The organism is Pseudoalteromonas sp. SG44-8 (genome assembly GCF_014164125.1).
Lineage (GTDB): Bacteria > Pseudomonadota > Gammaproteobacteria > Enterobacterales > Alteromonadaceae > Pseudoalteromonas > Pseudoalteromonas rhizosphaerae.
Genome location: NZ_JACJEQ010000010.1, coordinates 57,672 through 150,379 on the forward strand (window position 1 = coordinate 57,672; position 92,708 = coordinate 150,379).

The following is a 92,708-nucleotide window of genomic DNA, read 5'->3' on the forward strand; positions in this document are numbered from 1 at the left end:
GCGTGTTATCAGCCATTTCTTGCAGACGACGTGCTGCAAAAGTTGCCATAGAAACATGATCTTCTTGGTTAGCTGAAGTTGGTAAGCTATCCACAGAAGCAGGATGCGCCAATGATTTATTTTCAGACGCTAATGCTGCTGCGGTTACTTGTGCAATCATAAAGCCTGAATTAACGCCGCCGTTTTCAACTAAGAAAGGTGGCAACTTTGATAAGTTTGAATCAATGAGTAACGCAATACGACGCTCAGCTAGTGCACCAATTTCGGCAATCGCTAATGCTAAATTGTCGGCTGCCATAGCCACAGGCTCGGCGTGGAAGTTACCTCCCGAAATAATATCGCCTACATCAGCAAATACTAATGGGTTGTCGGTTACACCATTAGATTCACACAACAACACTTCGGCTGCTTGGCGAATTTGCGTTAAACACGCACCAAGTACTTGTGGCTGACAGCGTAGGCAATACGGGTCTTGTACTTTTTCACAATCCACATGAGCTTCGCTGATCTGTGAATGTTCACCGAGCATATCGCGAAACATTGCCGCGGTATCGATTTGACCAAGTTGGCCACGAATTTCATGAATACGTGCATCAAATGGCGAGCGACTTCCCATTGCTGCTTCAATACTAATTGAGCCAATCGCGCAGCTTTGTGCATATAAATCCTCAGCCCGAAATAGCCCTTGAAGCGCAAATGCGGTAGAGGCTTGAGTGCCATTTAACAAAGCCAAGCCTTCTTTAGCAGCCAGTGTTAATGGCTCAAGACCGGCTATTTTAAGACCGTCAGCAGCGCTAATGAGTTTACCTTGATAGCGCATTTCGCCTTCGCCGAGCAGTGGTAAACACATATGTGAAAGTGGCGCTAAATCGCCAGATGCACCTACCGAGCCTTTTTTTGGCACGCATGGATAGACTTGTGCAGCAAGTAACTGCATAAAGAATTCGATCACTTTTAGGCGAATGCCAGAAAAGCCACGTGATAATGAATTAATTTTCAATACCATCATCAATCGTACTGTGCTGTCATCCATATAAGCACCGATGCCCGCAGCATGGGAAAGTACAATGGATCGCTGGAGTAACTCTAATTCATGTTCAGCAATTTTAGTATTGGCGAGTAAGCCAAAACCGGTATTAATGCCATATACCGTTCTGTGTTGGTCAATCACGTCTTGCACGGTTTGTGCACTGGCTGCTATTTTTATCTCGCTATCTTTGGCGAGTGTTAACGTCACTGGTGATGAATTAATTTGGCGCAGTGTTGCTAAATCGAGCTTTCCAGGTGTTAGGGTGAGTTTAAACATGATTATTCCTTATTTAACATTGGCAGGTCGAGGCCTTGCTCGGTCGCACAATTAATTGCAATATCGTAACCTGCATCCGCGTGGCGCATAACGCCCGTTGCAGGATCATTCCATAATACGCGGCCAACCCGCGCAGCTGCTTCGTCGGTGCCATCAGCAACAATGACTACGCCAGAATGTTGGCTAAAGCCCATACCTACACCACCACCATGATGAAGTGACACCCATGTTGCACCTCCTGCGGTATTCAGTAATGCATTAAGTAATGGCCAATCTGATACTGCATCTGAGCCGTCTTTCATTGCTTCGGTTTCACGGTTTGGACTCGCAACTGAGCCTGAGTCTAAATGGTCACGGCCGATCACAATCGGTGCTTTAAGCTCACCATTTTTGACCATCTCATTAAACGCCAGCGCTAAACGAGCGCGGTCTTTTAAGCCAACCCAGCAAATACGAGCAGGTAAGCCCTGGAATTGAATACGTTCACGAGCCATATCAAGCCAGTTATGTAAGTGTTTGTCGTCAGGAATAAGCTCTTTCACTTTTGCGTCGGTTTTATAAATATCTTCAGGATCGCCTGATAATGCCACCCAACGGAATGGACCAATTCCTTCGCAAAATAATGGACGAATATAAGCTGGCACAAAACCTGGGAAATCAAAGGCATTTGTTACGCCTTCGTCAAATGCCATTTGACGAATGTTATTGCCGTAGTCAGTTGTTGCAGCACCAGCTTGTTGTAGTGCTAACATTGCGTTGACTTGCACAGCCATCGATTGCTTAGCTGCTTTGACAACCGCTTGTGGATCTTGTTCACGCATTTTAGCCGCGTGTTGCATGCTCCAACCTTGCGGTAAATAGCCATTCAACGGGTCGTGAGCAGAGGTTTGATCGGTCACTACATCGGGAGTAATAGCTCGGTTAACAAGCTCACTAAATACATCAGCGGCATTACCAAGTAAGCCGACTGACAGCGCTTCGCCTTTGCCACACGCCTCGTTGATAAGCTCCAGTGCATGATCTAAATCGGTTGCTTTAACATCCACATAGCGGGTTTTGATCCGAAAATCGATACGCGTTTCATCGCATTCAACTACGAGTGCGCTAAATCCCGCCATGGTTGCCGCAAGTGGCTGCGCGCCGCCCATACCGCCTAAGCCACCGGTTAGCACCCACTTTCCAGCAGCGTCACCATTAAAATGTTGTTTTGCCATCGCTACAAAGGTTTCGTAGGTACCTTGTACTATGCCTTGTGATCCAATGTAGATCCATGATCCCGCAGTCATTTGGCCATACATCATCAAACCAAGTTTATCGAGCTCGTTAAAATGCTCCCAATTAGCCCAGTGAGGTACTAAGTTTGAGTTGGCAATTAATACTCGCGGTGCATTACTGTGAGTTTTAAATACCCCAACAGGTTTGCCTGATTGTACGAGTAGCGTTTCGTCGTCTTCGAGTCTGTCGAGAGTTTCGATGATTTTATCAAAGCAAGGCCAATCACGCGCTGCACGACCAATCCCACCGTACACAACTAAAGCATGTGGATGTTCGGCTACTTCAGGATCTAAATTATTCATTAACATGCGCTTAGCTGCTTCGGTGAGCCAGCTCTTAGCGCTGATTTTATCGCCGTGTGGGGCGCGGATAACGCGAGATTCATCAAGTCTGTTGTTCATAGATTACTCCTGTTGTATATACAAGCTTATTGGTTTCAAAAAATACGCTGTGAAGCGCATCATTTTTGATTTTTATATTCTTTCTAATGTTATTTTTTACATATTACTTTTTAAAAGTTAAATGTCCGCCTAAGCGATACTTACTACCCGGTGATACTAAACGGGCAAAACTAACAATCCCAGATGATGACCAAGTACGCCTAATCACCTGTAAGCATGGCTCTTCATGGTATAAATTAAGCCATTGGCACATTTCGCTGTTAGGCATTATTGCTTCTACCGTATGGCGCGCTTCCGTTAATGGTGCGACGCTCGATAAATATTCGTGCGGAGTTAACGCAGTAAAATCTTGTTGAAGGTAGCTTGTTGCTAGTGCAGGGTTAACAAAGCGCTCCTCAACTTGCAGTGGCTGTTCGTTTTCGTTATGCACTAATACACTGCGATACACCACGCTATCTACTTCAACACCCAGTGCAATCGCAATTGGCGCAACGGCGCTGATAGATTCAAGCACTAATACTGTACAGCTATAATTGCCGTTACGGGCCTTGACTTCATCTGCTATATTTTTGATTTCAAGCAATGATGATTGCGATTTAAAACTGGCAACGAACGTGCCTAAACCTTGACTACGAGTCAGTATACCCGCTTCGGTGAGCTCGCTTAATGCTCGGCGCGCAGTCATTCGACTAACACTAAATTGTTCTGCTAATTCATTTTCAGAAGCCACACGTTGGTTTTCAAGCCATGCGCCGCTGCGGATATTATCAACAATAAATTGCTTTATTTGTGCGAACTTAGGTGTCGTCATTTGAATTATTATGGTCTTTTAAATTTGTTATTAACTATAAGATGGCATATTTACCTTGTATATACAAGATGACTTGTTAGACTGATAAAAAATAATTTTCGGAGTTAATATGACAACAATAACTGCAAATGATCCGGCTAATGACTGGGATTTATTGATCACAGATGCCAATATCGCAACTATGGATTGCAGTATTGCAGCCCCTTATGGCGCCATCGAAAATGCAGCATTGGCTATCCGCAAAGGTGTCATTGTGTGGTTGGGTAAACAAGCCGATTTACCTAAATTCGACGTATTAGCAACGCCGATGCTTTCAGCAAAAGGGCAGTGGCTAACACCTGGTTTAATTGATTGTCATACCCACTTAGTGTTTGCCGGCTCAAGAGCTGAAGAGTTTGAACAGCGTTTACAAGGTGTTAGTTACGAGCAAATAGCAGCGCAAGGTGGGGGGATCGCTAGTACGGTAGCAGCAACACGAGCTGCGGATCATGAGGCTTTATTTGTGCTCGCGAAGGATCGTCTCAATGCCCTCTATGCCGAGGGAGTGAGTACCGTTGAGATCAAATCTGGTTACGGACTTGATTGCGAAAATGAAGTTAAAATCCTCGAAGTGGCACGTTTGTTAGGTGAAAATCACCCGATTGATGTAAAAACGACATTTTTGGGGGCGCATGCCCTACCTTTGGAATATAAAGGTCGCAGTGATGAGTATATCGATCTGGTTTGTAATGAGATGCTTGAGCAAGTGGTCACTGCAAATTTAGCCGATGCTGTCGATGTGTTTTGCGAAAATGTTGGTTTTAGTAATGAGCAAACTCGCCGAGTTTTTAATGCCGCAAAAAAACATAATTTGCCAGTGAAATGTCATGCTGAACAGCTTTCAAATCAGCAAGGAGCACAATTAGTCGCTGAATTTAATGGGTTATCTGCTGATCATATTGAACATTTAGATGAAGCTGGAGTAAAGGCCATGGCTGCAGCAGGCACTGTAGCGGTATTATTACCCGGGGCATTTTATTTTTTACGCGAAACCAAACAGCCGCCAATTGAGCTATTAAAGCAGTATCAAGTACCAATAGCGATTTCGACAGACTTTAATCCAGGTACATCACCCTTGTGTTCTTTGCAATTAATGATGAATATGGGGTGTACTTTATTTCGCTTAACTCCTGAAGAAACTCTCGCCGGAGTTACGCGTAATGCCGCAAAAGCATTGGGTTTAACTGATCGCGGAGTGTTAAAAGTCGGCATGCGTGCCGATATAGCTCATTGGCAAATATCCCACCCAGCACAATTAAGTTATCAATTTGGCGTGAATAAACTGTTAAATCTGTGGATTTTGGGTAGACTAAATTAGTCTGTTGTAATGTTGTACTCAAAAAATGATTTTAATTGCGCTATTAACAAATACGGGACTTGAATATTCTGCAGGGAGCGCTTTTTTAAACAATATATTGACGCCTACTTTTTTAGCCGGCGCTATTTTTATGGCGATGATCTGTGCCTTGTGCGTGGTTAAAAAGCCATTACTGCGCTTTAGCTATCTCAGCAATGGGGTACTTGGGTTGGCAGTATTAAGTGGCGGCTTTAACTTTTTGGAGTTACTATTTGCACTGAGTATTGGTTTGCATTTATGGCTGGCATTTTCGCAAAATAAGTGGACTATGCTCACTTTGAGCTGTTGCTCAGCACTCGTATTTACGGTGTGCTTAGCGGCTCATTTACTACTTGAGTTACCTCTTTATTTAATTGTACTGGCGAGCATTGTACTGGCGATGTCTGGCTATTTTGATGATGAAGAACTTGTTGCTGAGGCTGATGACGCAGCGCATATAAATCACTTTATGGAGCCTGCGCCGTTATTAAATCTTCCCGATATTAAGCAGTTACGCCAAGGCTATTACGACTGGCGTAAAAACAATCAACAACGAGCTGCGTTGGTGGTTATCCGGTTGGAGGGGTTTGCTCAGGTTAATCAGCATATTGGCCGAGACTTTGGGGATTTACTATTAGCGCAGTCTGCAAACCGTATTAAGCAGCTACTGCTTATTGAAGAAGTGATTAATTTAGCTGGGGAACAAAAATTAGCTCACCTTGGTGGCCTAAATTTTGCGTTTATATGTAATTTAGCGCAGCAAAAACATCTACATGAGCAATTAATCAATCAAATACTAGGGGCCACCTTGAAGCCGTTTAATGTGGCTAATTGCACTATTAAAGTCAATGCACGGGCCAGTTTCGTTGATTGCGATGAACAAGAAAATAGCTTTGATAATTTAATTTCGTTTGCTTACCTCGCTTTAGATAGCCACCCAAAACAACAAGTGGTGGTGTACCATCAACAAATGAGAATAGAGCAATTAGAACAGCAAGCGCGTTTGAAAGAATTAGCAAATATCGATTTTTCTAGCGAACTTGAATTGTATTTCCAACCCATCATTTGCAATCACGATGAAAAAATTGAATTTTTAGAGTTGTTACTGCGTTGGCAACATCCCAGACAAGGGATTTTATCGGCTAATCGATTTATTGATGATATACGTGTTGCAGGGCTTGCTTATCCATTAGCCACATTTGTTATTGAACGCGCCGCAGAGCTTGCAATGGCACTGCGCATGGAAGGCATAACGATGCCTTTGAGTATAAATTTATTTGGCTCTGAAATGCTAAATGAAGAATTTATCGAATTCCTTGATCACATTTTTATCGAACATCAACTACAAGCTGGCGATTTAATTGTCGAGTGTCCACTTAATCTGTTTATGAGTTTAGATGAGCAAGGTAAAGCAATGGTCGCACGCATCAATAGCATTGGTATTAAAGTCTGTGTGGATGGCCTTGGTGATAGCCCTATTTGGCTTGCTAAGTTACCAAATTTAGCCGTTGCATATGTAAAAATAGCGCCTTCATTAACTGCTGATTTCAGTCATCAAAGCCATGTTCGTAGTTTGATAAGTGGTATGGTTGATATGCATAACCAACAAAATGCGAAGGTAATTTGCGAAGGGGTAGAAACACTGGAGCAGCTTAATTTTGTAAAAAGTTTAAACGCCTATGCCGCGCAGGGTTATTACTATAGTCATCCACTTAGCAGTGTTGGCATGATCTCTTGGTTAAAACAATGGCAAATAGAGCATCCGTAATCGTTTTTTAGTTTGCTTTGGCTTGTAAATAAGCATTCACGAGAGCTGTGATTATTTGCCCTGCATCGCTCATTCCGGCCTGTATACCACTAGGATGTTGGTTGGGGGCTGCTTCACATAAATGCAAGTATTGGCTGTTTACTTGACTGGCAGCTAAATGCACAAAGTGTTCGGCATCGCTAACACTAAAACCACAATTGGTATACGCACTGACGGGCATTAATGAAATGCTATCAAGATCCACTTCAACCCCAAGTGGTGCATCAATTAGATTATATAGTGCCTGCTGGCATGCTTCAGTTAAGGTTTTTTCGCGCCTAACTTGCAGCGCTTGGTAGCTATCATAACTAAATTGGGCAGCAGCTAAAGCATCAATAATTGCTTGATTGTTTTTCAGCTCGTGCATGCCAATAACATGATAATTATTTAAGTGTTGCTCGTTATATGCATAGCGAAAACCATTACCACTATGGCGGCCTTCACAGTCACGGAAATCGGCATGAGGGTCAAAGTTGATCGCGTTTATTGGGCGCTGTTTATGCTTGCTTAATGCGCGAATAATACCAAGGCAGTTATTATGGCCACCGCCAATAACGATTGGCTCTAACCCTGCAGTAAAAATTAAGCTCAGCACTTGCTCAACACGTTGATCAAGTTGGGCGCATAACTGGCGTAATTGTGTTAGTTGCTGAGGATTTTGGTTTGATAAATCGCGCGCCGCAAGAGTCAAATCGCTGATCGCGACTTCGCCTAATAACAAAACTTTTTCGTTCGCTAAAAATTGGTTATCAGGTTGATTTAAAAAGCGTTTAAGAAATGCTTGCCAGCCATCTTCGGCACCACCATTGCCTAAGTTGGCGCGTGGCCCGATATCTTCGCAAATACCTAGTAATACATACTTAATACCAAATTGCGCGGCATCGTGCATGGCTTGTAAAGGATCAACACCAGTGTCAAGTAGGGCTATTGACTGCCATGCTTTTCTTTCATTAGCGCGACTGCTACACCAAGGTTTTACAGTCGCTTCATCATAGATATGTAGGTGGTTTGACACTCGTTATTCTTCTACGATTTCCAGTTCAAGTTCTTCACCAGATAATACAATACCGGTGCTATCTGCATAGATAAAGTCGTCATCAAAAAATGATACACCAGCGAAGTTAACGCCAATGCCGTCTTCACCAGCCCCGGTGCTGTCTGCTGCAACAGGGATTGAAGCAATTGCTTGAATACCTAAATCAAGCTCTTCAAGTTCATCAACATGACGTACTGCACCGTATACCACAATGCCTTGCCAGTTATTTTCTACAGCTAGTTCAGCAAGCTCGATGTCGATTAATGCGCGACGAGTTGAACCACCCCCATCAATTAATAATACACATTCTTCGCCGTCTTGAGAGAGTATGTCGCGGATCAGTTCATTATTTTCAAAACATTTGACGGTTTTAATACGGCCACTAAAATTGTGGCGACCACCAAAGTTAATAAACATAGGTTCGAGCACATCGACCACATCGGCAAAGTGATCGCATAAATCTGAAGTGCTGTAATCCATTTTTCTATCCTTTCTAAAGATACGTGAGCTGATGTTCAGTATACCTTTCTTAAATGCAATAACAACGACTTAATAACAGTAAATTGCGCTCTTTTTAAACAATTATTGCGCTAAAACAGGAAAAGCAATATTAGTGTCTTAAAAGCGTCACTCAATTGTTATTTTCACCGCCTAAGCTGAATTTGTGTACAGAGTTTGCACAATTAAAGGAGCAAGTAATGAGTGAGAACAACATGCTAAAAAAAGTTGTCCAACTGGACCAAAGTTTGTTTTTGATGCTATTTAATGGCAATGCCCCAAAATGGTTAAAAAATTCAGCTTTAGGTTTCTCAAAAACAGGCAATGGAGGGCTTTATGTATTAATCGCTGTTGGTTTTGGCTGGCTTAGCAGTGAAGCTGAATTACGGCTTATGGCGATGACTCTATTGCTGGGCTTTTTAATTGAGCGACCCATTTATTACGTGGCTAAAAATAGTTTTGCCAGAATTCGGCCATGTGATTGTTTAGTAAAAGGCGCTTACATTACGCCCAGTGATAAATTTAGTTTACCGTCAGGGCACAGTGCTGGCGCATTTTTAGTGGCCGTTATCTTAGCGCAGTATTTCCCGCAATTCGCAGAGTTATGTTTTTTGTGGGCAACTGGGGTCGCAGCATCGCGGGTGTTACTTGGGGTACATTTTCCTGTTGATGTAGTGCTTGGTGCATTGATGGGGGGAAGCTGTGGTTTATTGGCAATCTTGATAGTGGCTACCTTATGAAAATACTTTATGGCATTCAAGGAACTGGTAATGGTCATATAACCCGAGCACGGGTGATGGCGAATGCGTTTAAGCAAATGGGGATTGCTGTAGATTATGTGTTTTCAGGGCGAGCCCAGCAGAATTACTTTGATATGGACGAGTTTACTAATTATCGCAGCTTTCGGGGGTTATCTTTTACTACTCAAAATGGTCAAGTCAATAGTTACCAAACAGTGAAAAATAGCCGTATATGCAGATTACTAAAAGATATTAAACAGTTAGATGTATCGGGTTATGATTTTGTGTTTAATGACTTTGAACCGATCACCGCATGGGCAGCAAAACGCCAAGCAGTGCCAGTCATAGGCATGAGTCATCAAGCTGCATTTTTATCACCCAAAGTACCAATGTTTGGGCATAGTTTGCTGCGCCGCTCATTCATAAAATATTATGCTCCTGCTGATACCTACTTAGGCGTGCATTGGCAACCATTTGCGCAAAATATCATTCCTCCTTTTATTGCTCATCATCAGCATGATAATCCAGTCAATGTTGACAATAAAGTATTGGTATATTTACCTTTTGAAGAACTGCGAAGTGTGATTGATTACTTACAAGAGTTTCCTGAAAAAGAATTCTATTGTTACCACCCGCAAGCACAAAATAGTTCAACCGCGAATATTCATCTACGAGCCCCTTCACGTGGTGGCTTTTTAAATGATTTAGCTAATGCCAGTGGTGTGATCGCAAATGCGGGTTTTGAGCTCTCTAGCGAAGCACTAAAATTAGGTAAAAAACTGTTATTGAAACCATTGTCAGGGCAGTTTGAACAAGACGCCAATGCACAAACATTATTAGCAATGAAAGCCGCGCACGTAATGAATTACTTAAACCCCAATGCGTTGGATGATTGGCTCAATAGTACCTCACAAAAACAGATTAATTTTCCAAGTGATCCAAAGCCATTAGTTGAGTGGTTAGCTGCAAGACAGTGGCATAACACACAGGAATTACATCAAAATTTGTGGTCTTCGGTAGGCTAAATTTAAAATCAACTGATTTTTTAAAACACTGTAGTAAAAAACAATAATAATGTAAGCCAATTGTTAGTTATTTAACTATACTATCTTGCAGTGATTTATTTTATAGGCTGTTGTTAATGAGTTTACTCCAAAATTTGACTATTAAACGTCGTTTACAAGTCAATGCATTAGTTGTTGGTCTCGCTATGGTCGTTATGTTGTGCGTTATTATTTATGAGGCACGCATTATGCTAAAACTAAATGAAACGATTCAGTATGCTGAAAAACTCGATATACATGAACTGTCAATGCGCAAGTACGAAAAAGACTTTTTGTTTTATAAACAAGAAAGCAGCTTAGAGTTATTCGATCAAGAATATGAACAGTTGCAGATTAAAATTAAAAAATTGGCTCAATTATCAGCCGAGCTTGATATTGCCACTGTGCAAGTAGAGCAATTTGCAGTACTTGCTAAGCAGTATAATGATGATTTTCAAAAGGTTGTGCAATTACAGAAGAAAATAGGCTTACACCCCAAAGATGCGCTTTATGGCGAACTGCGAGACGCAGTACATAAAATGGAAACGTTGTTAGACAAACAAGATAACTATCATTTACTCACTTTGATGTTACAGCTTAGACGCTCTGAAAAAGATTTTATGCTGCGTTTTGACCTAAAATATTTAACTCGTTTTGAAGACGGTGTATCGGAGCTTGAGCGCCAAATTCGCAACGAAAACTTAGCTTCAAGTGACCAGTCAGAGCTGTTACGTTTACTTGCTATTTATAAAAGTAAGTTTAAATCGTTAGTTGATGAGCAAGTTGCATTAGGTCTGGATTTAGGTTCAGGTGCACTTGGTAAAATGAGAGACAGCGTTAAACAAAGTGATGATTTAGTTACTTTAATTACAACTGCAACTAAGCAGCAAGTTGAGTCTACTGCTGCAAAAACGCAAATGCTCGCAATAATAATTTTTATTGTTGCCAGCTTGCTGGTGATGATCTTGGTGTACTTTACAAGTCGTTCGATTATCGTCCCAATTGAACGGGTGTATCACACCATCAATGAAATTCGTCGAAATAATAATTTAAGACTTGTTATAGAACACAGTGGTAAAGATGAAGTAACCACCATGACAATTGATTTTAATAGTCTTATAAGTGACTTCAAAAAACTCATTTACGAAGTAAATACAGCTTTAACGACTTTAAATATTGCTACCGATCACTTATCGGAGAGCACCGCAGCAACGAGCTCGGGTATGCAAGAGCAGTTGCATGAAGCTGATATGGTTGCAACCGCCGCGACGGAAATGCAAGCCACCATTCAAGACATTTCTCATAATACCGAGGCCGCAGCCAAAAAAGCAGAATCAACTAATCAAAGTGCTCAACAGGGGCGCAAAGAAGTTGAAGCAACGGTTAAGCAGATCAATCAATTATCCGATTCACTGGGTAATGCCTCTACCGTAGTATCACAGCTTGAAAAAGACGGTGAAACTATTGGCTCAGTATTGGATGTTATTCGTGGTATCGCTGAACAAACTAATTTACTAGCACTCAATGCGGCAATCGAAGCTGCGCGCGCCGGAGAGCAAGGCCGAGGCTTTGCTGTTGTTGCTGATGAAGTGCGTTCACTTGCACAGCGTACTCAAGAGTCAACCAAAGAGATTGAGAGTATTATCTCGATTTTACAAGGGCGTACTCAAGAAGTCGTAAGCATAATGCAACGATGCCGAACACAAGGCGGCGAAAGCGCAGCACAAGCAACAAAGGCGGGTGAACTACTGAACTCTATTACCGAAGATGTGCAAACTATTATGGAAATGAGCACGCATATTGCCACCGCAATTGACGAGCAAAGCCAAGTTGCTTCTGAGGTGAATAAAAACGTCGTGCGTATTCGTGATATCGCCGAAGATGCCTCAGCTCATTCATCAAGAAATGCACAAACTAGCGAAGAAGTATCAGAGCAAGCTAGGGTACTTTACGCCGCGATAGATAAGTTTAAGGTTTAAAAACAGAAGCTAGGTTCTAGGGTTTAGGCTCTAGGAGTTAGCTGAGCTTTAAGCGCTAAGCCATAAGTTTTAAGCAGCCCTGAGTTGTTTGAAAGTTATGGCTTTTTTGTTTTCACACTTTTTTATTTTTATTTTTAGGTTAAAGGTTACTCTCAGTTTTATTTCTCGACGATAAACCAGTTAATTGGAGCCTCTTTGCTAAAGTGTAATCAGTGTGCGGCTAAAAAAGATTTCAAAATACATTTTTGGATGTCAAAAATAGACATGGTTGGGTTTATCTTTCTCAGCCTTTGTTTATCTATACCCATTGGGATTGTGGCTTTCTTAGCTGAGGAGTCGCAAAGTTTTGCTCGCTTTATTGCTTTTGCCGTTCTAATTTTTGCCGCAATTAAAAAACACAAAAAAGTGGTTGCACTTTTAATCGTTGAGCTTGTTATTGACTGGGCTCTTGATAAGGCTGGAATGTATGAGTTTAACTTAATGGTTGCAACAGCATTTATCCTCACATTCATAAAAATTGGCAGTAAGGTTTATGGATTCTTTTTTCAATGTGTGAATTATAAGTTTGATTTAGACATCTTTTGTCCAAAGTGTAATAAAACATATAAAAAAGTTAGGCTACCAGAGAGCAAGTAATAGCTAACTTAAAGTAAATAGGCAAGGGCGATATCAATCTTTTTACTCTAAAGTGCAGTGCTTTAAATAATAGAAAAGTTATGATTATTTGTAGTGGCTCATATCTTATCTTACAGTTTCGATAAATAGACTTGGACTTCATCTAACTGGCATTTATGAGCAAAAGCGGACGCCGGTAAAAGTTAAACTTAGTCCTGTTTTTTGAGTAGGATCCTAATTTTGTCTGATAACATTATTAACCGCCGTTTTGATGCAAAATAACAAGCTTTGAATTTTAGCTATTTTAATTACTTGTTTACAAAGGTAATTATTGGTGGAATTATAAGAGTATATAATATAAACCGTTTTGGTGTGTTATAAGCACGGATGGATATGAGAGCACTTTATTTACTTTTATTTTTAGTTTCTATCAATGTAAGTGCTGATGCTTACTTTCCCAGCTGCTTTGAGTCCTCTACTTTTGAGAGGAATGGTAAAAAGCTATTTATTACACCAGATGATTTGTTAAACCGTCCTAATTGGGGCTTAGGTGATGGCGAACCACCAATATCAATTGGTAGTGCAACAGAAAAAGTTATGTCATTTCTTCGTGATAAATACAGTGTTGAAGAAGTGATTTTTGCATTTGTTCACCTAAAGAGCCAAGTTTGTTCAATAGACCAGGAAATGCAAATAGTTTGGTTTTACGTTTTCGCTGCTGACTCACCAATTAGTCTTGTTGGTATCTCAATGACTGGACGATTGATTGAGGCCGTAGAATGACATTTTGGAAATATGCTTCTAACAAACCAAGTCATCGGAAAATCACTCACTGGCTGCGCTAAAACGTTCGTGTGTTTTCCGCTGCTTGTGGCATTATATTTCATGAGAATTTTGCTTTCATCTATGCTATCAAAGGGGTTATATATGGATCTTGAAAAACAAATCAAAGTATTTAAAGATTTAGGCTACGAATTCGCAGAAGGTGTAACTAAAGAGCTAATTCTTCGTGATGTATATGAAATGACATGGGAAGAAGAAACGGAAAAACATATTGAAGAGAACCCTTTTTCAATTCTATATTATTTCTATGGATGGAGAGATTCTGCTGTAAAAGGACGCAATTATACAGATGATTGTATTTGGTTCGATTTAGAGTTCTTTGATTCTAGATCTGAATATAAATGGTTTATGGAAAGAATGGGAGTTATTACCCATGGTGATATGATTTTTTCAGATATAACAATAGATACAGATTCAGATGATTGGGAATGGATTGATTTTAAAGTTAACGGTATACCTAAGCGATGGAAATTGGAGAAAACGGGCATAATACCAGATCATTTTGTAGAACGTTTTTCATCTTTAAATAAAGAATTAGGTTTTTCGCGACAGTTTACCTATTACGATAATGGCGGGCAACAATGGGTCATTGATTATGCTAACAAATCAGAACAAAAAGAATTTAATGAAAAAACAGGTTTAAATAGAGAGTGGCTAGGTGAAGGAAATCATTTTAAAGCTCTTCCAGAAAGCCATGATGAAGTACCATCTAAAACTCTACAGCAAAAATTTGTGAGTATATATTCAAAGTTAGCTAGTAGATTTCAAAGTCAATAACAAAAGAAATATAACACATATGAGCCTTAACTCTGTCAATAGGCACTAGTGTTCTTTTTGACCGTCAATTCTAAATCAATAAATAAATTTGTTTACTTCGTCTGACGATGTGGCTGTTAAGGCAGTAGCTTAAGGCAGACACATATAAGCGCAACGTAATAGCCTTCACGTTATTAGCGCAGCATTTGCTTATTTTCCTCTTAAGCGCAGCGCCTCTTAACCACTTTGTAAATAATTCACTAAATTTTTTTGCACAAAGAGAAGGGAATGAGCAGTAAATGAGGGAAACGTAGCGCTTAGTATTGGCGTGCTTAAATAACTGATAATCTGACATGATTATTACTAAGCGATTGAATCAAAATAGCAACTCGGCTATGGTTAATGCATCAATAAAAAATAAATTAAAAACGAGTTATTCTAAAGGCTCGTTAGGATTACGAGAGTATCAATGAAACTTTTAAGCTGGATTTTACTGATATTATTTATATTATCTTATGGTAGTTCTGCATTATTTTGTTCAGGTTTTGTTGATATTATTGAGCCAAATTTTGGTGAATGCTTTAACAGTGGTGTTTCATATTTTGATTATTTTCCAAAAGGTCAGTCTCCTCTTGAAATGTTAGGTGTAAAACTAATTGCGGCATGCTTAGTAATATCATTTGTTATTGGTTTTATTTATCATAAGTTTAAAGTCAGAAAGCAACCCTAACATATATGAGTCTTAACTCAGTCAATAGGCAATAGTATTACCTTTGACGGTTTAAATTCGGTAACGGCCAACTTAAAATCAATAAACAAATTTGTTTACATCGTCTGTCGATGCAGCTGTAAGTAGCTTACGGCAATCAGACTATTTAGGGCTTATTAAAACCTTTACCTAGCACCTTCTCGTTACGCTTCGCTACACTCAACCACAACCACATAGTTAACTTTAACGCCGAGCTGCGCTAACTTTCACCTTGAACCTTTTAACTCGCTAACTATACTCTCGCAAACTCGCTAAGGTACAAACTTGATCGGTACGCTGTCTTTATTGGCATTATGTTCTGCGAGGCGTTGTTGGTAGGTTTGCCATAAATCGTCATGTTGAGCTTGTAGGTGGCTGAAATATGCCCAGCTAAATAAACCGCTGTTGTGGCCATCGTCAAAGTCTAAACGCAGTGCGTAGTGGCCGACTGGCTCGATGTTTTTGATGCTAACCTGCGATTTACCGAGTACCAATTTCATTGGTTCGTTACCATGGCCTTGTACTTCGGCAGACGGTGAATGAACACGTAAAAACTCACTACTAAAAGTACAGTGGGTGTCATCGTCAAAATAGACATCAAGGGTTTTGCTAACGGTATGATGATGTACCTTGATAACTTGTTTCATTGTTATGCCTGTGTATTGAGCCTAGAACCTAGAACTTAGAGCCTGGGCCCTAAGTTCTAGTTTTAAAATTAAAGAATAAAGCGACTTAGGTCTTCATCTTCAACCAGTGCACCTAAATGCTTCTCAACATAGGCGGCATCAATGACTAAACTGGTGCCAGCTTGCTCTGATGCATCATAGGAAATTTCTTCCATCAGTTTTTCCATTACCGTATGTAGGCGACGTGCACCAATGTTTTCGGTTTTTTCATTAACTTGCCATGCCGCTTTGGCAATGCGCTCAATGGCGTCATCGCTAAACTCTACACTTACTTGCTCTGTTTTAAGTAGTGCATGTTGTTGCTCGGTCAGTGAGGCATGTGGTTCGGTTAAAATACGTTTAAAGTCGTCAGCGGTTAATGCTTCAAGCTCTACACGAATAGGTAAGCGACCTTGTAGTTCTGGGATCATGTCAGATGGTTTTGCCATTTGGAATGCGCCAGAGGCAATAAACAACATATGGTCAGTTTTCACCATGCCATGCTTAGTGCTCACGGTTGAGCCTTCAATCAGTGGCAGTAAGTCACGCTGTACGCCTTCACGGCTTACGTCTGGACCTGATGATTCACCGCGTTTACAGATTTTGTCTATCTCGTCGATAAACACAATACCGTTTTGTTCGGCTGCGAAGATTGCTTGCTCTTTTAGCTCTTCAGGGTTTACTAATTTAGAGGCTTCTTCTTCAACCAATAATTTAAACGCTTCTTTAATTTTAAGTTTGCGTTTAGTGCGCTTGTCACCCGCCATATTTTGGAACATGCCTTGCAGCTGGTTGGTCATTTCTTCCATACCAGGTGGTGCCATGATCTCAACATTTGGTTGTGCTTGAGCTAAATCAATATCAATTTCTTTATCGTCTAATTGACCTTCGCGTAATTTTTTACGGAAAATCTGACGCGTTGAAGATCCTTCATCGCGTTGGCTTTCACCAGACGAATCTTTAGCTGGAGTTAGTAGTGCATCTAAAATACGTTCTTCGGCAGCTTCTTCTGCGCGATGTTTGAATTTTTTAGTTTGTTGCTCACGGGTCATTTTGATTGATACATCAACCAAGTCGCGAATGATGGTTTCAACTTCTTTACCAACATAGCCCACTTCAGTGAACTTAGTCGCTTCGACTTTAATGAAAGGCGCGTTGGCAAGTTTTGCTAAACGACGGGCAATTTCAGTTTTACCAACACCGGTTGGACCGATCATCAGGATATTCTTCGGCGTTACTTCAGCGCGAAGATCTTCATCTAATTGCATGCGGCGCCAGCGATTACGAAGGGCAATAGCCACTGCTTTTTTTGCTTTTGCTTGACCAATTATATGCAGGTCAAGTTCATGAACGATTTCTCTGGGAGTCATATCAGACATAGCAGTTCCTATTACAATTCTTCGATGGTTTGAAAGTTATTTGTGAATACACAAATATTGCCGGCAATTGTCAGGCTTTTTTCAACAATTTCGCGGGCGCTTAAATCGGTGTTTTCAAGTAGGGCAGTTGCAGCTGATTGGGCAAAGTTACCACCACTACCAATGGCAATTAAATCATTTTCAGGCTGCACAACATCACCGTTACCAGTAATTATCAGTGAGGCTGTGGAGTCGGCAACAGCAAGTAATGCTTCGAGTTTGCGCAAGGCGCGATCGCTACGCCAATCTTTAGCCATTTCAACAGCGGCTTTGGTTAGATTGCCTTGGTGCATTTCAAGCTTGCTTTCAAAACGTTCGAACAGGGTGAAGGCATCAGCAGTGCCGCCAGCAAAACCGGCGATCACTTTGCCATTATAAAGGCGTCGAACTTTGCGGGCGTTGCCCTTCATTACGGTGTTACCAAGTGAAACTTGGCCATCGCCACCAATGACGACTTTATCGCCGCGACGTACACTTACAATAGTGGTCATGTTATTCCTCATCATCGAGTCGCAGGGGCGACTCGTTAAAAGCGATTGATGATGAGTTAATATGGGTTAATGGGCTAAAATCAAGTCCAATTCCAAATTCCGCAACCAGTTATTTTGCTACGCTTTAGTTTGTTTTTATCACTTTCGGCTAAACGTTTGGTTTTATAAGGACCTAAACGCACTTTATACCAGACACCGTTAGTGCCGGTTGTTTCACGAATTTCGGCGATTAATCCGGCAAATGCAATTTTAGCTTTTAAGGTTTCTGCTTGGCCATGGGTTCTGAATGAGCCGCATTGCATTACATAAGGGCCTTTTTGTTCAAGCTCTCTTACTTCAACTTGAATTTCATGCTCTTTGATTTCTTTTATGAATTCAGGAGGGCGTGGTTTAGGCAACTCTTGTTGCACTTTTGCAGGTGTTGGGTTTGCTTGTTGTTCAACCAGCTTTGGATCTGCATTGGTTTTGACATACCATAAACCAAAACTAAAACCGCCAACAAGTAGCACGGTAACCAGTACTAATAATACGGGGAATGGTTTTTTCGGTGGCGCTGTTTTTTTGCTGTTACGGTTGCCCGGTTTTTTATTAATAAAATCGTGTTGTGCCATGGTGGTATTGGGCTTTTAACCTTAAATCATATCTATTGGATCTACATCTAAGCTCCATCGCACCTTTTGCGCTAATTTACTGGTACTTAAGTAGTCTACCATTTGCGCGAGATATTGGTGTAATAGAGGGCGTTCGAGCGCTTGAATATGCAATTGAAAGCGATATTTCCCTGCAATTCGCTCGAGCGGTGCAGGGATCGGACCTAGCAATTGTATACCAGTTAGACCTTGGACTGGAACTAAATCTGTTAAAAAATCGACCACTTGCTTTATGTTGTGACCTTCGGCGCGGACAATCGCCATATTAGTTATTGGTGGTAGCTGTGCGTCATCGCGCTCTTGCAGTGCAAAACGGGCGAAATCTTGATAACCATTATTGACTAAATCTTGTAATAAAGGATGCTCGGGAAAGTGAGTTTGCAATAATACATGACCAGGTTCGCCACTGCGCCCAGCACGGCCAGCCACCTGAGTAACCAATTGTGCTAAATGCTCTGTGGCGCGAAAGTCGCACGAGTACAAGCCGCCGTCGACATCAAGGATCAATACTAAGCTCACATCAGCAAAGTGATGACCTTTGGCAAGCATTTGGGTGCCAACTAAAATCCGTGCACCGCCTTGGTTTATATCGTCTAGGGCTTTTTCTAAACTGCCTTTACGACGCGTTGAGTCGCGGTCAATCCGGCTAATCGGGGTATCAGGAAACTCGGTTGTTAAAAACTCTTCTATTTGTTCGGTGCCTTTGCCGTTAGGAAATATTTGTGTACTACCACAGTCTGGACACTGATGCGGCACGTGTTCTTGTTCACCGCAGTGATGGCAAATCATCTGGCCGATGGCTTTGTGAAAAGTCGCACTAGTGCTGCAACGTGTGCACTCACTTAACCAACCACATTCATGGCAAATCAGGGTAGGCGAAAAACCGCGACGGTTTAAAAATACCATCACTTGTTTGCCTCGTTTTAAATGCTGACGCATAGTGGCAAGACTGGCATGAGCTATACCAGCTTGATCCGGCTGGCCTTTCATATCAATCAGCTGAAATTTATTGTCGGTACTGGTTTGCGCACGTTGTGTTAGGCTCAGTAGTTGGTATTTATTATGAATTGCCTTATGCAAGGTTTCGAGCGCCGGGGTTGCTGAGCCTAAGATCAGCGGTATTTTATGTTGAAAAGCGCGGTATGCGGCTAAATCACGGGCATGGTAACGTAAGGTATCTTGTTGTTTAAATGAACCGTCATGTTCTTCATCAACAATGATCATACCAAGCTTTAAAAATGGTAAAAAGATACTCGAACGTGTACCAATCACAATTGCGCAACTGGCTTTTTCACAAAAGCGCCAAGTTTGTAAGCGTTCGTTATCGGTCAGTGCTGAATGCCACAGCATAATCGGCGTATCAGGAAAGCGACGACGAAATCGATTAACCGTTTGTGGCGTAAGGCCAATTTCAGGCACTAGTACGAGTGCTTGTTCACCGCGTTTTAAAACCTCTTCAAGGCATTGTAAGTAAACCTCGGTTTTACCACTGCCAGTGACACCTTCTAGTAAAAAGCTATTGAAACCGACCGCTTGATTAATGGTGGTACAGGCTACTGCTTGCTCTTTATTTAAAGTCGGCTTAGTGCCTACGGTGGGAAGTTGTTGTTGCCATTGGTTGTCGTGTTCAATCGTTTGGCTGATCAGCTCCTTGTTAAGTAAGCTGTCGATAGTTTTTTTACTAAACCCCAGCGCTTTTAATTCTGTAAGTGATGATTTACCCGAATCTGCCAGTTGTTTGAGTAAGCTTAGTTGGCTCTTTGCTTTTAAAGACGGTAATTTAGCGCCTTTTTCAGTTAGTGCCACCATACTAATACTGCTTTTATCTGGGCACAGTCCTTGACGCAGCGCGCCAGGCAGGGCGATATGAATTGTTTCACCTAGTGGGTAGCAATAATAGCGCGCAGTAAAACGCAATAATTCGATATGTCGCTCTGATAAAACGGCTTCATCATCAATCACTTCAAGCACTGCTTTAAGTTTATTAACCGGCACATCGGTGTTGGTTTTTAGCGCCAGTACTACCGCAACTTTGCGCTGATTACCAAATGGCACCCATACCCGCGCACCGACTTTAGGCATCACCGATAAACCATCGAGTTGCTCTGGAATGCGATAATCAAAGGTGCGATGCAACGGTACTTTTATAGCAACTTCAACAAAACTCATAACAACCCAAACAAGAACGAATAAGGGAGTTAATGTACTAAAATTATGGCTGAAAACCTACCTGCAAATATCTTCTTTAAAACTTTTGTTCATTTTATTAGCAAAAACGACATTTAAAGCTTGTAGCAAGTGGGGTTGTTGCTTAGAATACGCGTCCTAAATAATTTGTTTTAACGACGTATGGTGCCAGACTCCGGGTTTGGAGAGCGATGCGGCCTTAACTAGAGGTTTCTATGAAAGAAGGTATTCACCCTAAGTACGAAGTAATTTCAGCATCATGTTCATGTGGAAATAAATTCGAAACTCGTTCTACTCTGTGTAAAGACATTCACTTAGACGTATGTTCTGCGTGTCACCCGTTTTACACTGGTAAGCAAAAAGTTTTAGACACAGGTGGCCGTGTTGATCGCTTTAACAAGCGTTTCGGTTCACTTAGCAGCAAGTAATTCTTGTTGTTTTGTCGGAAAAAGCACCTTAGGGTGCTTTTTTTTATGCCTGCTATTTATTAAAAACACCGCCTTTTAGTCTTTATTTCTTGCTCTAGTGCTCCAGCTTTACGCATTCATTATGTTGTGACTATTTCCCACTTTTATATCCAGTATAGCGAGTAAATAACAGACAAATAGTGATTTGTTGACTATATTGTCATTCTCGTTAAAGCGATAAATTAAACGTTTTTGTCGGTAAAGTTAGGTCTTTTGCGGTTAAATGTTGTTAACGTCTTACTTTGATGGTTTTTAGTCATAGGCCATTATTTTTGCTTTAAAGCGTTGCATAATGAGCATTTTAAGATGGGTTTTTTGATGCTTTGTGGCGTTTTTATAGCCGAAAATTGAAGCTTTTTTGCAAAAAATGCTGACAAAACGCATAAAATTAACGGATATAGCATATAACAGGATAGACCTGATATTGCTTGAATTTAATTATAATATAGGTATCGTTCCCTATAAGATATAAGAACTGCTTACTCTCACTTTCAACTTAACTTACTTGCAGGATAAAATCGCGTTATGTCAGACTTTCGTGAACAAGCTTTACATTACCATTCGCACCCCGTTCCAGGAAAAATTAGCGTTGAGCTTACAAAGCCAGCTGAAACCGTACAGGATCTTGCACTCGCATACAGCCCCGGTGTTGCAGAACCGGTACGTGAAATAGCTGCTGATCCCGCTAATGCCTACAAATACACCGGTAAAGGCAATATGGTTGCGGTTATTACTAACGGCACCGCTATTTTAGGTTTAGGTAACTTAGGTCCATTGGCTTCAAAACCGGTTATGGAAGGTAAAGCGTTATTATTTAAACGCTTTGCGGGTCTAGATTCGATAGATATTGAGGTGAAACACAATACCACCGAAGATTTCATCAATACAGTTGCTAACATAGCTGATACGTTTGGCGGTATTAACTTAGAAGACATTAAAGCGCCAGAGTGTTTTGAAATAGAAAAAGCATTGATCGAGCGTTGTAGCATTCCAGTGTTCCACGACGATCAACACGGTACCGCGATTGTAACGGCTGCTGGTATGATCAACGCACTTGAAGTACAAGGCAAAGAAATCGAAGATGCGATTATCGTTTGTTTAGGAGCCGGTGCCGCAGCGGTTGCGTGTATGGAGCTACTGATCAAGTGTGGCGCATTGCGTGAACATATTTACATGTTAGATCGTAAAGGCGTTATTCATACTCGTCGTGATGATTTAAACGAGTACAAACAGTTATTCGCTAACAATACAGATAAGCGCACACTGCAAGATGTTATTGCTGATGCCGATGTATTTGTTGGTGTATCTGGCCCGAATTTACTTTCTCCTGACGATCTTAAGCTAATGGCTGATCGACCTGTAGTGTTTGCCTGTTCAAACCCAGATCCAGAAATCTCTCCAGTGCTTGCTCATGGTGCTCGCGATGATTTAATCATGGCAACGGGTCGTTCAGATTATCCAAACCAAGTTAACAACGTGCTGTGTTTCCCATTTATTTTCCGTGGTGCGCTAGATGTGCGTGCAAGCAAAATTAATGATGAAATGAAAATTGCTGCGGTTGACGCTATTCGTAGCATTGCTAAAGAACCAGTACCAGCGGAAGTATTAAAAGCGGCGGGTGTTGAGACACTTGAATTTGGTGCGCAGTATATTATTCCAAAACCGATGGATCCGCGTTTATTACCGCGCATTGCCAAAGCAGTAGCGCAAGCGGCAATTGATTCTGGTGTTGCACAAATTGATATGCCGGAAAACTACATGGAGTAGCTGCTTAGCTGCAATTGGTAATGGCACAATAATAAAAACCTCAGTAACTTACGTTACTGAGGTTTTTTTGTAGCCCATTCCTGAAGCAGGAATATATACAAATGATAACTTAATCTTCGTTGAGTACAGGTACTTCGAGACCCATTTCAAGCATGATTTTTTTCACTTCTTCAGGCACTTTCTCTGGATTATCTTTACGTAAATCTTCATCGTTTGGCAGTGGTTGGCCAGTAAATGCGTGTAAAAATGCTTCACAAAGTAATTCGCTATTTGTTGCATGGCGAAGATTATTAATTTGACGACGAGTACGCTCATCAGTCAAAACTTTTAATACATTTAGCGGGATCGAAACGGTGATCTTTTTAACTTGTTCTGATTTTTTCCCGTGTTCTGCGTATGGGTGAATATATTCACCATTCCATTTAGCCATAGGATGTATCGTTGCCTCAGGTTGTTAATTGTTTGCGCGACCTTTTGCAGCGCAAAGATGGCGAAATTCTATCGTGTTAAAAAAGATAGTCAAATACTTGTTTTTTAGCCATCTAGCGGCTTAAATGTTTTTACTTCTAATCTTGCGGCTAAAACCGCATAAATGCTTTGACTTATTAAATTTGATCCTCTAACCTTTTAGACGTCTAAACATCCATTTAATTGTAGGTGACGGTATGAGTCAAAAGAATAAAGCAACCATTGCAGTACGCAATGGTATTGATGCAGATAAACATCACGGCGCGGTTGTGCCTCCCATTCATTTATCGACCACCTACTCATTTGCTGATTTTGATAAAAAGCGCCAATATGATTATGGCCGTAGCGGCAACCCAAACCGTGATTTACTCGCTGAAACGCTCGCTAAGCTTGAAGGTGGCGCTAAGGGGATTATCACTGCAACGGGCATGGCTGCGGTGCATTTAGCTACTCAGCTGCTAAACAGTGACGATACTTTAGTGATCCCACATGATTGCTATGGCGGTAGTTACCGCTTATTCACCTCACTTGAAAAGCGTGGCTTATTAAAGTTAGTGGTTTTAGATTTAACTAAATCTGAAAATCATCAAAAAATTCTTGAGATAAAACCAAAGCTAATTTGGATTGAAACACCGAGTAATCCTATCTTACGGTTAACCGATATTAAAGCGATCACCACGATTGCTAAGCAGTGCGGTGCGTTGGTTGGTGCCGATAACACATTTTTATCACCTGCTTTGCAAAACCCAATTGAGTTTGGTGTTGATATTGTGGTGCATTCGACCACTAAATATATTAACGGTCACTCAGATGTTGTTGGTGGTGCGGTGATCGCCGCTACCCAAGAGTTGGGTGATGAGCTTGCTTGGTGGGCTAATAACATTGGCATTACCGGTGCCCCGTTTGATAGCTACTTAACGTTACGTGGTTTACGTACTTTGAATGTTCGTTTACGTCAGCATCAAGAAAATGCCTTTATTATTGCCCAATATCTAGAAAACTCCCCTTATGTAAGCCAAGTATATTACCCTGGATTAGTATCTCATCCACAGCATGAACTCGCTAAACAGCAGCAACGTGGTTTTGGTGGCATGGTAAGCTTTGATATCAAAGGTGATATTAATGATGCTGCAGAATTTTTGACCAGCTTAGAAGAATTTAGCTTAGCTGAGTCATTAGGTGGGGTTGAGAGTTTGATTTGTCACCCTGCAACTATGACCCACGCAGGTATGGAGGCAACTGCTCGTCTTGCTGCGGGAGTAGGTGATACCCTGATCCGTATTTCGGTGGGCATTGAAGATGTAAAAGATTTAATCGCTGACTTAGATCGTGTATTCAATAAAGTGAAACCAGGTCAAGCTCAGCACGGCGCAAAAGTAATCGCTTCCTCTGTTCAACAACAAGATGATGAGCAATCAAGCTCATTTAAACTGACTCCTGCACATACGGCTTTGTGGTAATAAAAAATGGTAAATATAGTTCATAAATTTGGTGGTTCTAGCCTTAGTTCTGCAGAGCGTTATCAGGCCGTAGCAAATATTATTCTAGCCCATACGGAAGCCGGTGATTGTGTGGTGGTATCCGCAGCCGGTAAAACTACTAATACGTTAGTTACGCTATGGCAGAGTTACCAGCAAGGTGATCAACAGGCAGTGAGTGATATTTTATTGCAGCTTGATAATCATCAACGTACTTTGATCGAGCAGTTATTGAGTCCAGCAGCGCGACATACGGCATTAAACGTATTAGAACAAGAGCTAGCCTTAATTGCACAGCAAACTCAACAGCAAAGCTTACAGGAAGCCGCATTGCTTGCTCACGGTGAAGTTTGGTCGGCACGATTATTGGCTAGCTATTTAAAACAGTTAAATGTTGCAGCTCAAGATGTTGATGCTCGTCAATTGTTTACCCTTAATGATGGGCAATTATTACATCAAAAAAATCAACAAGCCTGTGCCGAGTTAATTTCAGCCAATTGCATTAATATTGTTACTGGTTTTATAGCCGCTGATTGCCAAGCAAATACAGTTACTTTGGGGCGCAATGGCAGTGATTACAGCGCGACTTTGTTAAGCAGTTATTGTCATGCTAGTCAGGTATCAATTTGGACTGATACCCAAGGGGTGTTTAGTACCGACCCTCGTAAAGTAAAAAAAGCGATTAAGTATTCTAAAGTATGTCGTGGCCAAGCAAACTTACTGGCGCGTTTGGGCAACCCAGTGTTACATGCTAAAACTCTCTCGCCATTAAAAAATACTGATATCAAATTAGTCGTTCGCAGTAGTTACGACAGCGAAGCTAGCGCGACAGAAATTGTCAAAGAAGGTTACAGCAAAGCTAAGCGTTTTATCACTACCTTAGAAAATATTGATTTACTGCGTATTGATCAGCTGCGTGGCGGTGAAATTGGCGAATTAAGTCAGCTTATTCAACACAGCTTGCATCATTTTATTAAAAACGGCGATACCTACTTACTAGTGCCGGCAGCAGCGACTCATCAGGTGGTGAGTCATTTGCAAGGGCGCGCTAATATTATTGAGTCGAACTTACATGGTTGCGCTGTTGTGGCGCCACGAAATGATGTAGCGCAATTATTTGAACAAGCAACGCAAGTGCTTAGTGAGCAAAGTTTAGTGCCGCGCTTTAGCCATCAAGACGCAGACTACATATTACTACTAACGGATCAATCTATTGATAGTGATGTATTGACCTTATTGCATGATAAGTTGATTAACAAAGGCCAAGAGCTTGCCATTATTGTTGCTGGCCTTGGTAATGTTGGTGAAGTATTTATTGAGCAACTAAGTCAGCAGCTTAATCGTTTGCAGCAACACTTCAGCGTTAAGCTGGTTGGTTTATTACGCTCGCGCTCTATGTTGTTCAGCCCAAGTGGTATCGTGCTTGAGCAATGGCAGTCACAGTGGCAAAACGAAGCAATAGATTACCAAGAAGCTGATTTACTGACACGTATCAGCGAACTCGATTACGAACACAAAGTGCTGATTGATATTACTGCTAGTGAAGCGTTTAGTAAGCTTTACCCGGCGTTTGTTAATTTAGATTGTCACCTGATCAGTGCTAATAAATATGCGGGCACTGCAAATAATGACTGGTATCAAAATTTACGCCGTAATTTAGCTGAACGTAACTTACTATGGCGTTATAACACCAGTGTTGGTGCGGGTTTACCAATTAATTTTGCGTTAGCTGATTTACAAAACAGTGGCGACAGTATTACCCATATTGAAGGCGTGTTCTCAGGCACTTTATCGTGGTTGTGTAGCAGTTATGATGGAAGTGTGGCGTTTTCCGATTTAGTGTTGCAAGCGCAGCAAATGGGTTACACCGAGCCTGATCCACGAGAAGATTTATCAGGGCGTGATATGCAGCGCAAACTGCTTATTTTAGCCCGTGAATTAGGGCTCACCTTAGAGCTTGATGAGATTGGCTTAACACCGTTGATGCCAGAGCAACTAGCGCAAGGTGATTGGCAGTCTTTTTTAGCTAATAAGCAGTTGCTTGATGACTTTATTGCTGAAAAAGCGCAGTTAGCTGCCAAAGAAAACAAAGTACTGCGTTATACCGGTGCGTTAACAATTGCTGATGGCAAAGTAACCGCTAAAGTCGGTTTGGCTTATGCAACACAGGGTGATGCCTTAGCTAACTTAACTCCAGGTGATAATATCTTTGTTATCAACAGTCAGTGGTATAGCGATAATGCGTTGGTGATCCAAGGTCCTGGTGCAGGCAAAGAAGTTACCGCAGCAGGCGTGCATTCTGATTTATATTGGTTAATACAAAACTTAAAATGAGCTCTGAGTTTGTAAAATAAAAAAAGCGCCGATTGGCGCTTTTTTTATGTAGCAGCGATTTTATATCGCGACATAGTAATATTAAAACAGCTCTTCTTCTGTTTTAGTCTCTTCTTCAAAAACGTTTTCTACATGCTGCATCACATACTTAGTGGGCGAGGTGCCTTTTTCAAAGTATTCAAAGCGACTAGTGTAATCGTTCTTTTGACTCAAGAGTCCCGTTGCTAGATCGATTCGTACCGACACTAATCCTTCAGGTGGCTCGATTGGTGCTTCTGGCTTATCTTTGAGTGCTACTCGCATAAAGTCAATCCATGCCGGTTGAGCTGTTTTAGCACCAGATTCTGCACCAGAGATCTGGGTATTATTCATGTTGTTGTTATAAGTCGAGCGACCAAGCGGGTTACCTGGATTATCAAATCCAACCCAGACCGAGGTCATAACATTACGGTTAAAGCCGCTAAACCAAGTATCGACAGAGTCATTAGTAGTACCCGTTTTACCGGAAAGATCGCGACGATCTAATACCTGAGCACGCCAACCGGTTCCACTCCAACCCGTTTTATGGGCCCAACTACCGCCCCCCCAAATTGCGCTATTCATCGCATCAGCTATCAAAAACGCGTTTTGTTTAGATATGATGCGCGGCGCACAATGATTTGCTGTTTGGCTGGTATTTAACCCTGTAGTGGACTCAAATTGAGTCATTGTTAGCTGAGGCGTAACAGGATCACACGCTAATAATGGTTTTGTTTTAAATAACACATTACCTGCAGAGTCTTGAATCTCATTAATAAAATAAGGGGTGATCAAATGACCGCCATTGGCAAATGTGCTCATGCCACGGGCAAGCTCTAAAGGAGTGATTGACGCACTACCTAAAGCTAGCGATTCACTGCGATTGATATCATTATTTTGAAAGCCAAATTTTAATAGGTGATCAGCTGTGCGCTGCAAGCCTACACCGCGCAGTAAGCGCACCGAAATAACGTTTTTCGATTGTGCTAAAGCACGACGAATACGGATTGGGCCGTTATATACCGCAGGGCTGTTTTTTGGTCGCCATGCAACCCCTAGGCTCTTGTCCCATTGATTGATTGGCGCATCATTTAAAATAGACGCTAAGGTATAACCATTATTCAGCGCCGCAGAATAAATAAACGGCTTAATGTTAGAGCCGACCTGACGTTTTGCTTGCACGGCTCGGTTATATTGGCTTTGTTCAAAGCTATAACCGCCAACAATTGCTTTAATGCGACCATCATTCGGATCCAGCGATACTAATGCACTTGAGGCTTCAGGTAATTGGCTGAGTAGATAACTGCCATCGTCATTTTTACGTAGCCAAATTTGCTCACCTGGATTGAGTATGTCAGCAGCTGTTTTTGGTGGGAAACCTTGACGGTAACGCGTAATGTATTTGCGCGCCCATTTGAGATTATCCCAGTCTAGAGTGACTTGCTCACCACTTTTTAATAACACTGTTGCCGTTTGCTCTCCTACAGACAAAACTGCTGCCGTTAATAGCGGGGCAATTTCTTTTACCGGCTCAAGCTTTGCTAAAATTTCACTAGAGCTTAGGGCAGGTTGCGTTTCAAAATCCCACAGTTGCTGCTCTGGGCCACGATAGCCATGGCGCATATCGTATGCATGGAGATTATCAACGAGTGCTTTTTGCGCTGCGGCTTGTACGTCAGATTCAACACTGGTGTAAACTTTAAAGCCGGTATTATATGCTTTTTCGTAGCCATAACGAGCGACCATTTCTGCACGCACCATTTCAGATATATAAGGCGCATATAAGTCTATTTCGGCACCATGAAATTTTGCCGTAATTGGTTCTTGAGAGCTCTGGTTGTAGTCTGCTTGAGAGATATAACCTTCATCAAGCATACGTCTGAGTACCACATTACGGCGTGCCTTGGCGCGAACTGGGTTTCTGATCGGATTTAAAGCTGAAGGCGCTTTTGGTAAGCCTGCAATCATTGCCATTTGCGCTAAAGTTAACTCGTTTAGTTGCTTACCATAATAGACTTGTGCAGCGGCTCCGATACCAAAAGCACGATTACCTAACTCTATTTTATTTAGGTATAAAGCGAGTATTTCATCCTTGGTAAGTAAGTTCTCAATGTGTAACGCAATGAAGATCTCTTTTACTTTACGAATATAGGCCTTTTCACGTGTTAAGAAGAAGTTACGAGCTAACTGCATTGTTATAGTACTTGCGCCTTGTTTTTTCTCACCAGTTGAAATTAATACGAGCGCTGAACGTAAAATACCTATAGGATCTATACCTATATGGTCATAAAAACGGTTATCTTCAGTGGCTAAAATAGCATTTATGAGTGGTTGTGGGATCTCTTCTATAGTCACTGGAATGCGGCGTTTTTCACCGAACTGGTTGATTAACAAACCATCTTTCGAAAAGACTTGCATAGGAGTTTGTAATTGCACGTCTTTTAAAACTTGCACACTGGGGATATCAGATTTAACGTAATAATAAAGGCTTACTAAGGTAATGAGCCCTAAAAACGCGCAGATGATAAAAAATTGTAAAGTTCGTTTTAATAAAATCACTTATATTTTCCCTAAATGGACTCCCAATTAGAATCGGAGACTGCTAGTATATATTGATTAAAAAATGAATAGTATTTTTTCATATAAAAATTATAACTTGTTTATTCTTAAAACAAAGGCCAAGTTGCGAACATGCTAAGTCAACTATTGAGTAAGTCTTCATCGATGATGGTAGGGATAGATATCGGTTCACATGCTATAAAAGCAGTGTTACTGAATGAAACGGACAGTGGCTATAGGCTCGAAGCGTTAGCAATTGAGCCAATGCCAAAAGGTACAATGGCTGAGCGCAATATTCAAGATATTGAGGCGATTGGTAATATCATTACTAAATTAAAGCGTAAGTTACCAAAGTCAATTCGTTCGGCAGCAGTAGCAGTATCGGGACAAACCGTCATTACGAAAGTAATTTTTATGGATGTTACGCTTTCAGATGCAGAGCTTGAGTCGCAAATAGAAATCGAAGCTGACAGCCTTATTCCCTATCCTTTAGATGAAGTTAGCCTAGACTTTGAAAAGCTCAGTACCAACGAAGCCGATCCTTCCAAAATGAATGTGTTGCTTTCAGCTGCGCGTACCGAAAGTGTTGAAGCTCGTGTTGGTGCATTAGAATCAGCTGGCTTAATAGCAAAAGTAGTTGATGTAGAAAGCTATGCCCTGAGTCGCGCAATGGATGTGTATTATCAGCAATTACCAAGCGATGCATTTAATAAGTGTGTAGCAGTGGTCGATATTGGCGCGGTACTTATGTTGGTAAGTGTGGTACTTGGCGGTGAAACGATTTACACCCGAGACCAAGTATTTGGTGGCGATCAATACACTAACAGCATAGTAGCTTATTATAATAAAAGTTTTGATGAAGCTGAAATAGGTAAAACTACAGGCGATCTTCCGCCTAACTACACGTTTGAAGTATTGGCACCATTTCAAACCTCATTATTACAGCAAGTACGCCGCGCAGTGCAGATGTTTTTAACTACCAGTGGCAAAGATCAAATCGATTACATTGTGCTCACTGGTGGCACAGCGATGATTGATGGCCTCGATCGACTGCTAATCGAAGAACTAGGCATCCATACCATAGTGGCAGAGCCTTTTGAAAATATGGATATTTCCCATCATGTCGATCGCAATGTGTTACAGCGTCATCGTACTCAATTTGCAATAGCGACTGGTTTGGCATTAAGGAGTTTTTCATCATGCCACATATAAATCTACTGCCTTGGCGCGAACAGCAGCGCAAACAATCACAGAATAAATTTGCCACTGTTTTGTTTTTTGTGGTGCTTGGCAGTTTTATCAGTATGTATTTACTCAGTAGTTATTACGGTAGTTTACGAGATGGTCAAAATATTAAAAATAATTACCTTTCAGCTGAAATTGGCCAATTAGATAAACGTATTAGTGAAATACGTGAATTAGACAAAAAGAAAGAAAACTTGCAGCAACGTATGCGCTTAATCGAAGAACTGCAAAGTAGTCGAAACTTGGGTACGCAAATTATGGATGAAGTTGCCAAAATTGTACCAACGGGGGTGTATCTAACTAAGTTAGAGCGTCGTGGTAGTGCAATTCATGTGGTTGGTCGTAGCGAATCAAATAATTACTTGTCAAATATGTTACGCCAAGTACAAAATTCCTATCTGCTCGAAAAGCCGATAATGCAAGGTATTATTGCTGGTGAAAAATCGTCTCGTTTATTGAGTGATTTTAATATGGAATTTTATGTAAAACCCTTTGATAAGATTGGAGAGGTTAAATAATGAACCTTGATATCAAAGCGTTAACAGAGATTGAATGGAACGAAATTGAGCTTGAAAACATTGGCGACTGGCCAATAGTTGTCAAGATTATTTGCTGCACTTTTGTAGCTGCCCTCGTATTGTTTTTCAGTTACAGCTTATTGGTTTCAGATGAAATAGACAGCTACCATAATGCGGTTAGTAAAGAAGTTGAGTTACGCAGTAACTACCGAGTGAAATACTCACTAGCGAGTAATCTAGAAATTTACCGTCAACAAATGGTTGAAATGGAAGAAAAGTTTTCTTTATTGCTAAAGCGCTTACCGACTTCAAACGAAACGCCAGGCTTACTTGATGATTTATCTTATGTGGGCACGACCAGTGGCTTAACCTTTCTTAAAATTGGCTGGTTACCAGAAGTGGAAAAAGAGTTTTATACTGAGTTGCCGATTAAAATTGAAGTAATAGGTAGCTACCATGAGTTTGGTGATTTTGTTGGCAAAGTAGCGCAACTTCCTCGTATCGTAAGTTTGCATGACTTTTCAATTACTAGTTCAGATTCAGGCAAGCTGACATTTAGCGTGGTCGCCAAAACTTACCGCTACGAAGGCGGCGTGAAAAAAGTAGGGGCTAAAAAATGAAAAAATTAGCCTTGGTTTTACTCGGCGGTATTTTGGTGAGCGCATGTAACGATGATACCTCTGAGCAAAAAGAGTTTATTGATCAGGTAAAAGCCAGCACTACACCTAAAGTTGAGGCCATTCCAAAACTGATCCAATTTGAGCACTTTGAATACAATGCACAGCAACTACGTAGTCCTTTTGTTGCGCCGCAGCCAGAAATTATTCAAAATAACATGATCCAAGTTAAAAACTGTTTACATCCTGATCCTGATCGTACGCGTGAAGTTTTAGAGAAATATCCGTTGGATAATCTGGCAATGAAAGGCACACTGGGTTCTGGTGGCCAAACATGGGCATTAATTAAAGCTGCAGATGATACTTTGCACCGAGTGACTGTTGGTAATCATATTGGTTTATATCATGGTGTTGTACAAGATGTTAAAAGTGATTATATAGAATTGTTAGAATTAATACCCGACGGGTCTGGTTGTTGGAAAGAACGTCTTACGAAGCTTGAAATGTTAGAGGCGGGCTCCAATGGCACTAGTTAAAAATAAAAAAGGTAAAATTAAAATGCATAAGGGAGTATCTTGGAGTAATCGCATTCATCAGGCTTTGTTTGTTGTTATTGCCCTTTTTATCACGCAATCAGCAATGGCAACTCCGTTATTGTATGACATTCGTTATAGCCCATTAATAGCTGGAGAAACACAGTTACAGCTGGTATTTGATGAGGAGCTGAGTGAAGAACCAAAAGTTCAGGTATTTAATAACCCAGCCCGTATTGAAATGCGCTTTAATGCCACTGATGTTGAACAAGGTATAAGTGAAGTACAAATCAACCAAGGCGGTATTGAAAAAGTTAATAGTGTAGCTGCTGATGGTAACTTGATTGTCACTGTTCATTTAGAGCGTTTAAAAATTTACCAAACAACGGTTAATAATAATCTTGTTTCATTACACGTTTCCGATAATCCTATCACGCCACAAGAAGATGCTAATACCGCCAAAGAAGTGACTGGCAATTACATTAACTCAATCCAGTCTATTGATTTTCGTCGTGGTGAAAAAGGTGAAGCACGAGTATTAGTATTCTTGCAAGACACTCAAGCTGCGATTGATGTGCATGAAAGTGGCGGTAAAATTATTGCTGAATTTCATCATACTGATATTTTAGATGACTTATTATATGAGCTAGATGTGCTAGATTTTGGCACTGTGGTCAGCTCAATTGAGACATTTAAAGAAAATAATATGAGCAGGGTGGTAATAACTCCTAATGCAGCGTTTAAATTTACTTATCAGCAAATTGAAAATATCCTTACTCTTACAGTTGAAAAAGATGACTCGCAACGTTCATATTTAGAAGGTGGTAAAGAGTATCAAGGTCGGCCAATGACGCTAAACTTTCAAGACATCTCAGTGCGTGCCGTATTACAAATTATTGCCGGCTATAATGATTTCAACCTAGTAACCAGTGACTCAGTCAGTGGCAACATAACTCTGCGTTTAGATGGTGTGCCTTGGGATCAAGCTCTTGACGTGGTATTACGCGTTAAAGGTTTAGATAAGCGTATGGATGGCTCTATATTAATGGTTGCACCATCTGAAGAGCTTGCCGCCCGCGAAGCGAAAGATCTAAAAGCCAAACAACAAGTTGAAGATTTAGAGCCGCTTTATAGTGAATATATTCGTTTGAATTATGCTAAAGCGGAAGAGTTTGCTGATTTACTGAAAACCGACACTAACAGCATTATTAGTGCTCGCGGCAGTGTATCCGTTGATAAACGTACCAATACCTTGTTAATTAAAGACACCGTTAAAAGCATTGCAAGTGTTCGCCGTATGGTCGAAACTTTGGATATAGCGGTTAGACAAGTTATTATTGAGGCACGTATGGTTACTGTACGTGATAACGTAAAAGAAGACTTAGGAGTACGTTGGGGGTTTAGTGATCAACAAGGCACTGATGGTATTTCAGGTACCTTAGAAGGTGCTAATACGATTTCTAACGGCACCATTCCAAGTATTTCTGATCGCCTTAATGTAAACTTGCCTATCACAGGTGCCGCTGGCAGTATTGGTATGCACGTTGCTAAATTAGCAAATGGCACGTTACTTGATTTAGAGCTAACCGCGCTTGAAGAAGAAAACCGTGGTGAAATTATCGCAAGTCCGCGCATTACGACTGCCAACCAGAAAAAAGCACGTATTGAACAAGGTACCGAAATACCGTATGTTGAATCTGCTTCAAGTGGTGCTACAACTGTTAGCTTTAAAAAGGCAGTATTGAGTCTTGAGGTAACACCACACATCACCCCAGATAATAAAGTTATCTTGGATTTAATCATTACCCAAGATACCCGAGGTGATACGGTACAAACTGGAACTGGTCCTGCAGTTGCAATTGATACCCAAGAAATTCAAACCCAAGTACTGGTTGAGAATGGTCAAACCGTGGTACTTGGTGGTATATTCCAGCAGCAAATCATTAACTCAGTTAAAAAAGTACCATTATTAGGTGATATTCCTTACCTAGGAGTGCTGTTTAGAAGCACTAGTGAGTTCAATGAAAAGAAAGAATTGCTGATTTTCGTTACTCCGAAAATCCAAATAGAGTAATTTACACTGATTTATTCTTACACAATGGGCAATTATTGACTTTAATTGCTCGTTAATTGGCTTTTTGTTCTAATTGACTTGAAATACCCAATCAATTACTGAGATAATCCCCTCCTTAATTTTGGGGCCAGGTCGTTAGGCGGGGTTTTATTTCAAATTTTAGAGTTCGTTTGTACTAAAAGATATGGCTGAAAAACGTAATATATTTCTAGTTGGCCCTATGGGGGCTGGCAAAAGCACAATTGGTCGTCACATTGCAGATCAATTGCACCTTGAATTTGTCGATTCTGATCAAGAAATCGAACGCCGTACCGGTGCAGATATTGCCTGGGTGTTCGATCTTGAAGGTGAAGAAGGCTTTCGACTTCGTGAAGAATCTGTCATTGGCGATCTAACAGAAATGCAAGGTATTGTACTTGCAACTGGTGGTGGTTCTGTGATGAGTAAAGAAGTACGAAACAAGCTTTCGGCTCGTGGTATTGTTGTATACCTAGAGACACCTATCGAAAAGCAAGTTGCACGCACGCAGCGCGACAAGCGTCGCCCATTACTGCAAACAGAAGAAGCACCTCGTGATGTATTAGAGCGCTTAGCTGAAGAACGCGAACCGTTGTATAAAGAAGTAGCTGATTTTGTTGTACGCACTGATGAGCAAAGCGCTAAAGTTGTCGCTAATCAAATCATCGAGAAATTAGATTTTTAAATACCAATAAGAAAGGATACTAGCGATGCTTGAATTAACAGTTAATTTAGACGAGCGAAGTTATCCTATTTATATTGGTCAATCTGCTCTTCAACAGACTGACAGGCTGCATCATCATATTGGTGATTGTCGACCTATCATTATCACTAATGACACCATTGCACCTTTGTACTTAAGCGATGCAATGGCGTTATTAGCTGATTTAAATCCGCTAAGTTTTATTATTCCTGATGGTGAGCAATATAAATCACTGGAATGGTTTGAGAAAATTTCGGCTTTTTTGCTTGAAAACAATTGCGGCAGAGATACTTGCTTAATCGCCCTTGGTGGTGGTGTGGTCGGTGATCTGACTGGTTTTGTTGCGGCCTGCTATCAACGCGGAGTACCGTTTATTCAAGTACCCACTACCTTATTATCGCAAGTTGATTCATCAGTTGGCGGTAAAACGGCGGTTAACCATCCTTTGGGTAAAAACATGATTGGGGCTTTTTATCAGCCGCAAGCCGTGTTTATTGATACTCAATCATTGCATACACTTCCTGCTCGTGAATTTGCAGCCGGTATGGCTGAAGTTATTAAATATGGCTTAATTTACGATACAGAATTATTTACTTTTCTAGAAAACAACACCGCGCAATTACAGGCTTTGGATGAAGAAACCATTCAGCATGTGATTTTTCGTTGTTGTGAAATTAAAGCACTGATTGTCGCTCAGGATGAAAAAGAAGCAGGACTACGAGCGTTACTTAATTTAGGCCATACCTTTGCACATGCTATCGAAGCGCAAATGGGATACGGCCAATGGCTACATGGTGAAGCTGTTGCCACTGGCATGGTATTAGCAGCACAGCTAGCTCATACTCGTGGTGATTTAAGTGCACAAGAAGTTGCAAGGATCGTTACCTTAATAGCGCAATATAATTTGCCTAGTGAGATCCCTGATGTGATGACTGCTGAACATTTCCTTCATCATATGCGTAAAGATAAAAAGAATAAAAAAGGCACGATCCGTTTTATTCTTCCTACTCAGTTTGGTCAATGCGCGTTGGTTGATGATGTCTCAGATCAACAGGTCCGAGATTTAATAGGGCGCTAATGCAATCGCAAATCTTACCTAGCCGTGCGGCTTTGGTTGATCGGATTGCCCTACAGTTTGAATATGGGCAAAATTTAATTGTCTTACTGGGTCCTTCTGGACTTGGTAAAAGTTATCTTCTCGAAACCTTCATTACTGATAAATACAGTGATTTTAATAAGTCATTTGTGCAGCTAAGTGCGCGTATGAGTGATATGCAATTGATGAGTGAGTTACTGGAACAAAGCTTCCGCTCGCCGTTAATTGATCAAAACCTAAGCCTGTCAGAAAATTTCTACCAACTAGCTAAACAGCAAAACTGTGGTCCATGTTTATGGGTGTTAGATGGTGGACGGCATTTATCTGAAGAAATGGTCGAAGAGTTAACAGCGCTTACCAAGCATAGTCCTACTACTTTATATGTCTTACTGGCATCGCAATCAGTGGGGCAATTTAAAAGCGCTGTTGAAATTCATCTTGAAGCACTTTCAATAGCAGAAAGTAAACAGTTGATGAAGTGCTATTTTAATGATTTACCTTATGATGAAGACCCGGTATTTCAAACCTTTTTGCGCGAAGCACACGGTAATCCGAGTTTATTGTTAGCGTGGCAACCAACACAGCATACAGCTAAGGTTGTAGTCACTGATAAAGTATCTTGGCGAGTACATTTAATAACGCTGCTAGTGATTATTATGTTACTCATCATTGGCTTTTTATATAAATCTGATATGACCCGTTGGTGGTATGATTTTTATCAGCCACAACCTGAAACTCCAGTGGCGACGGCAATCGCAGTCGATACTTTAAAGCAAGCTGTAACAGAACCAGCGGTGACAATAGATTCCTCACAAGTAGAAGCTGCAGATGCTCAATCAGCTGATCAACAAGCTCAACCAGAGCAAGACAAGCCGCTTATTGATAATCCTACTCAGGAAAATAATGTTGCGGCAATACTCGATAGTTTAGCGCCAGTTGCAGAGCCTGTTGATATCACGACTAGCTTGGCTGAAGAACCCACTGTGGTAGAGCCTGTTCCTCAAGCGCAGCAAATTATGCCAGCAGATAATGCTTGGTATCTACAACAGCCGGATAGTAAGGTCGTGATCCAGTTACTAGCGGTAACTCAGCAAACAATCGCCGAGCAGTTTGTTGCTAAACAGTCGCTGCAAGTACTTGGTAAAGTCTATCAAACACGCCGCAACGATAAAATTTGGTGGGTGGTAACCTATGGCAGCTTTGATAACTTAAATGCTGCTCGCGAAGTGCTAGCAAGCCTACCTGAAGCGGTGCGTAAAAATCAGCCGTTTTATAAAAAAATCAGTAAAATAAAACAAGAAATCGCGTTACTAGATCAGTAAATTTACACTGTTTAGTGTAAAATCGCGGCACACCAGTTTGAAGTAAAGAGCCGATGCAGAAAAAGACCAGAGCCTTCCTTAAATGGGCTGGCGGAAAATACAGCTTAGTTGAAGATATTAGCGCGCGCTTAAATGAAGCGAGCAAACACGCTGATACCTTAGTTGAACCGTTTGTTGGTGCTGGCTCGGTATTTTTAAACACAGATTTTAAAGATTATATTCTTAATGATATTAATGCTGATCTCATTAACTTGTATAACGAATTAAAAAACTCTCCAGATGAATTCATCAGCGATGCTAAAAAGCTGTTTGTTGATTTAAACAATCAGCCTGACGCATATTATGATTATCGCGTACAGTTTAATCAAAGTAATGACATTTACGAGCGAGCGATCTTATTTTTATATATGAATCGCCACGGCTACAACGGTTTATGCCGCTATAACCTGAAAGGAATTTTTAATGTTCCGTTCGGTAAGTATAAACGTCCGTATTTTCCTGAAAAAGAAATGTACTTTTTTGCCGAAAAAGCGCAACAAGCCACGTTTACTTGTTTAGGTTATGACGATGTATTTAAATTAGTACCCGATAACGCAGTGATCTATTGCGATCCACCTTATGTTCCTTTGAGTAAAACGGCGTCGTTTACCTCTTATGCTAAGGGTGGCTTTAATTTAGATGATCAGGCGAATCTAGCTAATTTAGCTGAGCAAGCGGCATTTGAAAACAAAACACCGGTATTGATCTCGAATCATGACACTGTATGGACACGTAAAATATATAGCCAAGCAACGTTAGCTGAAATTCAAGTTAAGCGGACGATTAGTCCAAAAGGTGGTTCGCGCAATAAAGTCAATGAGTTGATGGCTATGTACTTAGCACCCAAGTCACCACGCCATAGATAGCGGTTACAAAAAATATAAATAAAATAATAGCGATGATAATAATACTGGTAGGCGAGTGTTGTTTAAAGTCAGCGTGACGCTTGTGCTCAGATTGCACACCAAAAAATGCCGCAACAACACTTTGTATAGCGCTGATCAGTTGCCGCACTTTACTAGAACCTAGGACTAAGTGAACGTGCTTTTTGTGGTTCGTCTGAGCTGGTTAATAATTCAAGTAAATCTAAATAATGAAATTGTGCACTGCGACTATCACCAGTGATCCATGACATCCAACTTGATTCTTGTTCGACCTTCATACATTGCACTGCATTATTAATTTTTAAATGGCCTGAGCTACATTCGCAATCGTTAGCTGCGATAAGTGTATTATCACTTTTTGAAAAATAGCTTAGTGTACCGATAGTTATAGCAGCCGCAGTTAAGATCCCGATTTTAAAAGCACGCATTTTACTAAGTCCATAATAGTGTTACTCACTAGAGCATACATAAAAAATGCTCAAATAACAAACTTAATTTATCCTTAACAAATATAAAAAATTAATAAAATTAAAAGGTTAAGGTAAAAATAATGTTTATATTTAGCTGTTTAAAATATAACCGTTGCAAAACTTCAAATAGAGTTAAAGCTTTAATTAGCTGGGATTCTTGGGGAATAGCTTGATTTAGGTTACATTATGGCAATTATCGGCCCTGCTATTTTGCGCATTTTTAATATCACTAAGGATTGTTTATGTTAGAAACACTACAAAAGTACCTTATCGCCCCGTCTATTTTATCTGCTGATTTTGCCCGTTTGGGCGAAGATGTTGAGCGTGTTTTAGCTTCTGGTGCAGATGTAGTTCATTTTGATGTGATGGATAATCACTATGTGCCAAACTTAACAATTGGGCCTATGGTGTGCAAAGCGCTGCGTGATTATGGTATTACGGCGCCTATTGATGTGCATTTAATGGTTAAACCGGTCGATAGTTTAATACCGCAATTTGCTGATGCTGGTGCTTCAATCATTACTTTTCATCCTGAAGCGAGTGAACATATTGATCGCACTTTGCAGCTGATCAAAGATCATGGTTGCCAAGCTGGTTTAGTCTTTAACCCTGCGACGAGTTTAAGCTATTTAGAACATGTAATTGATAAGCTTGATGTGATTTTATTAATGTCGGTTAATCCAGGTTTTGGCGGTCAAAGTTTTATTCCTCATACTTTGGAAAAACTACGCCAAGCACGGAAAATAATTGATGATTCAGGTCGTGCTATTCGTTTAGAAGTAGATGGTGGTATTAAAGTCGATAATATTGCGGCGGCGGCTCAAGCCGGAGCTGACATGTTTGTTGCCGGCTCTGCTATTTTTAATCAGCCAGATTACCAACAAGTAATTGAACAAATGCGTGCCCAGTTAGAGGATGTAAAATAATGAAGTATGAAGCCGCTTTATTTGATCTTGATGGTACTTTAGTTGATAGTGTTTATGATTTATATATAGCGATGAATCTGACTTTATCTGATTTAGCTTTTCCAATTGTAAGTCAGGGGTTGGTACAAAGCTGGGTTGGTAACGGCATTGAAATGCTGGTTAAGCGAGGCCTCAGTGGCGACATGAAAGTCAGTGAACACCTAGATCCAGCATTAGCAGATAAAGCAATTGCGCTTTTTTATGGTCATTATGAGCAACAAGTAGGTGAATACAGTGTGCTTTATCAACACGTAGAAACAGGTCTTGCGGCGTTACGTGGTATACCAAAAGCGTTGATCACTAACAAAGCCCGCTGCTTTACTGAAAAGCTACTTGATAAGCTCGCTTTAAGCAGTCATTTTGAAGTGATAGTGTGTGGTGATGACATGGCCAAAAAGCCTTCACCAGAGCCTCTTTTATTTGCTTGTCAGCAATTAAATGTACCAGTGAGTCAAGCAATTATGATTGGTGACTCAAAAAGTGATATCTTAGCGGCGCAAGCGGCACATATAGACGTACTTGCCGTTAATTATGGTTATAACCAAGGTGAAAATCTTGCTGATTTGAATCCACAGTACCTCTGTGAGAATTTCTTAGATATAATACCTGTTCTTACCCAGCGTTAAGCGATTTTTTAATTTTAGCATTTTTTATTTTTGTAATATAAAGGAACATCATGAGTAAACCAGTAGTGTTAAGTGGCATGCAGCCAACCGGTGGAATGACAATAGGCAACTATGTTGGCGCTATTAACCAGTGGGTAAAGCTACAGGAAGAGTATGATAGCCACTTTATGTTAGCTGATTTGCACGCGATTACGTTACGCCAAGATCCAGAGCTTTTAAAAACCCGTGTATTAGATGGTATAGCTTTGTATGTTGCATGTGGTATTGATCCAGATAAAGCTGCTTTATTTGTGCAGTCGCAAGTGCCTGAACATGCACAGCTAGGTTGGGTATTAAATTGTTATGCGCAAATGGGCGAGCTTAACCGCATGACCCAGTTCAAAGATAAGTCAGCAAAGAACACCAGCAACGTAAACGTTGGTTTGTTTGCTTATCCGGTATTACAAGCAGCTGATATTTTACTTTATCAAGCGGCGCAAGTACCAGTAGGTGATGATCAAAAGCAGCACCTTGAACTAACACGCGATATCGCAACGCGCTTTAATAACTTATATGGTGAAGTTTTCACGATCCCAGAACCTTACATTCCAGAGTTTGGTGCGCGCGTAATGAGCCTGCAAGATCCACTGAAAAAAATGTCTAAATCAGATGAAAACCCAAATGGTTTTATCATGATGTTAGACGAACCAAAAAAGATCGAGAAAAAGCTTAAAAAAGCAGTAACCGATTCAGACGAGCAAGCGCGTATTTATTTTGATCGCACTGAAAAACCAGGCGTATCAAACTTACTAACACTTATGTCTGTTGCAACCAAGCGCTCAATTGAAGAGTTAGTGCCTGAATACGAAGACAAAATGTATGGTCATCTGAAAAAAGACACCGCTGACGCAGTAGTAAGCATGATCGAGCCAATCCAAGCGCGCTTTAAAGAGATCCGTGAAGATCAAGCATTGCTCAACAACATCATGAAAACCGGTGCTGAAAAAGCCAGCGCACGTGCAGAAGTGACCTTAAAGTCTGTTTACAACGCGTTAGGATTTATTCCACGTCCGTAACGCTTGCTAATAACTAATCATATAAAGCCAGATGGTTCCAACTACAACGTAATATCTGGCTTTTTTGTAACTGCTATATACCGATTACAGCTCAATGAAGAGCGTAGGCAATCAATTTTTTGTTGTTTTAATGCTCTAAATTCTGTTCAATAGAAAAGTAATAGATATTGAGCAGTGCAGGGGCTGCTTAGATACAACAAGCACACAATTACATTTGTTTGATTTAGTTTATACTAAAAAGACTTTCCATAAATTTAAAACCCTTAGCATAAACGACAGCAACTCTGACAGATCGAGCATGTAGCGCCTCAGTCTACGAGCGACACTAAAATATAAACTGCGTGTTGCATAAAAACTAAAATGTTATATTTAAGGATAAAAAAATTGGGTCTTGGCGGGTGGGATGATGCAATACTAAAAAGCCTCTTATATGTGGGACTAGGTATTGCTATTTACGCTTTATTTAATAGTTTTACATCATTATCAGAGAACGATACTTTAGGCTTTGTTGTTACGTTATTGCTATACATCGGTGTGTATTTGCTTATTTCTATTGTTGGATGGTTAGTAATTGGATTCCCTCTCCATTTTGTAATCAGCAAATATACTAATGGTTCTTATTTATACTACGCTGCTTTGCCAAGTGTATTTGTTATACCGTGCTTGTTTTATAAAGGTTCGTTGTTGTTTGGTCTCGCAGCATTATTTCAGCTTTAATATTTCGTTTTTTCGTTTACAAAAAAGCCTAATCAGATAGCCGGAGGTCACTAAACTCCAGAGTCTACATCATCCATCAAGCACTTTTATTATATAGAAGTGGTATAGGCGGTTCATCTTCCGTAATAAATATTTATCCAAATATTTTTCAGTAACGTTAAACCTCGTGAAGCTAAATAGTCATTACCTAGTACAGCGTTAATTCCTTCTAACCTCAAAAAAGATACAAAAACAACCTGTATCGTCATCTAAAACCCCAAATAATATTAATGACGACCAAATTAGAAAATCACTAAAAATTGAATCAAAATAGGAACTCGACTATGGTTGATACATCAATAAAAATAAATTTAAAATGAGTAAATTAACAGGATCGTTATATATTACTCAGAAAACGGAGTTCAAATGAGTTCGACTAATAATTCAAATAGTGTTTTTCAAGATTTCCCAATAAACGTAAAACTAATAATATCCTCGCTTTGGGTGGCTGTTATGTTTTGCTATGTATATGGTGATTATATTGAAATTTATGTTCCTGGAGTTTTAGCTAATGCGATGGAAGTAACATCAGCGAAAGAAGGGATTCAATTAGAGTTCTTTGCCGTAGCTCTACTTATGTCTGTTCCAAGTGTAATGATATTTCTTACCCTAGTGTTAAAACCGAGTATAAATCGCTGGTTAAATATAATCATGCCTGCTTTATACGTCGTCCTTCTTATTGCGGTAAACTTAGAAACTACATGGGGTTTCTATTTATATCTAACGGCTATTGAAATATTACTTTCAATTTCTACTGTTTGGTATGCGTGGAACTGGCCTAAAACCGAACAGTGTGCTGTAGGTAATGCATAAACGGATAGCCGGAGATCTCTAATCTCCAGCTCCATACCACCCATCAAGCGCTTTTTTATTAACGGGGAGTGCAATGGGCGGTTTACCTCCCGCGATGGGGATTACCGTTTTACTTTAATTCGCTGGTTTTAGTATTTTCCGTAGCCAGCTATGGCGCTTTAATGCCCGGCGATTGGCAGGCTTTTACCGTAAAGCTGTAACCGTAAGGTTTGCTGTTATCTGGTGCAATTTCAACAATTTCGTAGTCGTTAATCTCAATCGCTTTACTGTCGTCAGATTTTTTGCAATGGGAGTATTGGTCTGCTTCGTAGGTGTAAGCAAACATAGCAATTAACCGTTTGCTGCGTTCAAAGTAACCTTTGGTGTTAAAGAATAATCGTACGGATTGAGTGGTTTCATCTTCTTCCGTCGGAGTTACTGGCAGTGTGGGAGGTGTTTGGGTAATATTTTCACTTGGTAGTTGCCCATGTATTTTTTGGCTGAGCTCTTCTACAACTTCAACTTCTTGTTGCTCTGTTAGTGCTCGACTTGAGAGCTGCTTGCTGCTGACGAAGTTGCTTACTATGTCATCAAAAACGGCACCGGTATCTTTGTCATCAACAAAAGACATTAGATTGATTATTACAATCGTTGATAAAAAAAACCGTATAGAAGCTGTAAGTAAAGGTGAATAGCTTTGGCTAATAAACTTTACCCGCTGTGAACCAAACGGTTTGATGATTAAGAGCATAAAAATATAGAACGGCAATATCAATTGTAATAATAGTAATGTCGATAGAGAGATGCCCAACGCCCAGGGTGGTAAATAAAGTAGCGTGGCAAAATTGTGGGTGTAATTAAAATGTGTTGCTGAAACATGAGTTACATTATTTACAATGCCACTGGCATTGGCCAGTACAAAGTTGGCGATACTGGCATAGAAAATAAGTATAAGTGCTTTGCCAGCAAGTGAATGCCAGAGCTTATTGAACTTTGGCCAAAACTCAATAGTAAGCGCTACGATAGTGATACTGGCGCATAGCCAACCACTTTGAAAGATGATTAGGCAGATTAACGCCAATAAGTAGAGCTTTTGCCCGGTGTTAAGATTAAACCAAATAGCTTTACCTTGCTCATAAAAGCGCAGTTTATGAGGTTGCAAATTTTGCTGTTGTTGCCTCAGCTGTTTGTTTGCACGCCATCTGGCAATTTTTATGTATCTTAACACCGGCCAACCTTAGTACATAAAGCGAAACCCCTATTTTGATAATAGGGGTTTCAAATAGTGGCCAGTATGTGAACGCTCACATTCGGCTACTTCATCCGGCGTGCCTGCAATGAGGATCTCACCGCCGCCAGCACCACCTTCGGGACCTAGATCAATGATCCAATCGGCTGTTTTTATTACATCAAGATTATGCTCAATAACCACAATCGTATTACCGTGGTCACGCAGGCGATGCAATACTACTAATAATTGTTCAATATCAGCAAAGTGCAAGCCTGTGGTTGGTTCATCTAAAATGTATAAGGTTTTACCTGTGTCACGTTTAGATAACTCGCGGGCGAGTTTAACCCGTTGAGCTTCACCACCAGAGAGCGTTGTCGCGGCTTGGCCTAAGCGAATATAAGACAAGCCCACATCCATTAAGGTTTTTAGTTTACGCGCAATGGCGGGTATTTTATCAAAATAGTCGTGTGCGTCTTCCACCGTCATTTCTAATACTTGATGGATGTTTTTGCCTTTATACTGCACTTCTAACGTTTCACGGTTATAACGTTGCCCTTTACAGACATCACATGGCACATATACATCAGGTAAAAAGTGCATTTCGACTTTGATCACGCCATCGCCTTGGCAAGCTTCACAGCGGCCACCTTTTACATTAAAGCTAAAGCGACCGACTTTGTAACCACGAGAGCGAGATTCTTGCGTGCCCACAAACAGTTCACGAATGCCAGTAAAAATACCGGTATATGTGGCTGGGTTTGAGCGTGGGGTACGGCCAATCGGGCTTTGGTCAATGTCGATAACTTTATCAAAATGCTCAAGGCCACTAATTGATTTGTACGGTGCGGCTTCGGCGGTGGTTGCTCCGTTTAGTTCGGTATGAGCAAGTTTAAATAAGGTGTCGTTGATAAGTGTTGACTTACCAGAGCCTGATACGCCAGTAATACAGGTCATTAAACCAAAAGGTATTTTTAAATCGACATTTTTTAAGTTATTACCGCTAGCGCCAAACAGCTCTAACCACTTATCGTTGATTTTATGACGCTCTTTGGGAACTTCAATTTTGCGTCGGCCAGATAAAAATTGCCCTGTTACTGACTCTTCGCTAGCTAAAATGTCATCGCGAGTACCTTGGGCAATGATATAACCGCCATGCACACCAGCTCCAGGACCAATATCAATAATATGATCGGCGGCACGTATGGCATCTTCGTCATGCTCTACCACAATCACGGTATTACCTAAGTCGCGTAGATGGATTAGCGTTTGCAGTAAACGGTCATTATCACGTTGATGCAAACCAATCGATGGTTCATCAAGTACATACATTACGCCTACTAAGCCTGCGCCAATTTGGCTGGCTAAGCGAATACGTTGAGCCTCACCGCCAGATAAAGTATCAGCACTGCGCTCTAAAGAGAGATAATTTAGCCCTACGTTGATCAAAAACGATAAACGGTCGCGAATTTCTTTTAAGATTTTCTCAGCTATCTGGCCTTTTTGGCCCGTTAAGCTTAGTTGCTCAAAAAAGCTCATCGCTTCACCAATACTCATACTGGTAATAGCGGGTAAGTTAGTCTGACCGATAAATACACTGCGCGCTTCTTGGCGAAGGCGCGACCCTTTACAACTTGGGCAAGCTTGGCTGGTTTGATATTTAGCCAGCTCTTCGCGCACGGAATTTGATTCTGTTTCACGATAGCGGCGGTTCATGTTATTTAACACGCCTTCAAACTCATGGTTACGAGTGATCAGATCGCCACGGTCGTTGCGGTAGTTAAAAGCAATTTTTGTATCGCCAGAACCGTCTAAAATGATTTTTTTAGCATCTTTAGATAGTTCCTGAAATGGCATTTCTAAATCAAATTTATAGTGCTCAGCAACGGCTTGTAGCATCTGGAAATAGTAAAAACTGCGTTTATCCCAGCCTTTTATGGCACCGCCAGATAAACTAAGCTCTGGGTTTTGAATCACTCGATTTGGGTCGAAATACTGACGAACCCCTAAACCATCACAACTTTGGCATGCGCCTGCCGGATTATTAAATGAGAATAACCGAGGTTCAAGTTCGGTCATGGCGTAGCCACATGTTGGGCAAGCGAAGTTGGCGGAGAGCAGCAGCTCTTCGGCGTTTGCGTCATCCATCGATGCAATAGTTGCTACACCGGCTGACAGCTCTAACGCGGTTTCAAACGATTCTGCTAAACGCTGTTGTAAGCCATCTTTCACTTTAAAACGATCGACCACGACTTCAATAGTGTGTTTTTTATGTAGTTCTAAAGTCGGTGGATCAGAAAGGTCGCATACTTCCCCGTCAATACGGGCGCGAATATAACCTTGGCTGGCTAGTTGCTCTAACAACTTAACGTGCTCACCTTTGCGCTCTTTCACAACAGGGGCTAGCAACATCAGCTTGCTGCCCTCTGGGAACGCCAGCACAGTGTCGACCATTTGGCTAACAGTTTGTGCAGCGAGTGGCAAATCGTGAGTAGGGCAACGCGGTTCACCGACACGGGCAAACATTAAGCGCAGGTAATCATATATTTCGGTAATGGTGCCAACGGTGGAGCGGGGATTATGTGACGTTGATTTTTGTTCAATTGAAATTGCCGGCGACAACCCTTCAATATGATCAACATCCGGTTTTTCCATTAAAGATAAAAATTGTCTGGCATAGGCCGATAAAGATTCTACATACCGACGCTGCCCTTCTGCATATAAGGTATCAAATGCTAAAGACGATTTACCCGAACCAGATAGACCGGTGATAACAATTAATTTATCACGGGGAATGGTTAGGCTGATGTCTTTTAAATTGTGCGTGCGGGCGCCTCGGACTTCAATGTTTTCCATGCTATCTCGTTTCATTACCAAATTGATTTACTGAGTATCTCATAATACGTGCGAAGATTAATCCTTGATCAATGAAAAATCATCGCATTGGGACGATTATTTCTCTGTAAGCTTGTGGTAGAATCCCTGCTCAAATTTTAATAGACAGCAAGAACACGCGAATCATGACAGCTTCTTCACTCAATTCACGAGAAAAACGCGCCGCAGTTTCCTTAGCGAGTGTGTTTGCATTTCGTATGCTTGGCCTATTTATGTTGATGCCAGTATTGGCGATTTATGGGCAAGAATTATCAGGATTTTCACCGATATGGATTGGTTTTGCGATTGGCGCCTATGGTTTAACACAAGCTGTGTTACAAATTCCCATGGGTTGGTTATCGGATAAAATTGGCCGTAAAAAAGTCATTGTTGGCGGTTTAACTGTTTTTGCCATCGGTTCGGTGATTGCTGCCACGGCTGATTCAATGCAAATGGTCACGTTAGGGCGAGCATTACAAGGGATGGGCGCAATTGCCAGCTCGTTATTAGCTTTTGCTTCTGATTTGAGCCGCGATGAGCAACGACCAAAAGTGATGGCCGTGATTGGTATGAGCATAGGCATGAGCTTTGCTATTGCTATGTTACTTGGTCCAATGGTTGCCGCAGCGTGGGGTCTTGCTGGAGTGTTCTGGTTAACTGCTATTTTGGCTGTTGCGGGTATTTTTATTGTGTTGTTTTTGGTCCCCAAAGCGGTTAGTAAAGCCCCCAAAGGCGATACCTTAGCAAGCGTTAGCGATATAAAAAAACTCATTAAGCACCCGCAATTAGCGCGTTTAGATTTAGGGGTGATGCTATTACATTTGACCTTGACGACGATTTTTGTCGCCTTACCAGGGCAGTTAATTGCCAAAGGTTTAGCAGCACAAGCGCATTGGCAAGTATATATTCCCGTTTTATTACTGGCATTTTTATTAATGGCGCCAGTGATGATCATTGCGATCCGCAAAGAAAAAGAGAAACAGGCATTTGTTGGCTCTATCGCAGTGCTCGCTCTAAGTATGTTGGCAATGGCAATTGGTGTTGACTCAATCATCGGCATGGCGATGTGTATGCTGGCGTATTTTGTTGCCTTTAACTTTTTAGAAGCGACAATGCCGGCATTGGTATCGCGCTTAGCACCTGCTAGCCAAAAAGGCTCGGCGATGGGAGTGTTTTCGTCAGGACAATTTTTTGGTGCATTTTTAGGTGGTATTTTAGGCGGTTACGTTGCGCAATCAACAACGCCGCAAGCAGTGTTTGCCGCAGCCGCAGTTGTTGGGGTAATATGGCTTATCCTTGCGTGGAATATGCAAGTCCCGCCACGCAGTAAAATGATAAGCTTAATGACAAAATTAAGTAACGAGCAGCAAGCGCAAACCCTTGCTTCTCGTTTAGTTGCTTTACCAGGCGTAATTGAAGCAACAGTAGTCTGTGATGAAAATCGCAGTTATTTAAAGATTGATGATAAAGAATTTGACCTAGACCAAGCCCGCAAAGTGGCTGGTTTAATATAACGTTTATAGGAGAAAGGTCCATGGCACGCGGTGTGAACAAAGTAATCTTGGTTGGTAATTTAGGTCAAGATCCAGAAGTACGTTATATGCCTAACGGCAATGGTGTAGCGAATATTACTCTAGCTACGTCAGATAGCTATAAAGACAAAAACACCGGTCAAATGGTTGATAAAACAGAATGGCACCGTGTTGTTTTTTTTGGCAAGTTAGCTGAAATTGTTGGTGAATATTGCCGTAAAGGTTCACAAATTTACGTTGAAGGCAAACTTCAAACCCGTAAATGGACTGACCAACAAGGCCAAGAGAAATTCACCACTGAAATCGTAGTGGATGGTTTCACTGGTCAAATGCAAATGTTAGGTGCCCGTGGTGGCGACCAACAAAGTGGCGGTTACCAAGGTGGCCAACAGCAAAGCCACGGTGGTCAATCTCAAGGTGGTTACGGCCAACAACAGAGTGCACCGCAGCAAAGCGCACCACAACAAGGTGGTGGGTATGCTCAGCAGCAAAGTGCACCACAGCAAAGCGGTGGGTATGCACCAGCGCCACAACAAGCGCCAGCAGCTCGTCAGCAACCAGCGGCAGCACCACAGCAAAGTAATCAATACCAAGGTGGCGGCTATGCTCCACAAGGTGGTGGACAAGCGCAAGGTGGTTTTGCACCTAAGCCACAAAGTGCTCCGCAAGGCGGCGCATCAAATCCAATGGAACCACCTATCGATTTTGATGACGATATCCCGTTCTGACGAATACATAAATCATATATGTTGATTTAAAAACTTAAAGCTCTGTTTATTCAGAGCTTTTTTGTTTTATTGCCAAATTTTATGTTTATAAAAACAATCTAGGAATCATACATAAATTTTTGTAGATATTAAGGCTGATATAATGGTTTTTTAGTGAGAGAGTAAATGGAGCAAAACTCCACTAAACAGTTTTTTAATTTGATGTGAGGCTCTAAATATTATTATGCTTGAATAAAAATGAAGAGCCTAATTTCTATGCATCAAAGCTCTAACCTTGCACCATTGTGCTTCAACCATTCTTTACACTCTAAATAATCAGGCATAAACCGTTCTACTTCGCGCCAAAACTTTGGAGAGTGGTCATGGTGTATTAAATGGCAAAGCTCATGAACTACTACGTAGTCTACAATGCGGTTAGGGGCCATTATTACCTTCCAATTAAAGGTAATATCACCTTCAGCAGTACAGCTACCCCAGCGACTTTTATAATTCTTTATACCCACCGAGTTATATTTAACATTCATTATGTCGGCGTAGCGTTTAACTTTTTCGTTAAACTTAATCTCAGCATGCTTCTCGTACCAAGCAAGTAATGACTCTTTAATTAAATCTTCGTTATTAGCACCAGCAAATAAGGTCACACTAAAACGGCCATTAATCAATTTAGCTGGTTTGTAATATCCTTGATTTACTTTTAATCGATAATTACGTCCAAGGTATGAAAAACACTCGCCAGAAACAAACTCTTTATTGCTCGTAGGCTGAGCTTCATAGTGAAGGGCTATTTTATCTTTTATCCACTGTCTTTTATTATCAAGTAGTTTAATTATTCTTTCATTGTCTAAAGCATGAGGTACAACAACACACACTTCACCACTTTCGATAGTTATAGAAGCAGTCTTAATGCGGCTAGTTCGTTTTATGAGAGCAGTAAACCCATTACTTTCTATATACTCTGATTCATTCATTTTCATACTTTAATTAAAGCTCTAAACATTAAACCAACGTTTCTCTGATAACTCACTATTTGAATAATTTGAACTGCTTTCATTTATACTTAAGCGCCCAAACTTCTTAAGGTAAAAAGATGCTTCGCAATCTAAAAAAGTATTAACAGGTATAGGCATAGTTTCGGAATTAGAATTAAAATTATTATGATGAGTTAAATCATAAATATCTAAATTTTTCTTGTCCTCATCAGATAGTTCATCTGTTTTCTTATGCTCAAAAACCTGTGCCTTTAACCACATTTTGACATTACCTAACGAAAACTCGACTAAGCTGCTGTCTATACGACCATCCTTTCTATCATCTGCTTTTTCAGCTGCATGTATTGTTAAAACTAAAGCTACAGAGTAATTTTTATTAGCAATTCTAATTTCAGGGTTATCAACCTCTGCTATATGATCACTATCGCTAAAGTTATAAAACTTTCTTTTGCGAATTGTATTAGTATTATTTAGCCTTAGCTTTTCACCATAAAAATCCTCACCATAAACTTCATCTCTTAGCCACGGATGAGTATGAAAGCTACCAATGTATGAATATCCAAATCCAAATGCCTGCGCAACATCTTTCTTTATTTCTAACGAAGACATAACCGGCGATACACTGCCACTATCTCGATTTGCAGATGTTTCTACAGAAACATGTTCAATTGTACATTTAAAAGGGTGGCTCTTATTTATAGTGCCCCACAGGTGTGCAAACGTTTCTATTGACACACTTTTTTGTTCTTGATGCTTAACAGCATAAGCTTCAAAGGCAGCTAAAACCATTTCGAATAAAGCACTTTTATTAACTTTTATTGTTGCTGACATTATTGGTGATCCTTTTTAACTCAACGCTTATCAAACTTGGTTTTTCCAAGTTCCATAAAGCGTTCCTGTATTACTTTAACCAAACTTGGTTCACCGAATGATTGATCGATAATGGCGCGTTTAATCTCTTTTTTCATCCGTTTTACTTCATCTTGCTTATTGAAAAAATCAACAATTTGAGTCGCTTCATCAAAGGTATTAACTAATGTTTGAGTGGTCGCTTTTACTTCTTCCATCACAGTTTCATCAATTACATAGCCGCCTTTATTTTCAGCTACCTGAGATACTTCAGCGGTTAAAATATTATAAAAGGCGTATTCGGTTTCTGATAAACCAATATCCTGGGCTGCTTTTTGGTGCTCACTCTCAATGTTATCAACCATATCAAGTAGCAGCTCTAACTGGCGTTCCCAGTTGCCAGCATTCTTCACAATAATATCTCTTAACCTTAAGCTTAGTGATTTATAATATTCAGGGTCTTCTTCAAGGTTTACGGTAATATGGTGCTTAATGGCACTTTCAACTTCAGAGGCTTTTGATTCAGTTGATTTAACTTCTTTAAGTTTATCTTTAAAGTTGGCAGCTAATAAATCCACAGGAGGGATTTTAGGGTCAACACCGGTGCTGATAATGTGCTCATCAACTAGTTGCCTAACCTTTTCGCCAACGCCCGATAAATCAAGCCCTTCCTCACGGTAGCGTACTCTTGCTGCATTCAGCACTTTACCTAAAAAGGTTAAATCTTTAATAAAAGGAGATGCGGCCTTATCGGGTAAAATAACGTTCATCTGTTTAGCAAAACGCTTAAACGCCATTTCAAATTGCGATCTTATTGCTTCGTCTTTTAAAACCAGCACATAGTCATCAACGTCAGTGCTAGCCTTGCCATTTACAAGTACACCTTTAAAAAAGCCCATCGCAACAGTATGGGCCGCTTTTAACTTTGGAATTTCATCTTTTAATGACTGAAAAGTACCGTCTACATCATCGCTGGTAAACATATCCAGCGCATCAGTTAAATGCTGCGAAAGCCCGTAATAATCAACCACAAAGCCACAGGTTTTGCCTTTGTATGTTCTGTTAACGCGCGCTATAGCCTGCATTAAAGTATGGTCTTGTAGCTTGCGGTCAATATACATAACTTGCGCAATTGGTGCGTCAAAGCCCGTTAATAGCATGTCTTTAACAATTAAAAATGCAGTCGAGTTTTCATTTAATGGCTTGGGAAAGTTATCAATCGCTTTTTTTTGTTTAACTTTATCGGTGTACTGCGATATGTAAGCTTCATCATTATGATCGCCTGAAATAATCACTTCAGATGGTGGAGCACCTAACTCATCTAACGTTTTTTTATAAAGCGCAGCGGCATGGCGGCTACCGGTTACTATCATGGCTTTAAAGCCATCTGGTTGGATATGCTCGCGGTAATGTTTTAGTAAATCTATACATACCCATCGAATGCGTGCGGGGGCTTCACGTACAGCTCGCTCAACACCATATTTTTGTTTAATCTCGCGTTGTTCTTCTTTAGTGTAGTCACCAAAGTATTCTTCAAAAAGCTTATCGAGAGACTTACCCGACACATCAGTAATTACTTCTCTGCCTTCGTAGAGTATTCTTACTGTAGCGCCATCTTCAACCGCTTCATTAATTTTGTATTGATCAATATACCCACCAAAAGCTTGACCCATTTTTTGAGTTTTAAGTAGGGGTGTTCCCGTAAAGCCAATTTTAGGTGCATTAGGTAAAGCAGCATTAATTACCATTGCTAGCCCACCAAATTGTGTACGGTGCGCTTCATCGGCAAGTACAATAATTTTTTCGCTGGTATTTAAATCTGTAAATGTTTTATCGGGGTCGCCATTAGCAGCTTCTTTTTCAGCTTCCTGAAATTTTTGTACCATTGCAGTTACTAAATCAGATGAATCTTTTTTCAATAGCTCTCTTAATTTAGTAACAGACGAAGCGTTATAAACCGTTTCACCTTGCGCGTCTCTAAACGTAGATGAAAGCTGCTCGTCTAATTGAGTGCGATCAGTAACAAATACAAGCTTATATTGCTGAAGCTCTGCGTCTCTTCGCATTTTAACCGCAAGCATAACCATTGTAAGTGATTTACCAGAGCCTTGCGTATGCCAAACTACGCCCGATTTATCTCTACGGGTTTCGCCATTTTTAAGACGCTCTATTACCTTATTTACAGCTCTGTATTGCTGATAACGTGCTACTTTTTTAATTAATCGGCCATCAACAGTTTCGTAAATAACAAAGTTTTGTAATAGGTCTAAAAAGCCTTCTCGGTTAAACATGCCGGCTAATAAACGCTGCTGTGCTGTAACGCCTTCAGTGCCATTTTCTACAATAAGCTCTTTATCTGTAAACGGGTAAGCATCTTTCCAGTCACCGTAGTGTTGAGAGCTTGAGCTAATAGTGCCTACTTTAGCTTGGTCTCGGCAGGTAGAAACCATAAGTTGGTTATACCAAAATAACTTTTCAGCACCTTCGTCATCATTTGGATGACGTAAGTTAGCATAGCGTCTTAACTGGTTAATTCCATCACTCATGGGGCTTGTTATATAAGGGGATTTACATTCAATAACCGCAAGCGGAATACCATTAACAAAACACACTATATCTGGGATTATATTTTGGTTAACACCTTCAACCTTAAACTGATTAGTACAAATAAATTCATTGTTATCTATATTATCAAAATCAATAATTTTAACGGTTTGCCCTTTACGGCCTTTACCTAAATCTTGCTCTACTGATTGGTAGCTAACTAACGTTTTGTAAAAGGCATGGTTATATTCCATTAAACCAGCAAAAAAAGGGTGAGTAACTTCACGCGATACTTTTTTTAAGTTCTCATCGCTTATCCACGGGTTAATGCGCTTAATGGCCGCGTTTAATTGCCCTACAAGCACAACATCACGATTGTATGGCCTTGCTCCGGCCTCTGGAGAAAGGTTTAATCCATTAATGTACTTCCAACCAAGTTGCTGCAACTGCGCTATTGCTGGAAGCTCTACCTTTTTTAATTCATCCTGATTCATACTTTCCCCAGTGCGTTTACTCGTTATAAATACTTATAAAATTCGATATAGCTAATATCCCCTTATATTAAAGCTACTTATAAAAATTAATAGCTATTTTAATAAAAAATCATTTTGGACGGTTTCCCCCCCATCCCAGCGCTTATTATTCAATGCATAATCCGTTTCGTTAGCAGAGGCTTCTGTTAATAATCATTAACTATATAAGGAGTGTGCACATGAGCACCAATAAAACCCCAATGACAACTGACGCAGCCCGCAGAATTCAACGCCAAGAAGCAAAAGCGAATGGTGGAATTATTGAAAAAGGCAGCTTTGCAGCAAAAGCACAACGAGCGGCAGCAAAAAACAAAAATAACGGAGTAATATAATTATGTCTCAACATGATATCGACAACCGCGCTGACCAACTTAACCCTGAAAACGATGCCTATTGGCAAAGTCGCGGTGAGGACGAACGCCCAGAAAACTGGCAAGAACAGCTAGATGATGAATAAAGTTATTTAGACTTTGTTTAGCTTGGCAAAATAAGTCTTAACTTGAGGTGTCAGGTTTGATTAATAGGAATTATCAAATCTGACAGTTATATATGTGTCATAAGCGGACTGAAATCGCGGGTTATTATGCGTAATGGAGCGAAATCTAATCAACAGTTTTAGTTGTGTTCAAATGCCTTGTATGGAATTTTATTTCGACTTTAGCGTGACTTCTAGATCAAATTCTCTTGCCTCTGTTTTTACAGCTTTTATGTAATGTAACTTTATCGAACCCTCTACAAACTTTAGCATTTTATTAGTTTGTGACTTAGGCGTATCACCAGAAGTCGTCACTGTATAATGATAATACTCATATTCACTATTATGGTGTTCATTACACTCACTTACTTTTTGAGAGTTATAATAAAAAGGCTGTACTTCAGAGTGTTCTGGAAATAAAACAACATTAAGCCCCTCCATTCCTGTTTGCACTGAGCTAAAAACTAGACCATGTATATCAGCACCAAAGTTAACGCGTAAATACTCAAATATAATTTGCGTTTCAAGATAGGTGGATGTCCCTCTTTTAGATGCTGGCTTGGATAGTAAGAATATTAATTGTTTGATGAATTGTGATTTATGAGAGTTATCTACAAAATCAGCTTCAAGTGGACAAAACTGCATTTTACTTATTTCTGTTAATTTTCTTAAATCTAATAACCTCAAAGTATCTGTTGTCCTAAACTCCGCCGACATAACGCTATCACCAGTTATAGCACGAACCTCGCTAAAGCATGTCTTTCGGTCACTTGAAGCATAAAATGCTGAAATACCAGTAGGTGTCATTCGTTGATCAGTAGCTAATATTTGTGGGACTGGACCAAGTTGGTTTGCTGGGTCACTGAAAATCTCAGCTCTTTCATTTGCCGAGTTTGCAACTCTTGCCCTAAACATTGAGGTATCTTGATTAATTTCTTGAATGACTTCATCAATAATAACGCCATTCTCTTGAATAATTGAAAATAAAGAATTCAAAAACTCTTTTGCTGAATCATTAAAAAACCTATGGTTATAAGAAATAGACTTTATAAATTCAGCCCATTTAGATTCATAAACATTATGCTCGAGAGTACCATCATTGTAGACAAATAAATTTTCATCAGTATTTAGTGACCCAATAATATGATCAGTCAAATCATCTCGTAATTGTTCAGAGCCAACTTCTAAATTGTCTATCATCTCCCAAATCTCTGATACGTACAAACTATCATTTCCGTGATAAAACATAGCCACTTCCATAGGACTACATTCAAACAATGGTATAACAGATTCCATAAATCGAGATTCGAAAAGGTCGAAAATAGCTTCTTTACTAGCAATATACTTTTTTTCATCACCACAATAGAAACATAAGTCATGAGCAGTTTTTTTACTGATTTCTACTTTTATTGATTCAATATTAATGCAATCTGCACATATAAAACTCATTGCTACCTCTAAAATGTAATGTGTATTTGTAACACACTAATATCCGTCTTTTATAAAACGGTCACAATTTTCTTTACTAATACCATGCTTGAAGCAATACGAACGCTCGTTACCTTGCATGATAGAGAACCAAACCAATGCAATAATTACCATTACACCTATTGGTGCCAATATCCATTTACAGAAATGGAAGAATAGACTTTTAATCTCAGTATCTAAAAAATAGGCTGATACTACCCCAATTAATCTAAATACCGACTGAAACATGCCTCTTACAGTTGCCATCTATATTCCTTATCAGTTTCCGGTATGCTAACCGTTCTATCCGCTGCCATATGCTAGCGCTAACATTAAAGGTACAAAATCTAGCCGCGAGAATTTGTTCGGTAGCTTTAGCTATCTATGCATGATGGCATTGTTAGCTCTTATTACTTTTATAGTGATCAAATTTAAATGTCACATTTTCCGAGAAGCCATCAAACTCACTAATTCTGAAGGTGTTGCAACTATTAGCGTTTAGCTCATTTCCTTGAATATATGAGCGAACAACAATTTGACCAATCAAACATGTTGCTGGCTATTGTTTTCAAGCCTAGCCCTTAAGTTAGTTTTGTAATAACTAGGGACATTAGCAAGCACCTTTTTTATTATTAGCTCAACGGATGCTTGGTTACAGTTTTCTTTTTGGGTTTGCAGTAAAAGCTCATTTACCAACTTATCTACACCCATTGTTACTTTGCACATATCAAACGTGACATAGCCACTTGAAGCACCGGCAAATTTATCTAGGTTGTTCAAAAATGCCATTAACTTTTTATTGCTAGGTAGGTTCACGCCATTTCGCCAATCTTTAAGTTGGTTATACTGCTTATCTTCAACTGACTCACCAAAATCGTTGTTTTCACTGCCTTCAAGTTCAATAAAAGTTGCTAACTTCCTGTAGCCTGTTTCTTCGATAGTTTCAGATAAAAAATCCTTAAATTCTTTTAATAATCCAGCAAAGCCGCTTTTTACTTCATCTTGTGTAGCATAAGCATAAATAGCCTTAGTGATCATGCCGAGCTCATTTTCTATTCTGTCTTTGTTCTTGCCGTAATATATGCGGCAACCAACTTCGTAATGGGTTATAGCTTCTAGAAAAAAATCAAAATGCAGATAAATGTAGCTTTCGATGAAAGATAAAGTTTGCTCCTCATTTAATTTACTCCCTTGCTGATGGAGAACCAATATTTCAACAAAGCCTTCAATAACATTTGAGGGGATATATGGGTTATTTTCCCATAGCGGATATTGTGCTTTCCATGCCGTAACAATATCACTAGATGACAACTTACCCGCTTTAACTTCTTTTTTAATATCCAATAAAAAAGCCACTTCAGTATTACAACGTTGCTCAATAAAATTAAATAAAAAAGTGAATTCATGATCTGTTTGGCCAGAGCGTTTAAAGCCAACTTGAAAGCTATTTACTCCAGCAAACCAGCTGGCGGCATTAGACCCCGTTTTGATTGCACGATTAACTTTAACCATTACTTTTTTATTAGCCAATTGCTCAAAAGGAAACGGGATAACTTTAAGCCAGCCAATTATTTTGCTAACTGTTCTTAAGCCAACGCCTTGCTTAAAAAAGGCATATTTATTAGTACGCGATACATTTAGTTGCGTGTCGTAGGTGCTTTCTAACAAGTCGATTAGCTGTTTTTGATTCGTGATAAAACCTAAAAGTGCATATACTTTACTGATAGGTGGTAAGTAAAAAGACGGAGATTTAAAGTCGGTCATTTTAACTTTATTATTTTCATCCGTCGTGTTTTTTAAATCTTCATGAAACTGATCTAACACAATGTCATTATCTTTAAGTTGTTTGATATCATTGGTTTTCATTAGTTGTCGTCCTTGATCACATAAGCTAATAATTATTAACTATATTTTACTCATCAGTCTTACAAGTTTCTAAAGCCGTTATTAGTGGTTTAATCAGCTCTAAAGGAATAAAGCCCTTAGCCTTTATCTGTTTTTTATCAATATTTTCAAACACAATACAGTTAATTCTATTTTTCTGGCGTTTACTGAAATTTCCATGAGCGAATGTATTTCTTAAATGCCTTAATACATCTTTAGGCTTAGTGTCTTTCTTGTTAAACCAAATTATTCCTTGGTATTTATCTGATGCAATTTTAAACTCTTCCTTAAGAGCTTTATTTAACTTTGCAGTAGAATCAAAAGACTTCAAACTAATTTTATGGACGTAACAAAATTCTTGCAATTGACCAACAGAGAGCAAAAATTTTTGATCTGTCCATTCAAGTTCCCACTTCAGAACGATAAATCGATAGAAAAAATAAAGATTTTCTTTACCGGATTTGTATTGAGCAAGTATCTTTGACAATTAACTCACCTTAACTCGAACTTTGCCAGTGAGTAAATCTTGCATTAGGGCTTTTTTTAATGACTTAAAACTTTGTAACTTATCTTTAATTACATCGGAACGCCTAACTACAGAGTTTAGACTTTCTGATATTTTGATTTGCTCATCAATAGAGGGAACTGGTAGCAGTATTTTCCTGAATGTACTTTGTTTTATTCCTGCAACTGTTGATCCCGTAGATTGAAGGTCTAGCTCTTTTTTAAACTTTTCACTTTGCAATATAAACAATAGAAACTCAGTGCAAACAAGTTCATTTGGTCTTAAAGTTAAAACTCTCTGACCGATCGCAAACTTATAATTAGGTACTTTAGCAACATTTCCTAACGGAGCTTCGGTTGTAATAAAAACATCTCCAAATTGCGGCATTCCTCTAACCATCCAGCTATTAAATTGCTCTTCATAAATATATTCTCTGGGTTCTTGATTAATAAAACCATTGCGGATATTTTTAGCTGTAATTAGCGGTACTCCAACTTCGCTTTTCGGGGGAGCTTTGCCTCGATAATCGATAATTACAGAAAGAATAGACTCAACTGTCTTAACCTCCCACTCAGCTGGTATTCTGCCAACGGGCGAGTCTTTAAATTCAGTGTGGCCGATGCCGTTGGTTAGCAACTCTTGCATCATGCCTGTTTTTAGGTCTTTTAGTTTATCGATTTGCGCTTGTGTTTTTTCAATCACTTCATCAACAGAAGTGAGAATTTTGGCTATTTTTTGTTGTTCGGGGAGTGGAGGCATCAAAATAGTGATATCACGCATATCTGCTTGGTTAAGTTTTGCTCTGGTTCCACCATTTATATGTTTTAAAATATTTTTGTGCACTAGGCTGTAATGAATAAATTGTGTTTCATGCTCTTGTTTAGCTTTCAAAATATGGGCATGGTTATTAACCCAGAACTTGCCTGACACTAAATACGATATTGGCCTACTCTGCCATTGGTCAAAATTCCCGCCATCTTCAGCTAAAAGAACATGCTCGCCTTCAAAAATATAATCATCTATATGACCTTGGATGCCGTTAGCTCCATAGTATGGATAATCGCCTTTTCTTAATGCTCTTTCTTGTGAATTTAAAGGAACTCTCTTTGAATCTAATATATCGCAAGTTCTATTAATATTTGAAATAGCCCATCCTTCAGGTACTAAATTACTCATAACCTAATTCCATTAGGTAGCCTTTCATTTCAACTTCTGCACTGGTCACTTGCTCATCAAGCTCATGTAACGATATTTGATATTTATCCCACCAACGCTCTAGTTGTGTAATAACAGCAGCTTCAACATCATCGCTGATATTCTCTGCAATAAAAGATCTGATTAGTTCTTTAGAAGTAATACTTGGTTTAAATACAAAGTAGTTTTCATCGCGCTTATCGAACACCGTTGTTACGTCAAAGTCTTGCAGTATTTCATCTCGAATATATTCGCTTTCAACTTCACGCACTGGAATACCGCCGTGCAATATGGCAAGTACGTCGAAAATTTCGGGTGGTGGTGAGGTATCTGCATAGCGCCTAATGTTTAGGTTAAAGTCGTTTTCTTTAATTTCGCTAATATCGACTACTTTGGCGTAACGTTTTATATCTTGATAATCATGAAATGTAGATATAATTTTTTCAATGTCTTTTGGGCGAAGCTTGTTTTGGTTTTTACCTTCTTCAAACTCAAGTTCTGAGTTTATAAATAACACTTTGTTTTTACGTATCGCAGCTTTGTTTTTATTAATAATTAATAAACAGGCCGGTATGCCTGTGCCGTAAAATAAACCTGATGGTAAGCCTACTACGGCTTCTAATAAGTCGTCTTCTAGTATGCCTTGGCGAACTGCTTTTTCACTTGAACCACGAAATAACACACCGTGTGGCATTACTATGCCCGCCATGCCTTCATCGTTTAATGAGGCAATCATGTGTTGTACAAACGCTAAGTCGCCTGCGTCTTTTGGCGGTGTACCATATGGAAAGCGCCCGTAGCCGTCGTTATCACATTCTTCTTTACCCCATTTTTTTAAACTAAATGGTGGGTTTGCAATAACACGGTCGAAGGTCATGAGTTGGCCATGCTCGGTATGCTGTGGGTCTCGTAAGGTATCGCCTTTACGAATATCGGCACTGAATACGCCATGTAAAAACATATTCATTTTACAAATAGCCCACGTATTTAGGTTCATCTCTTGTCCAGCAAGGGATAAGTTAGATGGGTTTTGACCGTGAGACGCTAAATAATTACGTGTTTGCACTAACATACCGCCAGAGCCCGCCGTTGGGTCGTATACTCGCATACCCGCTTTTGGTTCTAATAGCGATACAAGTAATTGCACCACCTCGCTTGGAGTATAAAATTCGCCGCCTTTTTTGCCAGACGAATCAGCAAACATTTTAATTAAGTATTCGTAAGCCGTACCCAGTAAATCTGGGCGTTCAAAATCACTGTTACGCAAGCGATGTTTACTAAAGTGAGAAAGTAGATCGCGTAGTTTGGCATCAGACAGTTTATTTTTTATATTGAAATCGATACTCACTAACACGCCTTCAAGCGAGCTGTTGTGCTCCTCAATGGCTTCTGTCGCTTTATTAAGTGTTGCCCCTATGTCGTGCTTTAAATCTTTTAAAACACTCCAACGTGCGTTTTCAGGGATATAAAAGGTGCTGTCGTATTCATCTTCATCTTGCGATAGCTCTTTTGCTTGTGCCTCTGTTTTACCGGTGGATAAATAATGCTGGATTACGGTTTCTTGTGCTTCATCGAACGAGTCTGAAAGGCGTTTTAAAAACATCATCCCGAATATGTAATCTTTAAATTCTGAAGCATCCATGTTGCCACGTAAAATATCGGCAGTTTCCCATAGGAAAGATTCTAATTGTTGGAGAGTAATTTGAGTCATGTTGGTATTTTATTCCGTTTGTATTTATTGCTTAAATTCCGTCATTAAGCGATTAAATGAAAAGCTCTGATTAATACTGTAATTACTTATTTTTGCTTAGCTTTATGTCTACCACTGATGGATCTGGAAATATCTCTTCTAAATCGCAGTTTAGTATTTTAATTATTTGATAAATTCGCTCGCAGGAAACAGGCACATTACCTCTTTCAATACGGCTTAAATAGCTTGCTTCAATACCGAGTGTATTAGCTAGTTCAGCTTGCGATATTGTTCGTTTTGTTCGCGCCAACTTTATATTCATACCAATCAGCGTTTGTATGGGCTGCATTGCTAATATCCACAGACAAAGGATAAATAATCCCATATTGCAGCTTTTCAACCCATGACATATAATGAAACTTATTGACATATATATCAATAAATGAACTTTTTTATCAATTAAAATTATCTAAGAAGTCAATGAAGCTAGATCCATTAATTAAAACCATTATCTGTAAGCGGAATATTGATCGTTTCACTGTTGTAGAAGTTCGAACGGCATACATTGCTCTGCATCAAGATCAAACTCTTGATCCTGTTCGAATCCGAAAGCTTGTGTATGCACAGCTTAATAAGCTTGTATGCAAAGGCTGGTTAAATTCATCAACATCCCAAAATAGAAAGATAACCACGTATACAAAAACAAATGATTTTGAACCAGACAAAATCAACGTGCCTCAATCTCCTATTTTTAAGGACAGTCGCTTTAAAGTGGATTGTAATAAAGAGTTAAATGAATGTAATAACGCATTATTGCAATGTATTGGGACGCTTGAAACCTACTTACATCTTTGGGAAAAGCACCCCCACCACCAAAACGTGTTTAAACGACAATATTTAATAGCCCAAGAACGTCAACAGAATTTAAAAGGGCGGATAGCTGCTTTAAATGTACTTTTAAATTATATAACTGAATAAGGCACTTTAATGCTGCTAAGAACATGGCAAAAAGAATGTATACAAAAAGCTAAAGAAAAGTACGAAAACAACGTTAAGCATTTTTTAGCTTTGGCAACTCCTGGGGCTGGTAAAACACTGATGGCTTCGGCATTAGCAAAGAAGTTATATGATGAAAAGCTGATTGATATCATACTTTGTTTTTCTCCATCATCTGTGGTTTCAACTGATTTTGCAGATGAATTATCTCAGCAGTTTAGTGCTCGATTTGATGGTTCTATAGGTGCACTAGGTGACTCGTTCACATATCAAGCTCTAAGCTCATTAAATGAAAATGTATGGCAGTTATTTGAGCAGTATAGAGTTTTTGTAATCTTTGATGAAATCCATCATTGCGCAGGGTCAACAGATAAGGATGCTAACTCTTGGGGGAGTCCTATTCTTAATTTAATTAAAGAAAAATCTGCATTTACAATCTCACTTACAGGCACACCTTGGCGATCTGACTCTTTACCAATCGCCCTTTCCAATTACTGTAATGAATCTGGCCAGATAAACTGTGATTATGTGTATGGGTTAAAAGAAGCTATATCAGATAAAGTGTGCCGAGTGCCGCAAATAATTGCGCTTGATAATGATAAAATTACCCTAACAAGTGCTGAAGAAACTAAAAGCTTTGCAAGTTTTTTTGAATTGCTGAAAGCAAAGGTTATTTCATATTCTGAAATTGTTACTAACGAATTAGTTATAGAGAACTTATTACTTAGAGCAATTACTAAGCTTAATGAAATTAGAAGTATTAACTCCAATGCCGGAGGGTTAATTATTGCTTCGTCAATCTCCCATGCTTATATGATTAATACGGTAATGCGGAGCAGGTTCAATGGCAACGCGACTATTGTTACTAGCAGCGAAAATGAGCCAGACAAAATCATAAAACAATTTAGGCAAGGTGATAGTGAGTGGCTAATTAGTGTTGGAATGGTAAGTGAAGGCACTAACATTCCTAGGTTGCAAGTATGCTGTAACTTAACAAATTACCGCACTGAGCTGTATTTTAGGCAAATATTAGGACGCATTCTTCGCATGACTGATTCAGTTAATCAAGATGCATTTATGTTTATGCCAGCTGAGCCCAATTTAATTGATTTTGCGATACGTGTAGCAGAAGATGTTCCTGCTGAATTAGGCAAAGTGAAAGTTTTTGATATTGAAATTGAGAATGAAAATAGCATTGTGTTGGAACCGCTAGGCAGCTCTTCGGCCGGCTTAACAGAGGAAGATGATTTGTTTGATATCTTTTTCGATAGAGCTGCGAGCAACGCAAACGAACCAGAAGAAAATCCACTAAGTGCTTTTACTGCCCCCTCACCGAGAATATCAAATACTATAACGCTTGACGGTAACTTTCAGCACAAACCCATCAAACCCGAAGGTTTAAATGAGTTACTGTTAATTGATATTTCAGATGAAGCACATGCGAAATTAGAGCAATTGAATAGGGTGATTATTTAATGTGTCAATCTACATGCTAATAAACTTTAGATTGCTTAGTTTCTGTATTTTGTGTCGCTAGTAGATCTTACTCCGCATTAAAGTGCGGATAAATACAATGCTGGCCATAGTTTTATAGGTAGCAAGTGACTTTCTATATAGCGCATAGGCATCAAACTCTCATGAGGCCTTAATTAATTTTAAGGTCTTCTCTCCGTATAAGTAAATATTTAGTAGCTTGTCTTGGAGACTGATCTATTAGTTGAAATATCTCAAGCTCTCCTTAACTAATATTTATTAAAAATATAGAAAGAAAATCTTTAAAAAGTTGAATGAAAACTGAGATTTATTTATTTTCAGAAATTTCAGTAAAATAATAACAAACAAAAAAAGATATTAAGTCATTGTTTTAAAAGAAAAACATCGTTGACATGAGTTCATTTAAGTATTATTTATATTCATAACTTCTTTGAAGAGATGAATATGACAAAAATTAGCAACTTAATATTTAGTGATGGTGAACGATATCCAATCTTGATGGAGAGCGATGGCTTGCCCAATTACTGGGTGACTCTATACGTGACTGAAAAGCTAAGGACATCGCATACTCAATCTGCAATAGCTAATGCACTTGGCCATTTGATTCATTTGAAACTATGGGAAAACACAAATGGTCGAGAGCTTGTCTCAGAGTTTGAGCAAGGATGTTTTCTGACTGACGAAGATGTTTATTCAATACGTGATCATTGTACTTTAGCTGCGAGAAGCTTGAAAAAGTGGTTGAAAAAATCGGATGAAAATATTGTTAAGTTCGCTTCAGCATCGACAGCTAGCGTAAAACCAATACAAAAAGTATCTAATGATCATGCTGCAAACCGAATGAGTCAGATAGCTTCCTATCTTGAGTTTTTAGCTAGAACAATTCTCAAAACAAAATTAATCGAAGAAGAGGTTTCAAATAATATTAAAGCCATGAAAAGCTTACTATTGGCAAATAAACCAAAAGGTAGCAGTGGTAAAGGGCTTACTGCTGATCCTAATACCAAGGCTCCGCCTCCTAAAGCGTTTGAACGAATTTTAAGTATCGTTAAGGAGACTTCACCTGATAACCCATTTAAGGGCGAAGAAGTTAAATTTCGTAACGCAGTGATATTTGAGGTGATGGAAGCTACAGGGATGCGTGCTGGAGAAATACTGGCTTTACAGATCCAAGATATTGATTTTCAAAAAGGAACAGTGTCTGTTGTTCGTAGGCATGATGCTATTGAAGATCCTCGTAAGACACAGCCGGTAGCTAAAACTAACGAGCGCACGATCCCTATTGCTAAAACAATCACAGATAGGTTACGTGAGTACATCATGGATAGAAGAGCGAAAATACCTGCTGCAAGAAAGCACCCATATGTATTCGTTACGCATAAACATGGTAAATATCACGGTAGTCCAATTTCCAATAGCACTTTTGTTAATAGAGTGCTTAAACCTGCGGTTGCAATCCATCCAGAACTACTTGAAGAAATTACCCGTCATGGTTTTCGCCACAATTTTAACTACAAGCTTTCTAAGAAGATCGATGCGATTAATAAAGCGGCTAAAGAAAACCCCCAAATTAAACCTATTAATGAAAAGAAAGAAATTCAGATTCGTAAAGAATTGAATGGATGGAGTTCAGATAAAACTGCTGAAACATATAACTTGAGACATATTCGAGAAGAAGCTGATCGAGTGATGCGAGAAGACATGGATCACTGGACTAATCTAGCTAAGAAGGGGAATTAGCATGAAATTAAAGAAAAACAATGCATTAAAAACTCAAAATACAACGAAAAGTGGTTACCTATTTTATTTCTTGGACAATGAATGGAGGCTAGATGGTTCAACCGTAATTAACTTCCAGAGCCTGAGCACTCTTGATCCAGAAACGGAGGAAGGATTTAGAAAGGCTTTATGTCGCTATGCTGAAGAGCTTTCAGCTAAGCATACATACAATATGTTTTATTATTTTTCTGCTTATCTAAAAAAGACGGCTACAAATGTTATCTCATTAGCAACATTGACCAATTATCGAGCTTCTCTAGATGATGATACTGAGTATAAATTAGGGGCACTTAAAGGTTTTCTACTAGCTTGGTATGAATGGGGGTTTAATGGTATCAGCAAGGAAGTTGTAGATTACTTAGAAGAGTTAACTTTAAAAGGAAATCCAAAAGGTAATGCCGTAAAAGGCGCTTGTCCATACTCTGGCCCTCTGACGCATAACGAGCTTGGAGCGTTAATTGACTGGGCATCAAATGCCTTTACTAAGAGAACTCTTAATTTAAAAGAATATAGCTGTTTTATGGCGTTGGTTTTAACTGGCCGTAGGTATGTTCAGATTCGCTCGTTACGTTCAGTTGATTTAATTGTTAGGGAAGATTCAAGTGGTAACGACTATGTTATTAATTGTCCTAGAGCTAAACAGCGTGGTGTAGGCTTTAGGGAGCAATTTACACCGCTGCCCATTAATGAAGACTTGTATCTTTTGCTTCACAATCAACGTAACCAATCAATTCAATATGTTGAATCTAGTTTAGGAAAAAAACTACAACCTCTTCTGCGTAAGAAGATACCAATTTTCGTAGAGGAATCAAGAGTTAATAGGTTATCTAGCGTGGAGGATTTAGAAACAAGACTTTCTCAAACGCCCGATTATTTACATATGGCTGCTGACTCTGCATATCAATTATTACGTGTAGTCGCGATTAAAAACACAGCTTGCTCTGAGCGGACTGGTAATTACATTAACTTCACGGCTTCACGTTTTAGATATACTAAGGGAACAAATTTAGCTCGAAGAGGGATTCGTGGTGTTGCATTAGCTGCTGCGCTAGATCACACCGATACGCAAAATATTGGTGTGTATACAGAAAATACTGAAGAGACAGCAAAGCAAATTGATGAAGTAATGGCTCCACTGCTTGCGCCTTTAGCTCAAGCTTTTTCAGGGAAATTGATTGCATCAGTACGTGATGCTATTAGAGAAAATGACCCGAACAGCAGAGTAAGAAATGGCAAGTCTAAAAATGTTGGTAGCTGCGGAACTTATGCTTTTTGTGCTTCTGGATATAGGGCTTGTTATACATGTTCAAGTTTCGAGCCTTGGATTGAAGCACCTCACGAAGAAGTTCTCAATGAGATCTTAGCTGAAAGAGAGAAGCAAAAAGAGTTAGGCATATCCAATAATGTAATTCAGTCTACAGATCGGCTTTTACTAGCTGTTGAACAAGTCATTCTGATGTGTAAGCAAACGCGGTCAAAAAAAGGCTCTTAAAATGGCTGATATTATACACTTTCAACCTAAGCATGAGATAAGTGCTAAGCAAAATCTAGACAGTTTTATTGAGCACTGCAAGAACACATTAACGCTCTATGATGACCAAGGTGGCTGGCGAAGTAATAGCTGGAAACACAAGCAAAAAAACCGATCAATAGCGATGACTTTTTCAAAGTTCAGAGCAAAGTCAAACCCTGCTAATTTTGATCCTTTGGATGAACCGTTTTTGTCTTTTGCAAAAGCTTATATTCGTTATAGCCAAAGTATCAAAGCAGTATCCAGCGTGGCAAATAAAATGGTCGCATTGCGTATGTTACATGACGCTCTAGTAGCAGTACATGGTATTGCAAATGTATTAAAAACTGATGGGTTGGTAATCGGTGAATTAGAGACCATTACTAAGCAAAGAGTTTCCAATAAAGATCGAAAAAATAAGATTGGCTATCAGATTGAGATTTTATTGGAGTTCATTCGCAGTAAGCGAATTGTACCTGCACTTCAATCGTGGGATAACCCTTGGCCTAAGGTGGGCGCTAAAGCCGAGAGAACAGATGAAGACTCTCGTAAATGGCGAGATAATCGTTGCCCAAGTATGCACCAGATGCTCGCCTTGGCGGATTGCCTTGCCAATGCAGAAACTTTGGAAGATCAGTATTGGTCGAGTGTCAGTACATTGTTGATGTTTGCTCCGGGAAGAGCTGGGGAACTATCTGAGCTCACAGTTGACTGTTTGCATCGAGGAGAAAATGGAGCGCTTGGCGTGAGGTGGTATGCTGAAAAAGGTTTTGGGTATACGATCAAATGGGTTCCAGAACTTTTAGAGCAAGCTGTAATTAAAGCGCATAGTAGACTAATGGATATTGGGAAGCCAGCTAGGGAAGCTGCGAAATATGCACATGATCATCCAAATGTGTTTATGCGCCATTCAGGTTGTTGTACATCAGATGGCTTTGCAGAAGACAAACCATTAAATGCCTATCAATTTGCACATGCGATGAATTTTGGTGAAGAATCAAGTAGTAAAATTGTTAAGTTAAAAGACTTAAACAGTAATACAGCATGGGATATTTTGAGTTCTGATAAGACAAAATGGATTGTAAGGCTAAGAAAAAGTGGTAATCCAACTTATCAAGGGTTGGCTAGGTATGTATTTGATAAGTATTCTGGAGCAGATTGGCCTAATTTATCTTCCATAAATCGTCCTATTTGGAAATCTTTAGTTTTGGTTCGTGATCGTGAATTTCATAATAGTGCTAACCCAAGAAATTTTTCATGGCGTTTGCCCAGTGTTAATGAGCTTAATGCTCAATTAGCAATTCGAGATAAGTTAAAAAACCCACCGAAAACATTGTTCCAGCGCATGGGCTATAAGGATGAAGACGGCTCCGATATTCGCTTAACTTCACATCAGCTCAGAGTTTGGTTATCAACTAATGCAGAACGTGGCGGTATGGATGCGTGGCAGCTTGCAAGGTGGGCTGGGCGTGCTCGAATTAATGATAATCGCCATTATGATTTACGCACACAAGATGAACGTGAGCAACAAGCCAGAAGCATCCTTGAATATAATGAAAGGCCCACAGCTTTAGAAGCAATTAAACTGAATTTGCCTGTGAGCTATAAAGACTTAGGTGTAAATCGAATTGGTATAGCGGATGTTACCGAATATGGTATGTGTGTTCATGATTACGCTATGTCGCCATGTACAAAAGGAGGTGAGTGTATGACATGTAAAGAGCACGTTTGTATCAAAGGTATGCCAGAAACTCTTGAACGCATTGTACGTCTAGAAGAACAGGTCGAATCCCAATTCAATAAAGCAACAGAAGATAAAGCTGATGGTGTCTTTGGTGCTGATAGGTGGGTATCGCATTTAGGCTGGAAGTTGGCCCATATTCGCACACAAAGTAAGAGACTCAAATCAGAAGATACGTCAGAGGGGGCAATATTGTGGATTCCACCAGAACATGATCCTAGCCCTGTAAAAAGAGCTCTTGAACAAAATAGTTTAGATACTAGCGCTAGTGAGCAAGATCTTGTTGAAGAATCTGAAATCTCAATGTTATTGGGAATCGAAAATGCCTAAAAAACTCATTACTGAAAAAACACTACCATTAGCATTACATGAACTTGATAAGTGGTCAGGGAAATTAACTTGGAATAGTTTTTCAGAGCAGCTTGCAAAGGTATTAGGGGAAAAGAGCATTAGTAGGCATACATTGCTTTCCTACCCCGCTTTAGTTGAAGCTTTTAATGACAGAAAGCAAAATCTTAAAGAAGCCAAAGAAGATGAAGAAAAGGACATCACACTTGAATTTGCTAAACAGCAAATTGCCACTATTGAAGCTAAAGTGGAAAGGCTGGAAAAGCAAAACGAAAAATTGCTAGAGCAGTTTATCCGCTGGCAACATAATGCTTATATGATGCCGAATGTTGATATGAGACTTTTAAATAAACAGCTTGATAAGCCTTTACCAGCGGTTGATAGGAGGTGAACAAAAGAAAGAGCGGGCAGCAGATTGCTCAAGAGAATATAAAATTAGTTCAGGCTTGGATTGATGAACGTAATGTGGCTAGAGACTGGCATGATTATGAATACAGTGGCAAAATTAATCGTAGAGTGTTAGCTGAAGAGTTGGGTTTTGCAAAGTCTGTATGTACGCAGAATAAGGCCGTCAGAGCACTAATTGAGGAAGCTGATAGCTATTGGTTTCGCAAGATTGATGAAGATAAAAAGTCTCATGATGCTGCACGAGAAAGAGCTGAAAGACAATCAGGTATGGCGGCAGTAAGCAATAATGCGCTGACACAAAGAATTGCTGAGTTAGAAGCCGAAAACAGACAGCTACAACGTGAATTGACCAAATTTAAAAAACAGCAAACGTTGGTTCAATCTGGCGCAGCGGGGTTCAAGTTATGAACGAAGTTGTCCATCTTCGTCAAATTATTCAAGTGAAAAAGCAGAGAGCTAATTCATACGTAACAGTTGATCTTGTCAACGCAGATGGTTCGATTAAAAAACGAGATAGAACAACCGTTGTTAAATTTCCTGTACACACCAAAGATACAGCTACAGCAGGTAGCCTATGGGAAATTTCAGGTAAAGAACGCCTTAATCACTTCACCATTAATGATTTTCCCTTAAGCGAGTACACCATTGAAGCTGACAACATCAAGTTTTTAAGACCTTCAGGCAGAATTTTATCTCGTTGGATCAGTAACAACATCAAAGGTATTGGTAGCGTTATAGCTAATCGGCTTGTTAGACATAAAAAACTAGCCCAACTTATTGAAACACAGGATACAGAAACTCTTTTAAACATAGCCGGCATGACTGAAGGTCGTGTTAAAGACTTAATCGAAAGTTGGCCTAGTGAAGCTCTTTTTAACACAATCAATTGGCTTGAAGAGCAGAATTTGCCATTGGGATTTGGTGAAAAGCTAGTAGCGATATTTGGTGAAGAAGCGATTGATAAGATCAAAGAACATCCATTTATCTTAGTGGCAATGGGAGCTTCTTTTGAACAGGTATCACAACTGGCATTAAGGCTTGGCTTTACATTAGAAGACGAAGTTGTTGTTGCTGGCATAGCTCAATATGCGGCAATTAATCATGCCAATAAGACTGGTTCAACAGTGATAACCATTGATGAACTAAACAAAGAATACGCTAAGCTCATGAACTCTGATACTCCAAAAAAAGTTGGTGATATAGCCTGTGAACGAGGGTTGCTAGTTAAGGTAAGTAAAGGTTATCAAGTTTATGGCAAAGCTTTGATGGAAGCTGCGGTAGCTCAGTTTATTGTTGATGCATACCAAAGGCCAGCAGGTGAAGGCTGTTTATTGGCGGGTTGGGAATGTAATTTATCAAAAGAATTGGTTGAGACTGCTTTAACGGATTATGAAAGTACACTGGATTTTAATTTAACTGCCGATCAGCGTGATGCTGTTGTCGGTGCCGCACTTTCTCCTGTATGTGGTATCTCAGGTGGTGCAGGAACAGGTAAGACAACGATACTAAAAGCTGTATTAGGTGTATATGACCGAGTAGCGCAAGGAGTACAGTGTTATCAAGTGGCTCTAGCAGGCCGTGCTGCACAGCGTATGGCGGAAAGTACGCAAAGGCCAGCCCAAACCATTGCAAAGTTTATTGGTGAGCATCTAGGCGATAATAAGCCTGACTTGCCTGAGCAAATAATGTTAGTTATTGATGAATCGTCAATGGTAGATCTTTTGTCTATGTATCGACTAGTAGGCATATTGCCAGAAGCGGCTAGAGTAATTTTTGTTGGTGATACCGCTCAATTGCCACCTGTTGGTAATGGCTTGGTATTTCACGCATTAACTGATACTCAGATACCCTTTTTTGACTTAACGCAGGTTAAACGGCAAAGCGAGAAAAGCGGAATACACAGGTTTTCGACATCGGTAAGAAATGGGCTGTTTGAGCTTCCAGAGGTCACTAAAAATACACTAAATGAAAGCAGTGACTGCTCAATTGAAACTAAGCCTACAATCGACAGGCTTATCAAGCTTTGGCAAGAATCTGGCGGAATTGATCAAAGCATTGTTTTATCACCCATAAGAAAAGGTGAATTTGGTGTAGATAATTTAAACCTAGAGCTTCAAGCATCTGTAGGCAATGTCAGACAAGCTATTTACTTTCAAGATTCACTAAGAGGCTGGATTCCTTGGATTACATCAACAGGTTCTCGGTTATTAAAAGGTGATCCTGTATTAGTCACCGCAAACAATTACGATGAAGACGCAGATATTAGAAATGGTGATTTAGGGCTTATTATTGAGGTTTTTGATCAACCAGATGAAGATGGTGTTGTTGCCGTTATTGAAGTAAATAACGACTTAATAAATGTCACTGCTGAGCTATTGGAAAAACTGAACCTTGGGTATGCTATTACTATCCACAAATCACAAGGCTCTCAATGGCTTAATTGCTTTGTCATGTTACCCAATGAAGCTGAGCGTATGATTGATCAGACTCTGCTTTATACGGCATCAACTCGTCCAAGTGAAAGGCTAGTATTGGTGGGGGAAGAACGAATAATTGAAAAGGCTATTAAGGTAGGTTCAAAGGCATTAAATCGAGCCACTTTTCTGAGAGAAAAGGTAAATTTAGCATTTGAGCTGATTTAGTCTGGAAAGGGGAATTCATTGGAAGTGTAAACTTTGTAACAGGTTTGTTTAATTTAACTGCTTAGTACATAAGATCAATGACATGATATTTTTAATTGGTTATATTTATCTCAATAAAAATATAAGACAAAAAAGATCATAAAGGGAACTGGTATGAAAAAGATTTTACCATTAGCCATAGGGATTAGCATTCTATTAACAGGCTGTAATTCCACACCAAATTATCGAAAAGTTTCTGAATCCGAAATTACAAACCTCCAGAGCCAGATCACAGATTTTCAAGCTGGTGATTATGCTGTAACTTGGGTTCAACCAATAAACAAAACCGAAAAGTGTGAAATGCTTATTGAAGGCTACAGTGGGGAGCCTATCACTAGTACATATGAATGGGATGGGAACTGTAAAGGCGGCAAAGCCGAGGGACTTGGTAAAATTAGTGTTACAAATGGTAGTGTTAGAGGTTTTGAGATCACTTACCATAACAAAGGAATTACTGATCAACTTTATTACCAATGGGTTGAAGGAACAAATAATGTCGATTTTGGCACGTATGTCCGTGAAAATGACAAAATGACTAAAAAATTACTAAACTTTGCGTCATTAAAACCAAATGGAGATATTGATTCTGTCTATCTGCAAGGAGAGAAAAGCCTTACAACAGAAATATTCACTGGTATTGGAAGAAAGAACTACGCTGATGGATTTGCTAAACTATCAGGACAAACCGGCAACTTGCGTTTTTTCGGAGCCAGAGAATTCTTTGATAAAAATAACCAGCCAGCTTATACAACTTGGGGCTTTTACGATATGAACGCTGACAAGCCTGACAAGTATATTGTAGTGAAAAATAAACATGGGGTATTTCATCAGAAATGGCAGTTTGGTACTCATAAAGAAAATGTTACCTTACCAGAAAGTTATACAGATGAAACTTTAAAAGTATCAATTCAAGCCTCGACATTGGCAAATAGAGCAAACAGTGCAGGACAGCTTGCATTAGCTATGAAGCAAAGATATGACTCTCAGAATGTTACTTCATCAACCGTGACAACAAAACCTGACAACAAAAAGCCTGAGTCGCCTAAAGGTATTTCTACAGGCACGGGCTTCTTTATTTCTAATGATGGTTATGTGCTTACCAATAGTCACGTAATAGAAGGTTCATCAAGCATTTCAATTATTCTTAATGGTAAATCGGTATCAGCTACTCTAGTAGATCATGACTCTAGCAATGATATCGCTTTGCTGAAAGTGGATGAGGCGGTTGAAGGTTTGCCTATTGAGCTTAAGAAGAAAACGAAGCAAGGGACTGAAATTGCTGTATTAGGCTATCCAAATATAGGCTTACAAGGTAACGAACAAAAAGCGACATTTGGGTATATTAATGCCAATTCTGGCATCCAAGGTGATACTCGGTATTTTCAAATTGATTCTCCTATACAGCCCGGAAACTCAGGCAGTCCAATGGTAAATGATCAAGGTGTTGTTATTGGCATTGCTTCAGCATCGTTAAATCAATCAGCAGCTATTAAGGCTACGGGAACATTAGCACAAAATGTAAATTATGCTGTTAAAATAGCTTATGCACTCCCAATGTTGATAAATCATGGTGTTGACTATATTGAACCAGCCAAACAAAAAACCTTAGAAAAAACAGAGCTGATTGAGGGAATTTCAAATAGTGTTGTTCTTGTTATAGCAGAGTGATGAAGGGTATATAATGGTATTAGCCCCTGAATTAATTACGTTAATTGATCAAAAAGCATCGGTAGAGTGTGCGCACACTAATTTACTCCACTCTTCTGTTTATATTAGTCAATTAAATGCGCACATAAACGGTACGTGTGAATTAACGAAGCATGAAATCGAGTCTAAAATAGATTACTTAGCTGGTTGTATGACAATTACACTCGATCACCCCATAAGTGAACTTGAATTTTTAAGAGTTCGCCTATGTGAAGGTCAAAACTTTGCTAATATTGATGATTTGTCTTACATAAAGAAAACCTCCTGCACATTCCCAAAAGCTGGCAGGTTAAATCTTTCAGGTCAAGCGTTATTTTATGCTTCTATAGCCGTTAAACAAGATGATATGGCATTAAGAGTTGTGTTGTCTGAGGCTCAAGCGAAACAGTTTGATCGTCTTAATGTACTGAGATCTCATCAAGTAAATGGCACTGACTTATACCTACGAATTATAGGTATATGGGAACAAGTAAGGCGAAATGAAAAACCATATTACTTAAACCAATTTACATTTGACTATTACACTGAGGCAAGAAAATATATGGCTAAGCAGTTTAGCCGAGAATTGCTTTTTGCTTATGAGTTAACAGATCGCTTCTTTGCAGATATATTATCTCGTGAAGGAAATGAACGCTTGTATCAAGTAACATCAGCCCTAAGTAATGTGTTTTTGACTGAGAAGTGCGATGGTGTTCTCTATTCTTCAGTAAAAGCTAAAGGAGAGCCTGTCGTTGCTTTAAAACCTCAAGCGGTTGATGATAAATTAGATCACCAGTTTGCTACCGAGGTCTTCGTTGAGTACTCATTTGGTTATGAGTTTTATCAGTTAAAAACATTGGCTAAAACGTCTAGTATTGGTAGAAATTCAGGTAAATTAGAGTGGTAAAAAGCCTAGCTATTACTTCCTTATCGTTAAGCTGAAAATGTAGATTAAAAGTCATTATAAGTCATAAAAACGCCCTTAATCTACAGTATGTAGATGAAGTGTATAAAATAATTACACATACGCCTCTTTAGGTATTGGTATAAAAGGGATTACCAATTCACTCACTCACCCTTATTTGTTTTTATGTGTTCATTACCGTTCTAACCAAAGACAAAAATGAAAATGTTTAAAAATACCCTAAAAAGCCGCTTTTAAGCGGCTTTTAAGCGGCTTTTTTGTTTTTATAGTGTGCTGTAGTCTGAATATTACAAAATAGTAAGAGCTGGTGAATAGAGGGAGCTGACCGCTATTTTTCTTTTATGTTGGAGTTTTTTTAGTTAACAGCTATCAAATGCTATGGAGTGAGAGTTATTTTTATTTAGAACGTGTACTGTCCTAGGTCTCTAAAAAAGCGTCAGTTTTGGCTTTGTTACTATATTTATAGCATTTAAAACCATCTTTAATCATGCTGTAGCCTTGTGTTTATAAGGATCTTGAACAACACTTTAGCTATTCATACAAATAGCGTAACAGCCATGGTGACTCAATTTAAAAATGCACAAGTACGGATGCTAAGTATTTATGTGATTGCTTTTATGCTTTTACTAACAGTATTTAATCTCTTGTTAGGGGAGATATTGCATCAAAAAGTACACATCACTGGGAGTCAATTAGCTAAGCAAGTCTATAGCCTCAAACTAAAGCCAATTGCAGATAAAGAGATCATTGCCGCACTTGCTCAAAGTCATGGTTTTATGCTTGAATCAGCCCATGAGTCGTTTCACTTTTCTGCTTTTATGACCCAAGATAGTGATATCTTTAAATATAAAACAGTTAGTTTAAAGCTTTATCATTTGCCTTTTTGGGTTGTAGAAAGTCCGCTATTTATTTTATTAAATCTAGTGATGATTGGCGCTGCTATTTGGAGTTATCGCTGGTGGCGTCTGCTATTTAAACAGCGCGATGGCGTAGATTCAATTGCATTATTAACTGGTAGTAAAGTATCAAGCAGCCAACAAGCGCCTAAAGATGTGGTTAAATTAGCACTAAATGATATTGCAATTAATAGTACAAAAGTACTTACAGCCAAGCGTAAATTAAGTTCCGCAGACGATGTTGCAATTACCGCAATGTACGGTATCCAAAATAATCATAACCACCTTTTTGCTTTACTTTATTGGACACGGCCATTTCCAGATAACGTTGATTTAGAAAGCCACTTTAAACTTATTGTAATCAAAGGTTTTAAAGAGTTATCTCGGGTATCAGTTAAGTTGTTATCTTCAGGAGGTCTGGCAATTACCTTGGAGAATATACCTCAACCTGATATCGATGCTTACACTAAGCGCTTGCATCAAATTATTTATCAGGCTTCTTTGCTTTATCGCGTTGATTTGTCTCGTAAAGAAATTAAAATAGGCGTATGTAATTACCGCGATGGTGCCGATCAAACTGTGGTTTATCAGTTAACTAAATCAGCACTCGCATTAGCAAAACAAAGTCCATGGCAGCATACTCATCGGGTACCGTTTAACCATACGCGTTCAACGGTGCTGGCAAATAGCGATGAGAACTTAGCTGATTACATTAGCAAAAAGAAATTTATGTTGTTTTTTCAGCCGCTATTTGAGTTCGCCAGTGGTGATATTTTACAGCATGAAGCTTTGATCCGGGTTCGTCATAAGTCTTTAGGGATGCTTTCTGCTAAGCAATTTATTCCTCAACTAAAAAATGATTCAGCGATTGTTTTATTGGATAAAACAGTATTGGATCAAGTTGTTAAGTTATTAGAAAGTGAAACAAGTGCGTTAACTGTGAGTATTAACTTACACGCATTTAATTGGTTTTCTAATGACTATTGGCGCTGGTTTGGGCAGAGGATGAAAAATGTAAAAGGCGCTGATAAACTACAGTTTGAGATATCGGAGGTGGATTTTTATCAACATCAACAGCGATTGAATTTTGCTTTTAGTACAATTAAATCAGTGGGGAGCTCAGTATCAATTGATAATGTTTCATCGCACGATAAAATCGCTTTATTAGCGCCTTACAAAGGGATCAAAGGACTCAAGCTTAGCTATGATTTAATCCACGACATTGATAAAAATGTAACGCAGCAAAAAGTGGTGCGCCAAATTGTAGCCAGTGCAGAGCGAGTGAACTTACCCGTATACGGTGTTGGTGTTGAGACGCAGCAAGAGCTCAATATGCTTAAAAAACAGGGCGTCATTGGCGCGCAAGGATTTTATTTTACGGAGCCTTTGCAAGAGTTTACTAATGTAATGGTTAATTAATCTATTAACTGGCGGTAACGCAGTCCATCTAAGCCTTGCAGACCGCCGGTATGAATCGCAACGATCCTGCTACCTGCTGGAAAGTAGCCTTGTGCGATTAATTGCCATAATGCATACATCATTTTTCCTGAATAAATAGGCTCAAGTGGTAATTTATGTTGGGTTTGCATCATTTGGCAAAACTGCCAAAGTTTAGGGCTAAATTTACCATAGCCACCATCATGAAACGCGGTGAGTAATTGCCAGTTTTGCTGCTGCGTAGCAATTGCACTAAGAGATTTGATTTCATCCACTAGATAATCTGCTTGCTTTAATACCGCAACCCCTAAAACCTGAGTGGTCTTATCGCAGCCTTCAATCAGTCCTGCTAGGGTGCCGCCACTACCTGTTGGGCATAAAACATAATCAGCGAGAGGTAATGACTGGGCGAGTTCTCTACAACCTAGCAAGGCGGCTTTATTAGTGCCACCTTCCGGTAATATATATGCATTGGGGAAACGTGCTTGTAACTGAGCTAGGTAATCTGGAGTGTTACGCTCTCGGTATTCTATACGTGTTATAGGGTGAAGCTGCATACCGCATTGCTTAGCAAATTGTAAAGTGGGGTTGTGTTGATCAAGTTCAGGGCCGCGAATAATGCCATGGGTTTTCAAGTTGAATTGCTTTCCTGCGGCAGCACAGGCATGAATATGATTTGAAAAAGCACCGCCAAAAGTAACTAATTCTGTTTTACCCTGTGTTTTCATTACAGTTAAGTTATATTTTAATTTCCGCCATTTATTGCCGCTTATTAACGGATGCAGAAGATCGTCACGTTTTATCGATAAAGATATTCTTTGTTCACTCAGCATCGAACAAGTGATTTTTTGCAGTGGAGACTCAGGTATTAAATTCACAGTTGCAACTTAAAATAAATGGGCCATAAGTTTAACAAATTAGCTATGAACAAGAAAAGGGGCTATTTTCATACTATGTAATGGTAATTTACTGGCATGAAGTACGGTAATAGTTGTAAACTCAGATAATTTTTGAACAAAGCTTGTGTTTTGCCTTGCAAGTACATAGCATAAGAGTTTAATTATAAAAAATAAATAATGACCAAATAATTGCCGCTTTTTGGGAATGGAATATATGCGAATTGCTCCTTTATCTCTGTTAATTTCAGCTAGCTTGTTTGCATCAAGTGCATTTGCACAAGATACAGCCACAGTTACTGGAATTGAATCTGAGATCAGTATTAAACAAGCTGAATACGATAACGCTACACAGATACTTGAAAAACATTTAAAAGAAGAAAGTCAGTTACAAAGTCAACTTGATTTATTACGCACTCGTTCGACTGAGCTGGACAAAGAAAAAAATCAAGCACTTGATGCCATGAATGAAATGTATCGTCGTTTAATTGATGATCCCACTATTGATATAAGTGCTGCACAGGCGCGATATCAGCAAGCTGTGGTTGATCATAAGCAAAATAAAGACGATATAGCGATGCAGTTGGCGGCAATTGCATCCCACCGCAAAGACATTGAACAAATTCGCGTAGCAAAACATACCCAGTTAAATACACTCGAAAGCTTAAAAGAACAATTAACAACAGCCCGAGTTGAGCGCTTACGTAATGAGTTTACCCGTGAAGGGACGCTAGAAGTTAATCACACTATCAACTGTAAACGAACAGAAACATTGGCAGCCTGTGAGCAACGAGGCCAGCAAATGGGCTTACAAAAAGCAACCAAGCGTTTTGTAGACCAAATTTTTGCTAACTTAACTGAAGAGCGCCTAGTTGAACCCAAACGTAATATGGCTGGTGCACAAGTACAGGTTTTAAGTAGTCATGTAGTTAATAGTGCTTTTAGCGGTCAAGGCAATTATAACGTTAACTTAAGCGTCACTATGCGCGGTGATGTGAATAGCAGCCGCTTATGTAATTTATTGAGTGTTGATAATCGCTATTGTTCAGAGTACGGCACGCCGCTAACGGCAACCTATCAAACTCGGTATGACACTACTTTTACTGATAGTCAGTTAACATTCAGTGATGGTCAGGATAATGCCAACGTTTCGGTGTCACGCTTGAGTGAACAACCAATACGTGATTATTCAGTCAAACCAATGCCAACGGTTAATACACAAGTCGTTGATAGTAATAAAATGATTGAATTTACACTGCGTTCAAACGTATACGACGACGAAGTGTTTATTGATGGCGTAAGTTTTGGTTCAACACGTTTAGCAACGACTTTACCAAGTGGTATTCATGATGTTGAAGTTCGCAAGCAGGGTTATAAACCTTATCGCGTGCGTGTTGATTTACGAAAGCCGCAGACGATTCATGCTAAGTTGGTAAAAAAGCCTGAGTCGATTGCTGCACCGACATACACCAGCGAGCAACGTAATACGACATCAGTAACTAGTGCAGCTATAGGCAATGCTGCCGCTGACGTGGTAGTTATTCCCGCAGGTAAGTTTGAAATGGGTGATATCAATGGCAATGGACTTGCAAATGAGCGTCCAGTTGTTGAAAAAACCATTGCAAACTCATTTGCGATGCAAAATAAAGAAGTGACAGTCGGTGCTTATCAAAAGTTCGTCAGCAACACTAATTATAAAACTGAAGCTGAGCGTAATCGTGGCTGTGCTTATTATTTAAATGGCGAACCGGTCTGGGAAGCAAATTTAAATTGGCGTAATCCAGGTTTTGAGCAAGGCAGTGATTTTCCAGCCGTGTGTTTAACCTACAACGATGCGAAAGCATACGCTGATTGGTTGTCTGGTCAAACAGGTCAACAATATCGTTTACCTAATGAGGTTGAGTGGGAGTATGCAGCACGCGCTGGTACTAAAACTGAATACCCGTGGGGGAATGAGATAGGTAAAAATTTAGCCAATTGTGGTTGGTGTGGTAGTGAGTGGTCAAATAAAAGTGCATCGCCAACAGGCTCGTTTGCACCTAATGCATTTGGTCTCTACGACACAGTAGGAAATGTATGGGAATGGACTCATAAGTCAGCTGAACAAGCGGATGTTACTGTCCGTGGTGGTGCGTGGAATTTCGCGCCTAGCTTAGCTCGTGCTTCAACTCGTTTGATTTTAGCGCCAGATTTTCGTGCAAACTATATTGGTTTTCGTCTAGTACGCGAACGATAAAATTAATTTAAAAAGGAAGCATAGCTTCCTTTTTTACCCAATTAACAAAGGTAGCTGCACTTTTATTGCCGAACTGATTCAGCATGGTAAAGTTGCATAAGCTAATATAAGAATATTTTTCAAAGGTCATCCAGCCTCATGTTTAAAAAGCTCCGTGGTATTTTTTCAAACGATCTATCGATCGACTTGGGTACAGCCAACACCCTTATTTATGTTAAAGACGAAGGCATTGTCCTTAATGAACCATCAGTAGTTGCGATCCGTCAAGAACGCGCTGGTGGACCTAAAAGTGTAGCCTCAGTAGGGACTGAAGCAAAGCAAATGCTTGGTCGAACGCCTGGTAATATCAAAGCCATTCGGCCAATGAAAGACGGTGTAATTGCTGATTTTTATGTAACTGAAAAAATGTTACAACACTTTATTAAACAAGTGCATAACAATAACTTTTTACGTCCAAGTCCGCGTGTGCTTATTTGCGTACCGTGCGGTGCTACGCAAGTAGAAAAACGCGCAATTCGTGAATCGGCTATGGGCGCAGGTGCGCGTGAAGTTTATTTAATTGAAGAGCCAATGGCTGCGGCAATCGGTGCAGGTTTACCGGTATCAGAAGCAACAGGTTCAATGGTTGTAGATATCGGTGGTGGTACCACTGAAGTTGCAATTATTTCACTAAACGGCGTGGTGTACTCATCATCTGTACGTATTGGTGGGGATAAGTTTGATGAAGCAATTATCAACTATGTACGTCGTAATTTTGGTAGTTTAATTGGTGAAGCAACGGCTGAAAACATTAAACATCAAATTGGTTCTGCGTTTAAAACAGATGAGCCAATTGAGATTGAAGTACGTGGCCGTAACCTTGCCGAAGGTGTTCCGCGTTCATTTACGCTTAATTCACATGAAATATTAGAAGCCTTGCAAGAGCCATTAATGGGGATTGTTAGTGCGGTAATGGTTGCCCTTGAGCAATCGCCACCAGAGCTGGCGTCAGATATATCAGCCAAAGGCATGGTATTAACAGGTGGTGGTGCATTACTTAAAGATTTAGACCGTTTATTAATGGAAGAGACCGGCATTCCTGTTGTGGTTGCTGATGATCCATTAACGTGCGTTGCGCGTGGCGGCGGTAAGGCACTTGAGATGATTGATATGCATGGTGGTGATGTATTTAGTTACGACTAATGAAGTTAATGTTCGGGCGTGCCATTTCTTTGCAGCTGCGACTTTTTGTCGCAGTGCTTTTGAGTATCGTGTTGATCGTAGGCGATCGTTATACGCAAGGTGGCACCACAGTACGCACTAGTTTAAACACCTTAGTTAGTCCGTTATTGTATTTAGCCAATTTACCTTATGAAGTATTTAGCCTCGGGGCTAAAAGCTTACACACGCGCGATCAATTATTAACTGAAAACGAAGCCCTCAAGAAAAAACAATTACTGCAAAGCGAACAGCTTCAGCAATATCAATTCTTAAACAAAGAAAATCAAAAGCTACGCGCGTTACTTGGTTCTTCTGCTAAGCAGTCAAATCGTAAAATTATTGCTCAAGTTCTCTCTGTTCATTCAAATCCTTATAGCCATCAAGTGGTGATCAATCGTGGCACGATAGATGGCATCAGTGAAGGCCAAGCGGTGATTGATGAAATGGGGGTCGTCGGACAACTTACCAAAGTAGGCTCAACGACGTCTCGGGTGTTACTGATGACCGACACAACCCATGCCACACCAGTACGTATTTTACGTAATGATGTGCGTACCGTGGTTGAAGGGATTGGTAAAATTAATTTAGTTAAACTCTCCCATGTACCCCATAGTTTAGATGTACGAATTGGCGATGTGCTAGTGACATCAGGACTTGGAGGCACTTTTCCTGAGGGCTACCCGGTTGCTGTGGTAACTGAAATTAATCGCGATGAGGGCCGCCCGTTTGCTCAAGTATACGCCGAGCCGATAGCTCAGTTAGATCGTATTCGCTTATTAGTGATCTTATGGCGTAATCAGCAGGAAACTATCAGCAATGAATAGTCGTTACTTCTTATTGATCACCGTGAGTATTTTCTTTGCGTTGATCATGGCTTTGATGCCATTGCCTTTTTCGTTTGAACCCTTTCGCCCTGACTGGGTGTTATTAGTATTAATGTACTGGTCTTTAGCTGTTCCACATCGATTAAATATTGGTACGGCTTGGGTAGTTGGCTTGCTGATTGATTTAGCCACAGGGTCACCGCTGGGAATTAATTCACTCACTTACTCAATTTGTATTTTTGTAACCGCAAGTAACTTTCAAAAAATTCGTAATTTTTCAATTTGGCAGCAAGCGATACTCGTGGGCTTATTTTTAACCCTATATCACTTAATGCAATTTTGGCTTAATCACTTTTTAATGGACGTTTATTTCAACCCGCAGTATTTATGGCCGGTCGTGACTGGCATGTTAAGTTGGCCTTGGATTTTCTTATTGCTACGTAAATATCGCCGTCATTTCAGGATCAGGTAATGCAAACTGCCATTTATTTAGCGTCAGCTTCTCCTCGGCGCAAAGAATTACTAACTCAACTTGGTATCGAATTTTCACAATTTAGTGTTGATGCTGATGAAAGCCAGCTAGCAGACGAAACTCCCCTTGAACTTGTTGAGCGTTTAGCGCGTCTAAAAGCTCAAACCGGTGTTGCTATGGGGTATACAGATCGCCCCGTACTCGGCAGTGATACCGTAGTGGTCATAGATAATCAGTCACTAGGTAAACCCCGTGATAAAACTGACTTTATGGCAACCCTAAAACGTTTATCTGGGCGCAGTCATCAAGTGTTAACGGCAATTGCATTTGCTACTGAACACAAGGTCATGAGTTGTGTAGTAACCACGCAAGTGAGTTTTAAAACACTCTCAGAACAAGAATTAGCAGCATATTGGCAAACTGGTGAACCACAAGACAAAGCCGGTGGCTATGGTATACAAGGACTCGGTGGGCGCTTTGTTACTAATATTTCCGGTAGCTATTTTGCGGTAGTAGGCTTACCTTTATATGAATGCGAAAAATTATTAAGCGAATTCCTAAGTAGGTAACATGAGTATAGAATTACTGATCAACGTCACCCCGAGTGAAAGCCGTGTTGCCCTGATTGAAAACGGTGTATTACAAGAAATTCAACTAGAGCGTATTGGCAATTTAGGTATCGTCGGTAATATTTATTTAGGTAAAATAAGCCGAGTGTTACCGGGTATGCAAGCTGCGTTTGTTGATATTGGTTTAGATAAAGCGGCTTTTTTACACGCGTCTGATATTGTAAATAGCGCCTCTATTGTTGAAGGTGTTGACGAGCAACCAATCAAAAAAGTACAAGATATTCGCGAGTTAGTGCGCCAAGGTCAATACATTATGGTGCAAGTGGTAAAAGATCCACTGGGTACTAAAGGCGCACGTTTAACAACTGACATCACCATCCCTTCTCGTTATTTAGTGTTTATGCCAGATGCCACCCATGTTGGTGTGAGTCAGCGTATAGAAACCGAAGAAGAACGCGCGCGATTGAAAAGCATTGTAGGTGAGTATGGCGATGAAGACGGCAGCTTTATAGTTCGTACTGCAGCTGAAGGTGCCAGCGAAGCTGAGTTGCGTCACGATGCCGAGTTTTTAAAAAAACTATGGAAAAAAATCGTCACTAAACGTAAGAAAACCAGCAAAGAAAGTATTTTGCATGAAGATTTAACCTTAGCATTTCGAACTCTACGAGATTACGTAGGGGAAGACATGGAACGTATTCGGGTTGACTCAAAGCTAACCTATGAAGAGCTAAAAACCTTTACCGCAGAGTTTGTACCAATCCTTTCCGATGCTTTAGAGTATTACCCAGGCGAGCGACCAATTTTTGATTTGTTTGATGTTGAAAGTGAAATACAAAAAGCCTTACATCGTAAAGTGACGTTAAAGTCAGGTGGCTATTTAATTATCGACCAAACCGAAGCGATGACCACGGTCGATGTTAATACCGGTGCCTTTGTTGGCCATCGAAATCTCGAAGAAACTATTTTTAACACCAACGTAGAAGCTACTTCTGCGATTGCCCGTCAGCTTAGGTTGCGTAACTTGGGCGGTATTATCATTATTGACTTTATTGACATGGTTAGCGAAGAGCATAAGCGCAGGGTATTGCATTCACTTGAGTCTGCACTGGGTAAAGATCGCGTTAAATCAAATATTAATGGTTTATCGGCATTAGGCTTAGTGGAAATGACCCGCAAACGTACTCGAGAAAGTCTTGAACATATTTTATGTGATGTATGTCCGGCCTGCTCTGGGCGCGGTTCACAAAAAACCGTTGAAACCGTATGCTATGAAATACTGCGTGAAATTGTTCGAGTAAACCGTGCTTACGCGGCTGATAAATTTATGGTTTATGCAGCTCCCGCGGTAAGTGAGGCATTACTTAATGACGAGTATCATAATCTTGCAGAACTAGAGTTATTTATTGGTAAGCAAGTGAGCATTCAAACCGAAAGCCTCTACAGTCAAGAGCAGTTTGATGTGGTTATGATGTAATGAAAGCAAAGACGGTCTGTTTTTTTTGTATCCGTAAGTTATGGCAAGTGTTCGCCATAACGCTGGTACTGCTTGCCGTTGTTGTTTCGGTTTTAAAATATACCCTGCCGTATGCCAATGACTATAAAGGTGACCTTGAAAGTTACCTATATGATAAGTTTGCGGTTAATTTATCAATTGGGGCTATTTCTGCCAGCTGGCATGGCCAAGGCCCTTCTATTGTCTTGGAAGATATCACCTTTGAAGATAATAAAAGCTCACCCATCGCACTGACTATCGCTAAAGCTAGCCTTGAATTAAACGTCTGGGAAACCATCAAAACACGACAGTTAAAATCTAACTACTTTGTGATCAACGGTTTCCATGCTGATGTTGATATGCCAACTATGTTGCAGTCAAACAGCAGTGAGGTATCTTTTGAACAAAAAGAGCTGATTGAAGGCTTATTCTTAGGTAAAACCGGTCATTTTGCGGTTGAAAATAGTAGTCTTAATTTTATCTTGGCAGATGGCAAAGAGCGTCGGGTGATGCTTGAAGACATCGTTTGGCAAAATCAATACGAACAACACTTAGCTAGTGGTACTTTAGCATTGCCCGGGATTTCAGTGGGTACATTTGATGCTCGCTTGGCATTAACCGGATCGACGCTAGAAACCATGCTGGGTGATATTTATGTGCAAGCAAATAATGTTGATGTGTCGAAATGGCTGGCTCAGTATATTAATACTAGTAAAGAGCAGCTCAATTCTGACATTAACTTAGAATCATGGTTGAGTATTGAAAAAGGCCTGATCAAAGATGTCACAGTTAAATGGTTGCCAAGCTTTATTAATTGGCAGCAAGATACAAAAAGTCATCAATTTAGTTTAAGTGAAGGGGGTTTTAGCCTTTACCCTTGGCAGCAAGGTTGGCGGTTAAAAAGTTCAGGGGTGCGGCTCTCAAACGATCAACAGCATTGGCCTGACTTTCAATTTGAAGCACAGCTGGATAACAAGCAACAACAAATTTGGTTGCAAGAACTCGATTTTGATTTGGTTACAAGGTTAGCCCAGTTAAGTGATTTTGCTGAATTAGAGCCGCTGTTAAGTCGTCAACCCAGTGGTCAAGTTAAGCGCGCTTATGTGCAATTTACATCAACACAGCAATGGCAATTATGGTTTGAAGCCCAGCAATTGGGCTGGCTTGCAGAGCAAGGTGTGCCCGGTGTGCAGGGCTTACTTGTCGATGGTTTGTTAAATCAAGATCGTGGTCGTATTAATCTGTTTGGCGAAAATAGCGAGTTACTTACCGCTGATACTTTTAGCCAGCCAATCAAATATAACCAACTGAATATGCAAATTGATTTAGCCAATAGTGAGCAAGGTTGGCAGATCAGCAGTGATAATATGTGGCTTGATAATGATGAGGTCACTGTTGCAGCCGAAATGAAGCTTAGCTTAGACGAACAGCCTCGGCTTGATTTATATGCAGAAGCATTTGCACCAGATGCCAGTGTTGCCAGCCATTATTTCCCACGCCCTGTGATGACTAAAAATTTAGTTGATTACTTAACTGGGGCTATTAAAGGTGGTGAACTTACGCAAACACAAGTGCTGTTTTCTGGGCCGTTAACGGGCTTTCCGTTTGCCGATAATTCAGGACAGTTTGAAGTATTAGCGCAGGTAGATAACGCCAATTATCAATTTGCCCCTGATTGGCCTGCAGTAACTCAAGCGAGTGCAAAATTACATTTTGAAAATCAGCGTATGGATATTTACTCTGAGCATGGGCGGCTTGTTAACTTAGCGATCGATGATGCCGTGCATGTCAGTATTGCAGATCTAATGAACGCAGATTTACTGAGCGTAAAAATTAATAAACGTGCTGAGATGGAAACATTACTGCCGTTTTTTAAAGCAACGCCAATTGCTGAGCCACTAGCAAATGTATTTGAGGTGATCCAAGGTAACGGCGCTGCCAGCGCTGATATTGAGCTACTTGTTGATTTAAATGAGTTAGATGTAACAGCTAAAGGCATGGTTAATTTAAAAGATCTGCCAGTGTATTTAGCACAACCTGGGCTTCAGCTTGAAGGTGTTACAGGTCAGCTCTATTTTAATGATGATCAGATCACTTTAGAAAATGCTAACGCAAGTTGGTTAGGAATGCCGCTGAAAGTTAACTTTAATGGTAAAAATATTGGCCCAAACTATCGTGCTGACGTTGATATAAAAGTACAGTTAAATGCTGATACGTTAATTTCTCATGGTCAAGACTTACTAAAAGGTTACTTGCATGGTGAAAGTGAAGTGGCTATTAATCTTGCTCTAAACTTTTTAACGGACGGCTTTGATTATCGCGCTAATGTCAGCTCACAACTCGAAGGGCTCAGTAGTGAGCTGCCCGCACCATACACTAAAAGTGCCGATCAAGTATGGCCGCTAACGGCTGTTATTCAAGGTGATAATATTTCTAATTTGATCACCGCTAATATTAATAACAACTTATATTTTAATGGCATCTTAGCGAATAACGTTGGCAAACTAACCAATGCACAGTTTATTTTAGGCGAGCATGATCTGGGTTTAAACCAGCAAGACTTAAGTGTTGCAATTGATTTAGAGCAAACAGATCTATTACCTTGGCTTGGCTTGATCCAGCAGATCATCACCATCAGTCAAATAGAATCAGCTGAGCAGAGCGTACTACCGCCATTAAAAGAAGTGGTGGGTAACATTCAGCAATTAACCATTGGTGATATTGCATTTAATGATTTTGAAATGCGTTTAGCGCCGACCCCAAGTGACATGAGCTTACGGCTAAACGCCAAAGAATTACGCTCGCAAGTACTTATTCCGCTAGATAAATCAAGTCGGCCGATTCATATTGCCAGTGATTATTTACGTGTTAACTTTACCCCAACAACAGACGAATTACAGCCATCTGAAACACCTCAAGATTACACTTGGTTGAGTGACATACCGGCCATTGAATTTGAGTGTGCTGATTGTAAAGTGGCAAGCTATCAATTAGATAAAGTCAGCGCATCGCTTTATGGCGATGGTCATAAGCTCACCATATCTGAGCTGGTGGTTGATAAAGGCGAGCATGTGTTACGTGCTAAAGGGCATTGGCAAGATGGCATAAGTCAATTTAGCGGTAATATGCAAAGTGATGACATTGGTGAACTATTTGATGAATTTGATATAACCACCACAGTTAAAGATTCACCCGCAGATATTAAATTTACGCTTGCGTGGCAAGATGCGCCTTATTTATTTGATATTGCCAGCCTCAACGGTAATTTAGATTGGCGTTTAGGCGAAGGGCATTTAGCTGAGGTAAGCGATGGCGGCGCAAGGGTATTTTCGTTGCTGAGCCTGGATTCATTAGTGCGTAAGTTAAAACTCGATTTTAGAGATGTATTTTCGAAAGGTTTTTTTTATAACAGTCTGCAAGGTACCATGCAGGTAGATAAAGGCATCGCTTACACGCAAGATACGAAAATGGATGGAGTACCTGCCGATCTGACGGTTAAAGGCCATACTAACCTCAATACCATGGAAATTGATTACGATTTAGCGGTTGCACCACAAGTGACCTCAAGTATTCCGGTGATTGTCGCGTGGATGGTCAATCCGGTAACTGGGCTTGCAGCATTGGCGATAGATAAAGTACTCCACTCTGCGCGCGTTATTTCTGAGATTAATTTTAAAGTGACTGGCAGCATGACTGATCCTGTAGTGAAAGAAGTAGATCGTAAAAGTCGTGAAGTGACTCTTCCGCAAGCTGCACAAAACCAACCTCAAGCCGCCGCCTCCAGTGAGTTAATACTCAAAGATGCCGCTGTTACAGTCACCCAATAAGGCCTTAAACGATGCAAGCTATGATAGTCGCTCTACAAATGTGCTCCGGGCTGTGTGCTGATGACAACATGAATCAACTTAGGCAACAGTTAACCACGCTTCCTGCAACTCGGCCGTTACTGGTGTGTTTACCTGAAAGCTTCTTAGTGTTTGCTAATAGCGGTCATGAAACACTTGTTGTAGCAAAGCAAAGTGATGTTTATCAACAACAATTAAGTGAGTTATGTCGCCAACGTGATATTTGGCTAGCAGCAGGTACTGTGCCTATTGCCACAGAGCATGACAAATACTTTGCAGCGTCTTTGCTTTTTAATGAGCAAGGTGAAGTGCTGGCCCAGTACAATAAAATGCATTTATTTGACGTTGATGTTGCTGATGGGACTGGTGCGTATCGCGAGTCTAACTTCACCGAAGCGGGCAGTGACATTCTGGTGGTCGATTCACCGTTTGGTAAAATAGGTCTTACAGTATGTTATGATCTACGCTTTAGTGGCTTATTTAGTGCTTTGCAACGAGCCGGGGCAGAGGTTATTTTAGTGCCTAGCGCATTTACTACCATAACAGGTGCAGCTCATTGGCAACCGTTATTAACGGCCAGAGCGATAGAGACGCAAAGTTATGTGATTGCTGCTGCGCAAGTAGGGCAACACGAAAATGGTCGCGCGACATACGGCCACAGTATTATTATTTCTCCTTGGGGCGACGTCCTCAGCGAGCTTGCAAATGGCATTGGGTTTATTGGTTGTCAGCCAGATCTAAACCGCTTACACGCCATTCGTCGAGATATGCCAGTGCAATCTCACCAACGATTTAGAGAGCATTTATTATGAACACGGTTGAACAGCATTTATTACACGACAGCCAGCTAAATCGAGAAGAACTCGAAAAAACGCTTGGTTTTATTCATCAGCATAAAGTTGATTACGCGGATCTTTACTTTCAATCTAGCCACCATGAATCATGGGTGCTTGAAGATGGCTTAGTAAAAGAAGGCTCGTACAACGTTGAACGCGGCGTCGGCGTACGCGCAGTTAGTGGCGAAAAAACCGGTTTTTCGTACTCTGATGCAATTAATTTAGAAGCACTTAACAAAGCCGCAACCGCTGCGCGCAGTATTGCCGAAGCAGGTGAAAGTAAAGCCATTCAGGTATTTAGTGATGTAGCAGCAAAACAGCAGTTTGCACCACTGCAGCCGATTCAAAGCATGAGTGATACCGACAAAGTAAATTTATTACGTGAGCTTGAAAATTATATTCGTGAGCTTGCTCCTGACGCAGAGCAAGTTATTAGCTCTATGTCTGCGGTGTATGAAGAAGTATTGATTGCGGCCAGCGATGGTACATTTGCCACCGATATCCGCCCATTGATCCGTTTAAATTGCTCGGTATTACTTGAAAAAGACGGCCGCCGTGAACGCGGTGGCGCAGGTGGTGGCGCACGTTTAGATTATGGTTACTTTAAAGAACTGGTGGATGGTAAACCCCGTTGGATGGAATACGCAGAAGAAGCCGTACGCCAAGCAAAAGTAAACCTTGTAGCTATTGACGCTCCAGCGGGCACGATGGAAGTGGTACTTGGCGCAGGTTGGCCAGGAGTCTTACTGCATGAAGCCGTAGGTCATGGCCTAGAAGGCGACTTTAACCGTAAAGGAGCCTCGGCATTTAGCGATAAAGTGGGCCAAAAAGTCGCATCAGAGCTGTGTACTGTAGTTGATGACGGCACCATTGCCGATCGCCGTGGTTCACTTAATGTGGATGACGAAGGTACGCCTGCAGCGTACAACGTACTTATCGAAAACGGTATTTTAAAAGGCTACATGCAAGATAAAATGAATGCGCGTTTGATGGGCGTTAACCCAACTGGTAATGCGCGCCGTGAGTCATACGCGCATTTACCTATGCCACGTATGACCAATACTTATATGTTAGGCGGCGAGCACAGCCAAGCCGATATTATTAGTACAGTTAAAAAAGGTATCTTCGCCCCAAACTTTGGTGGCGGTCAAGTAGATATCACTTCAGGCAAGTTTGTATTTAGTGCCTCAGAAGCCTACTTAATTGAAAACGGCAAAATTACTCGGCCAATCAAAGGCGCCACATTAATTGGTAACGGCCCTGAAGTTATGCAGCAAATATCTATGGTTGGTAACGATCTTGCGCTGGATAAAGGTGTGGGTGTGTGCGGTAAAGACGGTCAAAGCGTCCCTGTTGGCGTTGGCCAGCCAAGCTTGAAAATAGATAACTTAACAGTGGGTGGCACCGCTTAATTTTTGTAACTGCTATTGAGCTGTAAAGAAAAAAGCTTAGCCCCTGATGGAGCTAAGCTTTTTCTTTATTGATTGATAACTAAGTGCTTAAACTTAGTTTTTTAACTCACTTTTTGCAGCTTCGTTATACCAAAGCTCCATAAAAAAAGCGGTTAGCTTATGCTCTATTTCTAGCGCCTTGTCAGTTGGGCAAAATAGCGTAAAGCTGGCTTTAAACTCGCCCAACTCTGTGGTACTAAAGTGTATTTCAGGCTCAGGGCCAGAAATTTTTGCATCTAATTTTCTTTCGATAATCGAATTATAACGACCAGCCACATCTTGAAACTCTTCACAATATTGCTTCGCTTTCGTGGTTAGAGTTTCGTAAATTGGATACGGATTAAAACTTTCTTTACGCACAATACTAAAGTGATGAGTGGTAAAACGTTTTACAAAGTTTAAGTTTTTAATCGGGTTAGTGATCAGTTTATTATTCGGAATATAAATAGTTTTGCGAGAAAACTGATAGGTGTGCATGTCAATTTCATGCATGGTGGTTTTGATCCAATCAGTTTCTGCTATTTCACCATAATATTCACCAACCTGCACCCAGTCGCCAACCCGAAACGGACGGGTAGTGACTAAATAGAAAAAGCCAATTATACATTGAATAAACTCTCTGGTCGCAAATACAATAGCCACTGCAAATGCCGCGATCGACAGCGCAAAGTTCTGGATTTCAGTAGACCATACAAATAGCAGTAATAGCACCGTTGCTAGGTTAATAGAGTGCTTAATATTGTGCGAAATATAGCGAATATCTTTTTCTTTTTTTTCTGCTTTATGGCGCGCAAATCTGTCAACCAGCGCCTTAAGAGTAAACGCAATAGTGATCATTGCTAGTGAAATAAGTACCGGATGGAGCAGTAAATCTTTGTTCATAAATTCCTAATTGATGGAGCGTTAATAAGAAATAACACGCGACCATACTAACTAAATTTTGCAGATTTAACCACGGTAGAACAGTAATAAAGGGGCTAGGGCGATCAATTGAGAAGGGATACAGCGATAAAAAAAACCTTGCAGCGTTAACTGCAAGGTTTTAT

79 protein-coding genes (1 of these 79 only partly in view) are annotated in these 92,708 nt (G+C 40.0%); 51 read left to right on the forward strand and 28 right to left on the reverse strand.

The window, feature by feature from the left end:
* The 3 genes from hutH to hutC form a co-directional block, all read right to left on the reverse strand.
* Nucleotides 1-1,306: the 5' portion of a histidine ammonia-lyase gene (hutH, locus tag H5163_RS10275; protein ID WP_182735062.1), read on the reverse strand. 227 nt of this gene lie to the left of the window's left edge; 1,306 of the gene's 1,533 nt are visible here — the first part of the coding sequence; it begins with the start codon at nt 1,304-1,306; the stop codon falls past the left edge of the window.
* Between the two features lie 2 nt (nt 1,307-1,308).
* The gene (hutU, locus tag H5163_RS10280) at nt 1,309-2,982 is read right to left on the reverse strand and encodes a urocanate hydratase (protein WP_145238458.1); all 1,674 of its coding nucleotides are present in this window, start codon (nt 2,980-2,982) and stop codon (nt 1,309-1,311) included.
* A 103-nt stretch (nt 2,983-3,085) separates the two neighbouring features.
* Nucleotides 3,086-3,793: a histidine utilization repressor gene (gene hutC / locus H5163_RS10285; protein ID WP_145238461.1), complete on the reverse strand. Its 708-nt coding sequence runs from the start codon at nt 3,791-3,793 to the stop codon at nt 3,086-3,088.
* Between the two features lie 109 nt (nt 3,794-3,902).
* Between hutC and hutI the strand changes: the two genes are divergently transcribed.
* Entirely contained in the window at nt 3,903-5,150 is a 1,248-nt protein-coding gene (hutI, locus tag H5163_RS10290; protein ID WP_182731683.1) for an imidazolonepropionase, read from the forward strand.
* Between the two features lie 130 nt (nt 5,151-5,280).
* A complete protein-coding gene (locus tag H5163_RS10295) occupies nt 5,281-6,936 on the forward strand; it encodes a GGDEF domain-containing phosphodiesterase (RefSeq protein ID WP_182731700.1) in 1,656 nt (551 codons plus the stop codon).
* Nucleotides 6,937-6,943: 7 nt separating this feature from the next.
* On the opposite strand, the gene H5163_RS10300 is transcribed toward H5163_RS10295, so the two are convergent.
* Both H5163_RS10300 and rraA read right to left on the reverse strand, forming a co-directional pair.
* Nucleotides 6,944-7,990: a formimidoylglutamase gene (locus H5163_RS10300; RefSeq protein ID WP_182735063.1), complete on the reverse strand. Its 1,047-nt coding sequence runs from the start codon at nt 7,988-7,990 to the stop codon at nt 6,944-6,946.
* Nucleotides 7,991-7,993: 3 nt separating this feature from the next.
* Entirely contained in the window at nt 7,994-8,491 is a 498-nt protein-coding gene (gene rraA / locus H5163_RS10305) for a ribonuclease E activity regulator RraA (protein ID WP_145238473.1), read from the reverse strand.
* A gap of 218 nt (nt 8,492-8,709) precedes the next feature.
* Between rraA and H5163_RS10310 the strand changes: the two genes are divergently transcribed.
* From H5163_RS10310 to H5163_RS10340, 7 genes are all read left to right on the forward strand, one after another.
* Nucleotides 8,710-9,249, forward strand: a complete 540-nt coding sequence (locus H5163_RS10310; RefSeq protein WP_145238476.1) for a phosphatase PAP2 family protein — start codon at nt 8,710-8,712, stop codon at nt 9,247-9,249.
* Complete coding sequence (locus tag H5163_RS10315; protein ID WP_182735064.1) at nt 9,246-10,274, forward strand: MJ1255/VC2487 family glycosyltransferase; 1,029 nt, start codon at nt 9,246-9,248, stop codon at nt 10,272-10,274. Before H5163_RS10310 ends, H5163_RS10315 begins: the two co-directional genes overlap by 4 nt.
* 116 nt (nt 10,275-10,390) lie before the next feature.
* A complete protein-coding gene (locus H5163_RS10320) occupies nt 10,391-12,271 on the forward strand; it encodes a methyl-accepting chemotaxis protein (RefSeq protein ID WP_145238482.1) in 1,881 nt (626 codons plus the stop codon).
* A 195-nt stretch (nt 12,272-12,466) separates the two neighbouring features.
* Nucleotides 12,467-12,907: a hypothetical protein gene (locus tag H5163_RS10325; RefSeq protein ID WP_182735065.1), complete on the forward strand. Its 441-nt coding sequence runs from the start codon at nt 12,467-12,469 to the stop codon at nt 12,905-12,907.
* Between the two features lie 372 nt (nt 12,908-13,279).
* Nucleotides 13,280-13,669 carry a hypothetical protein gene (locus H5163_RS10330; RefSeq protein WP_182735066.1) on the forward strand — a complete coding sequence of 130 codons (390 nt, stop codon included), beginning with the start codon at nt 13,280-13,282 and terminating at the stop codon, nt 13,667-13,669.
* Nucleotides 13,670-13,813: 144 nt separating this feature from the next.
* A complete protein-coding gene (locus tag H5163_RS10335; RefSeq protein ID WP_182735067.1) occupies nt 13,814-14,506 on the forward strand; it encodes a hypothetical protein in 693 nt (230 codons plus the stop codon).
* Between the two features lie 448 nt (nt 14,507-14,954).
* Entirely contained in the window at nt 14,955-15,215 is a 261-nt protein-coding gene (locus H5163_RS10340; RefSeq protein ID WP_145238485.1) for a hypothetical protein, read from the forward strand.
* 290 nt (nt 15,216-15,505) lie between these two features.
* Here H5163_RS10340 and H5163_RS10345 read toward each other — a convergent pair whose 3' ends face one another.
* From H5163_RS10345 to priA, 5 genes are all read right to left on the reverse strand, one after another.
* Nucleotides 15,506-15,880 (reverse strand): gamma-butyrobetaine hydroxylase-like domain-containing protein, encoded by a 375-nt coding sequence (locus H5163_RS10345; protein ID WP_182735068.1) that lies wholly within the window; start codon nt 15,878-15,880, stop codon nt 15,506-15,508.
* 68 nt (nt 15,881-15,948) lie between these two features.
* Nucleotides 15,949-17,277, reverse strand: a complete 1,329-nt coding sequence (gene hslU / locus H5163_RS10350) for an HslU--HslV peptidase ATPase subunit (RefSeq protein ID WP_182717691.1) — start codon at nt 17,275-17,277, stop codon at nt 15,949-15,951.
* Between the two features lie 11 nt (nt 17,278-17,288).
* Nucleotides 17,289-17,807: an ATP-dependent protease subunit HslV gene (gene hslV / locus H5163_RS10355; protein ID WP_145238496.1), complete on the reverse strand. Its 519-nt coding sequence runs from the start codon at nt 17,805-17,807 to the stop codon at nt 17,289-17,291.
* 80 nt (nt 17,808-17,887) lie between these two features.
* Nucleotides 17,888-18,418, reverse strand: a complete 531-nt coding sequence (locus H5163_RS10360) for an SPOR domain-containing protein (protein WP_149982624.1) — start codon at nt 18,416-18,418, stop codon at nt 17,888-17,890.
* Nucleotides 18,419-18,439: 21 nt separating this feature from the next.
* Nucleotides 18,440-20,626: a primosomal protein N' gene (gene priA / locus H5163_RS10365; RefSeq protein WP_182735069.1), complete on the reverse strand. Its 2,187-nt coding sequence runs from the start codon at nt 20,624-20,626 to the stop codon at nt 18,440-18,442.
* 233 nt (nt 20,627-20,859) lie between these two features.
* On the opposite strand from priA, the gene rpmE reads away from it, so the two are divergent.
* Complete coding sequence (gene rpmE / locus H5163_RS10370; RefSeq protein WP_145238505.1) at nt 20,860-21,072, forward strand: 50S ribosomal protein L31; 213 nt, start codon at nt 20,860-20,862, stop codon at nt 21,070-21,072.
* A 564-nt stretch (nt 21,073-21,636) separates the two neighbouring features.
* Complete coding sequence (locus H5163_RS10375) at nt 21,637-22,878, forward strand: malic enzyme-like NAD(P)-binding protein (protein ID WP_145238508.1); 1,242 nt, start codon at nt 21,637-21,639, stop codon at nt 22,876-22,878.
* A 109-nt stretch (nt 22,879-22,987) separates the two neighbouring features.
* On the opposite strand, the gene metJ is transcribed toward H5163_RS10375, so the two are convergent.
* Nucleotides 22,988-23,308 (reverse strand): met regulon transcriptional regulator MetJ, encoded by a 321-nt coding sequence (gene metJ, locus H5163_RS10380; protein ID WP_016709540.1) that lies wholly within the window; start codon nt 23,306-23,308, stop codon nt 22,988-22,990.
* 235 nt (nt 23,309-23,543) lie between these two features.
* Between metJ and metB the strand changes: the two genes are divergently transcribed.
* The gene (metB, locus tag H5163_RS10385) at nt 23,544-24,806 is read left to right on the forward strand and encodes a cystathionine gamma-synthase (RefSeq protein ID WP_145238511.1); all 1,263 of its coding nucleotides are present in this window, start codon (nt 23,544-23,546) and stop codon (nt 24,804-24,806) included.
* A 6-nt stretch (nt 24,807-24,812) separates the two neighbouring features.
* On the forward strand, nt 24,813-27,158 hold the full coding sequence (gene metL, locus H5163_RS10390; RefSeq protein ID WP_182735070.1) for a bifunctional aspartate kinase/homoserine dehydrogenase II: 2,346 nt from the start codon (nt 24,813-24,815) through the stop codon (nt 27,156-27,158).
* Nucleotides 27,159-27,239: 81 nt separating this feature from the next.
* Here metL and H5163_RS10395 read toward each other — a convergent pair whose 3' ends face one another.
* Nucleotides 27,240-29,735, reverse strand: a complete 2,496-nt coding sequence (locus tag H5163_RS10395; RefSeq protein WP_182735071.1) for a penicillin-binding protein 1A — start codon at nt 29,733-29,735, stop codon at nt 27,240-27,242.
* Between the two features lie 132 nt (nt 29,736-29,867).
* Between H5163_RS10395 and H5163_RS10400 the strand changes: the two genes are divergently transcribed.
* The 9 genes from H5163_RS10400 (at nt 29,868) to H5163_RS10440 (ending at nt 38,766) form a co-directional block, all read left to right on the forward strand.
* Nucleotides 29,868-30,947, forward strand: coding sequence for a pilus assembly protein PilM (locus H5163_RS10400; protein WP_145238520.1), 1,080 nt, complete (start codon nt 29,868-29,870; stop codon nt 30,945-30,947).
* Nucleotides 30,935-31,498 (forward strand): PilN domain-containing protein, encoded by a 564-nt coding sequence (locus tag H5163_RS10405; RefSeq protein WP_145238523.1) that lies wholly within the window; start codon nt 30,935-30,937, stop codon nt 31,496-31,498. The genes H5163_RS10400 and H5163_RS10405 overlap by 13 nt, the downstream gene beginning before the upstream one ends.
* Nucleotides 31,498-32,118 (forward strand): type 4a pilus biogenesis protein PilO, encoded by a 621-nt coding sequence (locus tag H5163_RS10410; protein ID WP_182735072.1) that lies wholly within the window; start codon nt 31,498-31,500, stop codon nt 32,116-32,118. The genes H5163_RS10405 and H5163_RS10410 overlap by 1 nt, the downstream gene beginning before the upstream one ends.
* On the forward strand, nt 32,115-32,651 hold the full coding sequence (locus H5163_RS10415) for a pilus assembly protein PilP (RefSeq protein WP_182731697.1): 537 nt from the start codon (nt 32,115-32,117) through the stop codon (nt 32,649-32,651). Before H5163_RS10410 ends, H5163_RS10415 begins: the two co-directional genes overlap by 4 nt.
* On the forward strand, nt 32,638-34,722 hold the full coding sequence (locus tag H5163_RS10420) for a type IV pilus secretin PilQ (RefSeq protein WP_182735073.1): 2,085 nt from the start codon (nt 32,638-32,640) through the stop codon (nt 34,720-34,722). The genes H5163_RS10415 and H5163_RS10420 overlap by 14 nt, the downstream gene beginning before the upstream one ends.
* A 184-nt stretch (nt 34,723-34,906) precedes the next feature.
* On the forward strand, nt 34,907-35,425 hold the full coding sequence (gene aroK, locus H5163_RS10425) for a shikimate kinase AroK (protein WP_008466255.1): 519 nt from the start codon (nt 34,907-34,909) through the stop codon (nt 35,423-35,425).
* 25 nt (nt 35,426-35,450) lie between these two features.
* Complete coding sequence (gene aroB, locus H5163_RS10430) at nt 35,451-36,521, forward strand: 3-dehydroquinate synthase (RefSeq protein ID WP_182735074.1); 1,071 nt, start codon at nt 35,451-35,453, stop codon at nt 36,519-36,521.
* Nucleotides 36,521-37,861, forward strand: a complete 1,341-nt coding sequence (locus tag H5163_RS10435; protein WP_182735075.1) for an AAA family ATPase — start codon at nt 36,521-36,523, stop codon at nt 37,859-37,861. The genes aroB and H5163_RS10435 overlap by 1 nt, the downstream gene beginning before the upstream one ends.
* Nucleotides 37,862-37,914: 53 nt before the next feature.
* Complete coding sequence (locus H5163_RS10440) at nt 37,915-38,766, forward strand: Dam family site-specific DNA-(adenine-N6)-methyltransferase (protein WP_149982636.1); 852 nt, start codon at nt 37,915-37,917, stop codon at nt 38,764-38,766.
* Here the strand turns inward: H5163_RS10440 and H5163_RS10445 are convergent.
* Nucleotides 38,729-38,914 carry a DUF2970 domain-containing protein gene (locus H5163_RS10445; RefSeq protein WP_145238545.1) on the reverse strand — a complete coding sequence of 62 codons (186 nt, stop codon included), beginning with the start codon at nt 38,912-38,914 and terminating at the stop codon, nt 38,729-38,731. The two genes, H5163_RS10440 and H5163_RS10445, sit on opposite strands and share 38 nt — an antisense overlap.
* 4 nt (nt 38,915-38,918) lie before the next feature.
* The gene (locus tag H5163_RS10450; RefSeq protein WP_145238548.1) at nt 38,919-39,212 is read right to left on the reverse strand and encodes a hypothetical protein; all 294 of its coding nucleotides are present in this window, start codon (nt 39,210-39,212) and stop codon (nt 38,919-38,921) included.
* 284 nt (nt 39,213-39,496) lie between these two features.
* Here H5163_RS10450 and rpe point away from each other — a divergent pair, with 284 nt between their 5' ends.
* The 5 genes from rpe to H5163_RS10475 all read left to right on the forward strand — a co-directional run bounded on the left by rpe (nt 39,497) and on the right by H5163_RS10475 (nt 43,469).
* Entirely contained in the window at nt 39,497-40,180 is a 684-nt protein-coding gene (rpe, locus tag H5163_RS10455) for a ribulose-phosphate 3-epimerase (RefSeq protein ID WP_182735076.1), read from the forward strand.
* The gene (locus tag H5163_RS10460; RefSeq protein WP_182735077.1) at nt 40,180-40,845 is read left to right on the forward strand and encodes an HAD-IA family hydrolase; all 666 of its coding nucleotides are present in this window, start codon (nt 40,180-40,182) and stop codon (nt 40,843-40,845) included. Before rpe ends, H5163_RS10460 begins: the two co-directional genes overlap by 1 nt.
* A gap of 50 nt (nt 40,846-40,895) precedes the next feature.
* Nucleotides 40,896-41,900, forward strand: coding sequence for a tryptophan--tRNA ligase (gene trpS / locus H5163_RS10465; RefSeq protein ID WP_182735078.1), 1,005 nt, complete (start codon nt 40,896-40,898; stop codon nt 41,898-41,900).
* A gap of 384 nt (nt 41,901-42,284) precedes the next feature.
* Nucleotides 42,285-42,617: a hypothetical protein gene (locus H5163_RS10470; RefSeq protein ID WP_259399801.1), complete on the forward strand. Its 333-nt coding sequence runs from the start codon at nt 42,285-42,287 to the stop codon at nt 42,615-42,617.
* 405 nt (nt 42,618-43,022) lie between these two features.
* Entirely contained in the window at nt 43,023-43,469 is a 447-nt protein-coding gene (locus H5163_RS10475; RefSeq protein ID WP_182735079.1) for a DUF6326 family protein, read from the forward strand.
* A gap of 148 nt (nt 43,470-43,617) precedes the next feature.
* On the opposite strand, the gene H5163_RS10480 is transcribed toward H5163_RS10475, so the two are convergent.
* Together H5163_RS10480 and uvrA are read right to left on the reverse strand one after the other, a co-directional pair.
* Nucleotides 43,618-44,676 (reverse strand): hypothetical protein, encoded by a 1,059-nt coding sequence (locus H5163_RS10480; protein ID WP_182735080.1) that lies wholly within the window; start codon nt 44,674-44,676, stop codon nt 43,618-43,620.
* A gap of 30 nt (nt 44,677-44,706) precedes the next feature.
* Entirely contained in the window at nt 44,707-47,532 is a 2,826-nt protein-coding gene (uvrA, locus tag H5163_RS10485) for an excinuclease ABC subunit UvrA (RefSeq protein WP_182735081.1), read from the reverse strand.
* A gap of 164 nt (nt 47,533-47,696) precedes the next feature.
* Between uvrA and H5163_RS10490 the strand changes: the two genes are divergently transcribed.
* Together H5163_RS10490 and ssb are read left to right on the forward strand one after the other, a co-directional pair.
* A complete protein-coding gene (locus H5163_RS10490) occupies nt 47,697-49,064 on the forward strand; it encodes an MFS transporter (RefSeq protein ID WP_182735082.1) in 1,368 nt (455 codons plus the stop codon).
* A 20-nt stretch (nt 49,065-49,084) separates the two neighbouring features.
* Nucleotides 49,085-49,810 (forward strand): single-stranded DNA-binding protein, encoded by a 726-nt coding sequence (gene ssb, locus H5163_RS10495; RefSeq protein WP_182735083.1) that lies wholly within the window; start codon nt 49,085-49,087, stop codon nt 49,808-49,810.
* Nucleotides 49,811-50,070: 260 nt separating this feature from the next.
* Here the strand turns inward: ssb and H5163_RS10500 are convergent, their stop codons facing one another.
* From H5163_RS10500 to H5163_RS10510, 3 genes are read right to left on the reverse strand one after another with little or no spacing between them, the layout of a single operon-like run.
* Nucleotides 50,071-50,778 (reverse strand): M48 family metallopeptidase, encoded by a 708-nt coding sequence (locus H5163_RS10500; protein WP_220494572.1) that lies wholly within the window; start codon nt 50,776-50,778, stop codon nt 50,071-50,073.
* A 21-nt stretch (nt 50,779-50,799) separates the two neighbouring features.
* Nucleotides 50,800-51,630 carry a hypothetical protein gene (locus H5163_RS10505; RefSeq protein WP_182735085.1) on the reverse strand — a complete coding sequence of 277 codons (831 nt, stop codon included), beginning with the start codon at nt 51,628-51,630 and terminating at the stop codon, nt 50,800-50,802.
* A 20-nt stretch (nt 51,631-51,650) separates the two neighbouring features.
* A complete protein-coding gene (locus H5163_RS10510; protein ID WP_182735086.1) occupies nt 51,651-54,686 on the reverse strand; it encodes a type I restriction endonuclease subunit R in 3,036 nt (1,011 codons plus the stop codon).
* Nucleotides 54,687-54,904: 218 nt separating this feature from the next.
* On the opposite strand from H5163_RS10510, the gene H5163_RS10515 reads away from it, so the two are divergent.
* Nucleotides 54,905-55,057: a hypothetical protein gene (locus H5163_RS10515; protein ID WP_138554509.1), complete on the forward strand. Its 153-nt coding sequence runs from the start codon at nt 54,905-54,907 to the stop codon at nt 55,055-55,057.
* Nucleotides 55,058-55,059: 2 nt separating this feature from the next.
* Nucleotides 55,060-55,182, forward strand: a complete 123-nt coding sequence (locus H5163_RS21305; protein WP_259399802.1) for a hypothetical protein — start codon at nt 55,060-55,062, stop codon at nt 55,180-55,182.
* 189 nt (nt 55,183-55,371) lie between these two features.
* On the opposite strand, the gene H5163_RS10520 is transcribed toward H5163_RS21305, so the two are convergent.
* The 7 genes from H5163_RS10520 to H5163_RS10550 form a co-directional block, all read right to left on the reverse strand.
* On the reverse strand, nt 55,372-56,649 hold the full coding sequence (locus tag H5163_RS10520) for an RES family NAD+ phosphorylase (protein ID WP_182735087.1): 1,278 nt from the start codon (nt 56,647-56,649) through the stop codon (nt 55,372-55,374).
* Between the two features lie 36 nt (nt 56,650-56,685).
* The gene (locus H5163_RS10525) at nt 56,686-56,934 is read right to left on the reverse strand and encodes a hypothetical protein (RefSeq protein WP_138554511.1); all 249 of its coding nucleotides are present in this window, start codon (nt 56,932-56,934) and stop codon (nt 56,686-56,688) included.
* A gap of 276 nt (nt 56,935-57,210) precedes the next feature.
* Nucleotides 57,211-58,533 carry a hypothetical protein gene (locus H5163_RS10530; protein ID WP_182735088.1) on the reverse strand — a complete coding sequence of 441 codons (1,323 nt, stop codon included), beginning with the start codon at nt 58,531-58,533 and terminating at the stop codon, nt 57,211-57,213.
* Between the two features lie 46 nt (nt 58,534-58,579).
* The gene (locus H5163_RS10535; RefSeq protein WP_182735089.1) at nt 58,580-59,038 is read right to left on the reverse strand and encodes a hypothetical protein; all 459 of its coding nucleotides are present in this window, start codon (nt 59,036-59,038) and stop codon (nt 58,580-58,582) included.
* Nucleotides 59,039-60,232, reverse strand: coding sequence for a restriction endonuclease subunit S (locus H5163_RS10540; protein WP_182735090.1), 1,194 nt, complete (start codon nt 60,230-60,232; stop codon nt 59,039-59,041).
* On the reverse strand, nt 60,225-61,961 hold the full coding sequence (locus tag H5163_RS10545; RefSeq protein ID WP_182735091.1) for a type I restriction-modification system subunit M: 1,737 nt from the start codon (nt 61,959-61,961) through the stop codon (nt 60,225-60,227). Before H5163_RS10545 ends, H5163_RS10540 begins: the two co-directional genes overlap by 8 nt.
* Before the next feature lie 82 nt (nt 61,962-62,043).
* Nucleotides 62,044-62,289, reverse strand: coding sequence for a helix-turn-helix domain-containing protein (locus H5163_RS10550; protein ID WP_182735092.1), 246 nt, complete (start codon nt 62,287-62,289; stop codon nt 62,044-62,046).
* Between the two features lie 131 nt (nt 62,290-62,420).
* On the opposite strand from H5163_RS10550, the gene H5163_RS10555 reads away from it, so the two are divergent.
* The 11 genes from H5163_RS10555 (at nt 62,421) to H5163_RS10605 (ending at nt 77,823) form a co-directional block, all read left to right on the forward strand.
* Nucleotides 62,421-62,918, forward strand: a complete 498-nt coding sequence (locus H5163_RS10555; RefSeq protein ID WP_182735093.1) for a hypothetical protein — start codon at nt 62,421-62,423, stop codon at nt 62,916-62,918.
* Nucleotides 62,919-62,927: 9 nt separating this feature from the next.
* A complete protein-coding gene (locus tag H5163_RS10560; RefSeq protein WP_182735094.1) occupies nt 62,928-64,412 on the forward strand; it encodes a DEAD/DEAH box helicase in 1,485 nt (494 codons plus the stop codon).
* A gap of 462 nt (nt 64,413-64,874) precedes the next feature.
* Entirely contained in the window at nt 64,875-66,170 is a 1,296-nt protein-coding gene (locus tag H5163_RS10565) for a site-specific integrase (protein WP_182735095.1), read from the forward strand.
* A 1-nt stretch (nt 66,171) separates the two neighbouring features.
* Complete coding sequence (locus H5163_RS10570; protein WP_182735096.1) at nt 66,172-67,701, forward strand: site-specific integrase; 1,530 nt, start codon at nt 66,172-66,174, stop codon at nt 67,699-67,701.
* A 1-nt stretch (nt 67,702) separates the two neighbouring features.
* Nucleotides 67,703-69,790, forward strand: a complete 2,088-nt coding sequence (locus H5163_RS10575) for a hypothetical protein (protein WP_182735097.1) — start codon at nt 67,703-67,705, stop codon at nt 69,788-69,790.
* A complete protein-coding gene (locus H5163_RS10580; RefSeq protein ID WP_182735098.1) occupies nt 69,783-70,199 on the forward strand; it encodes a hypothetical protein in 417 nt (138 codons plus the stop codon). Before H5163_RS10575 ends, H5163_RS10580 begins: the two co-directional genes overlap by 8 nt.
* Nucleotides 70,196-70,624, forward strand: a complete 429-nt coding sequence (locus H5163_RS10585; protein WP_182735099.1) for a hypothetical protein — start codon at nt 70,196-70,198, stop codon at nt 70,622-70,624. Before H5163_RS10580 ends, H5163_RS10585 begins: the two co-directional genes overlap by 4 nt.
* Nucleotides 70,621-72,858, forward strand: a complete 2,238-nt coding sequence (locus H5163_RS10590; RefSeq protein ID WP_182735100.1) for an AAA family ATPase — start codon at nt 70,621-70,623, stop codon at nt 72,856-72,858. The genes H5163_RS10585 and H5163_RS10590 overlap by 4 nt, the downstream gene beginning before the upstream one ends.
* A 153-nt stretch (nt 72,859-73,011) precedes the next feature.
* On the forward strand, nt 73,012-74,565 hold the full coding sequence (locus H5163_RS10595) for a S1C family serine protease (protein WP_182735101.1): 1,554 nt from the start codon (nt 73,012-73,014) through the stop codon (nt 74,563-74,565).
* A 13-nt stretch (nt 74,566-74,578) separates the two neighbouring features.
* The gene (locus tag H5163_RS10600; protein WP_182735102.1) at nt 74,579-75,490 is read left to right on the forward strand and encodes a hypothetical protein; all 912 of its coding nucleotides are present in this window, start codon (nt 74,579-74,581) and stop codon (nt 75,488-75,490) included.
* A gap of 575 nt (nt 75,491-76,065) precedes the next feature.
* Nucleotides 76,066-77,823, forward strand: coding sequence for an EAL domain-containing protein (locus H5163_RS10605; RefSeq protein WP_220494573.1), 1,758 nt, complete (start codon nt 76,066-76,068; stop codon nt 77,821-77,823).
* Here the strand turns inward: H5163_RS10605 and H5163_RS10610 are convergent.
* The gene (locus H5163_RS10610; protein WP_182735107.1) at nt 77,820-78,674 is read right to left on the reverse strand and encodes a 1-aminocyclopropane-1-carboxylate deaminase/D-cysteine desulfhydrase; all 855 of its coding nucleotides are present in this window, start codon (nt 78,672-78,674) and stop codon (nt 77,820-77,822) included. The genes H5163_RS10605 and H5163_RS10610 overlap by 4 nt on opposite strands.
* Before the next feature lie 280 nt (nt 78,675-78,954).
* Between H5163_RS10610 and H5163_RS10615 the strand changes: the two genes are divergently transcribed.
* From H5163_RS10615 to tldD, 9 genes are all read left to right on the forward strand, one after another.
* Nucleotides 78,955-80,973, forward strand: a complete 2,019-nt coding sequence (locus H5163_RS10615) for a formylglycine-generating enzyme family protein (RefSeq protein ID WP_145238584.1) — start codon at nt 78,955-78,957, stop codon at nt 80,971-80,973.
* Nucleotides 80,974-81,111: 138 nt separating this feature from the next.
* A complete protein-coding gene (locus H5163_RS10620) occupies nt 81,112-82,155 on the forward strand; it encodes a rod shape-determining protein (RefSeq protein WP_145238587.1) in 1,044 nt (347 codons plus the stop codon).
* Nucleotides 82,155-82,997 carry a rod shape-determining protein MreC gene (mreC, locus tag H5163_RS10625; RefSeq protein WP_182717725.1) on the forward strand — a complete coding sequence of 281 codons (843 nt, stop codon included), beginning with the start codon at nt 82,155-82,157 and terminating at the stop codon, nt 82,995-82,997. The genes H5163_RS10620 and mreC overlap by 1 nt, the downstream gene beginning before the upstream one ends.
* Complete coding sequence (gene mreD / locus H5163_RS10630; RefSeq protein WP_145238590.1) at nt 82,990-83,469, forward strand: rod shape-determining protein MreD; 480 nt, start codon at nt 82,990-82,992, stop codon at nt 83,467-83,469. The genes mreC and mreD overlap by 8 nt, the downstream gene beginning before the upstream one ends.
* Complete coding sequence (locus H5163_RS10635; RefSeq protein ID WP_145238593.1) at nt 83,469-84,038, forward strand: nucleoside triphosphate pyrophosphatase; 570 nt, start codon at nt 83,469-83,471, stop codon at nt 84,036-84,038. The genes mreD and H5163_RS10635 overlap by 1 nt, the downstream gene beginning before the upstream one ends.
* A gap of 1 nt (nt 84,039) precedes the next feature.
* The gene (gene rng / locus H5163_RS10640; RefSeq protein ID WP_145238597.1) at nt 84,040-85,512 is read left to right on the forward strand and encodes a ribonuclease G; all 1,473 of its coding nucleotides are present in this window, start codon (nt 84,040-84,042) and stop codon (nt 85,510-85,512) included.
* Entirely contained in the window at nt 85,512-89,357 is a 3,846-nt protein-coding gene (locus tag H5163_RS10645) for a YhdP family protein (RefSeq protein ID WP_182735104.1), read from the forward strand. Before rng ends, H5163_RS10645 begins: the two co-directional genes overlap by 1 nt.
* 20 nt (nt 89,358-89,377) lie before the next feature.
* Nucleotides 89,378-90,187 carry a carbon-nitrogen hydrolase family protein gene (locus tag H5163_RS10650; protein ID WP_182735108.1) on the forward strand — a complete coding sequence of 270 codons (810 nt, stop codon included), beginning with the start codon at nt 89,378-89,380 and terminating at the stop codon, nt 90,185-90,187.
* Nucleotides 90,184-91,623: a metalloprotease TldD gene (gene tldD, locus H5163_RS10655; RefSeq protein ID WP_182735105.1), complete on the forward strand. Its 1,440-nt coding sequence runs from the start codon at nt 90,184-90,186 to the stop codon at nt 91,621-91,623. The genes H5163_RS10650 and tldD overlap by 4 nt, the downstream gene beginning before the upstream one ends.
* 93 nt (nt 91,624-91,716) lie before the next feature.
* Here the strand turns inward: tldD and H5163_RS10660 are convergent, their stop codons facing one another.
* Complete coding sequence (locus H5163_RS10660) at nt 91,717-92,544, reverse strand: mechanosensitive ion channel family protein (RefSeq protein WP_149982654.1); 828 nt, start codon at nt 92,542-92,544, stop codon at nt 91,717-91,719.
* Between the last annotated feature and the right edge of the window lie 164 nt (nt 92,545-92,708).

Bases quoted from the DNA above. Each gene is read 5' to 3' on its own strand.
- ssb (WP_182735083.1), top strand. From the start codon at position 49,085: ATGGCACGCGGTGTGAACAAAGTAATCTTGGTTGGTAATTTAGGTCAA.
- H5163_RS10515 (WP_138554509.1), top strand. From the start codon at position 54,905: ATGAGCACCAATAAAACCCCAATGACAACTGACGCAGCCCGCAGAATT.
- H5163_RS10570 (WP_182735096.1), top strand. From the start codon at position 66,172: ATGAAATTAAAGAAAAACAATGCATTAAAAACTCAAAATACAACGAAA.
- H5163_RS21305 (WP_259399802.1), top strand. From the start codon at position 55,060: ATGTCTCAACATGATATCGACAACCGCGCTGACCAACTTAACCCTGAA.
- H5163_RS10435 (WP_182735075.1), top strand. From the start codon at position 36,521: ATGCAATCGCAAATCTTACCTAGCCGTGCGGCTTTGGTTGATCGGATT.
- H5163_RS10320 (WP_145238482.1), top strand. From the start codon at position 10,391: ATGAGTTTACTCCAAAATTTGACTATTAAACGTCGTTTACAAGTCAAT.
- H5163_RS10310 (WP_145238476.1), top strand. From the start codon at position 8,710: ATGAGTGAGAACAACATGCTAAAAAAAGTTGTCCAACTGGACCAAAGT.
- H5163_RS10540 (WP_182735090.1), bottom strand. From the start codon at position 60,232: ATGAGTAATTTAGTACCTGAAGGATGGGCTATTTCAAATATTAATAGA.
- H5163_RS10580 (WP_182735098.1), top strand. From the start codon at position 69,783: ATGCCTAAAAAACTCATTACTGAAAAAACACTACCATTAGCATTACAT.
- H5163_RS10405 (WP_145238523.1), top strand. From the start codon at position 30,935: ATGCCACATATAAATCTACTGCCTTGGCGCGAACAGCAGCGCAAACAA.
- H5163_RS10605 (WP_220494573.1), top strand. From the start codon at position 76,066: ATGGTGACTCAATTTAAAAATGCACAAGTACGGATGCTAAGTATTTAT.
- H5163_RS10620 (WP_145238587.1), top strand. From the start codon at position 81,112: ATGTTTAAAAAGCTCCGTGGTATTTTTTCAAACGATCTATCGATCGAC.
- rpmE (WP_145238505.1), top strand. From the start codon at position 20,860: ATGAAAGAAGGTATTCACCCTAAGTACGAAGTAATTTCAGCATCATGT.
- H5163_RS10295 (WP_182731700.1), top strand. From the start codon at position 5,281: ATGGCGATGATCTGTGCCTTGTGCGTGGTTAAAAAGCCATTACTGCGC.
- H5163_RS10335 (WP_182735067.1), top strand. From the start codon at position 13,814: ATGGATCTTGAAAAACAAATCAAAGTATTTAAAGATTTAGGCTACGAA.
- H5163_RS10550 (WP_182735092.1), bottom strand. From the start codon at position 62,289: ATGCAGCCCATACAAACGCTGATTGGTATGAATATAAAGTTGGCGCGA.
- priA (WP_182735069.1), bottom strand. From the start codon at position 20,626: ATGAGTTTTGTTGAAGTTGCTATAAAAGTACCGTTGCATCGCACCTTT.
- H5163_RS10400 (WP_145238520.1), top strand. From the start codon at position 29,868: ATGCTAAGTCAACTATTGAGTAAGTCTTCATCGATGATGGTAGGGATA.
- metB (WP_145238511.1), top strand. From the start codon at position 23,544: ATGAGTCAAAAGAATAAAGCAACCATTGCAGTACGCAATGGTATTGAT.
- H5163_RS10490 (WP_182735082.1), top strand. From the start codon at position 47,697: ATGACAGCTTCTTCACTCAATTCACGAGAAAAACGCGCCGCAGTTTCC.
- H5163_RS10375 (WP_145238508.1), top strand. From the start codon at position 21,637: ATGTCAGACTTTCGTGAACAAGCTTTACATTACCATTCGCACCCCGTT.
- H5163_RS10575 (WP_182735097.1), top strand. From the start codon at position 67,703: ATGGCTGATATTATACACTTTCAACCTAAGCATGAGATAAGTGCTAAG.
- H5163_RS10315 (WP_182735064.1), top strand. From the start codon at position 9,246: ATGAAAATACTTTATGGCATTCAAGGAACTGGTAATGGTCATATAACC.
- H5163_RS10635 (WP_145238593.1), top strand. From the start codon at position 83,469: ATGCAAACTGCCATTTATTTAGCGTCAGCTTCTCCTCGGCGCAAAGAA.
- uvrA (WP_182735081.1), bottom strand. From the start codon at position 47,532: ATGGAAAACATTGAAGTCCGAGGCGCCCGCACGCACAATTTAAAAGAC.
- H5163_RS10440 (WP_149982636.1), top strand. From the start codon at position 37,915: ATGCAGAAAAAGACCAGAGCCTTCCTTAAATGGGCTGGCGGAAAATAC.
- H5163_RS10615 (WP_145238584.1), top strand. From the start codon at position 78,955: ATGCGAATTGCTCCTTTATCTCTGTTAATTTCAGCTAGCTTGTTTGCA.
- H5163_RS10645 (WP_182735104.1), top strand. From the start codon at position 85,512: ATGAAAGCAAAGACGGTCTGTTTTTTTTGTATCCGTAAGTTATGGCAA.
- H5163_RS10530 (WP_182735088.1), bottom strand. From the start codon at position 58,533: ATGAAAACCAATGATATCAAACAACTTAAAGATAATGACATTGTGTTA.
- H5163_RS10595 (WP_182735101.1), top strand. From the start codon at position 73,012: ATGAAAAAGATTTTACCATTAGCCATAGGGATTAGCATTCTATTAACA.
- H5163_RS10460 (WP_182735077.1), top strand. From the start codon at position 40,180: ATGAAGTATGAAGCCGCTTTATTTGATCTTGATGGTACTTTAGTTGAT.
- rpe (WP_182735076.1), top strand. From the start codon at position 39,497: ATGTTAGAAACACTACAAAAGTACCTTATCGCCCCGTCTATTTTATCT.
- H5163_RS10340 (WP_145238485.1), top strand. From the start codon at position 14,955: ATGAAACTTTTAAGCTGGATTTTACTGATATTATTTATATTATCTTAT.
- mreD (WP_145238590.1), top strand. From the start codon at position 82,990: ATGAATAGTCGTTACTTCTTATTGATCACCGTGAGTATTTTCTTTGCG.
- H5163_RS10360 (WP_149982624.1), bottom strand. From the start codon at position 18,418: ATGGCACAACACGATTTTATTAATAAAAAACCGGGCAACCGTAACAGC.
- H5163_RS10345 (WP_182735068.1), bottom strand. From the start codon at position 15,880: ATGAAACAAGTTATCAAGGTACATCATCATACCGTTAGCAAAACCCTT.
- trpS (WP_182735078.1), top strand. From the start codon at position 40,896: ATGAGTAAACCAGTAGTGTTAAGTGGCATGCAGCCAACCGGTGGAATG.
- hutI (WP_182731683.1), top strand. From the start codon at position 3,903: ATGACAACAATAACTGCAAATGATCCGGCTAATGACTGGGATTTATTG.
- hslV (WP_145238496.1), bottom strand. From the start codon at position 17,807: ATGACCACTATTGTAAGTGTACGTCGCGGCGATAAAGTCGTCATTGGT.
- H5163_RS10505 (WP_182735085.1), bottom strand. From the start codon at position 51,630: ATGTCAGCAACAATAAAAGTTAATAAAAGTGCTTTATTCGAAATGGTT.
- hutU (WP_145238458.1), bottom strand. From the start codon at position 2,982: ATGAACAACAGACTTGATGAATCTCGCGTTATCCGCGCCCCACACGGC.
- hutC (WP_145238461.1), bottom strand. From the start codon at position 3,793: ATGACGACACCTAAGTTCGCACAAATAAAGCAATTTATTGTTGATAAT.
- mreC (WP_182717725.1), top strand. From the start codon at position 82,155: ATGAAGTTAATGTTCGGGCGTGCCATTTCTTTGCAGCTGCGACTTTTT.
- H5163_RS10610 (WP_182735107.1), bottom strand. From the start codon at position 78,674: ATGCTGAGTGAACAAAGAATATCTTTATCGATAAAACGTGACGATCTT.
- H5163_RS10500 (WP_220494572.1), bottom strand. From the start codon at position 50,778: ATGAATGAATCAGAGTATATAGAAAGTAATGGGTTTACTGCTCTCATA.
- metL (WP_182735070.1), top strand. From the start codon at position 24,813: ATGGTAAATATAGTTCATAAATTTGGTGGTTCTAGCCTTAGTTCTGCA.
- H5163_RS10660 (WP_149982654.1), bottom strand. From the start codon at position 92,544: ATGAACAAAGATTTACTGCTCCATCCGGTACTTATTTCACTAGCAATG.
- H5163_RS10545 (WP_182735091.1), bottom strand. From the start codon at position 61,961: ATGACTCAAATTACTCTCCAACAATTAGAATCTTTCCTATGGGAAACT.
- rraA (WP_145238473.1), bottom strand. From the start codon at position 8,491: ATGGATTACAGCACTTCAGATTTATGCGATCACTTTGCCGATGTGGTC.
- H5163_RS10555 (WP_182735093.1), top strand. From the start codon at position 62,421: ATGAAGCTAGATCCATTAATTAAAACCATTATCTGTAAGCGGAATATT.
- H5163_RS10560 (WP_182735094.1), top strand. From the start codon at position 62,928: ATGCTGCTAAGAACATGGCAAAAAGAATGTATACAAAAAGCTAAAGAA.
- H5163_RS10565 (WP_182735095.1), top strand. From the start codon at position 64,875: ATGACAAAAATTAGCAACTTAATATTTAGTGATGGTGAACGATATCCA.
- H5163_RS10475 (WP_182735079.1), top strand. From the start codon at position 43,023: ATGAGTTCGACTAATAATTCAAATAGTGTTTTTCAAGATTTCCCAATA.
- H5163_RS10600 (WP_182735102.1), top strand. From the start codon at position 74,579: ATGGTATTAGCCCCTGAATTAATTACGTTAATTGATCAAAAAGCATCG.
- H5163_RS10415 (WP_182731697.1), top strand. From the start codon at position 32,115: ATGAAAAAATTAGCCTTGGTTTTACTCGGCGGTATTTTGGTGAGCGCA.
- aroK (WP_008466255.1), top strand. From the start codon at position 34,907: ATGGCTGAAAAACGTAATATATTTCTAGTTGGCCCTATGGGGGCTGGC.
- H5163_RS10330 (WP_182735066.1), top strand. From the start codon at position 13,280: ATGAGAGCACTTTATTTACTTTTATTTTTAGTTTCTATCAATGTAAGT.
- H5163_RS10650 (WP_182735108.1), top strand. From the start codon at position 89,378: ATGATAGTCGCTCTACAAATGTGCTCCGGGCTGTGTGCTGATGACAAC.
- aroB (WP_182735074.1), top strand. From the start codon at position 35,451: ATGCTTGAATTAACAGTTAATTTAGACGAGCGAAGTTATCCTATTTAT.
- hslU (WP_182717691.1), bottom strand. From the start codon at position 17,277: ATGTCTGATATGACTCCCAGAGAAATCGTTCATGAACTTGACCTGCAT.
- metJ (WP_016709540.1), bottom strand. From the start codon at position 23,308: ATGGCTAAATGGAATGGTGAATATATTCACCCATACGCAGAACACGGG.
- H5163_RS10520 (WP_182735087.1), bottom strand. From the start codon at position 56,649: ATGAGTTTTATATGTGCAGATTGCATTAATATTGAATCAATAAAAGTA.
- H5163_RS10450 (WP_145238548.1), bottom strand. From the start codon at position 39,212: ATGCGTGCTTTTAAAATCGGGATCTTAACTGCGGCTGCTATAACTATC.
- H5163_RS10510 (WP_182735086.1), bottom strand. From the start codon at position 54,686: ATGAATCAGGATGAATTAAAAAAGGTAGAGCTTCCAGCAATAGCGCAG.
- H5163_RS10590 (WP_182735100.1), top strand. From the start codon at position 70,621: ATGAACGAAGTTGTCCATCTTCGTCAAATTATTCAAGTGAAAAAGCAG.
- H5163_RS10410 (WP_182735072.1), top strand. From the start codon at position 31,498: ATGAACCTTGATATCAAAGCGTTAACAGAGATTGAATGGAACGAAATT.
- rng (WP_145238597.1), top strand. From the start codon at position 84,040: ATGAGTATAGAATTACTGATCAACGTCACCCCGAGTGAAAGCCGTGTT.
- H5163_RS10525 (WP_138554511.1), bottom strand. From the start codon at position 56,934: ATGGCAACTGTAAGAGGCATGTTTCAGTCGGTATTTAGATTAATTGGG.
- H5163_RS10420 (WP_182735073.1), top strand. From the start codon at position 32,638: ATGGCACTAGTTAAAAATAAAAAAGGTAAAATTAAAATGCATAAGGGA.
- tldD (WP_182735105.1), top strand. From the start codon at position 90,184: ATGAACACGGTTGAACAGCATTTATTACACGACAGCCAGCTAAATCGA.